We start from the raw sequence: 115,343 nt of genomic DNA, 5'->3' as shown, positions 1-115,343 counted from the left end.
GTTTCGGTTATTGGGTATTGATTCCCTGTTTTTTATATTTGGTTTTCTTTGCAGTTAAAGGTCATAAAATAGACTCCTGGAAATAAATTAAAAACGAAATAATATGGAAAGACTCATCATAACAAATGGAAAACTCATCCTGCCAACAGGCATAGAAATGGGCCAAACATTGATATGCGAAAATGGAAAAATTGAGCAGATTATTCCCAATGGAAGCTATCAACCGCTCGTCGGTGACAAGGTAATAGACGCCCGTCAGAATTATGTTTCACCAGGATTCATCGACATGCATATCCACGGAGGAGGAGGACATGACTTCATGGATGGTACTGTTGAGGCTTTTCTCGGAGTGGCCGAGACACATGCCAAGTATGGTACTACCGCAATGGTTCCCACCACACTCACCAGCACTATTGAGGAGTTAATGACGACGTTTACCGTATATCGGAAAGCCAAAGAAATGAATATCAATGGTTCGCAGTTTATCGGTTTACATTTGGAAGGACCTTACTTTTCACCGAAACAATGTGGTGCGCAAGACCCGAACTTCCTGAAAAAGCCGCAAGCAGAAGAATATAATGCCATTCTGGAAGCCTCAAAAGATATTATCCGTTGGAGCGTAGCTCCTGAGTTGGAGGGTGCTCTAGCACTAGGGCAAACTCTGCAACAACATCATATTCTCCCCTCCATCGCTCATACCGACGCGATTTATGAAGAAGTTGAGAAAGCCTTTACAGCAGGTTATACACATGTGACCCACCTTTATTCGGCCATGTCATCAGTGACCCGCAAAAATGCTTTCCGCTATGCCGGAGTAGTAGAAGCCACCTACTTGATTGAAGATATGACAGTGGAGATTATTGCCGATGGCATACATCTTCCGAAACCCCTGCTCCAATTCGTATACAAGTTCAAAGGAGTTGATAAAACAGCCCTCTGCACTGATGCCATGAGAGGAGCGGGTATGCCGGACGGTGAATCGATATTAGGTAGCCTCAACAACGGTCAGAAAGTCATTATCGAAGACGGAGTGGCCAAAATGCCGGATCGGAAAGCTTTTGCCGGTAGTGTTGCAACAACCGACCGACTGGTTCGAACCATGATATATTTAGCCGGTGTTCCTCTCATTGACGCCGTCCGTATGATGAGCCTGACGCCCGCCCGTATTCTTCATATTGACAAAGAAAAAGGTTCTTTAGAAATCGGTAAGGATGCCGACATAGTCATTTTTGATAATCAAATAAATATAAATAATACAATATTAAAAGGCCATGTTATCTATACTAAATGAAACGAAGACCAAAGTTTTTCAGCAGGAACAATTAACAGTTCGAATTTTCCCGTCCATTCAAGAGATGGGCAGTGCAGCCGCAAAAGAAGTCGGCGACCAAATTTGTCGCTTATTGGAAAGCAAACCGGAAATAAATATGATTTTCGCCGCTGCCCCCTCACAAAATGAGTTTTTGAGTCATCTGATTCATGACAAACGCATCGACTGGACCAGAATAAACGCTTTTCATATGGATGAATACATCGGTATACATCCGGAAGCCCCACAAAGTTTTGGACATTTCCTTAGAATTCGTATCTTTGACAAAGTTCCTTTCAAGAAAGTCAACTATCTGAATGGCCTGGCGGAAAACCTTGAAGAGGAATGTCAGCGATATGCAGACTTGCTGACTAAGCACCCGGTTGACATCGTTTGTCTGGGAATTGGAGAAAATGGGCATATTGCTTTCAATGATCCGGATGTAGCAGACTTTAATGATCCCAAACTTGTGAAAGTAGTTGAGCTGGATCCAATATGTCGCCAACAGCAAGTCAATGAAAAATGCTTCATGACACTAGACTTAGTACCCAAAGAAGCTTTAACACTCACGATACCGGCTTTGCTAAAAGCTGAATGGATGTTTTGCATCGTCCCGTTCAAAAATAAAGCTCAAGCAGTCTATCAGACTGTTTATGGTGAAGTTTCAGAAAAATGTCCGGCCAGCATATTGCGAAGAAAAGAAAATTCTTCGTTATATTTGGATCCGGAAAGTGCAGAAAGAATTAATTTATAAAGGATTATGAAAAACAGAATCTCACTTCTTCTTATACTACTGGCTATCAGCTTCAGTATACACGCACAAAAAGTTATGCGGATCGGAATTATTGGTCTGGACACATCCCATTCCACCGCTTTCACCGAATTGATTAATAGTGGTTCGGATGAGACCTTTTCCAAAGGTTTTAGGGTAGTAGCAGCGTATCCGTACGGTTCAAAGACTATTCAATCCAGTTACGAACGAATCCCCGGATACATTGAAAAGGTCAAAGCAAATGGCGTGGAAATCACCTCATCAATAGCAGATTTACTGGAAAAAGTAGACTGTGTCCTTTTGGAAACCAATGATGGCAGACTACATTTGGAACAAGCCGTCGAGGTATTCAAATCAGGTAAGATATGCTATATTGACAAACCTATCGGAGCTACTTTAGGAGATGCAATCGCTATTTATGAAATGGCAGAAAAATACAATGCACCTGTTTTCTCCTCTTCTGCTCTTAGATTTACTCCTCAAAACCAGAAATTAAGAAATGGAGAATTTGGCAAAATCCTTGGAGCCGATTGTTATTCTCCTCACAAAGTGGAACCAACGCATCCGGATTTCGGTTTCTATGGTATTCATGGAGTAGAAACATTATACACAATTATGGGGACAGGATGCGAATCAGTCAACCGGATGTCTTCAGATAGAGGGGATGTAGTAGTAGGACGATGGAAAGATGGTAGAATCGGAACTTTCAGAGCGATTATAAAAGGACCGCAAATTTATGGTGGAACTGCCTATACTTCAAAAGGAGCAGTAGCCGCAGGAGGTTACCAAGGTTATAAAGCGCTTCTTGAGCAGATTCTTAAATACTTTCAAACAGGAATTTCACCTATATCCAAAGAAGAGACAATCGAAATATTCACTTTTATGAAAGCATCCAATATGAGTAAAGCAGAGAATGGAAGAATTGTCACATTGGAAGAAGCTTATCAAAAAGGTTTGAAAGATGCACGAAAACTAATCAAAACCTATAAAAAGTAAGAGAATGAAATCTATATATAAAGGGACTGCCATTATAGCAATTTTATTTATAGTCGTTTCTTGTTCTTTCTCGAAAAAGCAAGCTGCGAATAGGATGGAGACAAATGATCTACCCCAATTGGAAATAGTAGTACTCGATCCCGGACATTTCCATGCCAGCCTGCTTCAAAAAGAGACATTGACAGATGTCAGTGACACCATCCGGATATATGCCCCCGAAGGAACAGGCGTCAATCAATATCAGGAAAGCATTGATTCCTATAACCAGCGGGCGGAATCTCCTACGACATGGAAAAAACAAGTATATACCGGAGATGATTATCTCCAGAAAATGCTTGCCGATCATAAAGGTAATGTAGTAGTATTGGCTGGAAACAATCAAAAAAAGACGCGCTATATCATGGAGTCTATCAAAGCCGGATATCATGTCCTTGCCGATAAGCCACTGGCTATCAATCCACAGGATTTCAAGTTATTGACAGAAGCCTATCAACTCGCCAAAGAAAAGAATCTTCTTTTATACGATCTGATGACGGAACGATATGATATTCTCAATATCATAGAAAAAGAGCTTTTGCATCAGACGGAATTATTCGGAGATTTACAAAAAGGTTCACCGGACAATCCATCTGTCATAATGGAAAGCGTACATCATTTTTTCAAGACTGTTTCTGGCAAACCATTAACTCGCCCGGCATGGTATTATGATGTAGAGCAACAAGGAGAAGGCATTGCAGATGTTACAACACATCTGATCGACCTCATCAACTGGCAATGTTTTCCTGATGAAACGATTCATTATCAATCAGATGTCACTGTGAATACCGCCAAACACTGGCCAACTCCAATTACATTAACAGAGTTCAGTCAATCGACACAAATCGATTCTTTTCCCACTTATCTTAATCGATACATAAAAAACGATGTATTGGAAGTGATGGCAAACGGAAGCCTCAACTATACCGTTAAAGGGATTTGTATAGGAATGAAAGTCACATGGAATTATACTCCACCCACTAACGGAGGAGATACATTTACTTCCATAAAGAAAGGAAGTAAAGCCACTTTAAAAATCGTTCAGGATGAAAAAAATGGATTTGTAAAAGAGCTATATATACAGAAAGAACCGGACATTGACAATCGGACATTTGAAGCTCAATTACAAAAAACAGTGGAACAGCTTCAAATAACTTATCCGTTCTTATCTGTCAAAAACAAAAAGAATGGAACTTATCTGATTGACATACCACAGGAAAAACGGTTAGGACACGAAGAACATTTCAGCAAAGTGGCAAAGGCTTTCCTACATTATGTAGACAATAAGGATATGCCGGAATGGGAAAATGAAAATACACTAGCTAAATATTACATTACTACTACTGCTGTAGAAATGGCAAAGATAGGAAATAAATAAACAAAACAATAGGTGTTAGAAACAAGATGCAAATATTATAAAAATGAAGCCATGTTTCATGGCTTCATTCCTCATATCATGGGGACCCGATTCGATATCCTGCTCATTCATTCCGATATCGACCGATTGAATACACTTTGGGCAGATATCACCTATGAGCTGGAGCGATTGGATAAAATATTAAATCGTTTTGATCCTCATAGTGAAGTTTCCAAGATTAATAGTCATACTTCTCAAAGCAAGATTCAAATCAGCAAAGAGATGGAATCAATCTTACAGCTTTGCTCATACTATTACGAGAGCACTTCGCACTTATTCGACATTACATTAAAAGACTTCTCCAGAATACAACTTCATGAACATTCATGTATCTCCTTTACATCTCCTGATATTTCACTTGATTTTGGAGGTTTTGCCAAAGGATATGCTTTGAAGAAAATAAGAAGATTCATTGAACAGGAGAATATTAGTGATGCATTTGCTAATTTTGGAAACAGTTCGATCCTGGGTATAGGACATCATCCTTATGGAGATTGTTGGAAAGTCAGTTTTCTGAACCCGTACAATCAGTCTCTTCTAAAAGAATTCGATCTGCAGGATACAGCATTATCCACTTCCGGCAATACGTTACAATATACCGGACACATTATGAATCCGCTTACAGGCATATTTAATGAACAACGAAAAGCAAGTTCTATCCTGTCCCCCGACCCGTTGGAAGCCGAAGTTCTTAGTACGGTCTGGATGATTGCCAATGAACAGGAACAAAAAAAGATTTCAGAAAAGTTCAATAATATACAAGCAACCCTATACAATTTATGATATGAAAGAACATAAAGAAAAAGGAGTAGACTTAGGACTCAGACAATTCATCAAAAGCCTGGGATATGTTGCCGGAGGAACCGCATTATTGGCGACCACTCCTTGGCTGACTTCCTGTACTCCGGAGAAACTACAAGAGATCAAGCATGAGAAAGCACGAATCGCTTTGATTGGTACCGGGTCCAGAGGACAATACCACATCCATAACCTCAAAGAAATACCTCATGCACAAATTGTTGCCGTATGTGATAATTATGCCCCCAATCTTCAACAAGCATTGGAACTTTGTCCGGATGCTAAGTCATATACGGATTACCGCAAACTACTGGAATCGAAAGACATCGATGGAGTCATCATATCCACACCATTAAACTGGCATGCACCTATTGTATTGGATGCATTAGCTGCCGGCAAACATGTCTTTTGCGAGAAAGCAATGGCACGTACCCTTGACGAGTGCAAGGCTATCTATGACACTTACAACCAGTCAGACAAAGTCCTCTACTTTTGTATGCAGCGAATGTATGACGAGAAGTACATCAAGGGAATGCAGATGATCCATTCCGGTCTCATCGGAGATGTGGTAGGTCTTCGCTGTCACTGGTTCCGTAATGCAGACTGGCGTCGTCCGATTCCTTCACCAGAGCTGGAACGCAAGATTAATTGGAGATTATACAAAGAGAGCTCCGGAGGATTAATGACGGAATTAGCATGCCATCAGTTGGAAGTTTGTAACTGGGCAGCCCAAAAAATGCCGGAATCCATTATGGGAATGGGTGACATTGTATACTGGAAAGACGGACGGGAAGTTTATGATAGCGTCAATGTCACTTACAGATACTCGGATGGAGTTAAGATCGCATACGAATCATTGATTTCCAATAAATTCAACGGAATGGAAGACCAGATTCTGGGAAGTAAAGGAACCATGGAAATGGCAAAAGGTATTTATTACCTGGAAGAAGACCATTCTACTTCGGGCATCCGACAGCTGATTGACCAGGTAAAAGACAAGGTTTTTGCCGCCATCCCGACAGCAGGTCCCAGTTGGCGACCGGAAACAAAAATGGAGTACACACCACACTTTATCATTGATGGAGATATTCACGTAAACAGTGGATTGAGTATGATCGGAGCAGACAAAGACGGTTCGGACATTATCCTGTCTTCTTTCTGCCAGTCGTGTATCACCGGAGAGAAAGCACAGAATGTAGTGGAAGAAGCATATTGTTCAACGGTTCTTTGTTTACTTGGAAATCAGGCAATGGATGAACAACGCCATATCCTCTTCCCCGACGAATATAAAATACCCTATATGAAATTCTAAACTATGAAAGATATTATTATCACCTCAAAAAAGTTGAAACAAGAAAGGAATATCTTTCTTCTAAGTTTCCTGCTTGCATTTATCATCAATGTAATTGCAATCATTATCTATTCCCGCCCATGGATTGAAATAATATCCCAAATCGGGTATGTCATCGTGATTAGTTTTTTCATCTATCTCATATTATGGATTCCCCGAGGAATCCTGATATTCTTGAGTCACCTTTTCCGAAGAAAAAAATAAGAGATTTACGTTTTTTGAAGGAGAATTGACGGAAATACTCATTCACATATTCTAATAACAACCTAATTTTGGAGAAAAATAGATACTATGACAACAAGAAGAGATTTTATCAAAAAAACAGTAGCAGGTACAGCTGCACTCTCATTAGGAAGCATACTTCCAGGATTCGGTTCAAGCCGTTATCAAGATATTCTGGGAGCTAACGAAAAAATACGTATCGGAGTCATTGGAGTGAACTCGAGAGGTAAGGCCCTGGCGCAAGGATTTGCCAAACTTCCAGATTGTGAAGTTACTTACATTTGTGATGTAGACTCAAGAGCATTAGAAAAATGTCAGGCTGCTATCCACAAAATTACCGGACGTACTCCCAAAGGAGAAAAAGACATTCGTAAGATGTTAGAGTCGAACGATTTTGAAGCAGTGGTGATTGCTACCCCTGACCATTGGCATGCCAAAGCAGCCATTATGGCTATGCAGGCCGGAAAGCATGTTTATCTGGAAAAACCTACCAGTCATAATCCGGCAGAAAATGAAATGCTGATTCGAGCCGCTTTGAAATATAACCGGATTGTTCAAGTGGGTAACCAACGCCGCTCATTTCCCAATGTAATTAAAGCTATGGAGGAAATAAAATCCGGTTCTATCGGAAAAGTGAGATATGCCAAATCTTGGTATGTCAATAATCGCCCTTCCATTGGAACAGGGAAAGTTGTTCCTGTACCTGATTATCTGGATTGGGATTTATGGCAAGGTCCTGCCCCACGTGTTGCAGATTTCAAAGATAATTTCATCCATTATAACTGGCATTGGTTCTGGAATTGGGGAACAGGTGAAGCGCTCAACAATGGAACCCACTTTGTTGATATACTCCGCTGGGGACTGGGCGTAGATTATCCTACAAAGGTTGATTCTATCGGAGGTCGGTATCGTTTTCAGGACGACTGGCAAACTCCTGACACACAACTTATCACCTTCCAATTTGGTGACGAAGCATCTTTTTCATGGGAAGGACGTAGTTGTAATACGATGCCGGTAGACGGATATGGAGTAGGAACCGCATTTTATGGAGAAACCGGAACTCTCTTCATTGGCGGTGGCAATGAATATAAAATTACAGATATAAAAGGTAAAACGATTAAAGAGGTAAAAAGTGATTTAAAATTTGAGACCGGCAATCTGTTGAATCCATCCGAAAAGCTGGATGCCTTCCACTTCCGAAACTGGTTTGATGCCATTCGCAAAGGAACAAAGTTAAATTCCGGAATTGTAGATGCCTGTATCAGTACCCAGTTGGTACAATTAGGTAATATTGCCCAACGTGTCGGACATTCATTACAGATTGATCCGGGAAGCGGACGAATTCTTAACGATTTGGAAGCCAATAAACTTTGGGGAAGAGAGTACGAAAAAGGTTGGGAAATACGGGTTTAAATCATGTACCCATTTCTCGTTTTTTCATTAGGTTATAATTTTACAGAAAGGCATGTCTTTGATAGGATATGCCTTTCTGTTTTCCTTCCGTAAAGCTGATTTATACCCTTTTAACACACGGAATATTCACCGTTTTTCATCGAAATCTCTTTTATTTTTGTATTTTTGCGTGCGTATGCGTTAAAATTATAGTATATACGAATTTTATGAGTGACGAAATCAACGAGATAACGGAAGAACATTCAGACTACAAACCGGCGGACGCGCGGGACGAAAGCGTAAAACATCAGTTAACAGGCATGTACCAGAATTGGTTTCTGGACTATGCTTCATATGTTATTCTGGAACGTGCCGTACCCCACATCAATGACGGTTTAAAGCCTGTGCAACGTCGTATCCTGCATTCTATGAAACGTCTGGATGACGGGCGGTATAACAAAGTGGCAAATATTGTGGGACACACCATGCAGTTCCACCCGCATGGGGATGCTTCTATCGGGGATGCCTTGGTACAGTTGGGACAGAAAGACCTGTTGATTGACTGTCAGGGTAACTGGGGTAATATCCTCACCGGAGACGGTGCGGCTGCTCCCCGTTATATCGAGGCGCGTTTATCCAAGTTTGCGCTGGATGTTGTCTTCAATCCCAAAACTACCGAATGGAAATTGTCATACGACGGACGAAATAAGGAACCAGTCACTCTTCCTGTGAAATTCCCGTTATTACTGGCGCAGGGAGTGGAAGGTATCGCCGTTGGACTTTCTTCCAAGATATTGCCGCATAACTTCAACGAACTTTGTGATGCTTCCATCAGTTACCTGCGTGGAGAGGAATTCCAACTATATCCCGATTTCCAGACAGGCGGCTCGATTGACGTAGCCAAATACAACGACGGAGAACGTGGCGGAGCAGTGAAAGTACGTGCCAAGATCAACAAGATTGATAACAAAACACTTGCAATCACAGAGATCCCTTATGGGAAAACCACTTCAACAGTGATCGACTCTATCCTAAAAGCTGTTGATAAAGGAAAAATCAAAATTCGCAAGGTAGATGACAACACAGCTGCCAACGTAGAAATATTAGTGCATCTGGCACCAGGTACATCATCGGACAAAACAATCGATGCATTGTACGCATTCACCGATTGCGAAGTAAGTATCTCACCCAACTGCTGCGTGATTGATGACAGCAAACCTCATTTCCTCACTGTCAGCAAAGTCTTGAGAAAGTCGGCAGACAACACGCTGGATTTGCTAAAGCAGGAGCTGGAAATCAAGAAAAACGAAATACTGGAAGCGTTGCACTTTGCTTCGCTCGAAAAGATATTTATCGAAGAACGCATCTATAAGGACAAAGAGTTCGAACAATCCAAAGATATGGACGCTGCTTGTGCTCATATTGACGAACGCCTGACGCCTTATTATCCGAAATTTATCCGCGAAGTAACCAAAGAGGATATTCTCAAACTGATGGAAATCAAAATGGGGCGTATTCTGAAATTCAACTCGGACAAAGCGGATGAACTGATTGCCAAGATGAAAGAAGAAGTGGCCGAGATTGATAATCATCTGGCTCACATCGTAGATTATACCGTCAACTGGTATCAGATGTTGAAAAACAAATACGGCAAGAACTTCCCGCGCCGTACGGAACTGCGTAACTTCGACACCATCGAAGCTGCCAAAGTAGTAGAAGCAAACGAAAAACTTTATATCAACCGCGAAGAAGGATTTATCGGAACAGCCTTGAAAAAAGACGAGTTCGTAGCATGTTGTTCGGATATCGATGATGTCATTATCTTCTTCCGCGACGGTAAGTATATCGTTACTCCTGTTGCCGACAAGAAATTCGTCGGCAAAAACGTTCTTTATGTCAATGTATTCAAGAAGAACGATAAACGTACGATCTACAATGTAGCCTACCGCGACGGAAAAGAAGGAACGACATACGTAAAACGTTTCGCCGTGACCTCTGTAGTTCGCGACCGCGAATATGATGTCACACAGGGAACTCCCGAATCACGGATTACCTATTTCAGCGCCAATCCGAATGGAGAAGCCGAAATCATCAAGGTGACACTGAAACCGAATCCGCGTGTACGTCGTATCATTTTCGAGCATGACTTCAGTGAGGTCAGCATCAAGGGACGTCAGGCACGAGGCGTGATTCTTACCCGCTTGCCGGTACATAAGATATCCCTGAAACAAAAAGGAGGTTCTACGCTCGGTGGACGTAAAGTATGGTTTGACCGTGACATACTCCGCCTCAACTATGACGGACGAGGTGAATATCTGGGTGAATTCCAAAGCGACGACAGCATATTGATTGTTCTGAACAACGGTGATTTCTATACTACCAACTTCGACTTGAGCAACCACTATGAAGATAATGTAAGCATCGTGGAGAAGTTTGATCCTAACAAGATATGGACTGCCGCGCTTTACGATGCCGACCAACAGAATTATCCGTATCTGAAACGTTTCTGTTTTGAGGCCTCCAACCGTAAACAGAACTACTTGGGAGAAAATAAGAACAACCGTCTGATTCTGCTGACCGACGAGTACTATCCTCGTCTGGAAGTCATATTTGGCGGACACGACAATTTCCGTGATCCGTTGAATATCGATGCGGATGAATTCATTGCTGTCAAAGGTTTCAAAGCCAAGGGAAAACGTATTACTACCTATGCAGTGGAGACAATCAATGAGCTTGAACCAACTCGCTTCCCCGAACCCTCACAAGAACAACAGGAAGTTCCTGAAGAGGAGCCGGAAAATCTGGATCCGGACAGCGGCAAGAGCGAAGGCGATATTATTGATGAAATCACCGGGCAGATGAAATTATTCTGATGAAGAAAAAACTAATATACCTGGGGCTGACAGGTTGCATCCTGTTCGCCCTTTGCACAAGATTACAAGCGCAGATCGACAGTCTGCAAGCCCATCGGTATGTAACACGTGCCACCATGTATGGTGTCGGATTTACTAACGTTTTCGACACCTATCTTTCACCGCAGGAATACAAAGGAATCGACTTCCGTGTTTCCCGTGAATTGATTCGGATGACCAAGTTGTTTGATGGAAATGTATCTGTGCAGAACTTCTTTCAGGCAAACATCAGCTATACGCACAACCGGGCCGATAACAATAACACTTTCTCCGGATTAGTCAACTGGAACTATGGATTACATTACCAGTTCCGCCTGACAGATAATTTCAAATTATTAGCCGGAGGATTGATAGATGTCAACGGAGGCTTTGTCTATAATCTCCGGAACACCAACAATCCGGCATCCGCACGGGCATACGTCAATCTGGATGCCTCCGGAATGGCTATTTGGCACCTGAAAATCAAACGGTATCCGATGGTGCTTCGTTATCAGGTCAATCTGCCGGTTATGGGAGTGATGTTCTCTCCCCACTACGGACAATCTTATTACGAAATATTCTCTTTGGGAAATTCGAGTGGAGTAATAAAATTTACCTCCCTGCACAATCAACCTTCGTTGCGACAGATGCTCTCCGTCGACCTGCCGATAGGATATACCAAAATGCGCTTCAGCTACCTGGCTGATTTGCAGCAATCCAACGTTAACAATATCAAGACACATACCTACTCACACGTATTCATGGTAGGATTTGTGAAAGACCTATACCGTATCCGAAATAAGAAAGGAACCGCTCTTCCCTCATCGGTTAGAGCTTACTAAGAGAACAAAATTTAATGTTGAAACTTCAAGTGAGAGATCAATTAATGATGAGAAATAAGATTAGACAAATACTTTGGCTGCTCTGCTGCCTTCCGGTGCTGACTGGTTGCATTGGGGAAGATGACTACGCCAATGATCCCAGAGGTAATTTCGAACAACTATGGAAGATCATTGACGAACAGTATTGTTTCCTGGATACGAAAGGCATTGACTGGGATGCTGTTCATGACGAATATAGCAAACTGATTATTCCGTCGATGTCCAATGATGACCTGTTCGACATCCTAAGCCAAATGCTTTATATCTTGAAAGACGGGCATGTCAATCTATCTTCTGCCAGTCGTATTTCTTATTACGATGCATGGTATCAGGGCTACCCTTGGAATTATAGAGAAGATATTCTTTATAACTATTATCTGGGTAGTGCCAATTCAGGCTATCGCACATCTGCTGGTCTTAAATATAAAATATTTGACAATAACATAGGATACATACGTTATGAAAGTTTCAGTGCCGGAGTTGGAGATGGCAATTTGGATGAGGTCCTTTACTATTTACAAATCTGCAATGGACTAATTATCGATGTCCGTGATAACGGAGGAGGTAATCTAACCAATTCTTCACGCATAGCTGCCCGGTTCACTGATAAACTGGCATTAACAGGATATATCCAACATAAGACAGGTCCGGGACACAATGATTTCTCAGAGATGGAACCCATTTATTTAGAACCCTCCAACAGTATTCGTTGGCAAAAAAAGGTCGTGATACTAACCAATCGTCGATGTTATAGTGCCACAAATGATTTTGTTAACGTAATGCGCAGCTTAAACAATGATAACGAAGATAAAAGAATCATCCAGCTGGGCGATCAGACCGGTGGTGGATCAGGGCTGCCATTTTCATCAGAATTACCCAATGGCTGGAGCGTCCGCTTCTCTGCCAGCCCCCACTTTGATAAGTATGGAAAGTCATTGGAAGATGGAATAAAACCTGATGTATACGTAAACATGGATAAGATTCTGGAAGAAGGGATAGAGCAGGGTGACATAGAATCACAAAAGAAAGATCCACTGATTGAAAAGGCATTCGAAATCTTAAGTGAATAACTTTATTGCCAAATTATTTGCCAAATCAGAAAATCTTCCTATCTTTGCACCGCTAAACAAAAAAGCTACACATGCGGCTGTGGCGTAATTGGTAGCCGCGCCAGACTTAGGATCTGGTGTCGTGAGACGTGTAGGTTCGAGTCCTATCAGCCGCACTAAAAATAAACTAGAAGCCTTCAAGATACTATCTTGGAGGCTTTTTAATTGGTTAGACATGAAGAAACATCAACTTTGCTGCATCGGTCACATCACATTAGACAAAGTAGTCACCCCCCAAAACACTGTCTATATGCCGGGAGGAACGGCTTTTTATTGTTCACATGCCATCCGCCATTTTAACGACATCGATTACGCTTTAGTAACAGCTGTCGGTGCCACTGAAATGAACGTCGTAGAACAACTACGTGAAATGGGTATTCATGTAACCGCCCTGCCAAGCAAATATTCCGTATACTTCGAGAATATCTATGGCGCCAATCCGGACGACCGTACTCAACGTGTATTAGCGAAAGCCGATCCGTTCATTGCCGGTCAGCTGAAAGATATAGATGCACAAATCTACCATCTCGGCTCTCTGCTGGCAGACGACTTCTCATTGGAAGTAATCAAAGAACTATCTCAAAGAGGGTTGATTGCAGTAGACTCACAAGGCTATTTACGTGAAGTGCGTGACACCCACGTCTATCCGGTGGATTGGACAGATAAGCGGGAGGCTCTGCAATATATCCATTTCCTGAAAGTCAACGAGCACGAGATGGAAGTGCTGACAGGTCTTTCCGATCCGCATGAAGCTGCCCGTCAATTATATGAATGGGGCGTGAAAGAAGTGCTTGTCACCTTGGGAAGCATGGGATCACTTATTTTCGACGGAAAAGACTTCTATCGTATTCCGGCATATAAACCCAAAGAAGTGGTAGATGCAACAGGGTGTGGAGACACTTACACCATCGGGTATCTATACCAACGGGTATCGGGTGCCGGCATCGAAGAAGCCGGACGTTTTGCAGCAGCCATGTCAACTTTAAAAATAGAGAAATCAGGTCCTTTCAATGGCAGCAAAGAAGATGTCATTCAATGTATGACCACTGCGGAACAGATGTTTTAAAACAGGAAATCATAAAACGAACAGCGTATATATAGGATATACCTCCCCCGACGGGTAATCCTCATCCCATTATTCAGGCACGAACAACACCGGTTCGTGCCTGACTTTTTTCAACAGTCACCTCTCTTTTAGTGTTAAAATCAACCATTCCCTCTTTTTTCCAAAATCTTTTTTGAATTTCGTTTGTTTCCTTTGTTACTCTTGCCAAAAGACGGCAGAAAAAAGACTTCAACCTAAATAATAACAAATGGAAAAATTTAATGCAATGAGGACTAGACTTTTACAACATCTTCAGAAAAAAGCCATCAGGTCAAAGAGCATCATGACGCTTGTTTGCCTGCTACTGGCCTCTGCATCAGCCTTTGCACAGACAAAGACGGTGACAGGAACAGTGACGGACGCTGCCAATGAACCATTGATCGGCGCATCGGTACTCGTACAAGGAACTTCCACCGGAACCATCACGGACATGGACGGTAAATATTCAATCTCTGTCACTCCGGAGGACGTACTGGCATTTTCATACGTGGGGATGACTTCGCAAACCATTAAAGTGGGGACACAGAACGTCATCAATGTCACTTTAAAAGAAGATTCACAAGTACTAGCCGAAACAGTCGTTATCGGATACGGTAGTGCAAAGAAAAGAGACTTGACAGGTTCTATCACCAATATCAAAGGAGAAGAGTTAGCCAACAAACCGGCAATGAATCCGCTGTCTTCCCTTCAGGGGAAAGTGGCAGGTGTGCAGATTGTAAACTCCGGACGAGCCGGATCGGACCCGGAAATCCGTATTCGCGGAACAAACTCCATCAACGGATATAAACCGCTGTACATTGTCGACGGATTATTCAATGACAACATCAATTTCCTGAATCCGGAGGACATCGAATCCATGGAAATCCTGAAAGACCCGTCATCTCTGGCTATCTTCGGTGTTCGCGGTGCGAATGGTGTTATCATCATTACCACAAAGAAAGCCAAAGAGGGACAGACACTGGTCAATATCAATACTTCTTTCGGTTTCAAGAAAGTGGTAGATAAAGTGAAACTGGTGAATAGTTCACAATTCAAGGAACTATATAACGAACAGCTTGCCAATCAGAAAGATGACCCTTTCGATTATGCCGGCTGGGATGCCAATACCGACTGGCAAGACGAAATTTTCCAGACTGCTTTCATTACAAACAATAACATCAGTATTACAGGGGCTTCGCCCAAACATAGTTTCTACCTGGGAGTAGGCTACTCTTACGAACAAGGCAACATCGAGCATGAAAAATTCAGTAAGATAACCATCAACGCAAGTAATGATTATAAGATTACGGACTTTTTGAAAGTCGGTTTCCAATTCAACGGAGCACGTATGCTTCCTGCAGATTCCAAACAGGTGTTGAATGCTCTGCGTGCAACTCCTATCGCTCCGGTATATAACAACGAATACGGATTATATACGGCTCTGCCCGAATTCCAGAAAGCGCAGATCAACAACCCGATGGTAGACGTCGAATTAAAAGCGAATACTACCAAAGCGGAAAACTACCGGGCATCCGGTAACATTTATGGTGAGGTAGACTTCCTGAAACATTTCACGTTCAAAGCGATGTTCTCCATGGATTATGCGTCGAACAACGGACGGACATATACACCGATCGTAAAAGTATACGATGCCGCTGTCAACGGAGGGATCTCTACTTTGGGAACAGGCAAGACCGAGGTCAGCCAGTTTAAAGAGAATGAAACAAAAGTTCAGAGTGACTACCTGTTGACATACACCAACAGCTTTGATAATGGAAATCATAACCTGACAGCTACCGCCGGTTTTACTACCTATTATAATTCGTTGAGCCGATTGGACGGAGCACGCAAGCAGGGGGTCGGACTGGTTATTCCGGATAATCCGGACAAATGGTTTGTCAGCATCGGCGATGCAGCTACCGCTACCAATGGAAGTACTCAATGGGAACGCAGTACATTATCCGTACTTGCACGTGTGATCTACAACTATAAAGGTAAATATCTGTTCAACGGATCTTTCCGCCGGGATGGTTCTTCCGCTTTCTCCTATACAGGAAATGAATGGCAGAACTTCTTCTCGCTGGGTGGAGGTTGGTTGATGTCCGAAGAAGAATTTATGAAAGACATCAAATGGCTGGATATGTTGAAAATCAAAGCATCTTACGGTACGTTAGGAAACCAGAACCTGGATAAAGCCTATCCTGCCGAACCCTTATTGACCAATGCTTATTCGGCCGTATTCGGTAAACCGTCCATCATTTATCCCGGATACCAGCTTGCCTATCTTCCTAATCCTAACCTGCGTTGGGAAAAAGTAGAAGCCTGGGAAGCCGGATTTGAAACGAACCTGCTTCGCAACCGCTTGCATTTTGAGGGTGTTTACTATAAGAAGAATACCAAAGATTTGTTAGCCGAAGTTCCCGGGATTTCCGGAACTATCCCCGGTATCGGAAACTTGGGAGAGATTCAGAATAAAGGAGTGGAAATGGCTGTAACCTGGCGCGATCAGATTGGTGACTGGGGATATTCCGTCAGTGCCAACCTGACTACTATCAAGAATGAGGTAAAAAGTCTTGTTCAGGAAGGATATTCCATCATTGCCGGAGATAAGCAGCAAAGTTACACAATGGCAGGTTATCCTATCGGATATTTCTATGGTTACAAAGTGGCAGGCGTTTATCAGTCACAAGCAGATATTGACGCATCACCCAAAAATACACTGGCTACCGTTACCCCCGGTGACCTGAAATTCGCCGATGTAAACGGTGACGGAGAAATCACCCCGGAAGACCGTACCATGATAGGCAACCCGACTCCAAAGGTCACTTACGGTTTTTCCCTCGGAGTAGACTACAAGAATTGGTCGTTAGGCATCGACATGATGGGACAAGGTGGAAACAAGATTTTCCGTACATGGGATAACTACAATTTTGCCCAGTTCAACTACCTGGAACAACGTTTGGACCGCTGGCACGGAGAAGGTACGTCCAACACCCAACCGTTGCTGAACACCAAACATTCTATCAATAACTTGAATTCCGACTATTACATTGAGAACGGTAGTTTCTTCCGTATCCGTAATGTACAGTTAGCTTATACGTTCGACAAGAGCTTAATTGCCAAAATACGTCTGCAAGCCCTGAAAGTCTATGTCAACATACAGAACCTGAAGACATGGAAACATAACACCGGATATACTCCCGAACTTGGAGGAACTGCCACCGCATTCGGAGTAGATAACGGCAGTTATCCTGTACCTGCAGTCTATACCTTCGGTATCAACCTAACATTCTAGTGACAAGGTGCCACTGCCAGTTTTCCATGCGGAACACAACTTTAATCTTTAAAACTATCATTATATGAAACTGAATAAATATATATTTGCAACCCTTATTACTTCAACTACATTATTTCTAGGTAGTTGTAGTGACTTTCTGGATCGTAGTCCGCAAGGACAGTTCACGGAAGATGATAATCCGAACGCACTGGTCAACGGTAAGATTTATAATGTGTATACGCTGATGCGTAACTATGATGTCACTGCCGGACCTCCCGCGCTTGCCATCCACTGTTTCCGTTCCGAAGACTCGGAAAAAGGAAGTATTTCCAGTGACGGTTCTGACGTGGCCGAAATGTACGACGACTTCGTATACACACCGACCAACGGCCTGCTGGGTGCTTATTGGGGAAGGAATTATGCCATCATTTACCAATGTAATGACATTCTTACCGCTATTGCAGAGAAAGAGACAGCCGGACAGACAGAAGCTGAAGATATTATCAACAAAGGAGAAGCCTCTTTCTTCCGCGCTTATTGTTACTTCAATCTGGTAAGAGCTTTCGGCGAAGTTCCTTTGGTGACTTACAAAATCAACGACGCTTCGGAAGCCAATATCCCGAAGACAACCGCTGATAAAATCTATGAGCAGATTGACAAGGACCTGAAAACAGCAGAAGAGTCATTGCCGGAAACATGGAGTAGCGAATACACCGGACGACTGACTTGGGGAGCTGCCCGTTCCTTACACGCGCGTACTTATATGATGCGCAACGACTGGAACAATATGTACACAGCCTCCACCGATGTCATCAAAAAGGGGCTCTACAACTTAAAGACTCCGTATAATGAGATTTTCACGGATGATGGTGAAAATAACGGAGGTTCCATATTCGAGTTGCAATGTACAGCCACTGCCGCCCTTCCTCAAAGCGATGTTATCGGTAGCCAGTTCTGTGAAGTACAGGGTGTGCGCGGAGCAGGTCAATGGGACTTGGGCTGGGGATGGCACATGGCAACAGAATACATGGCGCAAGCCTACGAACAGGGTGATCCACGCAAAAACTCCACCCTACTCTACTTCCGCCACTCGGACAGCGATCCTATCACTCCGGAAAATACCAACGAGCCATACGGTGAATCTCCGGTTTCTCCGGCAATAGGTGCTTACTTTAACAAGAAAGCCTATACCGACCCGGCTTTGCGTAAAGAATATACCAACAAAGGATTCTGGGTAAACATTCGTCTGATCCGCTACGCAGATGTACTGCTGATGGGAGCCGAATCAGCTAATGAAAAAGGTATTCCGGGTGAAGCAATCGACTATTTGGAACAAGTACGCGCACGCGCCAGAGGCACCAACAGCAATATATTGCCTAAAGTGACGACTACCGATCAGGGAGAATTGCGTGAGGCCATCCGCCACGAACGCCGTGTGGAATTAGGGTTGGAATTCGACCGTTTCTATGACCTCGTTCGTTGGGGCATTGCAAAAGAAGTGTTGCACGCAGCCGGTAAAACCAATTATCAGGACAAAAACGCACTGCTTCCACTGCCGCAGACAGAGATCGACAAGTCTAAGGGAGTGTTAGTACAGAACCCCGACTACCAATAAGAAAGTTCCTCGGTGCCGAACGGTTGTTTCCTCGGTGCCGAAACTACTGTTCCTCGGTGTCGAACAATGTCCTCCTCGGTGCCGAACATTCAACGCATCAGGAGGACTTTATATGAATAGAGATAAAATTAACTATAATAATATGATATACAAAAAGTTAAGTCTATCCGTCCTGTTGTTTGCCGCAGGTTTTCTAACCGCGTCGGCACAAAAGTCGCCACAGGATATGGATCGTTTCATCGACGTATTGATGAATAAAATGACGCTGGAAGAAAAAATCGGACAGTTAAACCTTCCCGTCACCGGAGAGATCACTACGGGACAAGCTAAAAGCAGCGACATTGCCGCAAAAATCAAGAAAGGCGAAGTGGGAGGATTGTTCAATCTGAAAGGAGTAGAGAAAATACGTGAAGTACAGAAACAAGCTGTGGAAGATTCCCGGCTGGGTATTCCGTTATTGTTCGGGATGGACGTTATTCACGGATACGAAACGATGTTCCCTATCCCGCTCGGTTTGTCTTGCACCTGGGACATGACAGCCATTGAAGAGTCTGCCCGCATTGCAGCCGTAGAGGCAAGTGCTGATGGAATCTCATGGACTTTCAGCCCGATGGTGGATATTTCACGCGACCCTCGTTGGGGACGCGTATCCGAAGGTAGTGGCGAAGACCCGTTTCTCGGTGCCATGATTGCCGAAGCGATGGTACGCGGCTATCAGGGGAAAAACATGGAACGGAATGACGAAATCATGGCCTGCGTAAAACACTTTGCGTTATATGGGGCAGGCGAAGCCGGCCGCGACTATAACACCGTAGATATGAGCCGCCAACGAATGTTCAATGATTATATGTTGCCGTATGAAGCAGCTGTTGAAGCGGGTGTAGGTAGCGTGATGGCTTCTTTTAATGAAGTAGACGGTATTCCGGCCACTGCCAATAAATGGCTGATGACGGATATTCTCCGCGGACAGTGGGGATTCAACGGTTTTGTGGTAACTGATTATACCGGCATTTCAGAAATGATCGACCACGGTATCGGTGATCTTCAGACAGTATCCGCCCGTGCCATCAACGCCGGAGTGGATATGGATATGGTAAGCGAGGGTTTTGTAGGGACACTGAAGAAATCCGTTCAGGAAGGAAAAGTCTCTATGGAAACATTGAATACGGCTTGTCGTCGTATTCTGGAAGCCAAATATAAACTGGGATTGTTTGATAATCCTTATAAATATTGCGATCCGAAACGTCCGGCACGCGACATCTTTACCAAAGCGCATCGTGATGCAGCCCGCAGAATTGCAGCAGAAAGTTTCGTTCTTCTGAAGAATGACAGTCCCGACGGTAATCCGAATGGAAATCCGTTGTTGCCTTTCAACCCTAAAGGAAATATTGCAGTAATCGGTCCGTTGGCAAACAGCCGTAGCAATATGCCGGGTACATGGAGCGTAGCTGCTGTGCTCGACCGTTGCCCTTCTTTGGTAGAAGGATTGAAAGAGATGACAGCCGGAAAAGCGAATATCATGTACGCTAAAGGAAGCAACCTGATTAGTGATGCAAGTTACGAAGAACGGGCAACGATGTTCGGCCGTTCCCTGAACCGTGACAACCGCACCGACCAGCAGTTGCTGGACGAAGCATTGAACGTAGCCCGTCGGTCGGATATCATCATCGCAGCGCTAGGCGAATCTTCTGAAATGAGCGGTGAAAGCAGCAGTCGTACAGACTTGAATATTCCCGACGTACAACAGAATCTGTTGAAAGAACTTTTAAAGACAGGCAAACCGGTGGTACTGGTGTTATTCACCGGACGTCCGCTTACGCTGAACTGGGAACAGGAGCATGTGCCTGCCATTCTGAATGTATGGTTCGGAGGTAGTGAAGCCGCTTACGCCATTGGTGACGCCCTCTTCGGTTACGTCAATCCGGGTGGTAAACTGACTATGACTTTCCCGAAGAATGTCGGCCAGATACCTCTTTATTATGCGCACAAAAATACCGGACGCCCATTGAAAGATGGCAAATGGTTCGAGAAATTCCGCAGCAACTATCTCGATGTGGATAATGATCCGCTTTATCCATTCGGTTACGGCCTTTCTTATACGACATTCTCTTACAGTGACATCGACTTGAGTCATTCTTCCATGGACATGAACGGTTCGTTGACCGCGGCAGTGGAGGTTACCAATACCGGAACATGGCCCGGCTCGGAAGTGGTACAGCTTTATATCCGCGACGTTGTGGGTAGCAGTACCCGTCCCGTCAAAGAGCTGAAAGGTTTCCAAAAGATATTCCTAGAACCGGGAGAAATGAAGATTGTCCGTTTCAAGATTGCTCCGGAAATGCTTCGATACTATAATTATGACTTGCAACTGGTTGCCGAACCGGGCGACTTTGAAGTGATGATCGGTACGAACAGCCGTGATGTGAAAACCGCGAAGTTCACATTAAACTAAACTTTTATCACCTTGATTATGAACGATAAATATAAAAGAATAATAGAAATGAGTGCACTTCCGCTCATGTTACTATTTCTATCCGCCGTTGCCCTGACTTTCCAGAGCTGTAAAGGGAAAAGCAAAAGCAACAACCTTTCCGCAGCCACCGACTCGTTATCGGACGACGCCCTGATGGATACCGTCCAGCGACGGACTTTCCTCTATTTCTGGGAAGGTGCCGAGCCGAATAGCGGCTTGGCTCCCGAACGTTATCATGTGGACGGCGTTTATCCAGAAAACGATGCCAACGTAGTCACTTCCGGCGGCAGCGGCTTCGGCATCATGGCTATCCTTGCGGGAATCGACCGCGGTTACGTCACCCGCGAAGAGGGACTGGCACGAATGGAACGCATCGTTTCTTTCCTCGAAAAGGCAGACCGCTTCCACGGAGCCTACCCTCATTGGTGGTATGGTGATACGGGCAAAGTGAAACCATTCGGCCAGAAAGATAATGGTGGCGATCTGGTAGAGACCGCTTTCCTCATCCAAGGGCTACTGGCCGTACACCAATATTATGTCAACGGAAACGAGAAAGAGAAAGCCCTCGCCCAACGTATCGACCAGATTTGGCGGGATGTCGACTGGAACTGGTATCGGCAAGGCGGGCAAAACGTTCTTTACTGGCATTGGAGTCCGACGTATGGCTGGGAAATGAATTTCCCTGTACACGGCTACAACGAATGTATGATTATGTATATTCTTGCCGCCGCTTCTCCTACACACGGAGTACCTGCGGCTGTCTATCATGACGGTTGGGCACAGAACGGAGCCATCGTTTCTCCGCATAAAGTGGAAGGAATCGAGTTGCACCTCCGCTATCAGGGCACCGAAGCCGGACCGCTTTTCTGGGCTCAATACTCTTTCCTCGGACTTGATCCGGTGGGACTAAAAGATGAATACTGCCCCAGTTACTTCCACGAAATGCGCAACCTGACACTGGTGAACCGTGCTTACTGCATCCGCAACCCTAAACATTACAAAGGTTTCGGACCGGACTGTTGGGGACTGACTGCCAGCTACTCCGTCGATGGATATGCGGCTCATTCGCCCAATGAGCAGGAGGACAAAGGAGTAATCTCCCCTACCGCCGCACTTTCATCCATTGTCTATACACCGGAATATTCCATGCAGGTAATGCGCCATCTATATGGTATGGGAGATAAAGTGTTCGGTCCTTTCGGATTCTACGATGCTTTCAGCGAAACGGACAATTGGTATCCGCAACGTTATCTGGCTATCGACCAGGGTCCTATTGCTGTCATGATCGAAAACTACCGGACCGGATTATTATGGAACCTTTTCATGAGCCATCCCGACGTACAGGCCGGATTAACCAAACTTGGTTTTAACACCAACAAACAAGACGTGAGACAGAAATAAGAGGGAATCTCGGTGTGCGGAAGTGGTCTACTGACCACCTCCACCACCGGTGTTTCCACCTCCTCCGCCGCCACCTTTCACATCGTCATTGTCGATGCTTCGTGCGGCTTTCTTCACACTGGCTTTCAACTCTCCAAGCCGATAGCTAATACTGAAACCGTAATACCGGCTCGGATATTTGCTCGAACTCTTCGAAATAAAGTTAGCTCCTTCTGTGTGATTATTGTAAGTTCTGTATTTTTCTACAATATTATTGCAAAAAACATTCAAAGAGAGACGTTCTTCTTTCAAGAAAGAACGGCTCAATCCCAAACTGTAATAATTATACCCTGACCCTTTCCCCTGTAAACTGATACGGGGCGTACTTCCTCCTCCGTTCAAGCTCAAGCGGATCTTTCCCGGTAAAGTTTGCTGAACTCCGCAAAACGCAGAAGCATTCCATCCATAATTATGCAGCTCTTGGGCAGGGCTCCGCAAATCGCTATAATTGCCACGTCCATTGACGTAAATTCTCGTTTTAGGAGAAGCGTTCCAGTTCAAATAGAAGTTCAATCCTGTTTCCCTGCTCTTTCCGATATTACCGTATGTGCTATACAACGCACCGTAAGGAGCTTTATGCCCACCTTCAAAGATTTCTCCGTCTTTATCGGTAATCAAGCGACTGATTCTTTCAATTCCATTGTTATTGAAAGAATGACGCAAAGAGAGATTGATGTTGAACTTGGACGTAAAACTGCTGTAAGACAAGTCGAACGAATGGCTCTTCTCACTCTTCAGGTTCGGATTTCCCTGATTGATAAACATCGGATTCTGATTATCGAAATAAGGATTCAAATTCCAGATACCCGGACGCCAGATGCGCATATTATATCCACCACGCAAATTTTGCGTCTTGCCAAGCTTTATGCCCAACGAAACGGAAGGAACCAGATCACTAAAATTCGAATGAAAGTTCTCACCCGGCCCCACCAGATACTTCACCTCCTGTATGGTCTGCTCATAACGCAATCCCGGTTTAAAAGTAAATCCCTTGTATTTCAGCGTATATCCGGCATAAGCAGAAAGGATATGATTCAAATGACGGTACTCACTGCTACGATTTTCATTATATGCATAGTTTTCATTTGCTCCCTCGGCTTCATAAAACCTATTATCACTGGAATTACGTCGGAAAATATACTTGGCACCGGTTTCAATCGTATGCAGTTTCCCAATCGGAGTAGTATAGTCCACCTGGAAAGTCTGCTCCATCGTATTTGTCTTTCCGTCCGAATGGAAATTCTTTAATGACAATTCTTTGATGATATCCAGTTTATTCTCATCAGGCTCGATGTCCAGATAAGTATTATATGAATCATTCGTTTGGGGTTGGGAATTGATTTTATAAGAAAACGTAATCATCCGTTCTTTATTCTTTCGGGAAGTACGTTGATAGTCTATATTTCCGTTGATAGAATACCATGACCCTTTTCCATGATTGTCGGTTCTATAACGGTACGCAAAATCCTGTCGGTCAGCTCCGTGCATAATCGTATTTCCGTCACTGTTACTTTTGTCACTGCTGCCGTACATTCCGAAAGCCACGGTCAGCAGCCTCAACGTATCAATCTCGTAACTGGCTTCCAAATTGCCATACTGGAAATTCCCTTTCGACTTGGAGCTACTTTCCGATTCCAGATATTTTTCATTCTCCTTATCCGGTTCGTAGTTTTCGCGGTAACTGTCGGAATAGCTGCGCGGGCTATTATTATAATTGTAGTTATAGTTGGCAGAAACAGTCAGTTTACCTTGTTTCACCATTGCGTAAGTGCCGGCACCTACTCCGTTATTATTAGCATTTCCTCTGAAAGTAGCCGTGTATCCTTCAAATCCGGAACCTACTGTGACAATATTCAGAATACCTCCGATACCTTCCGCATCATATTTAGCTCCTGGTGAAGTTATCACCTCAATATATTTGATTGTGTTTGCCGGCATACTTTTCAGTACTTCCTTCGGATTATTGCTCATCATATTATTGGGCTTTCCATTCACATGTATCTTGAAACTGCTACTACCGTTCACCTGTACATTGTCTTCTCCATCCACCGTTACCAAAGGCACTTTCCGAAGCATCTCCAATATACTGTTCGATTTTGAGTCCGGATCATCTTCAATATTATATTCAATCTTATCCACATCTACCTTTACCAAAGGTTTTTGTGCAACTACCTCCACTCCTTTCAATACGTTATTGGCTTCTGAAGAAATCATTGTGCCCAAGTCAACCTCCTTCACGGACGGTTTTAGAGTAAATTCCTTTACTATCGGCGCTTTACCAATCGAAGAAATGGTGATGATGTAATTGCCCGCAGCGACATTCAGTTTCTCCTGAAATTTACCATTCGCCCCAGTCACCGCCATCTTGACTGCTTTATCCGGAGCATTTTTCTTTGCTATTTTGATGGTAGCATACGGTTCTCCCTCTTGTGTTAAAGAATCAATAAGTACTCCTTTGACTGTATAAGAAGGAGCTGTGGATTTTTGTGCCCACCCCGCCACGGAGGTAGCGAATACGAATAGAATTAGTAGTAACAGTCTGTGTTTCATGACTAGAAATATATTAGTTTATGTTTATTAGACGCAAGACATTCAAAAATGCCGCAAATTCGAGAGCCAAAAGTAGTTGGTTTATCTACACTTACGAATTTTTCGGAGTTAAGAATATAAAACGAATGGATAAAAAATCTTACTACAGTATATTTCTAGTATTTTTAAACATTTCTGTTTAGGGATTTCTTTAAATATATCTATTCAGGGTTTAAAATGAGATAGAATGGTATTTACCGTCGCATCAACCGTATCAGCCGCCTTAAGTGAGCGCAGATTCTTCCAATCCAGCAGGTACTAAAGTTCTCTTCATATTTCGTGAACACTTTCTCACAATCCCGAAGCCGGCTGTTTTGCCTTTTCATAGCTGTTTGTATCTCTTTCATTCGAGCGATTTGCTCCCTTTGATACAAGAGTTCCTTGTCTTGACAACCAATAATTTCAGCATATAAGTTACAGATATTTGCTTTTCCAATACATAGGTCTTCCAATGTGTCGATATACTCGGCTGTAACTCGATCCTTATTCTGATGCAGGAATCCGATAAGGCTTTCTTCATCAACAGTGGTAATACCTTTCTCATACGACATCGGGAATCTTTTCATATCCGCCCAAAGCCAGATTACTTCTTTGTTGATTCCATACTTGACCGCCGCTTCTTCTACGCTAATCCATTTTGGCATAATGCTTTTGTTTTAATGTGTTCCACAATAAAAATGGAGTATTATTTTGTTTATGTGGCACAACGGGCATCCACGTTTTCTGTATTTCGGGCGGACGGGGAATTGTTTAGGTTAGACTTTTGGGGTAATCATAACCGGCCGGACACAAAAAAGACGTGAATGCTGTTGCACCATTATCTCCACTCGAGGTCTTAGCATACCCTATAGAAAGACAATGATAACAACAGACATCCACGCCAATCGTTTATATATAACACATCTCCAACGGATATGTTGATATAAAGCCGTTCGCGTGGAATATCTGTTGAATCATCTCTCCTCTATATGAAATTGCTAAGTTTCGAGTGGGAGAGACAATACATTACATATTCCATTTAGTAATATATACCGCCTCCCGCTAATTTCATCACGCTGATGAGCAGAAAGCGTATGACAAAGATATACATATTTTTTTTAATGTGGTGGAAATATGGAAATAAATGCTGGAAGTTATGTATATTCAGCAAGCCGACTCAATTGTAATTCTTGGAGGATTTGGTTCAGGACAGCCATATCCCTAAAAATTGATTCATTCCCGTACGGGTTTGGCTCATTCTCTGTACGGTTTTGAATAAAATAATGGAGTATTCTGGAAACGTTGTAGTAAATCTGAAAAAGATGATTGAGTTTTTAAGATTCCCCGTTATCTTTTTATTATAAGATATGGGTCAAGGGTGAGGGGTGGTGAGGGTAGATTTATAACCTTTTATTTTATTATTTTCTATACTATCTCCTTTTTTATCCTCAAAAAAAAATACGAAAGTTATAAATCTACCCTCACCCTGGACCCATTCATTAGCGCACCGTTTAACTCGTTTCTATGCAGTTTTGATTCTTTTCACCACAGAGGACACGGAGGACACAGAGGTGAATTGGGTTTATGACTTACGGTTGTGACCCTAATTTTGATGCGTAATCCTTCCTCTATAAAGTTGAAAAAACATAAAAACATCTGCCACCTGCAACCAAACGCGTGTAATACACTAGTTGACAAACAGTTGGAACGTTGCAGATACCTGCGGCAGATAGGTTGCAGATAAAGTATCTGCAACACGTTATATAATCAAAGAAAAAGCCTTGATTCCTTGATGCAAAGCTATGGGATAATTGGGGTGACTCTATGGATAATTTGTGGTGTCTCTACGGGGAAACGACAGTATCCTTACGTAGAAACTGTAGTGTCCCGCCTTAGAAACTCTCGTTTCCTACCGTGGAAATTGTAATTTCTAATGCCGGAAACGACAGTTCCCCGCCTGGAAACGGGAAGTTAATGTATACAGTATGACTGTTTTCTACACTTCATTCAGTTAAAAGCAACTATACTTATACTTTCCTCTTTTTAAAAGCAATGAAGTACCCGGAAATTTATTACCTTTGTGTAATTGATTTATAAAACCGGAGTATATGAGCACTAAAATTTATCCCATTGGCATACAGAATTTCGAAAAGATTCGTAATGACGGCTATTTATATATTGATAAAACGGCATTGATGTATCAAATGGTAAAAACCGGTAGTTACTATTTCTTAAGCCGCCCGCGCCGCTTCGGAAAGAGTCTGCTCATCTCTACTCTTGAAGCCTATTTTCAAGGAAAAAAAGAACTGTTTACAGGACTGGCTGTAGAAAGGTTGGAAAAGGATTGGATTAAATATCCGATACTACATCTGGACCTTAATATCGAAAAATATGATACGCCGGAAAGTCTGGATAATATACTCGAAAAATCGTTGACTGCATGGGAAAAGCTCTATGGTGCCGAGCCATCCGAACGCTCATTTTCCCTGCGTTTTGCCGGTATCATAGAACGCGCCTGCAAGCAGGCAGGACAACGCGTAGTTATTTTGGTAGATGAATATGATAAGCCCATGTTGCAAGCCATCGGCAACGAAAAATTGCAAAAACAATTCCGGGACACTTTAAAACCTTTCTATGGGGCACTCAAAACAATGGATGGCTATATAAAGTTTGCGTTCTTGACCGGCGTTACAAAGTTTGGCAAAGTCAGTGTGTTTAGCGACTTGAATAATTTGGATGACATCTCAATGCGAAAAGATTATGTTGAAATTTGCGGTGTCAGCGATCAGGAGCTTCATGAAAACTTAGATATCGAACTTCATGAGTTTGCAGAGACGCAAGATTTGTCGTATGACAAGCTCTGTACAAAACTAAAAGAATATTATGATGGCTATCATTTTACACATAATTCTATCGGTATATATAATCCGTTTAGTCTGCTCAACGCTTTCAAATATAAAGAATTCGGCAGTTATTGGTTTGAGACGGGGACACCTACCTATCTGGTTAAGTTACTAAAAAAGCATCATTATGATCTGGAACGGATGGCACACGAAGAAACTGATGCACAAGTACTGAATAGCATCGACTCCGAATCAACCAACCCGATTCCAGTGATTTACCAAAGCGGATACCTCACCATTAAAGGATATGACGAACGTTTTGGCATATACCGTTTAGGTTTCCCCAACCGTGAAGTAGAAGAAGGATTCATTCGCTTTCTGCTTCCTTTTTACGCGAATGTGAATAAGGTGGAATCCCCATTTGAAGTTCAAAAATTCGTCCGTGAAGTAGAAACGGGAGATTATGATTCTTTCTTCCACCGCCTGCAGAGTTTCTTTGCCGATACGACTTACGAAGTAATCCGGGAGCAGGAACTACATTATGAGAACGTACTTTTCATCGTTTTCAAGCTGGTTGGCTTCTATACCAAGGTGGAATACCACACTAATGACGGGCGTATAGATCTCGTGCTACAGACAGAGAAGTTCATTTATATAATGGAATTCAAGCTAAACGGAACAGCAGAAGAGGCTTTGCAGCAAATTAATGACAAACGCTATGCGCTACCTTTCGAAGCGGATGGACGGAAACTATTCAAGATAGGAATTAACTTCAGTGAGAAAACCCGTAATATCGAAAAATGGGTGGTAGAATCCTGAAGTATACCCCGCCTTGAAAAGAGACTGTTATTATTAACGTGGTGATCTTATTCCAATCCCGGCCACGCTTTTGTTGAATACGTAGCCTCAAGTGCATTTTCCAGATTATCATTCAGATTTGGGAAGAAATCAATTCCTGTCTTTTCTTCCAGTTCATCTATTGATAATGCATAGTCAACAAGTTTTATTGTTTTTGACGGTTTGCTGTCCGTATGTTCCATCCAGAAAGCAATTGCTTTGAAAGAATCTCCCTTTTTAAACAACAAAGCCATATAATAATATTTAGGAACAGGCTTGCTACGGTCGCCACCTATATATTCTTTGACTTGTTCTTCCTTATCAATCGTTCCGCCTTTTACTACATACAAGGTATCTGAAGCTGTACAGCTACGCCCCCATGACTGTACTTGCCCTTCCAATGCCAACCAAACACCTGTATTAAAATTGTTCCGTTGCGGACTCATATTCGTGTAATAAAAGGTTTGGTCGTTAGCTTCTTGTCGATAAAGTCTGTCGGCAGAAGCACAAAGATGCCCTCTATCATAACCTTTTTTCCCAAAATCTACTTGAGTACGCTGATATTCCGTATCAAGAGAAGGGTCCGGAATAAAATTATCGCCACGAGTTGCCCCTTGCAGTCTAGTTTGATTATCGAATCGAAAAGCAACCCAACGGGAATGCTTCTTACTCTTATCGTATTCCATACTGAAAGAGGTTACTTTCTGCCCATTGAAAGTGGTGTAGTGTGTTACAAACACATCGTTTGCACCATTGCGAAGTGCAGGTAGTTCTACGATGCCAGTGGCAAAATTATTGGAGTCGTTATTATCATCTTTATCACAAGCACAGAAACTTATACATAACAGACTCAACCCCCAATATAAAAATCTATAATTCATATATTGTATTATTATAATCAAACAAAATGGACGAAATTATATCTATCAAATAAATTCATTTAAATAAGCCATACAAGCTTCACGAACAAATATGAGAAACTCATAAAATTAGCATCTCTCTCATTCTTCTTTCCAGGATAAGAATAGAACAAGAGAGATGTTAAACTTAGATTAAAAGATTGCAATTAACTTATTGTCATAAAATGTATGTCATTCCTTCACTTCAACAACTTCAAAGTCATCAAAATAAATAAATCCAGAATTATCGCCTTCTTTATAAGTTCTCACTTCAAAACGTAATTTATTTGCTGTAGCTGGTGCTAGCAATGTTTTAGAATACTGTTGCCACTCTACATTATCAACAGAATAAGTACTAGGACGTAAATCATTAACATGATCATTCAAAGTAGTAGTTCCATCTACCCAGAATATCCACGGACGAGTTCTTGCATTTGGAGTATTATCCAAATACCAATATGATATTCGATAAGTTTTTCCTCCTTCAATTGTTATTTCCTGTTGAAGTTTATTGGTAGCTGTTGCATCCTGTTTCACGGAAAAGTTACCTCCGTGCACTATTGATGCTTCTTTGGTGATACCTGTATTGTAAGTTGCATTATCCCATGCCGTAGGTAAAGCCGCAGTCCAATTTTCAAATCCTGGATTAATCACCAAATTACCTTGTTCTGGCTCCGGGTCTACTCCTCCACCTCCTACAATACCTCCATCTTCAGTTTTCAAACTTGCATCATCTATCAACAAATCTTTTCCCGGACTTTTAGGATTCATAACAACCAAACATATCTTCTTTTCTTCTGTCAAAGAAAATGTGTAACTTTTTGTAACCCAATCCGCATTAGTGATCTCATTTACATATTCATCATATACATAACTTCCAGGTTTACCAGCTTCATCAATTGGAACATACCCCAAACGAGCACTAGTCTTATCAGCTGTAGCAGCCTTAAAATAAGCAGAAAACACATAAGTACCAGCCTTCAATGTCATTTCTATGCTACCTAGTCGCTTATTGCTTGATGGGTCTCCCTTTACTAAAACAGACGATGTACCACTCCGCTTATCAGTAGACTATTCTAGAGTTGCACTGCTTGCTGTAGATACAGACTTCCAACCCGTCGGATATCCATCAGCCCAGTTTTCAAAACCTCCATTAGTTAACAATTCAGTACCTTCTCCCGGTCCAGGAACTTCTCCGCCTCCTTCACCATACAAAATATCATCAATTCCATAAGTCTGTACCTCTTCACCTCGCATTGCCATATACTGGAAACCAACAAAACCATTCTGCCCCGCATAAGTACTTAAATCTACCTTTAAATCACTTGTCCATTGATATGTACCAGAAGTAGGGATACCAGTAACAGATATTTCATGGCGTTCCATTTTACCATCTTTCATCTGCAAGAAGAATACCTTCAGAGACATTGTTTCAGAATACTTATTTACAGTAGCTTTAAAAGTAAATTGCTTATCGGCATTAACTGTAAAATAAGGAGTCACAAACCAATATTCTGCTGTCTCACCACTATTTACCCCATAAGTTGAAGCTGCCAAATATTTTTGAGGATCATAAATAGCACCTTGCCAAATTCTATTTCCTTTAACAGCCTTATTAATCCAACCAGCTTTTGAATAATCTGCCTGATGTTGAACATCGTCAAAATTATTAGATAAATCTACTAATGGAGCTACTGAAGTATCTAATCCCAGAGGATTATCAGGATCTAAATCTTCTCCACCTTGTTCTTCGCCAATCTCTTTATTATTAAATACTGCAGCTGTTGTATTTATCAATGCTGCTTTTCCAAAACCAGCACTTAACTCACCTTGAATCAACAAGATTCCTCCTTTATTTTCAGGATGGTCTTTCAAGTTTAAAGCAGTAGACAGTTCACTTCCATTCTTTATTTTAACCGGCAAGCATTTACTTTCATTGGTTTCATCTGGACTTTCAGCAATCAGCACATTAGATGTTATAGTAAAAGGAGCTGTAAAGCTGGCCTTATTGCCTGCAAATTCCCCTTTATCATCATATACATTTTCTATAGCACCCACAATATATCCTTGCACCCAAGCTATGGAACCGTCTTGTTTCTGTTGTGCAGCTTCTATATTATATGGATTCTCTTTCGTACCATCACCCGTCAGTCCCGGAACATCACCTTCTCCCAATATATCATAAGGAGCCGGTACATCACTACATGAACTAAATGTGAACACTGTAAGCAGTGTCAAGAATAAAGCATTTAGAATCTTTTTCATAATTATATGTGTTAATTGAATTAATTATTTCGTTTGATATCGCTTAAAGTACGAACAACAACCTCCCACTGGTTATTGTAACGCAACAAAATACCTGTAATATTTACACTACCTTGCGGCATTACTTCCATTGAGAAGTTTGCATAAGCACTGGTATAAAGGAATAGATTACTTCCACTCTGCGTACCGTCAGCATAAGTGAAATAACGTTTTACTGAACCTTCATCTCCTGGAGCATAAGTCGCTGTTCCATCTGCTTCGGAAAGTTTTATATCTTTGAAAGTAACCAGTACCGGAGCTTCTTTCAAGTCTATAGCAGCAAGATCAGCTGGAGTAGTAATTTCAATCGGTGTCAGTTCTGGATAGTATAATTTAGGTTCATTAATCAGACGTACATGTTGTTTCCATACATATTCCGGCATACGGCCTACTGCATTATTATAAACAGTTCCGATCTGTGCCTGTTTACGATAGCTACCTATCTGCAAACCCTTACAGTCAATCACGACTTTCTGACCTACCGGGCAGAATGCATACAATCCGGTTGCATTAACACCAATAACGATCGCTCCTGTTTCATCTGCCACCACGAGCTTCTTATACAAGTTTCCACTTTCATCATCGCAGGTAATTACCCCTTCAATACGTGTCTCATCTTCAATAGTCGTATAAGTATCTTTGCTCGTATCAATGAAATCATTATATTTCTCTTTCAATGCCGCTATTGAAATCGTACGTCCTTCCGGGATCGAATTATTGCCATAAGCATTTCCCGTCACCGGATCATCATAGTTCTCACAGGAAGTGAGACCTGCGCCACATAGCAGTAATCCGATACATAATATAGATAGTAATTTCTTCATAATTGTTTCTTCCTTTCTTTTTGTTTTGGATTGATAACTACACATTCTTAAAATCTATAACCAATGTTCAAGAAAGCATTGAACGGGAATGCGTAGAAATACTTAGAATTCTTGGAAAACTTGTAAACACGTGCGTCACCGTCTTTGTAATTATCATCACGGTTTTGTTCGAAACCACCTGTACGCAAATCTGTATTGTTCAGGATATTAGTCAAACTTAAATTGAGACTAATGCTCTTTCCATTGCGCAAACGGATATATTTTCCAATAGAAGCATCCAACATAAATCCGCCATCCAGTTTCTCCTGACCCGGTACATTGAGAACCGGATTTCCGTTAGCATCTACACCGGCACCATTCTTATCCAATACACTGCCAAGACGACGATAGCTTGAGAAATCGATATATACACGATCATAATAATTTCCTGTCAAATTGAAGAACCAACCTTTTACGTTATAATCCAAAGCAAGACTATAAGCAGAAAGCGGAGTGCCATTGGCACGCATACCTTTAGCATAAACACGGTCGAGGTTTGACTCATTCTCACTTTCATACGTCAACACAGCATCCGGATTATTGGTATACTTAGCTTCGCTCCAAGTACCGATAGCTGTTAATGACAGCTCACTTGTCAATTTAAAGGTAGCAGCAGCTTCTATTCCCCAATGTTCCTTTTCAATACCGTTCATAGAAAGATAAGTGAAACGTGCTTCGCTATCGTTATAGAAAGCATCCATTTCTACTTGATTCTGGAAACGAGTGTAATAACCCGTTAAACGTCCCATCACCCAAGGAGTATTGAAGTTGTAAGTCAAATCACCACCAATGATACGCTCTGTTTTCAAATCTCTCACAAAATCGTTCTTAATACGCGGAGCGATGAAAGAGTTGTAAGCCAGCGGTGCACGTTCTTCATATCCGGCATTCAACGTAAAGGAATGATTGCCATTGATAGCCCAATTCAGACCAGCTTTTATACCGCCTTCCAGGAACTTCGCCGTACCGCTACTACCTAGTGATTTCAATGGCGCACGTCCGTTTCTCATCAAGCCATCACGGAACATTTGTGTAGATCCGATTTTACCGGAAGCAAAATAATTTAATGATCCACCATTATTACCCTGGTAACGTACCCATGCGCTCTGCTTATTCACATAGATGTTATAGTCATAACCAAATTTATCACCTTCACCAATACGACGGTTAGGATTATCGAGGTCATTCTGCACCATGCTGGAACTAGCGCCATGGTCACGTACTGCGAACTTGTCGACATCCGTATAAAGCTGTCCACCCAGCAAGTCTTTCATTTTCTTATAATGCATACCTTTGGTTGTATTCACTGCAATTCCAGCAACATAGCTATTGCGCTCATTCCATTGATGATTGAATACAGAACTCAAGTTGAAAGCTAACTGGTCGTCGTGACGTTCTTCCACATAATAAAGCGTCTCTTTACCTAATGCATTCGCTTGTTTATTGGCAAAATAAAGAGCATCCCAATCCAACTGGCGATAAGCTTTATTATTCTTCCAATTATCAGTAACCTCATTAAACTGCTGCAGTTCATCGGCAGTAGGAACGGATTCCCACACGTCGAAGATAGAGCTAGGCAATTTTTTATAATAATCCGGACGCGGATCGGCTGCATTACCATTCCAGCCTAAAGCACTTTTACCATAATTGGAATATTTGAATCCGGCACTCGTCACCAGTTTCTTATTATCATCAATGGTGAAATTCCATGAAGCGATGGCTGATGGCTCGAACTGGCGTACAATACGCGCATTTCTTTTTTCTCCATTCTGATATCCCCAGTTCGGATTATAATAATGACTGTTTGCTAAATAATAGGCTTCTTCAGTTGCCGCCATTTGCTGCCCTCTCTCTGTAGGTGTTCCCCAAGTTGCCAAAGAAAGACTATGGCGATCATTGAATACTTTCTCTGCACCGAGGAAGTAAGAAAAAGAGTTGTACTTGATTCCTTCAATATTTCCCTCGTTACCCCAACGATATCCCAATGAACCGGTAAAGGCCCATCCATTATTCATCAGACCTGTAGAATAAGTATACATTCCACGCAAGATATAGTTGCGGTTACTACCTGATAAGGTTAGTTTTGAACCGGCCGCATATTGGCTGGCACGTAAATTGATATTGGAAGCTCCCCCTATGGCTCCGAAAGTAAAGTTGTTAATTTCAAAAGGACCGATCCCCTCCTTATTACGGGTAGCATCGTTCAATCCTCCTATTAATCCGTAACTGAAACGTCCTGTTTCTGCATCATTAAACTGTACCCCATTGATATACATGTCACTATACTGGGAATCATATCCCCTCACACGAAATCTCATTGGGCTAAACAGATAACCTACATTTGACAGATAAACATCATTGTTAGAAGTGACCAATGCAGATGTGCTCTGTGCTGCATCATCATCCTCATTCAATTGTGATTCTGTAAACATGAAAGAAGCATTGTCCTCACGGGCGTTTTGCTTTGCCTTTTGCTGAGCAAAAAGTGCTGGCATTAAGCAAAATAGCACGATCGCTAACCCTAGTCGTTGTTTCATAATTTAATTTATATTAATGTTAATTGGTCTTTCGCTTTGCAATACAAATGAAATAAGCTGTTACGCAAAATAACAAAGAATTTTATAAATAACAATGTTTTTTACAAAAAAAGTAACTCGCAAGGGTGGGTTTTTCGTTTTCTTTTTAGATATTTGTCATACAAATGACAAATTACCCACTTTTAAAATCAATTTCAAAGATGAAAAAAAGCTTAATGACTTTAGGTGTACTCGCTCTTTTCGTCCTCATGGCCTATGGACAGGAAAAGAAATTTGCCCTCTACAGTGTAGCGTTCTACAATATGGAGAATTTGTTTGATACCATTCACGATGAAGGTAAGAATGACTACGAGTATCTTCCTAACGGTACTAATCAGTGGAATACGATGAAGTATAAGGCTAAGCTGAAAAACATGTCGGAAATATTAAGCCTGTTAAGTACCGACAAGTTGCCAATGGGTCCCGCCATTATCGGCGTTTCTGAAATCGAAAATTACAGAGTATTGGAAGACATACTGAAGCAACCAGCTTTAGCGGACAGAGGGTACCGATATGTTCACTACGAAGGAGAAGATCAACGTGGTGTGGACTGTGCTTTCTTCTATAATCCCAAATTGTTTGAACTGACAAATAGTAAACTCGTACCTTATGTATATATCAATGATACAGTGCATAAGACACGTGGTTTCCTGATTGCCAGCGGCAATATCGCAGATGAGAAAATGCACTTTATCGTCAATCACTGGCCTTCGAGAGCTGCCGCTTCTCCAGCACGTGAACGCGCAGGAGAACAAGTTAGAGCTATCAAAGATTCACTGTTAAGGGAAGACTCCGCAGCCAAAATTGTTATCATGGGGGATATGAACGATGACCCGATGGATAAAAGTATGGCTGTAGCACTTGGAGCTAAACGGAAACCTGTTGATGCAGGTCCTACAGACTTGTACAATCCATGGTGGGATACTTTGAAGAAAGGATATGGAACTCTGATGTACAAAGGTAAATGGAATTTGTTCGATCAAATTGTATTCACCGGAAATTTGTTGGGCACTGACCGCAGTACACTGAAATTCTATAAACATGAAATCTTCAGCCGTGATTTTATGTTCCAAAAAGAAGGAAAATATAAAGGATATCCTAAACGGACACAGGCAGGTGGTGTATGGCTAAACGGATATAGCGATCACTTGCCTACTATTATTTATCTAATTAAAGAAGTGAAATGACAAAAGCATTATTTAAACTATTCATCCTGTTCATAACTTGTAGCACTGCAATCTCATGTAGTGAACAGGATTCGCCTGAACTTCCAGACAACTCAGGCAATACCAATCAAGGAATTGCCTCTATTGACCAAACACAAATCAATGCCAATGGAGGCGGATTTATCATTCGTGTAAAAGCTGATGGCACATGGCAGGCTTCAAGTAGTGAGACTTGGTGTACATTGAGTAGAACATCCGGCAATGGAAATGGCTCTATCAGTGGATATATGAAAGCAAATACCGGAGCTGAACGAAGTGTCATTATTACAATCACAGCCGGAAAAGAGGAGGCCAAATTCACACTCAAACAATTAGCAGGCAATGGTTCAAATCCTGTTCCAGATCCGGAAAAACCTTCGGGATATGCAAGCATGCTTGAGATTCCAGCGTTAAAAGGTGGAAGTATGAACCAATTTATCACTCATACAACTAAACGGAATGGCAAAGATTACCCAACTTATAGTTTGGAATACAGTTACAAGTATAAACATTCTTATTGGATAGCTTATCGTTTCGACAATACAACAGGCGGAAATGTTGGACGTAATGAAGCATACAAACCCGATCCTGAATTACCATCACAATATGCGGCAAAGCACAACGACTATACAAATTCCGGATATACTAGAGGGCATTTATGCGCATCATCAGACAGACAGTACTCCAAAGAGGCCAATCAACAAACATTCTATATGTCAAACATAAGCCCGCAATCTGGTAACGGATTCAATCAAAGTGGAAGTGCCTGGAATACGGGAGAAGACAAAGTACAAGCATGGGGATATAACATTTCAAGATCAACAGATACACTATATGTTGTAAAAGGAGGAACTATTGGAGAAGGCATGATAAAAGGATATATAAAAAATGAGATAGCTATTCCAAAATATTTCTTTATGGCAGTACTTTTCCGTAGCGGAGATAATTATAAAGCAATAGGATTTTATATGCCTCACGAAAATCTTAAAGATGATCCTGACAAAAAAGACCCAAAGAAATATCTCATGTCGATTGATGCTTTGGAACAAGAAACTGGCATAGATTTCTTCCATAATCTACCCGACAATATCGAAAATACAGTAGAAGCAACTTATAATGTAAATGATTGGCAGTGGTAAAAAACAAGACACGTTACTAGCAATCATTAGATAAAAGATTTCATGTGATTTTTAAATATAATAAAAAAGAGGGGTGCACATTAATCTGGCATACCCTCTTTTAATATTTAGTCCTGAATTTTTATTATCCAGGCATCTTTACAAATCAGGAATAGCTTATTCATCCTTCATCATCCAGCAACCACCTCCACACCGGCACAACCCGAATCGTCTTCTCTCCTTCTACGATCATTTCCTCTTCGTCTCTGGTAATAATACACAGATCATCCACTGCCACATTTTCTGCAAGTTTCAGTAAGGCATTCACTTCTCGTTTTCGAGTCTCCGGATCTTTTAAACTATATGATACTTGTATGGCCTTATGCCCTTCATCCAGATAAAAGTCTACTTCTATATTCCGATGATAGAAATATAAATCATCGCCATACCGTTTTTTTAATGTAACTGCCACGAGATTTTCCAATAAAGAAGTTTCCGGATCCATTAAAAACAGACTAAGTATTCCATTATCCATAAAATAATATTTTTTATTGGACACTTTATCGGCTAACTTACTAGCGTAGTTTTCTAAAGAAAACATGATCCAGGTATCTTCCAGATAATTCAAATAGTCTATAATAGTATCAGTGGTAATCTTCTTGCCTGTGGAAGATACTAAATTAGCCAGACGAGTGAAAGAAGAAGGCTGCTTCACGCTTTCAGCCAGTTTTCGAATGAGTACCTTTAACGCCATATCATTTCGAATAGAATAACGAGCCACTAAATCACCGAAGAATATCTTATTAAAAAGACTACTCAGCCATTGTCGTTTCTCTTGTCCCTCGGCCACTAACAGTTCGGGTAAACCACCAAAACGAAAGTAAGTATCGAAATGTCGGACTACCTCCGAACGGTTCTTATAAATCCAAAGCTTATCTAATTGAACACCGTTAGATGACAAATACTCACGAAACGAGAAAGGATAGACGTATTGAATCATAAAACGTCCCCCTAAAGTAGTAGCTATATCCTTACTCAACATCTTAGCATTGCTCCCTGTTACATAAACCCTGTACTTCTGATCGGCAAGCCGTCGGACAAATTGTTCCCAATGCGGTACAATCTGTATTTCATCTAAAAAAAATATAGGACGATGAGAATACATCTCTTCATAACATCTCTTTATCATATCAAGATGTTCTGTATCCATACCAGCTATTCGCTCATCCTCAAAATTAAAGAAAAGAATCTCTTCCGGTGAAATACCTGTCTCTATTAAATGATGTATCTGCTGATACATCAAATAAGACTTCCCAACCCGACGTAAACCTACAAAGACATAATTGAAGTTATCAGATAGAGTCACCGCACGTTTCACGAATGACACGCTCTTTACAAACTGCTGATATTCAGCTATCAATCCTTTTATCAGTTCCTTATCCATTTTACATTATCGATTATATTCGACAAATATAGACTATTTTTATCGAATATAATCGATAAAAATATCTCTATTTTATCGATTATATTCGACAAAATAATAAATTACTAGAATTTGAGCCTATGAAAAAGAACCTATTACTCTATTTCTTAAATATAAAAGAACAGCAACAAAACGAGATTACAAGCAATTACCACACCGAATCCTCCCAAAATCCAAGGACGAAGTTTACTTCCCTTCCCTGCAAAGAATAGAGCATAGAACATATTTACCATTATATTGCTAATGATAGCCTGCATACTACAAGCAGTAATTATCAATGCAGCCACACTACCTGTATTTTGCAACAAGTTTAAGATGAAAGGAGTTATATCACTAAAACCGGAAACAAAAGACAAGAGATTTAATCCGCCTGTGCCCGCATACACTAACGTATAGTGAGTTAAGAAAGTGAATATCACAAAGAGTACGGCAAAAATCAAAGCAACTTTAAATTCCAACGGGTTGCTACTATCATCCTCTTCTGTTTCAGCAGACTGGTCTTCCGGTCGTTTTTGCCGGGAATGGATAAACCAGGCAACAATAGCCGCGACTACAGCCATAGTCAACAGATATGGATAAATAGACAGGAAGATTTCTCTACTGAAAATAAGTATCAGTATCATAAATCGCAGAAACATCATGCTAACAGCCAGCAACATGGCAGCAACATAATCAGTCGCTTCCTGCTCTGATGCTTTTCGGCTTTTACGGGCAAGTACCGAGATCGTAGCCGTACTGCTGTATAATCCACCAATAATACCAGAAACTAACGTGCCGGATTCATGGAATACATACCTTTTTAATAGATAAGAGAGATAGGAAATGCCGGATACTACTACCGTTGCCAACCAAATAGAATAAGGAGTAAGATTAATATCCGGAATCAGATTCTTATGCGGAAGCATCGGTAATATGATACCGCTGATAGCCAAGAACTTGGCTAACGTAATCATTTCATCATTCTTCATCCGTTGCGCAAACTCCGTAAAAGTATGTTTGAGTTCAGTCAGCAGAAGCACAGTCACAACTACCATAACATAAAACCAGGAAGGTTGGGTAGCTACGATAGGAGCCATACAATAAGTAATCAGGGCAATAATGATGGTAGTTACACCAAAAACATGAAATTGTGATTGCTTTACATAATAGTTTAATCCCAACAGCAATCCCAATACCGCTCCACCTCCCATAAACAGACGCATATCCGTAGGGTCTAAGATATAAAGCAAGTAACCCAGTATACCAATAAAGGTAAAGGTGCGGTCGGTTCCGAAAAGAGTAGTTTCCCCCTCACGCTTCAGACTGATTCGACGTTGCGAAAGTCCGATTAATAAAGAAAACAAGGTTACTAAAACAAAAGTAACCAATTCACGCGGCACATAACTGTACAACTGTTCCATATCCATATACTGCTCTCTTTTTTATATAAGAACAAATATACGGTTTATTTGTTAACGCTCACCACGTTTTATACGGTTTTTTCATTAGCTGTGAGTTATAGTAGCGTATGTCGCCCGTTACCTCCTCACCGATAAAGTCGGGCTTTACAAAAGCCTCATCTTCCGATTCCAACTCTACTTCTGCCACAATAAGTCCTTCATTCTCACCATAAAACTCGTCGACTTCAAATACATGTTTGCCACTACGTACCAAATAACGGATCTTGTCAATAATCCCCGGTTCGCAAAGCCTCATCAATTCTTCTGCTTCTGATAAGGCCAGTTCCTTTTCCCATTCATAACGACTGGTACCGGAAGCATTAGAAGCTCCCTTTATTGTCAGATAACCTTTATCATCCCGAATACGAACCCGGACAGTACGCCCGCGAGCACTACTGATATACCCCTGCACAATGTGACTTTGCGCAAAAGCCGAAGACTTGAATTCACCGATAACTAAAAATTTACGTTCTATTTCCTGTGCCATGGCACAAAGATAAATTAAAAATTGAAAATTGAGAATTAAAAAATGATAGTTTGACATCTCACATCATGTATCAGAAAACTACAATTCTTAATTCTCAATTTTCAAGTCTCAATTTATTTCAGAATCTCGTCATAAACTCAATCACGATTTTGTCCCGTTCCGATTCTTTTGGAACGCCGGAGTTCTTATAGAAATATTTCTCGAAGTTCAATCGGAGGTCGGCAATGAAAGCTTTGGAAAGACTTAGCGTGATTCCACCCGTCACACGATGTCGGGCATAATCATTTATAATCAGAGCTTTTGTCGTTTCATCCATCTTGCCATCACTATGATCGGTCATCATATCATAGCGAGCCAGGAAAGAGATTTTATTGAACACTTTCTTTAATGGTAAATCGTAATTAATAAAACTATTCACCGCATGAACATCTTTAAATGCTTCGTGGCCGTACATTTTATATAAATATTCCGCCTCAATATGAAAACGGTCATTCTGATAATAGATACCGGCATCGTACATATTAATCCGTACATTTTCCGGTTTTATCATTTGGGTGCTAAGTGTCAGATTCCAGTTCTTATTAGGCAGTAACTGTGCTTTTATGGAGTAATTCAGCGTTTTATGCCATTCTTTCTGATTGGTCAAACCGGAGCCGTTGAATAATCCTCCTTCAAGGATAAAAGGGAAGCCACCTTTATTCGTATAGCCAGCCGTAAAACCAACGTCACGCACATTTCCTACTTGCTTGGCAATGAATGAACGGTTGGCAAAATACTGCTGATGTGGTGAGCGGTGAGCGTCTATTGTGAAAGGAACGCGCATCTGACCAATCGTAAAATTCAGGTCTTTCACCGGAAAAACACGTGCATACGCATCAAGCATCTTGATAGAGCCTTCATCGGAAAGGTCGATTTCCGCTTTATAAGCAACTATCGGATGCACATTTCCCGAAACACTGAAGCGTGCATTACGTACTTCAAAACGGCTTTCACTTGTTTCTGTCTGATATTCGTACTTTCCCCGGATTGTTCCGTGAATCTCCGGCAGATAATCCTTAAACTCCATGGTCTGTTTATCCAGCATCTTACCATCCCCTGCATCTTCTTTTGCCTGTCCAAAGGCCATTGTCGCCAGCAAAAGCATAACGACGGTTGTTCTGATTCTACTCATTTCAGTTGTCTGCTACTAAATTCACGGCAAAAGTACAACTGTGAGGATACACGGAGATGACAAATTAACTACGGGAAAATGACAGAAAAGTTACATTTATATTACAGAGAACACAAATGCATTACAAAACAAAGAGTTCGCCACAAATTACGCAGATTAATACAGATCGAATTTGATATTTATCCTATCAATAACCAAACAATCTGGGTTAACCGTATAATTTGTGGCGAACTTATCAGCCGAAAAAGGAAAATGCGATCAGCATAATCAATGCCAAAATAATTAATGAGACGAACACTATTTTGACAACCTTCTGGGCTTGTTCTTCTTCTTTCTTACTAATTGCTACTTTTTTCTTCACCTTACCCATAATAGTTAGCTTTAAAGTTCAACGCTAACAAAGTAAGTACAAATCTATTAACTTTCCAAAAATAATTCTTGCTAATTTTATTTTTTATGATTCTTGTGAAGAAAACTCCATCAAATAAGCTTTGATAAAACCATCTATTTTGCCATCCATCACGCCGTTCACATCCGAGGTTTGATAGTTGGTACGGTGGTCTTTCACACGACGGTCATCAAATACGTAGCTTCGGATTTGAGAACCCCATTCGATTTTCTTCTTACCGGCTTCCACCTTCGCCTGTTCTGCCATACGGTGCTGCAATTCCTTATCATATAAGATAGAACGTAACTGACGCATTGCATTCTCACGATTCTTCGGTTGGTCACGGGTTTCGGTATTCTCGATCAGGATTTCTTCTTCCTCACCGGTATAAGGGTCTTTATACTGATAACGCAAACGGACACCGGACTCCACCTTATTCACATTCTGTCCACCGGCACCACCGCTTCGGAACGTATCCCAAGAGATATTGGCAGGCAAAATATTAACTTCAATACTGTCATCTACCAACGGAGTAACAAACACAGAAGCAAAAGAGGTCATACGTTTACCCTGCGCATTGTAGGGAGAAACACGAACCAAACGGTGCACACCGTTCTCTCCTTTCAAATAACCATAAGCAAAGTCACCTTCGATATTGATAGTACAAGTCTTGATTCCGGCTTCATCCCCTTCCTGAAGGTTGGCAATGGTAGCTTTATAACCATTCGTCTCGGCATAACGCAGATACATACGCATCAACATGGAAGCCCAGTCCTGACTTTCCGTACCACCGGCACCTGAATTGATTTTCAGCACACAATCCATCTGGTCGGCTTCATCACGAAGCATATTTTTGAGTTCGAGTGCCTCTACCGCCTCACTGGCTTTTGCATAAGCAGCATCTACATCTTCCTCAGTCACCAGTTCTTCTTTATAGAAATCAAATGCCAGTTCGAGTTCGTCTGCCAGCGTTTTGAGTTCGTTGTAACCCTCAATCCACTTTTGCAGGTCTTTCACCAGTTTCATTTGAGCTTCGGCTCTCTTCTGGTCATCCCAGAATCCCGGAGCTTGTGTTCTTAATTGCTCTTCTTCGACTTGAATTTTCTTCCCGTCGATGTCAAAGATACCTCCTCAGCGCATCAGTGCGCTCTTTCACGTCTTTAAGTTGTTCAATAGTAATCATTTGATTTACAATTTTATTATTTACAAATTTCAGATATCGGGGACAAAGATAAGCAAAATTCTGCTACCTTTGTTTTTGTTATTAAAATGTTGTCATATTATGAACAAACGATTGAAACTTTCTTGCTTGTCACTCTTCCTGGCATTAGTGATTTGCAGCTGTAGCTCACAAAAGAAGTATAGCTACGAAACAGTGCCCAATGACCCGCTAAAAGCCCGCATTTACACACTGGATAACGGACTAAAGGTTTACCTCACCGTAAACAAGGAAACTCCGCGCATACAAACATTTATCGCAGTAAGAGTGGGCGGGAAGAATGACCCGGCAGAAACGACGGGACTTGCCCATTATTTCGAACATCTCATGTTTAAAGGCACCGACAAGTTTGGCACACAAGACTACGCGGCCGAAAAGCCTCTGCTGGATGCAATCGAACAACAGTTCGAAATTTATCGTAAGACTACGGATGAAGCGGAACGTAAGGCGATCTACCACACCATCGACAGCCTTTCTTACGAAGCTTCCAAGTATGCTATCCCTAATGAATATGACAAATTAATGGCAGCCATCGGATCTACCGGCAGCAATGCTTATACCTGGTATGACCAGACGGTCTATCAGGAAGACATTCCTTCCAACCAGATAGACAACTGGGCGAAGATTCAGGCAGATCGTTTTGAAAACAATGTAATTCGTGGTTTCCATACTGAATTGGAAGCTGTATATGAAGAGAAAAATATGTCACTCACCCGTGACAACAGCAAAGTGCAGGAAGCTATTTTTTCTTCTCTTTTTCCCAAGCATCCTTATGGAACGCAGACTGTGTTAGGTACACAGGAGAACCTAAAGAATCCTTCTATCACGAATATCAAGAACTACTATAAACAATGGTATGTGCCCAACAATATGGCAATCTGTATGTCTGGCGATTTAGACCCGGATGCAACAATTGCATTAATCGATAAATATTTTGGTGGATTGAAACCCAATCCGGAACTCCCGAAACTGGACCTTCCGAAAGAGGCGCCAATCACGCAACCTGTTGTAAAAGAGGTGTTAGGTCCGGATGCCGAAAGCGTTGCATTGGCTTGGAGATTCCCCGGTGTATCCGACAAGGATTTTGAAATCCTGCAAGTCGTTTCGCAAGTATTATACAATGGAAAGGCAGGACTTATCGACCTTGACCTGAACCAGCAACAGAAGGTCTTGAATAGTTACGGTTACCCGATGGGACTGGCAGATTACTCTGCATTGCTGCTAGGAGGACTTCCTAAACAAGGACAAACACTGGAAGAAGTGAAAGACTTGCTACTCAGCGAAATCAAAAAGCTCCGTGCCGGAGAGTTCGACGAGAAAATGCTGGAAGCGAACATCAACAATTTCAAACTCGGTGAACTGCAAAACATGGAAAGCAACGAAGGACGTGCCGATATGTTTGTCAACTCATTTATTAACGGCACAGACTGGAAAAATGAAGTTACTGCCATCGACCGCATGGCCAAACTGACCAAAGAAGACATCGTAGCGTTCGCCAACAAATACCTGAAAGAAGATAATTATGCCGTTATCTACAAAAAGCAAGGAAAAGACCCGAACGAAAAGAAGATGACGAAACCGGAGATTACTCCTATCATAACCAATCGTGATGTAGCCAGCCCGTTCCTTGTGGAGGTACAGGAAAGCGCAGTCAAACCGATTGAACCAGTGTTTCTCGATTATCAAAAGGATATGAGCCAATTAAAGGCAAAATCGGATATTCCGGTTCTTTACAAACAGAATGTAGCCAATGACCTGTTCCAATTGATTTATGTCTTTGATATGGGAAACAACCATGACAAAGCTTTGGGAACAGCATTCGATTATCTCGAATATCTCGGTACTTCGGACATGACACCGGAAGAACTGAAAAGTGAATTCTATCGCCTGGCTTGTACTTTCTATGTTTCTCCGGGTAACGAACGCACGTATGTCGTACTTTCCGGACTGAATGAGAATATGCCTGCTGCCGTACAATTATTCGAAAAGCTACTGGCAGATGCGCAGGTTAATAAGGAAGCCTATACTAATATGACCAGCGATATACTGAAAGCCCGTTCGGACGCCAAACTGAATCAGGGACAGAACTTCTCCCGTTTGATGAGCTTTGCCATGTACGGTCCCAAATCCCCTGCCACCAATCTACTGACGGAGGCGGAACTGACAAATATGAATCCACAGGAACTGGTAGACCGGATTCACAATCAGAACAGCTACAAGCACCGTATTTTATACTACGGCCCAAGCAGCAGCAAAGATTTACTGGCTACCATCAACCAATATCATCAGGTTCCGGCAGCCCTGAAGGATATTCCTGCCGGAAACGAGTATTCTTATCTCGAAACTCCCGTCACTAAAGTTCTAGTAGCTCCTTATGACGCCAAGCAAATATACATGGCACAGATATCCAATCTCGATAAGAAGTATGATCCTGCCATTGAACCTATCCGCGCATTATATGATGAATACTTCGGAGGGGGCATGAACTCTATCGTCTTCCAGGAAATGCGTGAAACACGTGGATTGGCTTATTCCGCCTGGGCTAGCATAATGCCGCCGAGCTACTTGAAGTATCCCTATGTACTACGTACACAGATTGCCACGCAAAACGACAAAATGATTGATGCCGTCACTACATTTAATGACATCATCAATAATATGCCGGAATCCGAAGCTGCTTTCAAACTGGCTAAAGACGGATTAACCAACCGTCTGCGCACCGAACGTATCATCAAAGGTGACATTATCTGGAGTTATATCAATGCACAAGATTTAGGGCAAAACGTAGACCCGCGCATCAAGCTCTACAACGACATACAGAACATGTCGCTAAAAGATATTGTCGATTTCCAAAAGCAATGGGTAAAAGGACGTACGTATGTTTATTGCATCCTGGGAGATAAGAAAGATTTGGAGCTGGATAAATTGAAAGCTGTAGGTCCTATTGAAGAATTGACCCAAGAACAGATTTTCGGATACTAAAAAGAAACGAGCCGGCCATAAATAATTAGCAGGTGTCAAAAGCCCCCCTAAACACAAAGTTTACCCCTGTTACAAATTGAACTGTAACAGGGGTAATACTTTTAAAGAGAGCTCCAATACACTCTTTATTGTTTCCGATTTATCATTTACGGTTTATCGTTTCATTTTTAACGATAAACCGCTTATCGCCTATTTCTCACTTTCTTCGTACATCTTCTCTATCTGCTCACTATAATTCTTGGCAACCACCGCCCGTTTCAGTTTCAGTGTATTAGTCAATTCTCCACGTTCCATGCTGAATGGCTCAGGCAGTAAAGTGAAACGTTTGATTTGTTCATAGTGCGCAAATTGTTGCTGAAGTGTATCGATCCGGGCACGGAACAATCCTACAATCTTCGGATGCTGCAACAGTTCCGTCATATCCTTATATTCAATACCCTTTTCTTTGGCATACTCTTTCACAAATCCATATACAGGAACAATCAGAGCCGAGACAAACTTACGTTGATCGGCGATAATGGCAATCTGGTCGATATAACGGTCAATGACCAACTTCGTTTCCAAAGCTTGCGGAGCGACGTATTTGCCGTTTGATGTTTTGAATAAATCTTTAATACGTTCCGTCAGGAAAAGCTGTCCATTTTTAAAGTAACCGGCATCACCTGTATGGAACCAGCCATCCGGCTCAATAGCGGCAGCTGTGGCTTCCGCTTTTTTGTAATAGCCTTTTGTGATCGTCTTACCCCGAAGCAGGATTTCATTGCCTTCACCGATTTTCACTTCAATCCCCGGCAGTACAACACCTACCGAACCGATATCATAGCCAACCGGCAGTGTACAAGATACAGTAGCCGTAGATTCCGTCAGTCCATATCCTACCACCATATTGATTCCTACCGAATGAACGAACTCATTGATTTCATCGGGAACGGCAGCACCGGCAGTCGGGAAAAAGTTACCATTCTCAATACCGATTGTTTTTTTCAGTAAAGAATAGATAGTCTTTTCGTAAAACTTATATTTCAGTTGATTCATCACCGGAGGAGTCTTTCCCTGACGCAGATAATCCAGATTATGGATTCTACCTACCCGGATAGCATCCAGCATCAGTGCTTTCTTCAACCCTGTTGTTTCGTTTATTTTTTCCTGTACCCCTGCATACACCTTCTCCCAAAAACGGGGAACACTGCACATCAGTGTCGGGCGAATTTCCTTAATCGTTGTTTGTATATCTGCCGGACGGAGATTGATACAAATCTGCACTCCTTTATGAATACAGAGATAACACCATGCTTTCTCAAACACGTGTGTTAATGGAAGAAAGTTCATCGATACATCCTTATCCGACATCGTCGTCAGACGGTCATCGTGTGTATGAAACTGTTCCAGATAACAGGAATGGTGAAGCATAACTCCTTTCGGTTCCCCCGTTGTGCCGGAAGTATAGAGGATATTTGCCAGGTCATCATAAGAAGCCCGCTCCGTACGTTCTTCCACCGTATCATTATGAGGCAATCCCTCTCCCATCGCCATAAATTCATCAAAATAGATAGATGAAACGTCACGAGGGTCTTTTACCACCGAACGGTCAAAGATGATCAGTTGTTGTAAAGAAGAACAGAAACCAAAGATACTGAAAGCAGCATCATACTGATATTGCTCACCGACAAAAAGAAAACGAATCTGCGCATCATTGATGATATATTGCGCCTGCGCAGGTGAACTGGTTGCATAAAACGGAATGGTAACCACCCGGTTGGCAAATGCACCAAAGTCTACATAGAACCATTCGGGTTTATTCTGTGAAAATATACCGATATTCTCTTGTTCTTCCACTCCCAATGCCACGAAAGCATTAGCTGCTTGCCGTACTGTTCCGGAGAACTGCTTCCATGAAATAGGAATCCATTGAGCTGTCTCATAGTCACGGTATTTTAAGGCTACCTTGTCGCCATATTTTTCGGCCTGACGATGGACCAGGACAGATAAATGATGATAAGTCATACTCTTTGTATTAGTAAATATGGTACAAAGGTATTAGTTTTATTTGAAACTATTGCTCAAAACGACTATCTTTGTGCAAATATTAAGGTATAGATAAAAGATTTGCACTATGAAATATGATATTCCGTATATGACAACAGAGGCTGTAAGCCTGCTTAAATCACTGATTAGTATTCCTTCAATCAGCCGGGAAGAAACCCAAGCTGCGGATTTCCTGCAAAACTATATTGAAATGGCAGGTATGCAGACGGGACGTAAAGGAAATAATGTGTGGTGCTTTAGCCCTATGTTTGATTTGAAGAAGCCTACTATTTTACTTAACTCCCACATAGACACAGTGAAACCAGTTAATGGTTGGCGGAAAGATCCGTTCACTCCACGTGAAGAAAACGGTAAGTTATATGGATTAGGAAGTAACGATGCCGGTGCCAGCGTTGTTTCGTTATTACAGGTGTTCCTGCAACTATGTCGCACTTCGCAGAAGTATAATCTGATTTATCTGGCCTCTTGTGAAGAAGAAGTTTCTGGAAAAGACGGAATTGAGAGCGTATTGCCGGGACTTCCTCCAGTCTCATTTGCCATAGTGGGCGAACCGACAGAGATGCAACCCGCCATTGCCGAGAAGGGATTAATGGTACTAGATGTGACCGCAACAGGTAAAGCGGGGCACGCAGCACGTAATGAAGGAGACAATGCTATTTACAAAGTATTGGATGATATTGCCTGGTTCCGTGATTATCGTTTTGAGAAAGAGTCACCCTTGTTGGGTCCCGTAAAGATGAGTGTCACTGTCATCAATGCCGGTACACAACACAATGTGATTCCCGACAAATGTACTTTCATCGTTGATGTCCGGAGTAACGAGCTTTACTCAAATGAAGAACTATTTGCTGAAATCAAAAAGCATATTTCCTGTGAAGCCCAAGCCCGTTCATTCCGTCTCAATTCTTCACGGATTGACGAGAAACACCCATTTGTACAGAAAGCTATGAAGTTAGGACGCGTTCCTTTTGGTTCTCCAACATTGTCCGACCAGGCCTTAATGTCCTTCCCATCGGTAAAAATTGGTCCGGGACGTTCGTCACGTTCACACACGGCAGAAGAATATATCATGTTAAAAGAAATAGAAGAAGCGATCGGACTTTATTTAGAGCTATTGGACGGACTTCTAATTTAAGCCATAGCTACTTATACTTGCCGTAACAGTTATATCGAGTTTCTTACGGCAAGGATAAATTGTCCACCAATGCGAATAAATTCATCCATATAACGAATCACGATACTACAATACAACAATCATTCCAACAGCTTCAACAATGTCTTTTCCAGCTTCTTACTTCTTAAATCTTTAGCAACAACAATGCCCTCCGGATCTACAAGAAAAGTTTTGGGTATGGCATAAATACCATATATATCAGCAGCATCCACATTCAATACTTGTGTCCAGTTCATTCCGAGTTCTTCAATAGCAGTTCTCCAAGGTTTCTGTTTCTTATCTATAGAGATACTAATCACCTCAAATCCCTTAGACGCATATTTCTCATAAGCAGCTTTCACATTGGGCATTTCATTCCGACACGGACCGCACCATGAAGCCCAGAAGTCTATTAACACATACTTCCCCTTACCTACATAGTCGGACAACTGTTTTATCTCACCAGCATTGTCTTTCACCTTAGCGTTCGGAAAACGTTCGCCAATCTTTATCTTAGCGTCCATTGCCTGCCGTTTCTTTTGTTCTTCACGCTCCTCCGGAGTCATTTTCTTTTCACGCTCGGCCTCAAAACGCCGGGCCATTTGCCTCATTTTTTCTAATTTATCTTTCACCAATACATGCTGCGAAAACACAGGAGAAGCCTCGCTCATCATATCTTCTAATAGACTGTAATACATAGACACCTCTTCTAAAGATAACAGAAATACTCCCACCAAACTGTTTTGGTGTTCTTCTACAAAAGCGCGAATCGAATCCCTCTGTGCCAAATCTATCTCCACATTTCTCCGCCATATTGCAGCAAATGTAGTATCCCGTTTCAGTGCTTCTCTAAAACTCCCTCCGGATTTCTGGCTCATAACAAGTGAAATATTACTTTTCACTATTTGTTTGTTATTATTTATCACCGACTGCATTCCTTTCCAAGCCACATCCAAAGTATCATTCAGCGGCGTACCTCCTACGGTCCTCGTGGTAAGATTGATCACAATCTTTCCTTTTTCGAGAATCAACGGATAGGTTTCTCCATCCCTATCCTTAATAAGTGCAATATTCGGTGTCTGACGTACACCAGAAAAAGAGAACTTTCCCTTTTTCACTTTTGCACTGTCGAGAACGACTTCTTTGGCTTTCTCTCCATCATCCATCAGACACAAATACAACAACTGATTATTCCATTTCTCACCAGCATTGCCTTTAATCGAAAACTTTCCTTGTGCAGAAGAAAATATAGCAATAGCACAAAACGTGCATAAAATCATAATTCGATTTCTCATATAGAATAAATTTATATCAAAAACAGTAAACACTCATGTTCAATACCTGCTATTATCATTTCAAATTCTAATAATCATTTGAACTAATAATAGATCTTCTTATTTTTCTTATCGGAAACGACCTGATAATCCTTCACCTTTATATTAAAATATGATTTAGACTTTCCATCGTCATTAGAAGGCAACTGTTCTTTATCCTTTTCGTTCAACAACTCAAGAATATCTATTTCTTTCACACTTTTCTTCAGTTTCGGGAATAAAAGACTGATATAAATATATTTATGATTAAATCCTTTGACAGCCAACAGCCTACCCATCGGAGCTCCACCATCATATCCCCGCACATTATACTCATCGCCACTTTTCTTATCGATAATCTTAAATCCCGGACTATAATACAACCATTGCCAGTCCCAATAAATAGGTTGTATGAATGTCACTTTAGTATCATTCTTTCTCCTTTCAATCGAATATAAAGAAGGACTTGTAGACATCCCATTTTCATACGCTTTCTCATACACTTCTTCAGGAACTATAACTATACTATCGCTTGGAAGTATATAGGCTTGTGCATATAATTCTTTATCACGCTTCTGCTTTTGCTCATATTCTTTCAACCGCTGTTCACCTCTTTTTACTCGTTCACTTTTCTCCGGCATTACCTCTTTGGACATCTCTGTATGGAGTTGCTGCACTAACAACGGCGTTGTCTCACGCATAACAATCAATGAAGCCTCTTTATATTTTTTACCTACGGGAGATTCATAAAATGCAGCAACAGCTTTTAATTCTTCCAATGTTAAATGCTTTTCATAAACAGGCATATACATTTCAAACACCTTATTTTCTACTTTCTCTTTCCAGTTTTTAGAGAACTCATTCCAATAAGCCTCATCCTTTTTCGGCGCATTCAATTTCATTATAGATGATAATTTCTGAAAAAAGTCATCTGTAGTAGTCGAAGTACCAGAAAAGTCCATAATCTTCTTCAATGTTTCTTTGTACTCATCTGTCGCATTTGTATTTTGTGCAGAAGCTGGTAAAATTAAAGTAAACAGTGCAATTATGCACATCATTACTTTGGGAAGGAGAATGTTTTTCATAATTATCTGATTTTATTTATTTTGATTCCATATTTTATTTTGCATTTCCTACAAAGATACACATTAAATCTATATCATTTAATAGAATAGTACAATCAATGAGGCTACTATCCGGCTGCCCTGCAATGTATAGATAAACGAAATATCCCCTATTCATCCCTAATTATAACATTCATCCCCCTCTCTTATCAAAATGGCTTTGAACAATTCATTTCATCTTTTGATATGATATTATTATCTTTTTCTCACATACTTCGTTCATTTTTCGTAATTAACGCTATCTTTGCAATAGGTCGCTAAATCTACATAAGACTTTCAAAATACATAATATACGAATATGAAAAAGATTTTATTTTTATATATCATTCATCTAGGATTTGCCCTACAACCCATACAAATTCAAGCTTGTTGTCTCGACAATGAGGCTGTTCTCGCCAATGGGACTGCCATTATTCTACAATCACCTAAAGTGGACAATACCAAAACCATTCAGTTCATCAAAGATTTCTACGCAAACTACGTTTTTGGAGCAAAGAATTATGTTCCGGCAGTAAAAAAGCATTGTACAGCCAAATTGCAAAAGCAGCTGAAAGATAACTACGAGTATGACGGCGAAGGATATGCGATATGGAACTTCCGAACAGGTATGCAAGACGGACCAAGCGACATATCTAAAGTAACATCAGTAACTGCATTGGGAAATGGTTTATACAAGGTCAATTTCATTGATATGGGAATAAAGGGTAACCGTACTTTGAAAATTATCGACGTAAACGGGACACTGAAGTTCGATGCTATTAAATAATCCCCTCTAAGCAGATATATTATCAATTTAACAGATAACTAAAAAAGCCTTACTATTCAATCAAACAATGAAAGTAAATCATCTATAAGACTACATCCTTCACCGCTTTCACCTTCTTCCTGAAACCTCCGTCCAAAACAAGAAAACGGGTGAAAGCGACCATGCAAAAGCCCTTCTATCACGCTTTCACCACTTTCACCTACACACTTCAAAAGTTCCGCTTACCGCCGGAGCACATCACGAGACACCCCGTAATAACCTGCTGAAGCCACATAAATCGGCTGCATACGTTTGCCGATATTTTTCAATTTGCCTTCTTCCAGTAATCGCCGGAGGTGACGGTTCGCCGTAGTCCGTGTCATGCAGCATACCTCCTGAAAATCGTAACGAAGCATTACGTCATGATCGGCGAAATATTCCTTCAGCCGCATATCTATCTCCACTACCGACAAGGATTCCGAATGGCGTGCATACTTGCTCCGGCTGCCCTTAACACCTACCAGTTCCCCTCGCAAACGAGCGTCGGGACGAAAACCGATTGTTTTCAACTCCATTTTCAACCATTTGTTCTTAGTGCTGCGAGTCACTTTTTGTGTACTCCGCAAGATTGGAGCAAAATAGCCAAGTCCCTCAATATGCACCTCACGTCCCTCGCGCAGTTCTTCACCACAAATTTGGGCAAGCATCTCGAACGCATTTTTTACATCACCTACGGAAAGCGAACTGCGTCCGTGAATCATCCGGCACAGTTTATCCGTTCCCACCTTACCATTCAAAAAAATGCGGGGATGCAAACCTTTCTCTTCCGAATCATCGGACTCACCGGGATTCTCATACCAATCGTAAAGTATAGCCATTAGTAGTTAACGTTTTGATAGTGAATATATTTCATGTAAAAACTTTAAGTTTATTATTAAACCACTACCGTGGTTCATTTAAATCACAGTTGTTATCCAAGTAAATCACTCTTGTCATTTGATTGAACCACGAAAGTGAATCAACAATAACTCTTCGTCAAAGATACGATAAAAAATAGAGAAAAGGATGATAAGAAGCCGACTTCTTCAGTCAAGTAGAAATTTATATTTTTTCCGGAGAAATACTTGCAAACCGGTATCATCCGATAGTACATTCGCAGTATCAGCGCTGAACAATAAACCGATTTTAATCACTTAAAAATAGAAAAAATAATGAATGCAATAACATTGATATGGAGACAGGTATTGAAGGAACTAAAATTGTTTCAAATGAAGGAAAACAAAGAAGATGCAGTTGAGAAAACAGACAAAGAGCCACAGAAAACGCTAAAATGTCATGAAGATAAATATACCGTTCCCCTACCGGACACTGCACCGCCTACTGAAAGGGAGAAAGAGACAGAACGAAAACAACCGGTCCGATTAACCCAAGAGGTACGTACATTCCTGCAAAAACAGTATGATTTTCGTTACAACCTATTGACGGAAGAAACGGAATATCGTCCTGCCAACAAGCGTGCCGTTCCTTTCGAACCTGTAAGTAAGCGGGAACTGAACACTTTCTGCATGGAAGCACACGACCAGGGCATATCCTGCTGGGATAAAGACTTGAGCCGTTACATTTATTCCACTTGTATTCCTGAATACCATCCTTTCCGGCTTTACATGGAGGAACTGCCCGGCTGGGATGGGACAGACAGACTGGAAGCTTTGGCGCAGCGTGTCTCTGACAATCAGCTCTGGATAAAAAGCTTCCATACCTGGATGCTGGGACTCACCGCCCAATGGTTAGGCATGACGGGAATACATGCCAACAGCGTAGCCCCCATACTTGTCAGCAGCGAGCAGGGACGACAAAAATCCACATTTTGCAAGGCACTGATGCCGCCGGCACTGTCACGTTATTACATGGACAACCTGAAACTGTCTGCACAAGGAAAACCCGAAAGGTTACTTGCCGAAATGGGACTTCTGAACATGGATGAATTTGACAAATACGGAACGCAGCAAATGCCATTATTGAAGAATCTGATGCAAATGGCAAACCTGAATATCTGCAAAGCTTATCAAAAGAATTTCCGCAACTTGCCGCGCATCGCTTCTTTCATCGGTACAAGCAACCGTTTTGACTTGCTCACCGATCCCACCGGTAGCCGGCGATTCATCTGCATTGAAGCAGAACATCTGATCGATTGCGAAGGTATCATGCACGATCAGATCTATGCCCAACTGAAAGCTGAACTACTCTCCGGCATCCGCTATTGGTTCACAAAAGAAGAGGAACGGGAACTGCAACGCCACAATGCTGCTTTTTATCATCCGTGTCCGGCAGAGGAAGTCTTTCATGCCTGCTTCCGGATTGCTAAAGATAATGAAGAGGGAAGCGAACGGCTCTCGGCTTCGGACATATTCAGGAGACTGAAGATGTATAACCCCGCTGCCATGCGTGGAAGTAATCCGGCTACGTTCGCGCAAGTTTTGCTTGCGGCAGGGGTCACCCGCAAACATACCAAATATGGGAATGTATATTTGGTGAAACCGATGAAAGCGGCATAAAGCTCCAAACAGAGGGAGGGTTCACCCGTAAAAAACTGGTAAAGAAGTGTTTACAAAGGAGTGAAAGAGGTGAAAAGAGAAAGAGGACATTAAGAGGGAAATAGGCTATAAACAGTAAGATTTTGAATAGAAAATCAGGAAAAACTTGATTATCTATTCAAAATCTTATTGTTTCCGGATATTTATCCTACTATCCATTTACTGCCCGGTATAAACGAAATGATCTTAGTTGTTACAAAACAACAGATAAACGTAACCACTGCGATACATGGTATAGCGGCAACAGTGGGAAGCGCCAATGTATCTTTGAACACAGTCACCCACAGTCCGAGCCAGAATATGTGCATAAGATACATACCATAGCTAAGTTTCGATGTTTCCGTCACCAACTTGGGAGCTTGCGGACGTTTGATACATGTAAACATAAGGAATGTACCCGTTGTGAGAAGCACACAGTTAATGGTACAGAAAGCCCATCCTATTTCTATTACAGGTGTGGAATGGAGTTCGCCGGGTATAGCCTGCACATAGAATGAATAAATAGTCCATACAGCACCGATCACCATTAAAATGGTTCCTATAATGAAACGTTTGGAACGGTTCCAGGTAAGGTGTACACGAATGTAATGCGCTAGAACAAGATAACCCAGATAACCGGAGAAGTACCACAACATGTGGTATTCATTCCAGAAACATTGTCCCCACACTTCACCGCACCAACGATTGAGATAAGGCATACAGGTTGACAACACGAACAGCCCTATAAAGAAACGTTCTTCTTTAGCCGTGGCTTTTCTCAACCATGGGGATATAATTGGGATAAACAAATAAAGGCTTATCAGAGGATACATAAACCACAAGTGTCCGGCTAGCGTCGGAAAATTCAGGAATATCCGCGACAAGTCCTTCATAGATGTTTCTCCGTCTATCTGTCCCCACAACATAGGTAGAGTGCTGTACAGTATCATAAATATGAAAAACGGTGGAAGGATGCGAAGACAGCGCTGGCGATAGAATTGCCACATAGACTGCCCTTCCTTCATCGGTGCAAGCAGGAAGGCGGAGACTATCATGAACAGGGGTACTGCCATACGTGAAAAGCCATCGTATACTGATACCCATAGCCGGTCTGCTTCATTCGCTAGAAAAGACTGCGGGCCTGCCATATCGGTGGATCCGGGAGCACCATAGAAATTCTCACTGGCATGAACAAGGATGACGAGAAAGCATGCAAACACACGGATGTAATCTAAAAAAACAATACGTTTCATTTATTCTAAGTTTTCTAGTTATTAATTTATTCTTTTGTGTTCGGGAACGCAGAGATTCTCAACCGTGCCGCACCCATGGGGATCAATGTTATTTCTTCTTTGATTACATTAAAGCAAAGAACGGATAATCCCTAATCGGACAATCCGTCCTTCAAAAACAAGAGCTTGTTTTATTACCAATTCTACTTATCTACAGAGAATTTAAAGATACATTGACTTGTATATTTCTCACCCGGACGAAGTACAGCCGACGGCCATTCGGGTTTGTTCGGTGTATCCGGATATTTCTGTGTTTCAAGACATACGGAAGCACGTTGGTTGTAAGTGATACCTTTCTTTCCTGTCAGCGAACCATCGAGGAAGTTACCTGCATATACCTGAATACCCGGTTCGTTAGTATAAACGTCGAGTACGATGCCAGTCTTCGGTGATTTCAAAGAAGCGCATTTACGGGTTACGTCGCCTTTCGTGTTCAATACCCAGTTGTGGTCGTAACCGTTACCGTTTTTCAGCTGTACGAAATCATAATCGTTGATACGTTCGCCTACCGGAGTCGGGGTGCGGAAATCCATCGGAGTTCCTTCTACCGGAACGATCTCGCCAGTTGTCATGAAAGTACTATCCACCGGAGTATAATAGTCCGCATCCACCATCAACAGATGACCGGAATTGTTGCCTGCATCGCCTTCAAGGTTAAAATAAGAGTGGTTGGTCATATTTACAATCGTCGGTTTGTCTGTTTCCGCTTCGTATTGAATATCGATGGCATTATCGTCCGTCAGTTTCATCACTACCTTACAAGTGATGTTTCCCGGAAAACCTTCTTCACCGTCTTCTGCACGATAAGTCAACTGCAATTCCTGCGGATTCAACAATTCTGCATCAAACACCCGGTATTGGAATCCTTGCGGTCCGCCGTGCAGACAATGACCGTAGTTATTGCGGGGAAGCTGATATTCTACACCATCCAAGGTGAACTGTCCCTGATTGATACGATTGGCATAACGTCCGATAGTCGCACCGAAATCCGAAGGCTTGCTGATATAGTCCTGAATAGAATCGAAACCGAGAACAACGTCACGCATCTGTCCGTCTTTGTCGGGAACCATCACTGAAACAATACGTCCACCGAAGTTCGTAATACAAACTTCCATGTTGTTCTTGTTGCGCAGAGTGAACAAATCAGTCTTCTTTCCATCTACTTCTGTCTGGAATTTACTCTGCAGTAAACCGGAATCTGTAGCCTTTTCAGCTTTCGGAGTACAAGCTGCCATTAAAAGGGCGGCAACTGCCCATACACATAACTTTTTCATGATACAATTGGTTTTTAAATATTAGTTTTCAGCTATTCATATTTAGATGCAGACGACGCGGATAACGCGTTTTTTCTAATTTTGCATCAGAAAAAGAGCCGCATCATCCGCGTTATTCGCGTTCAATTTACTATGTCAGCATATTACTGTATACTATTCAATAAATCTACCTTTCCTTCATTAACCAGCTTCAAAATCAACTCACCGAAAAGAGTATTCTGCCAGGCAAACCATGCACGGGTAAATTTCTTCGGATTGTCCTTATGGAAAGATTCGTGCATAAAACCGGTACCGGCATCCGTGTCCATCAACATCTTGATACAGGTCTTGATTTCGGCATCATTCTGACTTGTGAAGGCTTTCATCATAATACTCATCGGCCACACCATATCGTAACCGATATGCGGTCCGCCGATCCCTTCGCCTGCCTTGCCTTTAAAGAAATAAGGATTGTCCTCACTCCACACAAAACGGCGGGTATTCTGATAAATCGGATCGTTTACATTCACATCACCCAGATAAGGCATCGCAAGCAAACTCGGCACATTGGCATCGTCCATCAGATGATGATTTCCAAAACCATCTACCTCGAATGCATAGATTTTACCATATTTAGGATGATTATACACCGCATATTTCTTTAATGCTGTTTCCACCTCCTGCGCCAAGTCCTTACATTCTTTAGACAAAGCTGTCTTCTTGTTTACCTTCTCCAAAATCTCGGCTGCCTTACGCAAAGAAGATACGGCAAAGAAATTGGAAGGAACCAGGAATTGAAGCGTAGTAGCATCGTCCGAAGGACGGAAACTGGAAACAATCAAACCGACAGGTTTCACCGGTGCTCCCAGACCGTCATTGCTCACAGTATCCAGTGCACGTTCCGTCTTACGTTGAAATTTATAAGGACCTACTCCGTCTTTACGTTGTTGCTCTTTGAATGTTTTCAGTACATTAGTGATTGCCTGAATCCATTCTTCGTTGAATATGCTCGCATCTCCGGTAGTCTTCCAGTAATGATAAGCCAAACGCAACGGATAACACAAGGAGTCTATTTCCCATTTACGTTCGTGCAACTCCGGTTTCATGTCTGTAAGGTCACTCATCCAATGACCGTCAGGAATAGCACCGTCATTAAAAGCGTTCGCGTACGGATCGATATTGATACATTTGAACTGACGGAGAATAACTCCTGCCAGCATTTCTTTCAGTTCGGGATCCGAATTAGCTAATTGCACGTAAGGCCATACCTGTGCACCGGAGTCACGCAGCCACATGGCGTGAATATCGCCCGTATATACGAACGTATCCGGTTTGCCATCGCTTCCTTTACGGAAATGTACAGTGGTGTCCAGCGTATTCGGGAAACAGTTGGTAAACATCCATGCCAACTTCGCATTCTTCAAAAGTTTCTGTACACGGAGAATCTCCTTCTCTACCGCATTGGAACGGAACAAACGATTGGATATTTCCGGGCGGTTATCTTTCTGAATAGCATCCGCCAGACATACATGCATTTCCGTCATACGGTTGGAGGCTTGCAGCTCCCCGCCACAGAGAAGCATACCTGCCAGCATACCTGCGCTGATATATTTGATCTGTTTCTTCATGATTACTTCTTCTTTTTAAATTCGTTAGAGAAAGAATAAGGGAAATCGGTCTCTTTGGTACCACGTTGCTGATTGGGTTTCGCATCCATCTTGAAAGAAATGCTAGCGCCATTCAACAAATCCTGATGAGTCAGATAGTTTTTGGTATATTCTTTACCGTTCAATTTCATCGACGAAATGTAACGTTTATCGTCTCCGTTATTCGGAGCAGAGATAGTCACCGTCTTTCCGTTTTCCAGATGCAACTTCATCTCCTTGAAGTAGGGAGTACCCAAAACATATTCATCCGTACCCGGACATACCGGATAGAATCCCATTGCCGAGAATACATACCAGGCAGAAGTCTGGCCGTTGTCCTCATCACCGCAATAACCGTCGGGAGCAGGGGTATAAAGTTTGTCCATCACTTCACGAATCCAATGTTGCGCTTTCCAGGGTTGGCCGGAATAGTTGTACATATAAAGCATGTGCTGAATCGGCTGGTTGCCATGTGCATAGTTACCCATATTCATAATCTGCATTTCACGGATTTCATGAATAACGGCTCCATAATAACTTTCATCAAAAATCGGAGGCAGGATAAATACAGAATCCATCATCTGGTTGAATCCGTCTTTACCACCCATCAGGTCGATCAGACCTTGAGGATCATGGAATACCGACCAGGTATAATGCCAGCTATTGCCTTCCGTAAAGGCATCCCCCCACTTCAACGGATTGAACGGAGACTGGAACGTACCGTCTTCATTCTTTCCACGCATCAGTTTGTGTTCCTTATCATACAGATTCTTATAGTTCATCGCTCTCTTTGCGAAGATTTCAATCTCTTTTTTCGGTTTCTTCAAGGCTTTACCCAATTGATAGATACACCAGTCATCGTATGCATATTCCAGTGTACGGGCTGCATTCTCGTTAATACCTACATTATAAGGTACATATCCCAATTTATTGTAATATTCATGTCCTAATCGTCCGGTAGAGCCAACGTTCGGATGTACTGCATTCGCTCCGTGTTTCACGGCTTCCCACAATGTCTCGATATCGTATCCTTTCAATCCTTTCAGGTAGGCATCGGCAACGACGGAAGCGGAGTTGTTTCCAACCATGCAACCTCTGTGTCCCGGACTTGCCCATTCCGGCAGGAATCCGCTTTCTTTATAAGTGTTCACCAATCCTTCCTGCATCTTTGTGTTCATGGATGGATACATCAGGTTAAGGAATGGGAAAAGACAACGGAACGTATCCCAGAAACCGGTATCGGTAAACATATAGCCCGGAAGCACTTCGCCATTATAAGGACTGTAGTGCATCACGTCTCCTTTGGCATCTATCTCGTAGAAACTTCTGGGAAATAATACCGAACGATACAGGCAGGAGTAGAAGGTACGCAAATGATCGATATCATCGTCTTTCACTTCGATACGTCCCAGAACGTCGTTCCATACCTTACGCCCTTTTGCTGCAATCTGTTCAACGTTGTCCGTACCCAGTTCTTTCAGGTTCAGTTCCGCCTGTTCGGGGCTGATAAAAGAGGAAGCCACACGCACATTTACCTGTTCGCCCTTTCGGGTTTTGAAACCGATCAGTGCACCGGCATGATTGTCTGTCGCTTCCAGTTTGTTGGTGTCAATCACACCACTGGCTACGGCAGCTGTATAAGTAAACGGTTTATCGAATACCAGTACAAAGTAGTTTTTAAAGTTGGCAGGAACACCACCGCTGTTTTTAGTGGTATAACCGATAATCTTGTTCTCCGAAGGGATTACTTTCACAAACGAGCCTTTATCAAAAGCGTCTACCACTACATAAGAGTGGTCGTTTTCGGGGAAAGTGAAACGGAAAGCAGCCGCTCTCTCTGTCGGAGCAATTTCGGTCACTACATCATGATCGGCGAGATATACTTTGTAATAATAAGGAGTAGCCGTTTCAGCTTTATGAGAGAACCAACTGGCACGCTCATCCTGATTAAATACTGCCTTACCGGTTACCGGCATGATGGCAAATTGACCGTAATCATTGATCCAGGGACTTGGCTGATGGGTTTGTTTGAATCCTCTGATCTTGTCAGCGTCATACGTATAGGCCCATCCATCACCCATTTTACCAGTCTGCGGAACCCAAAAGTTCATTCCCCAAGGCAGCGCAATGGCAGGGTAAGTATTTCCGGTAGATAATGCGTGCTTTGACTGCGTACCAACCAGCGGACTAACATAGTCCACCGGTCCGGTAATTGTTTTTGCAGTCATAGCCCATGCACTAAGTAACGTAAAAGCGAATAGAGCTAGTTTCTTCATGGTATTTTGTTTTATTTAATCAGTTTTCCTTCAAGCATTTTGATATAATATCCACCTACAACGGAACGTGCCTGGAAGCCTCTTTGATTCGGTTCGTCTGTAAATACCCAGTCGGACATCGGAACACGGTTAGGTGTCACGTTCATAAACAGATATACGGGTTCGATAAATTTCTCAAAGGTAGCTTTGTCATTTGCCAATGTAGCTGTCCACATGATCCAGTCGGTCTTTGTGTATGTTTCACGGTTATCCAACGGAAGACCATATTTATTTTGCTTCGAAAGATAGTAAGCTATTTCCGTTTCTGCAACATTTTTAGGGAAGATTTGCAGATCCAACAGTTTATCCCACACCAAGTTATACTTCTGGCTCCATGTTCCCGGTTTGTCAAATGTGAGACGATAGTGGTCACCATCATCCGCCATTTTCACCCATTCGGCAGCCATTTCTTTCGCTTTCTGTGTGTACTTTTCAGCCACGTCTTTCTTGCCCAGCATATCTGCCAGATAACCGTATGAAGCAACACCCATGATTGCTTTGATAGAAAGGTTGGCATTGTGTGCAAAGTGACCTGCAAAGTCATCGGTACAAAGTTGGTTGGCCGGATCAAGTCCGTTCTCTACCAGATAGTCTGTCCACGTAGTCAGGGTTTCCCAATGTTTCTGTGCGTAATCTGCATTACCTTCTACTTTTGCAATGGCAGCAGCCAACACTACCATATTACCCGATTCTTCTACCGGCATATCACCGCCATAAGTCTGGCCGTTAGCCAATGGATAAGTACCGACATCATGTGCAGCAAATGGTTTCGCCCATTTTCCGCTTTCGCTATAATAGAAGATATGGTTCATGGTAGCTTTCACCAATTCCGGATTGTAGTATAAAAGCAGCGGGGCTCCCGGATAAGTCAGGTCGACTGTTCCGATGGAACCATTACTGAAGTTCTCCTTAGAAAGGAATACCAAGTCACCGTTCGGAGCCTGTACCAGTTTATGTGCAGCCAATGCCTGACGATAAGCCAATGCACAAAGTTCGGCATATTTACGTCCACCGGCAGCAGTAGCTTCTTCCATCAGTTTCTTGTCGAAAGCAGCACTGTTCTTCATTTGTGTCTTGTATTCTTTCTCCGCTTTCTGGAATTGGGAAACAATCGTTTCATTACCCTCACGGTTCCAGTAAGGACGCAGGTTATCACCAAAGTATTGGATAGAATAAATATCATCATATCCGATCAGCAGATGGCCATCAGCTTTTTGTGTTTCGCCCAATGAACGTACCAAAGCCAGTTTATCATAACCGTTTGTGGTAGGAGCTTCCAGTTTATTGGCTACGAAATTCTTGCGCAGCTCTCTGCCGTCACCGATTGCATAAGTACTGTTTTCCTTTTCAGCTGCCAGATAGAAATGTCCCCAGTCGATACGAACATCATCACCCTTTTTCTTCAGAATATCCTGATTGCGGCTTCCGGTACGAAGGAATAACAAATCGCCGTCAGTAAAGCTGTCGGCAACAGATTCCTGGTGAGGTTGGTCGATTGCCCATTGCGGAGATGCTTCGAAATACAACTCTACCTGATGTTTCTGACCGTCATTGGAAGCTACTTCATAAGAAATGTAGTTGACCGGACGTGACAACAAATCCAGATTATCCATAAACATAGGAGCAGTAAATGTCAGTTTCAAATCTACCGGACCGCAAGTAAATGTATAATAAGTCTGCATGGGTTGTACATCTACAGAAGTTTGTTGCGCTGTTTGATGGAAAGAACGGTAACCGTCCAGTTCTACCAGCAATCCGAAATCCAACAGTCCGTTTCCTACCCGGTTATGACAATAACCTGCAATCAGATTTTCACCCGGTTTCAAAGAAGCTACTACTTCTTCCGACAGTTTCACCCGTTCGTTCTTTTTACAAGCATTGCCTGTATCCACTACCTTGATGCCGTTGATATAAATAATAGCATCATCGTCATGAGAGAATTCAAGATATACATTCTTTCCTGTCAAGTCTTCCTGAATATCAGCTACCCGGCGTACCCAGATAAATTCTTCACCCCATTGAGTCTTTGCTGTATGTTCATTCTCCATGGTTCCGAAGGCAGCTTCGCCTTCTTTCCAGGCTTTATCATTGAATCCGGCATTCTGCCATCCGTCAGCAGGCTGTTGAGTGGTATACTTTCCTGTCCAGCTACCTTGTTCGGATGTCTTTACCAAAGGACGTAGTTCCAGTTCTTCCGTTCCCATGAAACGGTAGGTTTGTCCGTCTACTTTTGCAACACCAAGTAAAGAAAAATCCTTGCCTGTCCAATGTTTTACAGGACTGTCGTATAGATTGTCCGTAGTAGACCATGCACTAGTATAAGGATCAATTGTCACCAGCGGATATGCCGGAGCACGTAATTCATTCTTCTCGTGCTGTTCTACCTGGGTCTCACAGCTACAAAATACAGAAGCTGTTCCCAGTAACAGCATCATCAGTTGTTGTTTCATAATTTAAATCACCTGTTTATTTAATCTATTTTACGCAAATTCCGTCGTTTTCTATTTATTTCTTAGCCGGAAACAAAAGCATCAATGCCGGTATACCGGAAGCAGAATAACTGTCGATTTCCGCACCTTCCGGCAACTTTTTATAGTATTCGCCTCCACATACGTTCCGTGTCTTATCTCTGTTTGCCCAACCTGTTTTGATGGTACGTTTCAGGAACGGGAGATATTGGGTTTGTCCGCAATCATACACCAACCATGCCATATATTCCGCAAAGATGGCAGTATAGATACCCTGTTCAATACCACCTTCGAAAGGTAGCACTTTATGTTCTGCAGACATATCTTTCACTGTATAGTCTGCTGCCAGAATAGCATTGTCCAGATAACGTTTCTCTCCGGTCGCCTTATAAAGCAGTATGGACGCTCCGATAAAGGTTGCCTGGTTGTATACATGTGCTTTCCATGCGGGATTGCCATTTCCATGACGGCTATCGGCAATCTTTCCTGTTGCTTTATCCAAGAGATTTTCCACTCCCCATTCATAGATTTCTTTACCTTTGGCAAGATATTGAGCTTTCGTCTGATAATCCGGCCGTTTGTCGGTCGATTCTTTTCTATTTTCAGGCACGTTATTGTAGAGGGTTAATGCTGCAACAACTGTCGGAAAGTTGATACATGCCATCTTTCCATCACCGAATTTATTCGGTTTCGGATTTTGAATGGGTTGCCATTGCCAAAACATACCTCCGTTTTCTTTGTCATACGAGCCGGTATCACCGACTTTTTCCGAGCCATACCATACCCGTTTGAAACTAGCTTCCGAGAGTTTCAGATATTCATCCACTCCAAAAAGTTCGTAGCCGCGTGCCAGGCTGATAGTCCACCACATGATGTCATCGTAGATGAACCAGCCGGTATTTTCATTGTTATCATCAAAATCAAACTGACAATATTGCGCTTTGTTCCCTGCGAATATTTTCTCGCAGAGTGTTTTATAGTAATTCGTTTTCTTTTTGTCTTTCTGTGCCTTTGCCAGTTTATAAGCATTCATTGCCATATCCCAATAAATAGGTTGACACCAGATAGCCGCTGCTCCATTGCCACGGTCAACAGCACTTGGATAGGACGAATTTGTCTTGTAAATATATTTATTGGAGTCTAGTAGTGTATTATTAAATCCTTCATAAGCTGCCCATACATCTTCGTTCGTATATGCGTGCTTCTTCTGGTTTGCTTTTCCTGAATTGCCGACTGCCCATATAGTAGTTGATGCTCCCAATAGTAGTGTCAGAGCTAAAAGAATTTTGCCTTTCATGATAGTTTATAAGTTTATAGTATTTTTCCTGTTACAAAGATTGCAGAAATAGCTGAAAAAAAACGATAATATTTATTCAATAAAGAACAAATACAGACCAAAACACTTTTCTACAATAAAAATAAAGGATTAATAAAGGGTTATTGGAGAATAATTCCCCCTCACTCTGTCCTTATGACAGAGATAAGGGGAATATTTAATCTACCTATTGAAAACTCATTCCGGTAAACAATTATTTGTTATCTGTAATGTCTGTGGATTCAATCCATTGCCAGTTATCACCAACTAATGTTGCCGTATGGCCTTTCAAACCTGTTATTGTGCTGGTAGCACTTTGAGTAGGCTGATCACCTTTCACTTCAAAATCCCAGGCTTCTACCAAATTCGGATTATCAGCACTTACACCTTCTTCATTACCCATATAAGAAGCATATACCTGATTTTCTGTCCGATTTGTTTTCCAGATACGGATCTTCTTTATGTAACCGGAGAACCATTCGTTACGATTTCCATTATTGTCCATCATACAGAATCCGGTCATGTGGACCTTATTAGCTATAGATTGTTCATTGATATACGTTCTCCAGGACTCACCCACACGAATGATTTCACCCTGTCTCGTACCGTCAATCATGGAATAACACTTCACATCTGTCGGAGTATCAAATCCCGGCAATCCCTTATCCCTGAAGAGGAATGCATAATGCGTCCAACGATCTTTGGTCCAGTTGTCCGACTTTTTCCATCCCGGTTCCCATTCTTGTGGATTTGTGTGATTATTATCTTGCCAGTGAGCAACCATTGTTCTCAACAATCCCTTTGTACGATCCTGAGCACGCCATCCGCTCCAATAAGGATCGTTGGTCATGGTAGAAAGGAAAGTACAGTTGTCTTCTCCCTGTTTATTGCAATATTCTTTGATATTCACCCAAAGTTCAATCGTAAATGCCTGATTGTCATCCTCTCCAAACTTCACATAATCCTCACTATAACCAAAGTCTATATAGGAACCGGCATTTCCATCTACAAACAGATTCCAGGTAATCTGACTGTTATCCGGCCATGCAGAATCTTCAACTTCTTCTACTTTCTTATCGGCAGCAGCAATAGTCTCATCATAAATCTCCTGCGTCATATCTGTGATGGAACCGGATTTGATTCTTTCAGCCAGACTTTCCAAATCTTTAGCTGCACTCTCCAAAACCGACTTATTTTCTACCGGATATTGTCCCTGATGATTTCCCCACTTCGTTTCATCATTAACGATTGCAAGTATTTCATCCGCCTTAGCCAGTAAATTATTGATATATTGCTGTGCTTCCGGAGACAGATTGTAATATTTTGAATTTTTAAACTCGTCAATCGCTTGATTTACCTTTGCTACAGCAGTTTCCAAAGTTGTTTCATCCAGTTCCTCACCAGCTTCTACCCGTGTTATCAGTGCATCCAACTCGGTAATAGCAGCATTTAATATATCCTTTCCGGTTTCAGGATATGTCCCGGGAGCAGTTCCGTAGGTTGAATTCTTCAATAAATAGCTCAATGACGCACGGCTTTCCTGTAAGATACTTAATTGTGTATCTGTCATATACTCGTCTTCAATATCGTCACAAGCGGTAAATATCCCTGCCAGACTAGAAATCAGGAGGAAAGAGAGGAGCATTGCTCCCTCTCTCCATTTATTAGTTAAACATTTCATGTTTTTCATCGTTTTTACATTATTATTCAACAATACGTTGCCACTCGTAAGTACCGATAATCTTAGCAGTATGACGACCTGTCAGGTCTATTACTTCATTACCCGAACCGGAAGGTTTGGTCATGAAATCCCATGCTGCCGCCAAATCTGCTTCTTTACCCGTCACTTCAGCCGTTCCGTTATAAGAATTCTGAACATATTCGTTATCCTTTGCGCTCTTCCAGATACGGATTTTTTTCATATAACCGGCAAAGCCTTCTTCAAACAGATTATCACTAGTACGCATATAACGTCCGAAAGCGGTCATCGGTGCATTATAGTTGGCATAGTTGCTCGAATTATAGAACCTGTTACCCACGCTTCCCTCGGTTGTTTTCACTTCTCCGTTCACATACAATTTCGCACGAAGCTCCGGACTGCCCGGCAAGCCTTTATCACTGTACACAAACAAGAAATGTTGCCATTCTCCATCTTCCGGTGCCTTTAGTGACGGTTCACAGATATTTCCTCCTGTTTCGCCCCAAGTTGCACGATAAATACCACCGTCCGCATTACGCCAGTACATCATCCAGCCGTTACGCCATCCGTCACCGCCCATGTAAGTTGACAGGAACACATTCTGGTCTTTTCCACCACCTTTGGTTACTTTCACCCAAAACTCAACAGTAAAGGCTTGATTTCCTTCGGTTCCGAAATTGACATATTCTTCGCTACGTCCGAAATCGATATAAGAACCACCATCACCACGTCCGTCCACAAACAGTTCAGCCGGTGTTGTTTCAGCGTCTTCTGTACGGATCGTACTCTTGAACTGTTCCATAGACGCCTTGGCTTCTGCCACATAGCGTTGTTTCTCACTTTCCGACGGAGAGGGTTGCTGATATTTGATTAAAAGTACCGCACGATTGGCATCATCTATCGCATCTGTCAGAATTGCCCGGCTTTCGGTGGGGTACTGTCCTTTCTTATCTCCGTAGTCTGAATTTTGCTGCAAATCGGTCATTTCAGCAATCAATGCATCCAGTTGGTCGATATAGGTATCTTCTATTTCAGGAGCCGCAGTATACTCGTCATGCGTTTCTTCAGAACAAGCCGCCAATTGAAGTGTCAGTACCATGCATAACACATAATACCACATTTTCCAATTTGAATATTTCGTATTCATTATTCTTCTTTTTTATGGGTTACAATTATTTATCTGCCGGAAACAACAACATCAATGCCGGTATTCCGGATGCACTATAGCTGTCAATAGTAGCACCTTCTATCTGTGCCTTATGATATTCGCCACCACACAAATTACGTGTCTGGTCGCGATTAGCCCAGCCGTAATTAATGTTACGTTTCAAGAACGGTACGTACTGGGTCTGGCCACAATCATTTACCAGCATGGCCATGTATTCCGCAAAGATAGCGGTATAAATACCCTGTTCCACGCCACTCTCGAACGGCAGTAAATCGTACGTTTCGGACATGGTATTCATTGTATAGTCAGCTCCTAAAATTGCATTGTCCAAATATGTTTTCTCACCGGTAGCTTTATAAAGCAATAATGAAGCTCCGATAAAAGTGGCCTGATTGTATACATGGTCCGACCATGCCGGATTGCCTTCACCATGCTTGCTGTCGGCAACCTCTCCGGTATTGCTGTCTACCAGATTCTTCACAGCCCATTCATAGATTTCTTTTCCTTTTGCCAGATAAGCTTCCTTCGTTTCATAATGCGGACGGGTAAAATCACCGTACTTATTACTCCAGCTTTCCGGATTCGGATCAGCCACACGATCGGTAGGAACATTGTTATAAAGGGTCAATGCAGCTACCACAGTCGGGAAATTGATACAAGCCATCTTACCATCACCGGCAGCATTTTCATTCGGATTGCCGATAGGCTGCCATTGCCAGAACATACCTCCACCCAAATTCTTTTCAGGATCTGCATAAGAACCCGTATCACCTACGCGGGGAGAACCGTACCATACACGTGCAAAACTTGCTTCTGCCAGACTGCGATACTCTTCCACTTTAAATAATTCGTAAGCACGTGCCAAAGTAATGGTCCACCACTGTATATCATCATAGATAAACCAGCCGGTATTCTCATTATTATCGTCGAAATCAAAGTTTACATAATGTGCTTTATTTCCGGCAAACAAATCATCACACAACTGCTTGTATTTGTTTTCTCTTTCCGTATCTCCTTCCGCTTTTGCACGTTTATATGCGTTCATGGCCATATCCCAATAGATCGGCTGGCACCAGATAGCGGCAGCTCCGTTATTACGGTCGGTAGCAGCAGTATAAGCGGTACTTGTTTTATAAATGTTCTTATCGGGGTCCAGCAAGTTATCATTAAATGCTTCATAGGCAGTCCAGGTATCCGCATTGGTATACTCCGGTACAATCTCGTAATCCGGAGTATATGGCTTTGCCTGTTTATCCTCATTGCAAGAGGACATACAAAGGACACCGGACATGAGACAAACTGCAGAGAAAATATATTGTTTCATCATAATTTCTATTTTATAATCAGTATTTAGAATCCTGTATTCTGAACCAAGTTTTTATCAATATCAATTTCGCCCTGTGGTATGGGGAAGAAGTACTGACGGTCAAAAATACGCTTCACAATCTCCGTACGTTTGAAGAATTCATTTCCGTCATAATTGACATTCATACCGTGAATTGCCTTGTTGAAATACTCATTTACCAATCCCCAGCGACGTACATCAAAATAACGGCAGTTTTCGAAACTCAATTCAATGCGTTTCTCCTTACGAATCAGCTCCATGACTTCTTCCGTTGTAGTCGGTTTAGGCAGATTGACTGTTTCACCGTATCCCGGAATACCCGCACGCTTACGGATCATGTTCATATACGTCCAAATGTCTTCATGAGTCGGGCTGACATGCGCAAGCGCTTCGATATAGTCAAAATAAATATTAGTCAGACGCAAGAGCACACAAACCAAATTCTGGTTACGGTCGCCGGAATCCATTCCTTTGCGCACCAAATAACCTGTACTTGTATAGTCATTGCTACCTTGTTCTTTACCACAACTTCCGCTATAAGTGAAATCTACTATATAATCGCCTTCTGTTCCATCAAACCATTTTGAATTACTAAAGGTAATGTCTACATAAAAACGAGGTTCACGATTAACATACATCATTCTGGTTCCTGTCGGTGCATATAAGGTACCGTCTGTTCCTTTGTATTCTGTTGTAGAAACTCCCTCTTCTACATAATCGGATTTTTCGTTGATAATCGGAGTGACTCCGTCAGCACTATAACCGGAAATAGGAGATTCTCCGTTTGACATGAAATAGGCATCTACCATTTCTTGGGTTGCTCCCAACAAGCTACCGCCTCTATAGTTGGTCGTATTACCGGATCTATTCGGCATACGGTCGTACTGCATGGTTCCGGCAGCATTATCCAAACGATAGAAAATCATTTCTTTATTGTTACCCATTTCAGAAAACAGGGTTCTTACTGCACGGCGATAAGATTCCGTCGGGCTGAAGCCTTCCGAGTCCGGACCGGAAACAGAAACACCGTCCTTATTGGTATACATCAAATGATAACGACTTCCGTAATTAGAGAAGAAAGTGTTACATTCATTAATCACTTTCTGCCAATTGGCACGTTTGGTAGCTTCGTCCGGTTTGTTAGGGAACAGTTTTGTTCCGTCCGTATTAGCCAAGTCAGAATAGTAATTGCACTCTCCATTAAACAACCAGCTGGCACGATAAGTCAATGCCTCGATGATAAACGCCTGTGCAATCGCCTTATCAATACGGCCATATCCGGACACTTTGTCGGTAGAAGCATCATCCAGTAAACCATCGTTTTGCGCACCTTTCAGTTCTGATACGATAAAATCGAAACACTCGTCTACCGTATTACGCGGGAGTTGCAACTCATCGCTCGGAGTATCCATCGGGAAGTCCTTTTCAAGCAAAGGAACCGGACCATAAGTACGTACTAAATAAAAATAGTAGATCGCCCGCAAAGCTCTTGCTTCCGCTTTCCATTGATTTCTTTCTGTAACAGTCAGCGGTGCCTGATCTACATTTTCTGTAAATACTGCCGCTTCATGAATACCTGAAAACCAGCTCTTCCAGCGATACAATACCATCGTTCCTTCGGTAGCATCGATTGAGTTGTTATTTATCAATTTTCCTTTATTATCATTTGTCCACTCTGCTTCGTCGCTGGAACCTGTCCAGGGACCGGGAGTACGGTACAGACTTGTTTCATGCACCTGACGTTGGTTAAATTCATCCGGTAAGAATGTGTATACGTTCGAAAGATACCGCAAGGCTCCATCTCTGGTTGTGAAAATCTCCTTGAGTGATAAACGGTCATCAGGCACCTGGTCAAAATAGTCATTACAAGATGTCGTCAAGAGACACGCCAGCAAACTAACGATTATATAATTATATTTTTTCATTATCTTTTTGTTTAGAATGTGAAATTAATACCAACTGAATAAGAAGTCGTATTCGGATAAGAAGCGCCATTATCGGTATTCAACTCCGGATCCCACAATTTGAAACGACTCAAAGTGAACAGGTTAGTTCCCATTACATATACAGCCGCATTCTTCAGATGAACTTTATTCACCCAGGGTTTAGGCAGATTATAAGAAATCTGCAATGTCTTCAAACGCAGGAAGTTCATGTTACGTACCCACCAGGTACTTTTCTGGAAGTTATTAATATTACTGGTTGTTTCACTTCCATAAGACAAACGCGGATAAAAGGCATTCTGATCCGGATTTTCCTCTGTCCAACGGTCGCCTATGTTAGAGTAAAGGTTACCACTACCACCACCGCCATTAAACGGATTAACGCTGCTACCGTTCAAAACACGTTCGGCTCCTGCTACGCCCTGGAACATCATCCCCACAGACAAGTCTTTCCAACCTACTGTAAATCCGAAACCATAGACAGTTGTCGGCACATCCCCACGAGAAATGTAAGTCTGGTCGTATGCGTCTATCTGACCGTCATTGTTTAAATCCTTGTATTTGATATCTCCGGCTTTCACTGTTCCAAACTGTGATGCAAACGGTTTGGGAGTAATGGCTTTATTGGCATCCGACAAAGATTCCCAGCGTGCCATATCATCTATTTCAGTTTGAGTGAACAACCCCTCGGCAACATATCCTTTCACTCCATTGATGTTGTGCCCATATTGGTTCATCCATTCGTATTTCTGTTCCGGCAATTCTCCCTGAATCCATTTATCCTTATTAAAGGTAACATTACCACGAAGCGCAATTACCCAGTCTTTATTGATACGCTTGTTATACTCGATCGTTCCGTCAAATCCCTTATTTTCTATGATACCGATGTTTCCGTAAGGAGCAGATGTGTTGTATCCCAAGAATGAAGGTATAGAATGTTCACGCTTCAACAAGATGTTTTCACGACGTTCTTTAAACAAGTCGAATACAATAGACAGATCATCATTAAATAGCTTAAGGTCAATACCCAGGTCTTGTTTGCGAGATTCTTCCCAAATCAGGTCAACAGCCATATTCACTGTTTCATAACCGGACCACTTAGTTCCATTCGGTCCGAATTTATAACCATAGTCTCCATTTTCTTTCATCTGATCCAGATACATGAAACGACGGTCGGAAACTTCGCTATTACCCACTTTACCATCCGTATAACGTATCTTCAAGAAAGAAACTGCCTTCGACAAAGGTTGCCAGAATTTCTCATTTGAAACAACCCATCCTACACCAAATGCAGGGAAAGTTCCGAAACGATGTTTAGGCGAAAAGTTCTCGGCACCGTTATAACCGATGTTGAACTCTGCGAAGTAACGGTCTTTCCATGAATAAGTGGCACGACCGGCAATACCCATCATACGATACGGAATCGCATCTTCCAATGTCCCTTTCGGATATAATAGTTTGGATTGCTGATTGAACAAGAATAACGCACTAACACGATGATCGTCGTTAAATGTCCGGTCATAGTTCAAGGAAGCCTCCAAATAGGTCTTTTTGTTACCACTCGTTTCCTGTGTATAGCTTAACACGTTACTTCCTTCATAAATACGTTGCAGAATAGGCTGCCCATTCATATCGTAAGGAACACTAGTGTCCAGGAAGTTGTAGGTAGACTCCGCACGGTCCTGATGTACATGTATCTCATTGTATACGTCGAATGCATACATAGCAGTCAGTTTCAGTCCTTTCGTGAGCATATCCAAATCCTGTGTGACGCGCAAATTAGAGTAAATCTGATTTTTCGTCAGGTTGTCATAACCACGACGTGTAGCCTGTGAATAAGGGTTATTAAAGTTGTTATTGGTTGAAGTTCCCGGCACAAAGGCTTCTCCGTTAACAAAGAACATCTTCGGATATTCAACCGGTGAGATAGACATTGCCGCATTATACAAATCGGCAGAAGAGATGGCCGGATAGTTTCCTTCTCCCAGATAACCTTGCGCACCGATCTCGACCTTAGTAGTAGGAGTTACGTCGATATTCAAATTGGTAGTAAAGTTGTAACGGCTATATTTCATTTTAGAATCATAGGTGTCGATATTCTTATCAGTCACCGTCATACCTGTCTCATTAAAGTAGCTGACTGATGCATAATAAGCGACTTTCTCGCTACCACCGCGTACATTTACATTCACACGGCGATTATGTCCCCAATCATTAAAGATTTCTTTCAACCAATCCACATTCGGATATAGATAAGGATCCTTACCGGCAATCGTGTTACGTATCTGATCTTCTGTATATTTCGTAGCAATACCGTCATTACGCATTGCCTCGTTGGCTGCATTCATATAAGTGATACCGTCTGCCAAATCGACCATCTTCGTGAAACGGGTAAACGATTCATAATAATCCGCGCTCACTGTCGGTTTTCCTACCTTTCCCGGTTTGGTTTTAATCAAAATTACGCCATTGGCACCACGTACACCATACACAGCTGTTGCTGATGCATCTTTCAACGTTGTCAACGATTCAATATCTTCCGGATCAATGTCATTGAACGAACGTTCCACTCCATCCACCAATACCAGCGGAGAAGAAGTGTTGGGAGTGGAAATACCACGAATCCAGATATCAGCAGCATCTTTTCCCGGTTCTCCTGTACGTTGTACGGCCACAACACCCGCCAAACGACCTGCCAATGTAGTTGTTAAACTGGCAGAAGGCGTCTTAATATCTTCCATCTTCATGGAAGACTGTGCACCGATATTACTTATTTTACGCTGGGTACCATAACCCACAATAACAGTCTCTTCCAATTCGTTCACCTGTTCTTCCAAGGTGACATCATAAATGTTGGTGGAGGCATTGGTTCGTATTTCAGAAGTTTTAAACCCGATATAGGTAAATTTAAGCACTACACTCTTCTTGGTTACGAATATCTCATACAAACCATCCATGTTCGTAATCGAACCATTTGCATCTCCATCCACAGTGACGTTCACCCCAATAAGCGGCTCTCCTTTTATATCAGTGACACGTCCGGATATTTTCCGCTTATTCTGTTGCTGTTCGGTTGAAGCAGGGGCTTTTCCGGAAATAAATATTTGCCTGTCAGAGATCCGATAAGTACACGAAGTACCTTCGAAAAGTTCAGAAAGAATTTCTTCTATATTCTTATTCTTACTGTCGATAGATACCTTACGTTCTAAGTTGACAGCGTCATCTAAATAGAAGAAAACAAATTGACTACTTTTCTCTATTGTTTTAAGCACTTCTCTCAACGTCGAGTTACTCATGCTGACCGAAAGAGTCTTAAATTGAGAATAATTGTTGTAACTTGCGAAAGAGTAGTCTATTCCGAGAAGTAAAAAGCACAAGAATAGCCCGAGAACCTTACTCTTTCGTTCTCTAATTGCATTTTTCATATTAAACATGTTAAAAATTTCTCATAATATTATTTTCTGTATCTAAACATTTATAGGCACACAAGTCCCATCTGGATGATAGTTCGTATCATCCACTCTCTTCAATAATTACCATAAAATACGGGAGTTAGATTAGTTTATTATCTTATTTTTTATATCTATTTCTTTACTACTCGATACGTTTTATATTGTTCATCATAGGCATAAGAAATTGGTGCAACAAAGGTTAATCCATTAATAACTGTTTCAAAGTTGTCTTTCAAATCGATTTTTCCGGAACATTTTATTTTACTTAGCGCTGGGTCAAATTCTACATTCACACCATAATAGGTAGACAAGCGTTGCAAGACTATTCCCAAATCGGCACTTTGGAAACAATAGAGTCCATTTATCCACGATATTGCCTGTTCTACATCTACTTGTGATATATTTTCCTTTCCATCGGCAGAACTGAACATCTGATTAGGAGCCAAAATCGCTTTCGGAGTCCGGGCTGTCTCTACCTGAACACATCCTTGCGCCAGCACTACACTTCTAATTGCTTCCGACTCATACGCCGTTACATTAAATTTAGTACCAAGCACCCTGACATTCATATCTTTGGTCCGCACATAGAAAGGGCGGTTTTCATCTCTGGCTACTTCTATGTAGATTTCTCCGTCCACATAGATTTCACGTTTATCTTTTTCAAACTCTACCGGATAAATCACTCTCGTGCCGGCATTCACCCAGACTTTAGATCCATCGGCAAACGTCAATACCGATCGCTTTCCACGCGGAATGACCAATTGATTGTAAGCTGCCGATTTTTCCTTTTGTATACTTTCCTGATTTGTTTTGATTTCTACGGAATCATACGTAATCTCCGTTTCTTTTTCTTTCAGGCTCACTACGTTATCTTCCGCCAAAATCAACAGTGTTTCTTCCGTCAGAGGCAAATCAGCTTTGGTATTCACTGCAAAAGTGGCAATATCCGGATCCAGCACCGAAGAATAACTCTTTAATAAGAAGAAACATCCCACAAGAATAGCAACACTGGCCGCCGAGCTCAATCCTATTAAGAAATAGTTCTTACGTTTCGCCTTCTCCTTATTTATATTGGTTGCCTGTATACGAGTCCATAAATCATCCGTTTCCTCGTTTGAAAGTACTTCTTCTTTCTCTTTTGAAAAAACCTCCAAATATCTTTTTGCTGCTATATATTCATCTATATTAGAAGGATTCATCTGTTCAAATTCATCCCAGAACTTCTGTGTTTCTTCCGTAGGATAATTCATGGAAGAAATAAAGAAATCATTCTGAAGGAATTCTTCAAAAGTATATAGGGAAAAATCTGTATGTTTTTGTTCAGAGTTCATCATTTTCATTGTCTTTACGTATGAATAACAGTTGTACTTTCATTTTATACTCACCTTTTCCGAAGTTTTTTCCACTTTTTTTTGATTGATAGGAAAAATAGGCTGATTATTCTCTCTTATTTTCTCTTAAATAAGTCCCGGATACGTCCCAAAGCCCGTTGAATAGAGTTAGAAACAGATTGATTATTCATGTCTGTCACCTTACTGATTTCATCGATACTCATCTCTTTGATATATCGATAATAAATAATTTCACGCTGTCTGTCCGTCAATACAGACATCATAGTATGCACGGTTGCCTGAACTTGTTTTTCCTGTTCATTATTAATATATATAGTTTCCGGAGTGGAAGGGGATTCGTCAACCGTCTCTTCTCTCTCACCTATTTCATCAAACGAAAGAGAATCTGTTGTTTTTTTTAGCGCATTAAAAAGAGTGTTTTTCAACGCTACCGTCAAATAAGCTGCAATATTATCTGTTGGGGCTAACTTTGCACGATTCATGTGGATTTTCACAAACACATCATGTATGCAATCTTTAATTAATTCTTTGTCTGAAGTATATAATAGTCCGAATCGAAACAGATCTTGCACCGTTCGATTATAGATTTGGGTATACGCACTCGAATCTCCCTCGAGAAACCTTTTCCACAAAAGTGAGTCGGAAAGAGTGTGTATATCTGGGTTCATTATAATAAGTATGTTTGATTTACAAGGACAAAAATAAAACAATAAATCAAAAAAAGCCCATCTTTATTAAAATATTAATTACGGATGGGCTGAACTTTTCAGATTTTACTTCAATGGGCTTGCCTTTACTCCCTCGAAAGTCATCTTTATGGGTTTTATTTTTCCATCTTTATCAAAGTACATACGGTCAACGCAGGTCACACGAGCGTTTCCATCCGTTTCACCCAAAGGATGGCGATGATAAATGATGTACCATTCGTCCTCTCCCGGCCCTTTTACAACTGAATGATGGCCGGCACCTGTTCCAATATTGGGATCTCTCTGTAATATTTTTGCTTCTCTTTTGAAGGGTCCGAACGGTGAGTCGGCAATGGCATAAGCAACACAATAATCCGGTCCGGTCCAACCGCCTTCTGACCACATAAAATAGTATTTTCCGTTACGTTTCAACATAAAAGGTCCCTCTACATATTTTTCGGGGGTTACTTCCTTATAAAGGGTACCATCTTCAAACGGTACGATACTCAACAAGTCCGGGGCCAGTTTCACCATATTACAATGTCCCCAGCCACCATAATACATATAATACTGTCCGTCATCGTCTTTGTAAACAAACTGATCGATCGGTTGCGCACCATTTACAAATTTATCAATCAGAGGTTTGCCTAACGCATCTTTAAATGGTCCGGCAGGATTGTCGGCCACAGCTACACCAATACCGCCCAGTTCATTATTGCTTTGGATATCATTCGCACCGAAAAATATATAATATTTATCATTCGCATGAATCACGGCAGGTGCCCACAAAGCACGTTTAAACCAACTAATATTCTCTTTTGATAACACTTTCGGGTGCTTTGTCCAGTTCACCAGGTCTTTAGATGAGAAGGCATCCATGAAAGTCTGTTCGTCATAAGGCGCCGAATACGTAGGATAAATCCAGTATTCATCCCCAAATACAATTCCTTCCGGATCGGCATACCATCCCGGAAATACAGGATTGCCACTCGTCTTCGGTTGTTGATTGGCTTTTTGTCCAAATACAGACTGGGAACAGCAAATAACACTAAGAAGAATAAGGTGCTTCAGTTTCATACAATATCAATTTTAAAGTTCGTGCCACAAAGATGAGAAAAAACAACTAGAAATTCAATAAATACAAACCAATTAAGGATAAATACTAACCAATCTGCAAAAAAAAGATGATTTATCAGGATTTTGTGCTTTCTTTGCAGTGTCATTATTAAATGAAAAATACCATGAAAAGCAAATTGTTATTACTAGCCGTACTTTTAATCATTATTTGTGCATCCTGTCAACCCAAGAAGAAAACAGAGCCGGAAAAGGAAGCCGTAACAGGAGCTACTTATACAAATCCGCTACGTGAAAGAGGAGCAGAGCCATGGGCTGTTTTTTATGAAGGAAAATATTATTATACGCAAGGCTCTGAAAGCAGAATCATGCTCTGGGAGACCAGTGACATTACAAATTTGAATGACAGTCTTAGAAAGCCGGTATGGATACCAACCGATCCAAGCAATTCCCATCACTTATGGGCCCCCGAAATGCATCGCATCAATAACAAATGGTATATTTACTTCGCAGCAGACGATGGTAATATGGACAATCACCAGATTTATGTGATTGAAAACGAGGCTGATATTCCTACAGAGGGTAAGTTTGTCATGAAAGGGCGCATACCGACCGACAAAGATAATAACTGGGCAATTCATGCGAGTACTTTCGAACACAACGGACAGCGTTACATGATTTGGTGCGGATGGCAAAAACGAAGAATTGACAGCGAGACACAATGTATTTACATCGCTTCGATGGAAAATCCGTGGACTCTTTCTTCCGACAGAGTTCTGATTTCCAAACCTGAATATGAATGGGAGTGTCAATGGGTGAATCCCGATGGCAGCAAAACAGCCTATCCGATCCATGTGAACGAAGCCCCTCATTTCTTTCAGCCGAAGAATAAAGATAAAGTATGCATTTTTTATTCCGCCAGCGGTAGCTGGACTCCCTATTATTGTGTAGGATTGCTAACAGCAGACGCCAATGCCAACCTGTTGGACCCTGCTTCCTGGAAGAAACATCCGACACCCGTATTTCAGCAGGAACCGGAGAATGAAGTTTTTGGCCCCGGCGGCAGTTCTTTCGTCTCTTCACCGGATGGAAAGGAATGTTATATGCTTTATCATGCCCGTCAGATACCGAATGATGCTCCGGGTGCAATGGACTCACGTACTCCCCGTTTACAAAAAATAGAGTGGGACAAAGATGGGATGCCTATACTGGGAATACCGGATAAAACCGGAACAATATTGCCCAAACCATCAGGAACAAAAATAGCTGAAAAATAACAAAAACATTGATTCATACGATTCAGCAGTCAAACGCTAATTAACATGAACCCATAAAGGACAAAAACTGACCATCACTTCCATTCTCTATTACCCGAAGCCGCTTTATACGGGATTTTATATAAAAAAGAAGAGAATTTGCTGTTTTTTGAACGGTAATTTTCCTTTATTCACTTTTAATTCCCCTTTCTTTGCAATATCCTTTTAATAGAATTTATATCTAATAACTAACTATATTTTTATACCATGAACATGAAAAAGAATTTTCTAACAATGCTGCTTGCATTGGCTTTATGCGGTTCGACTTTTGCTCAATGGAAACCTGCCGGTGACAAAATCAAAACATCGTGGGGAGAACAGCTTGACCCTAAAAACGTATTGCCGGAATATCCGCGTCCTATCATGGAGCGCAACGACTGGAAAAACCTGAACGGGCTTTGGAAATATGCAATCACTCCCAAAGGTACTCCTGCACCTGCCGCTTACCAGGGTGATATTCTTGTTCCTTTTGCCGTAGAATCGTCTTTATCAGGCGTAGGCAAAATGATAAACGAAAAAGAAGAACTGTGGTACCAACGCACTTTCGACGTTCCTTCCAACTGGCGTGGTAAACAAATCCTGTTGCACTTCGGAGCAGTAGACTGGAAAGCAGAAGTTTGGGTGAATGATGTAAAAGTAGGCGAACACACAGGCGGATTTACTCCTTTCTATTTCGATATTACTTCTGTACTTAATAAAGGAAATAATGACCTGGTGGTAAAAGTATGGGACCCTTCAGATCGTGGCGAACAACCCAGAGGAAAGCAAATAGCAAACCCTCATGGCATTTGGTACACACCGGTTACAGGTATCTGGCAAACAGTGTGGTTGGAACCGGTTGCAACACAATACATCACTAATCTGAAAACGACTCCTGATATTGACAATAATTCTGTTAAGGTAGAAGTTGCTGCCAATACGACCTCCGCAGACAAAGTGGAAGTAAAAGTATTCGATGGCAAGAATCTTGTAGCCAAAGGTGCAGCGTTGAACGGAGTACCCGTTGAACTGGCAATGCCTGCTAATGCTAAACTGTGGTCTCCGGACTCTCCTTTCCTCTACAATATGGAAGTGACTCTGTATAAAGACGGAAAAGCAATAGACCAGGTAAAGAGTTATACGGCTATGCGTAAATATTCTATCCGCAAGGGTCAGAATGGCATCACTCGCCTGCAATTGAACAACAAAGACTATTTCCAGTTCGGTCCGCTCGACCAGGGATGGTGGCCTGACGGTTTGTATACTGCACCAACAGATGAAGCATTGGTTTATGACTTGAAGAAGACGAAAGACTTCGGCTACAACATGGTACGTAAGCACGTCAAAGTAGAACCTGCACGCTGGTACACTCATTGCGACCAATTAGGATTGATCGTATGGCAGGATATGCCGAACGGTGGTCCTAGTCCACAGTGGCAGGCACGCAATTATTTCAACGGTACGGAAGTGATTCGTTCCGCTGCTTCGGAAGCTAACTACCGCAAAGAGTGGAAAGAAATCATCGACTGTCTGTATTCCTATCCGAGTATCGCCGTATGGGTTCCTTTCAATGAAGCATGGGGACAATTCAAGACTCCGGAAATCGTAGCATGGACCAAAGAATACGATCCTAGCCGCCTGGTGAATCCTGCCAGTGGTGGTAATCACTATACTTGTGGCGATATTCTCGACCTTCACCACTATCCGGGTCCGAACATGTTCCTTTACGATCCGAGACGCGCTACCGTATTGGGTGAATATGGAGGTATCGGCTTGGTAGTAGAAGGAAACACTTGGGTGAATGACAAGAAAAACTGGGGTTATGTGAAGTTCAATACATCGGACGAAGTAACGAACGAATACATTAAATATGGCAGACATCTGTTGGAATTAATCCGGAAAGGCTTCTCTGCTGCCGTATATACCCAGACAACAGACGTAGAAGGTGAAATCAACGGTCTGATGACTTATGACCGTAAAGTTATCAAGATGAATGAAGCTAAAGTCAGAGAAATCAACCAACAGATTTGTAACTCTCTGAATAAATAATAAATAGAATAACTCTTTTCCTTGTTGAAACTAAAACAGCACCTCTGACGTCTATTCAGGGTGCTGTTTTTTTATATTCATATTCTTTTTCAGAAATGCTTATTCTTCCTGCATGAAGATCTTTACCTGATTCCAACTATTCTTCGTATCATTCGATACTTTTTCACCAGGAGTAGAACGGCCATTCTCTACATATTGCTTCATAGCCCGTTTCATTTCTTTCACCTCATTTTCGTAACGCTTATCACCGATAATGTTTTCTTTTTCCGAAGGATCTTTCACGATATCAAACAATTGCATCGGAGGGAACTTCGCCACATCAGAAGGTTTGAGAGGATAGGAAGAGCCACCCGAACCTCCGTAGAATACCAATTTCAGTTGGGAAGTACGCAAAGACAAATACCCCTCTCCCGCTTCGTGCACCAAGTCCTTACGCGCAGAAGCACCTTTCTTACTCAATATCGGCCACATACTGTAACTGTCAACAGCTTCTTCTGTCTCCAAATTGTGGTTAAGCATTTGAGCAAAAGTGGCATAAAAGTCTATCAATGAAACTAAAGAGTTGTTTGTCTCTTTCCCATATTTTCCTTTCCAGGAGACAATAAGGGGAATTCTGTGTCCGCCTTCGTAAATATCGCTTTTGTAGCCTCTGTAGATGTAACTAGGAAAATGTCCTTTCTTTTCCATATCTTTCACGCCGATATAACTGGCACACCCATTATCCGAAGCAAAGACAATGATGGTATTATCCAGTTGCTTGTTCTTCTTCAATGTTTTTACGATTTGGCGCACCATGTCGTCTATCATGACTACGAAATCGCCATAAGGACCGATACTGGTTTTGCCCTGAAACTCTTTCGAAGGCAATATAGGGGTGTGAGGAGCAGTAATAGGCAAATATAAAAAGAATGGTTTCTTGCTGTCTTTCTGCTCATTGATATAGTTCAGGCTATGACGAATGATGTTGGGAAAACATTCTTCCGGCTTGAAATCGGCTCCTGCCATTCCTCCGTGCATCAGTAATGCCAGATTCTTTTTCTGGGGTTCTATCACATGATCGGGGATAGAGGTTGCTTTGTTATTTTCCACATAAACATAGGGAGAAATATCCAATGACGCCGGTATGCCGAAATAGTAATCAAATCCCCTGTCGGTGGGTCCGTTCTTGATCGGAAGCGAGAAATCTATATCTTTCATGCTTCTGCCATTGTTCGTATATCCCCAGTCCCAGCCTAAGTGCCATTTACCGATACAAGCGGTATTATAGCCATTCGCTGAAAACATTTGCGCGATTGTGCGACGTTCAGGATCAATCATTGCAGGCGAATCGCCATCAAGACCACCTCGTTTCAGCTTGGTTCGCCACGGATACCTTCCAGTCAGAAGAGAATATCTGGAAGGAGTGGATAAAGCGGAAGAAGCATGGGCATCCGTAAAGGCAATCCCGTGCTCGGCCAGTTTGTCAATGTTAGGAGTATGGATTTTAGATTCGGGATTGAAGGCCGAGATGTCTCCATAACCCAAATCATCCGCCAATATAAATACGATATTGGGCGTTTGCGCTTTTACAGCAGCAACTGTAAGAAGTGCAGAGGAGATTGTGATTAGTTTATTCATATATTGAATGTATTAAAGCTATAGTTTGTGTATGATATAACCTATCTCTTCATGTTTTCCAACCGACATGCCCGGATTATCTGACTGACATCTCAATCGTTCCACTCCAGTAGACAAGTCCTTTCACTCCAGTGAACGAATCTATGCACCCTAGTGAACAGCCCTCGTCACTCTAGTGGAACGATGGAGATGCTCTATCAATAACTGGACGATAACGAATGAAAAACATGCCGGCATAGGGTTGTTTGAATGATAAGTACCTTTCATCTGTTTTCAATGTAAATAAGATCAGCAACCATCGTCTATGCAATCATCATGAGAAATGTATGAGAAATGCAGGATGAATACAGGGCAGATGTATGAGAAATCATTGAAAAACGAATGAGAAATAGCCGTTTTTTCGTTAAAATATCTGTAAAAAGCATGAGAAATGCCTGTATAGAAAGCATTTCTCATACTATATATTACTGATTATAAACTAATTATCTAGATTTTATAAGAAATGAGAAATAAAAAAGATAAATCTCTTTCAGAGAGCAACAAGCGGTAGCATTACGAATATTATACATTGGCTGCTTTCTTCTGCTTATTCTTAGGAGCACGCGGCCGGTCTTTATCAGCTCCGGTATCATTTTGCTGTTTCATCCATTTTTGCAGTTCCATCGTCAGTTCTGCCTTCTTCTTACTATATTTCTTCACATCCGCCAGATTATTCATTTCGAACGGATCTTTCTTGATATCATATAGTTCGAACTCGGGACGATTCTTATAGCGATTCATGATTTTATGTGCCTGATCCGTGTCCTGTGCTTTCCACGAGAGATACCATTCTGCCTTTTCAATATGCTTTTCTACGTATGTTTCCTCCGGAGTCAAGTTCCAGATTAGACGATAGCGTCCGTCTGAAATAGAACGGATTGGATATGCCGGACCTTCCGGAACATTGTTGTGAACATGATAAGCATACTTATGGTGTGTCTTTGTTTTCCCTTGAAATACATCTACCAGACTCTTTCCATCTATTACGTCAGGCACCTTTCCGCCTGCAACATCGATAAATGTAGGAAGAAGGTCTTCATATTGCACAATAGCGGAAGTCTCCGTACCGGGTTTAATGACACCCGGCCAGGAAGCCACCATCGCCGACTTGACACCGGCACTCCAATTGGTCCATTTGGCTCCGGCAAATTGCGTACCCTGCTCGGATATGAAAATGACAAGAGTGTTCTGCAGCAGATTCTTTTCTTTCAGAATCTGCATAGCGTCACCCACCTGCTGATCGAGCAAGCCGACTTCCGCCAAATATCTGGCATAGTATTCACGCGTCACTTCCGTGTCGATAAACTGTGGCGGCAACTGAAGTTTCTTCCGATCGAAGATGGAAGCGTCACCACCTGTCCAGGGAGCGTGCGAATTAATAGAAGCCAAGACAAGGCAGAAAGGTTGGGAAGCATCACGTTCCATAAACTTCTCGATACCTTTGGTATGATAATCAGTGTTTGGGCTTGTACATCCTTTGGGGAATCCCGGTACATCTTCGAACGGGAAGTTAGCCAAAGGTTTGATATGCCACTTCCCGGCCAATCCAACCCGATAACCCAGATTTCCCAGATAAGTGGGAAGAGATTTTACATCGGCATTGACCGAGCTATGGTTGGCGTAACCGCCATGATGCATCGGATACATACCTGTATAAACACAATGCCGGGTAGGCGTACTCATCGAAACAGAATTATACGCACTGTTGAACTTTATCCCCTGTCGAGCCAATGCATCTATATGGGGAGTCTTGTTGTTGACTGCTCCGAAACAGCCTATATCGTAATAGGAGCAGTCATCGGCTATGATTAATAATATATTAGGCTTCGAAGGAGTTTGGGCAAACCCGTTTCCTATCGCCAATCCGCCTAGGAGGCATAAACTAATCATTGATTTTTCCATCTTGTATTATTTTCAATTCATAGGGTTAACAGATTCAACGTACTACTTTCCATTCTTTAGGAGCTTTGAATCCGTCACGACCTTTACCGTAAGGTACTTCCGGTATACAAGGAGTGATCGTGTCATATTTCAGGGCAACCTCATACAAAGCTTTCACAATTTTCTCGTTTCCTGCGCTGGCATTTTTCTTTTCGTAAGGATCTGTTTTATAATCAACCAGAAAGTCCTGTTTCAAATCCAGTCTCGGTTTCATACCTTTTCTAATCAGTTTATAGTCTTTATTGACTACTGCTCCGTGTCCCAGATAAAAATCGCGGTCGATACAGGTCTTTTTACCGTTTAATACAGGGAGGATGCTGATGCCGTCATATTCACGTTTCGGACGGCTGTGATCTCCTACCAAATCTTTCAATGTGGGAACAAGATCAACAAAACCTGTCACCTGTGAACTCAAGTTCTTATATTGTTTCTCTGCCTTCTTCCAATAAAGAACAGCAGGTGCATGTACGCCTCCATCCCACTCGTCGAATTTATGTCCACGCAAAGGTCCTGATGAAGATCCCGGAACACCGGCAGTGCCGTTATCACTAAAGAAGATAAAGAAAGTGTTGTCCATAATTCCTTTCTTCTTCAAGGCATCTACAATAGCACCGATTCCCCTGTCCATACAAGAAACCATTGCACTGTAAGTCGCTTTTTTCTGTTCTTTCGGTGTCAGGCTGTCGAAATTGTTAGTATAGAGTTTTATATCTTTTTCCTGTGCCTGCAAAGGTGTATGAGGTGCATTATAGGCCACATACAACATAAACGGACCTTCTTTCTCGTATGCATCGATACAGCGGATGGCTTCTTTGGTTATCAATTCGGTAGAATATCCTTTGTCGTGGCAGGTTTCCCAGTCGTTGTGCCAGTCCAGTTCACCTTCACGCGTCAGGTCGAAATAATCTATCGCACCGTTCAGATGACCATAGAAATGCGAAAAGCCCCTATTCATCGGATAATGCACTTTCTTGGTATGCCCCAAATGCCATTTACCAATAATAGCTCTGTTCTTATATCCGTTACGTGCCAGCATATCGGCCATCGTTTCTTCATTCTCATCTAGTCCGTCCTCACGCCAGGGCGGAATAACAGCCGAACGGACACCAAACCGATTCGGGTAACGTCCCGTCATCAGTCCCGCACGGGTAGGCGTACTGATGGGAGAAGTGTAAAAGCGTTCGAGTTCCACTCCTTCGCCTACCAGAGCATCCAAACAGGGAGTCTTGATTTCACTACCATGAAATCCTACATCACCCCAACCCAAATCGTCGGCCAATACAATCACAATATTAGGACGCTCTGTCTGCGCATGAAGAAATGCCGGAAGCAGAGTACATCCACAAAGCAAACCAAAAAATTCTTTTTTCATGATATACGATTTATAAATTACATTCTGTGTTTCATTCGTTTTGATGTGTGACGGCTTATTTTCTCTTTCCAGGCATGTGTTCGAAGGCACGCATCTCGGTAGGTTGTCCTTCGTCTCCACAATCCTTCATCCAGCGTTTCAACTCTTTATCCAAGCGGCTGATGGTAGAAGCTTGTTTCGCGTCCTCCGCCAGATTCTTCATACAATACGGGTCGTTCTTCACATCATACAATTCGATAGCAGGGCGATGCTGGTATTTAGTGGTCATCGCTTTTGCATGAGCATCCGTTTCTGCCAGACTTTGCCACTCTTTAAACAAAGGAGATTTTGTTTCAACATTCTGGAAAGTAGCTTCCGGGGTGAGATTGACAATATATCTGTATCGGCCGTCGTATGCCGAACGGATGCCATAATAAGGCGATCCGGCATTGATGCCTCTCGTGGTCTGAAGGGAGAAAGAATATTTCTTGTGTGCTTTCTTCTTGCCTGTCAATACCGGTTTAAAGCTTTCGCCATCCACTTTCGCCTGCGGCTTTCCTCCTATTATATCGACAAAAGTAGGGACAATATCTACGTATTCTACCAACGCGTCACTTACGCTTCCCGGCTTAACCACTCCCGGCCAACGAACGATACAGGCAGAGTGTACCCCCGCATCATAACAAGTCCATTTGGCAAAAGGCAGGCTGTTGCCTTGTTCGCTCAAATATACGACAACTGATTTATCCGTCATCTTTTCCTTATCTAAAATAGAAAGGACATTGCCGAATTCCTGATCCATATAATTGATCTCTGCCAGATAATGGGTAAACAACTCACGTGTCTGGGGAATATCTACATACATAGGAGGCAGTGTCAGTTTGTCCGCATTAAATTGAGAGGCATCGCCTTTATTCCAAGGAGTATGCGGTTGATTGGAGGCTACAAACAGACAGAAAGGTTCGCCTTTCGCCTTGCAATCGGAAATAAATTTCTGAATTGCTTCAAAATTCAAGTCCCCACCTTTCAAAGGAGGTACATAAAGGTCGAAAGGAAATACTGATTTCGGGGCAATATGCGATTTCCCGATCAACGCGACTTTATAACCCAACGGTTGCAGATGATGTACAACGCTCAATGTTCCTTCATTGGCACAAGTGTGATTAGGGTAAGCTCCGCTGCGTACAGGCCATACACCTGTATATAGATTATGGCGGGTAGGCGATGACATCGGAACAGCCTGATAGGCTTGTGTGAAACGTACTCCCTGTGTGGCAAAGTGGTCGATATTCGGAGTCTTCGAATCAACACTGCCATAACAGCCCAGATCATAATGAGAACAGTCGTCAGCTATGAACAACAGAAAGTTCGGTTTTTCCGTTTGCTGGGCAAAAGACAGGCTAGTAGCTCCCAAGGCTACGGATGCACTTACTAGTAATTTATTCATTTTGTGTTCCTCCTTTATTTATTTCTTTGGATGCTTAGGTAATACAAAGTTTGCATTCGCCCATTTCTCCCATTCGGCAACTAACTTGGTAAGCACTTCAGGGTGCTGTTCTGCCAGATTGTTACGTTCGGTACGGTCTTTAACCACATCGTACAATTCCCATTCTTTTCCTTTTTCGTCGCGGATTGCTTTCCAGTTTCCCCAGCGGATCGCTCTATTGTTCTGATGTTCCCAATACATATATTCGTGTATAGAGTCTGCTTTCTTTTGAATAGCAGGGAAAAGGCTACTGCCTACCAATGGATATATTTTGTTTCCGCCGTGATAAGTTTCCGGATAGGCGGCTCCTGTTGCTTCCAGAATTGTCGGCATAATGTCCGGCAAATAACCGGGAACACGGCACCATTCACCTTTCTTATTCTTCAGATTGCTTTTCCACGACACGATGAGAGGGGTAGAAATACCTCCTTCATAAGAACGGCATTTGTATTTACGGAACGGAGTATTGGAAACCTGTGCCCATGCTCTTCCGTAAGAAGGGAACACACTACAAGCCGGATTGTTGATTTCAGACACTTTCCCGCCTCCCAATTCAGCGTATGGCTCGGCACAAGCACCGTTGTCGGACAAGAACATGACAAGCGTGTTATCCAGTTTATGATTCTTCTTCAGGTAGTCCAGCAGTTTTCCTACATTATAATCTACACAATGCACCTGCGCTGCATAAACGGCCATCCGGTAGGCTACTTCATCTTTTTCCTTCTCTGTCAGTTCGTCCCATTTCCGATTTTCCCATTCGGCAAACTCTGTGTTCGGATCAATGATTCCCAACTTAGTCATCCGTTTGCGTCTTGCTTCACGAATTTCATCCCATCCTTTCTCACGATAGATCTTCGTGAATTTTTGAATATCTTCTTCTTTTGCCTGCAACGGCCAGTGAGGAGCGTTGAATGCCAGATATAGGAAGAAAGGTTTGTCATCTTTCTGTTCATCAACAAAGCGGATTGCGTAATCGGTAAATGCATCTGTTGTATAATAGGGTGCTTCCGGCTCCGGAAGTTTTGTATTGTCAAGGGTCAAGCCGCGTCCTCCCGATGGACGGAGATAACTGCAAGCTCCTGCCAAAATTCCGTAGAAGCGTTCAAATCCCCGTTGCAAGGGCCACTTTTCTTCTCCATGCATTCCCAGATGCCATTTACCTGCCATATAGGTATGGTAGCCGCCTTCTTTCAGAACTTCGGCTATTGTGACACAATTGCGGTTGAGGAATCCTTTGTATCCCGGCACTCCCCAATCATTCGGACTCTTCTGGCCGGGATTTTTAAACGGGTCTTCGGACATCTGACCGATACCTGCCTGATGTTGATATAGTCCTGTCATTAAACTAGCCCGGGCGGGACATGAACGTGAAGTATTGTAGAATTGCGTGAAACGTACTCCTTTGGATGCCAATGCATCAATATTAGGGGTCAGTATTTCTCCACCGTAGCAGCCGATATCGGAATAACCCATATCATCTACCATAATCAGTACGACGTTCGGCTTTTCCTGTGCCGAACAAAACGATGCCATCAGTAAGGGGGCAGTCATTAAGAAATTCTTCTTTACCATAGTATTATCAATTATCTGGAAAACAAAAATAGGGAAGTTTATGCAAAAGGAAGGAAAAATGCTAATCAATAAAGAACAAAATCAGGTATATATGCTATCCAACAGATATACATTGCGTCCATGAACTTTTATTTCTACTCTGAATAGTTTTTTTCCTTTATTGAACAATTAGTTTTCTATTTTTAGGTCAATATATTCTAACTTTGCATTTTAGTTAAAAACCTATTGAAATGAAAAACAAACGAATTCTTTTTCTTCTTTCTTTTTGCTTATCACTAGCAATAGCATGGGGAGAGATTCCTCCTGCCAAAGTTATATTCCAACAATACATGAACCAAGCACAGACATTTGCCAACAACTTTCCACGAGAGAAAGCGTATTTGCATTTTGACAATACCAGTTATTATGTTGGAGATACGATCTGGTTTAAGGCTTATGTCACTCTTGCCGAACAACAGATTTTCAGTCAGATCAGCCGCCCTCTGTATGTAGAACTGGTGGATCAGACAGGACATATAGCAGATAAACAAATCATCAAACTGACGCAGGGAGAAGGGAACGGACAATTCGTTCTTCCCCGTTCCATGTTATCCGGCTATTATGAGGTACGTGCCTATACCCGCTGGATGCTTGCTTTCAACGAACCGCAGTATTTCTCACGTACTTTCCCGATTTATCAACTTGCGAATAGTGATAAGCTGGAACGTAGTATCACAACTTACGAACTTAGTTCGTCAATGGAGAACCGTCCGTCGGAAACAAAGGAGAAGTTAAGTGTGCGCTTTTTTCCCGAAGGAGGGCAATTAGTGGAAGGAGTGACTTCGCAAGTGGCTTTCAAGGCGGAGAGTAAAGATGAAGGGAATATAGAATTATCAGGAATGATCTATACCAAAGAAGGAGCAGAAATCACTTCTTTCGAGACTTTGCACGATGGAATGGGGCATTTTGAATATACACCTTCTGCACAACCGGCTGTTGCCAAAGTCGATTTTCAAGGAAAGAAATATGAATTTACCCTTCCACAGGCGTTGCCTAACGGGTATGTATTGAGTACTGTCAACAATGCCGGTGCCCTTTTGGTGAAAGTATCCTGCAATGCCGCCACTCCTCAAGATACATTGGCTGTATTTATCAGTCATCAGGGACGGCCGTATGTTCATCAATTGATTAGTTGCCGGGCGGACGCTCCACAAGAGTTCATTCTGCCTACCCGCAAACTACCGGCAGGCGTACTGCAAGTCAGCCTCATCAACCGGGCTGGTAATACGTTATGCGAGCGTTTTGTCTTTTCCAATCCACGTGCTCCTCTACAACTATCCGCAGAGGGCCTGAAAGAGGTGTATACTCCCTACGCTCCTATTCGTTGTGAGTTACAGGTAAAGAATGCCAAAGGAGAACCGATATCGGGAGATGTATCGGTCAGTATCCGGGATGCCGTCCGGTCAGATTATCTGGAGTATGATAACAACATCTTCACTGATTTGCTGTTAACATCTGATTTAAAAGGATATATCCATCAGCCCGGTTATTATTTTGCATCGCCGTCTCCCCGGAAGCAAACGGAACTGGATATATTATTAATGGTGCATGGATGGCGTAAATATGACATGAGCCAAGCCATTTCTACTGCTCCTTTCACTCCGTTGCAGTTACCGGAAGCTCAATTAGTGTTGAACGGACAGGTTAAATCAACGATCCTCAAAAATAAACTGAAAGATATAGCGCTTAGTGTGATAGTGAAGAAAGATGACCAATTTATCACCGGAGGAACCGTGACCGATGAAAACGGTCGTTTCACCATTCCTGTAGAAGACTTTGAAGGAACCACGGAAGCGGTGATCCAAACCCGGAAAGTCGGTAAAGAACGCAACAAGGATGCATCCATCCTGATCGACCGTAATTTCTCACCTGCTCCCCGAGCCTACGGCTACAAGGAGCTTCATCCTGAATGGAAGGACTTGACCCACTGGCAACAAAAAGCCGAGAATTTTGATTCTCTATACATGGATTCTATCCGGAAAGTAGAAGGGCTTTATGTATTAGATGAAGTGGAAATAAAAAGCAAACGCCGGCAAGGAAGTAATATGGCTACTAAAATCAATGAGAAAAGCATCGACGCTTATTACGACGTACGCCGCTCTGTAGATTTATTACGTGACAATGGGAAGATTGTCACAACTATTCCGGAATTAATGGAAAAGTTAAGTCCGCAATTCGATTGGGATCGTAGCAATGACAAGCTTACTTATCGGCAGAAACCGATCTGCTATATTATGGATAACCACATTTTATCCGAGACAGAAACTCAAATGATGTTGACCGAAGTGGATGGATTGGCTTCTATCATCATCAGCAAAGGAACCGGAGGCATTGATGACGACATCATCCAAAATACAAAAATGTCTGAAGTAACCGATAGCACGGGAGTGGATATCAGCAAACTGGATAAATACAGTGTTTTCTACCTGATTCCCCTACCCAGACGCGATGTATTGAACAAAAGTCAGACTGCCGTACTTGGTACCCGGCAAACAGTCATTCAGGGATATACTCATGCACTGGAATATTATTCACCTGCCTACCCGACCAAAGAATTGTATATGGATAAAGTGGATAAAAGACGGACGCTCTACTGGAATCCGTCTGTACGGACAGATGAAAATGGAAAAGCTGTGATTGAATGTTATAATAACCAATATTCCACTCCGGTGATTATTCAGGCGGAAACGATGAGTAAGGATGGACAAATAGGAAGTATGAAGTATTCTACAATCGGGCAAGCGGAGCAATAGCTCTTGTTGTAGATAACCTCATAGCAGATATTATTAATGGGGATGAAGTTATTCCTGATCCGGAATCCTTCATCCCCATTATTCTTTCAATGTTTCTATTCATTCCGTTTTAAATGGAATGACAGTTATTTCTTTTTTTGTCCTGGGTAAGGTTCTACCATGCAACGCTTCGCCCATGCTTCGTATGCTTTTGACATTTCTGCCACCTTCTCCGGATATTTAGCAGCCAGATCATGTTGCTCGCTCCGGTCTTCATTCAGATTGTACAATTCCCATTGAGAGTTATTTTTCGGGCGAACCAGTTTCCAGCCATCATTGGAAAGAAAAGCACGTTCGTTGAAGTGTTCAAAACCCAGATAGTCGTGTCCCTTGCGATGTCCGGTCTTGAAGATAGGAAGTAAGCTCTTTCCTTCCATTGGAAGAATATCATGTCCTTTATACGTTGCCGGATATTCAGCATCCGCTAAATCGACACAAGTAGCCATGATGTCCATTACATGCCCTATTTCAGATGTCATGCCACCCACGTTCTTTTTAATTCCTTTCGGCCAATGAGCAATCATCGGAGTACAGATTCCTCCCTCATAAGATTTAGCTTTCCAAAAGCGGAATGGAGTATTCGCTACATTAGACCAACGGGCTCCCAATGAAGCGTATGTAGTCTGTGGTCCAGGCAATACTTGTTTATTACGCGGGTAAATGATTTTCTTTCCATCACGAGTCATATCCGGACGGTCGTTCTCTCCACCAGACATGTTCTGGCAGTCTTCATTACTGCAACCATTATCAGACAAGAAAAGAATCAATGTATTATCAAGCTGTCCGGTCTTTTTCAAAGCCTCGATAATTTGTCCAATACCCTGATCTACACGGTCGATCATTGCAGCGTGAACGGCCATCGCACGGGCATCCCATTCTGCATGTGGATTGTCTTCCCATTTGTCATGGAACTGACGTTCGGACAAGAAGTTATCCATTCCCGGGAAAATACCCAACTGCTTCTGACGTTCATAACGGGCATTACGGATAGCTTCCCAACCTACTTTATAAGTATCCTTATATTTCCCAATATCTTCAGGAAGTGCATGCAGCGGCCAATGCGGTGCTGTATAAGCCAAGTACATAAAGAATGGTTTATCATCCTTTGCATATTCTTCCACTTCCTGCACAGCGCGGTCAGAAAGAGCTTGGGTTATATAATATCCTTTGGGTACTTCCTTTATAGGCACTTCACCTTCTACTAAACTGAACGGATCAAAGTAATCCACCACTCCATAAATCACTCCATAGTGAGAATCAAACCCACGATTGACGGGATAATGACATAAATCAGAGAATGTATCATGGAAGACACGGTGTGCCAACCATTCGCGTTGGTCTTTACGGAGTGGAGTCTCTGCAACATGCCATTTTCCAACCATACTGGTGGTATATCCTGCTTCTTTCAACACCTCGGCAATGGTAACGGCATTGCGTGAGAGTGTTCCGCGATAGCCCGGCAAGTGAGCATCAAAGGTCATTCGTCCGATTCCGGCTTGGTGCTGGTAAAGTCCCGTCAACAGGGAAGCACGAGTCGGGCAACTACGACTTGCATTATAGAAATGATTAAAGCGTACTCCTTCTTGTGCCAGTTTATCCAAATTAGGAGTATGAATCTCGCTACCATAGCATCCCAGATCGGAATAGCCAAGGTCATCTGCAAGAATTACCAAGATATTAGGACGTTTGTCCGATTTCTTGCCTTTCGCCTCTGCTGCAGAATGGCCAGCAACCATCAAGGCGGTCGGTAATAGTAATAATTTAGAATTCATAAGTTTAATATTGGTTTATAATTTGTTTTTCACTGTATTACTCTTTTCCTTTATCTTTGTTTTCCGCAAACCATTTACATACTTTTTTGCTCAACTTAGCTACGACTTGCGGATGCGACTGCGCCACATCGTTTTTCTCGAATTTGTCTTTTTCAATATCGTACAGCTGTGCATCGCTTCCATCACTATTTATCAATAGTTTCCAGTTGCCACTGCGTATAGCCAGATGAGGACTTCTGTCGTTTACATTTCCCGGTTTCTTAAAGAATTGGTTTCTACCGAAATCCCACATCAAATCCGTTTTACGTTTAGCTTTCGATTTGCCCAAAAGAACTTTATCATAATTTTGTCCGTCTCCCTGATAACCTTTCTCTGTTTCAATTCCAGCTATCGCACATAAAGAGGGATATAAATCGACTGCACACAGTACACTCTCATTATTCACTTGTCCAGCCTTTATTTTCTTGGGGTATTTTATAAGGAACGGCATACGAATTCCACCTTCATAAAGGCTGTTCTTCGTTCCTCTTAAATAAGCAGCACGAGCGGATTGGAAACTGGGCGCCGGTCCATTATCACTAGTGAAAATCACGATTGTATTTTCCGACAATCCCAACTCATCCAATGCTTTGATAAAACGTCCGATCTGTTTGTCCATTTCAGCAAGAACAGGGATGAAGGCTTCTTCCGTATTCCAGCTTTTGTTATCCTTTTGCTTAAATTCCGGTACCCAAGGAGTATGCATATCATCCGGCCAGAGATTCAAAAAGAAAGGCTGGTCTTTATGACGTTTGACAAAGTCGATGCTCTTGTTTACAAAGTACTCGGTACGTCTCCAGCGTTTTACGCTGTCTTTGGCCGACCATATCCAGTTCGTAGCAGTGATTGCCGGTTCCGGGTCCGGACTTTCATACGTCGATATATATTCGTCAAAACCATAATTTTTAATAGAAGGTGCATTGTGCACGTCGCGCCCGCCTCCCATGTGCCATTTACCTATGTGTCCGGTGGCATAACCTGCACTTTGGAAAGCACGTGCCATGGAAGGATTCTTGTCACTCAAAAAGTTACGCTGTTCACACTTCTTGTTGCTGGCTTTATTATTTAAAAAGGTATTAATTCCTACTTCAATCGGGAATTTGCCTGTTGTCAATCCGCAACGTGAAGGTGAGCTGACCGGTGCGGATGAATAATACTGATTGAATAACAATCCGTCCTGCGCTATCTTATCAATATTCGGAGTAGGAACAAACTTACCTCCATAACAACCGATATCTCCGATTCCCATATCATCTACATAGATGACGACCACATTGGGTTTTGTCTCTGCCTGCATACTGGCCACGGGTAATAAAGCTCCCAACCAAGGCAAATGTTTTTTGATGTTCATAATTATTCTGATTTAATTAACTATGCTTTTTGTCGGTTTCGTGTGACTGACTTACAGAACAAAAGTAAGTAAGTTTTTTAAGAGAAAGGGAAAAATACAAATCAATAAAGGAAAAAAACAGGTAAACAGAGATGGAAGTAACTAATCAGGATCTATTACAAGTAAATAGGGAAGATATAATTTCCATATCTTCCCTATTTCATTATCTATATTATTACCATTCAATCTGCTGGTCTTCATCCGGAATCTGCGTATTGATATTCCGCAGAAGCGTCATACTTCCTGCTACTCTATACTTGATAGGAATTACTTCTGTACCACTACCTCCATAAGTAAAATCTTGGAAGTCGTATTCAAACATAATTTGAACATAACGACGTTCCAAATAAGGGCGTGTCGCGTCCATAACCGAAGTACTACTATAAGTAGGCGTCCCAATCAGTTCAAACTCCATTTCGTTACTTGGATCATCCTGCTTCATATCCAATGTTCCATCTTCTTTGAAGTGCACATTAATTTTGTATTTCTTACGCATATCCTTATCCATATCCTCATTAATCAAACCGGCATAAAAGAATATGGAATTGTTATCTACCACATATCCTGTACGCTTGTCCGTCGTTCTTGCATTCGTATCAGGCTTACCATTTATATAAGTGTACACTTTCATGGAAGAAGCCGTGTACGAACCGGAATAATTATTAAAAGGTACTACCTTCAACAAAGCTTTTGCATAGTTCTTGCGCGGATGACTTTGATAAGCATAGGATCCATCATCAACAATGGTCAACGGTAAAACCCATTTTTCCAACATATCAATGTCTTGCAAATTGAAATCTATATTTAATAGTTCTACGCACGAACCGGCAGGAATATGTACTGTTTCTGGAAATTCATATTTGTCTTCCTCCATTTCCGTATACCATAATTCCGGACGATAAAGACTAAAACGTTCGATATTCAGTGTTTTCAGCGTATCCTTATCTACTGCTATATGTATATCTCTGTCTTGGCTATTCACTGTAGAGCCACTGACAATGATAGGTAGCTGATAGGTCACTTTTCCATTGTCCTTATACCTAACGTAGATGGTAGTAACACCATCGCTTCCTGAAGCGATAGGCGCTTTGAAAGATACGTATTGTTCATACTGCTCATCTTCCCACTCATTATTACAAGCGGTTCCCAAGACGATGACAGCCAATAAACTTAAATAAATATATATATTCTTCATATCATATTCTTATTAGGAGATTAATCATTGTATGTCCATCCCGGGTTCTGCGTCAACCGTTTATTACGTTTCAACTCATCGTGGCTGATAGGCCAGAAATAGAGTTTACGTGAGAAGGCAGTAGGTAAGTCTGCAATTTCAATCGGAGTATAGAATTGTTCTCTCTGCTCTTCTACATCCGACATATAGAAATTACACCCGTAATTTTTCTTGGATTCTTCCACTTCTGCATCTTTCCATCTACGCAAATCAAAATAACGCTGCCCTTCGGCCATGAGTTCAATCTGACGTTCACGTTTCAGTTTCTTGCGGAATACATCCCGATCCTGGTACTCTGGCATTGTATAATCGGGTACACCCGCACGGCGACGTACTTGTCTGATGCCTTTTTTCATTTCATCAACATCACGTTTGACGGAATAACTGGTAGATCCATCCCACGATGGAATGTCGTACGAAGATCCATCTTCCAGTTCATTCAACGCTTCGGCATAAATCAACAGAATCTCGGCAAAGCGGATGGCAGGTTCTGCTTTCGCTTTGATTTCCTTACGATTTGTATCGTCCGGATGCACATATTTCATGATACCGATCCCGGATCGTAAATAGACACCGGTACCAGAGAAACCGTCAGTATTGATACCGTAATAATAGTTAACTTGTTTCTCAACGTCATTCTTATAATCTGTTGTCTCTGCATTTTTCAGCAAAGCCCATACGCAGCCATTGAACGAAACGGATGCATAGAAACGCGGTTCTCTATCCGCATATTCCTTATATACGCCTTCCTTTATTTGAGGATATGTGCCTGCCTCAACTTCCTTTTTGGTAACAAAACGTGTACCGGAAGGATATTCTTCTTTAAAATGTTCTCTACTGAATTCGTCTCCGTTTGCCATATAATAAGCATCACACATCTTTTGTGTCATACCATAAGCATTATTTCCTCCACCCAAAGTTTTCGGCATTTGAAGTTTCACCATTTCAGCAATACTATTGACCCCTTGATTACGCCCACGGCTGAAAATCAACTCCGGGTTCTGATACATCGCTAACGAACCATTGAAAACTGCCCGGTAGGATTCGTAAGGATCTATATCGCTATAGCCACCTTCGTTCCATGTCTTTGTCGAGAAGTCACCATCCTGATAAGGGGTAATGGTAGCAGGATATCCGGGTTCAGCAATGTTAGTTGCCTTTTTGTGGTAGAGTTCATAACGATGACCGTTGTTCTCACCGGGAAGTTCCATCACATCTCTTGCCGCAGCTGCTGCTCTTGCCCACTTATATTCATTGTATTCCTGGGACATCAGACAATTTCCTTCATAGTCTACCAAATCCGAGAACTTATCCGGATCTCCCGGACGGGGATTATTGATAGGACTCGCTGAATATATCAATGCTCTGGCACGAGCCGCCAATGCTGCTCCCCGTGTGGGACGCGCCACCTGATTAATGGCTCGGGGCAGAGGCAAATCCTTGGCTGCCAGACGCATCTCCGATTCAATATATTCCACACATTCATCATACGAACTACGTTGAATTGCCAAATCATCATAATCGGAAGTATAGTCAAGCCCCTCATCTGGTAATAAAGGTACAGGACCATATTTGCGAAGTAACAACCAATAATAGTAAGCACGAACAAAACGTGCCTGCGCTTTCATATCAGCTCTCTCTTCTTCCGTATACTTCGTATTCATATCAATATTTTGGATGAAGATAGATGCTTGACGAATACCTTTATAACTATCGCCCCACGAATGACGGTAACTCTCATCATAAGTACCGGTCTTGAACGTCTTATACGCATCGAGACTATTACCACCGAAGTAAATGTCATCGGCAAAGTTAGTGATTGTATTAAGCATGTTAGACACTTCCAAATTGTATCCGCCTAAAAAGGAATAGGCATGTGCTAACCATTCTTCCGTAGATTCCTTGTCGGTAAAAACATCCTCCAAAGACCGGCGGTCTTTAAAATATTTATCTGAGTCGAGGTTATCCGAACAAGCAACGGCAATTACACTCAATATAATACCAATATACAGTTTATATATCTTTCTCATTTTTCATGCATTTAATTAGATATTCACAGTTAATCCCAAAGTAAATGTCTTAGCAAGCGGATATTTTTCTCCGTTAGAACTTCCCATTTCCGGGTCCCATTCTTTAAATTTAGCAAACGTCAAGATGTTGGTACCAATGAAAAAGACACGTATCTTGTTAAACCGTATCTTGTTCACAATCGATTTCGGTAATGTATAACCCACTTCCAATGTTTTCAAGCGTAAATAAGAACCATCCCTGAGCCAGTAAGTAGAAGCTCTATAGTTATTATCGTTCCCTCCATAACTAAGCCGGGGATACGAAGCATTAGGATTTTCATTAGCCGGAATACCCAATGTGGCAGCTGTCTCCGCATCGACATAGCGGTCTTTCACCAAATTCGTCAGGACATTTCCCCACTGACTACCATTAAAGGCATATACGGTAGGGCCATTAATGAAGAACGAAGACTTGCCTGCTCCTTGGAAGTGTGCATTGAAGTCGAAGCCTTTCCACTGTGCAGAAATACCAAAACCATAAATCAAGTTAGGCTTCGTTGTTGCACCAATAGCTACCTCATCACTGCCATTAATAATTCCGTCTCCATTGACATCTTTATATTTAATGTCACCCGGTTGCACCTTCCCCCAGTTAGTTTGCTGCGGGCTATTGCGTATATCATCATAATCTTTAAACAATCCCAAAGCAATTAATCCCTTCGCCTGATTAACCCTGTAACCAGCCTCCTTTTGATAGGGATAAACTGCATTTTCTTCGTCTTTCTCCAGAATCTCATTCTTACTGTAAGTAAAGTTACCACGTACAGTCAGATTGACTTTACCTATTTTCTGCTTGTAAGCAAAATTACCGTCAAAACCTTTCGACCGCACACTTCCCACATTCGCTTTTGGATAAGTATTTACACCCACAATGCCAGGTAGATAATTACGTTCCATATAGATACCATCACGCTGTTCATGGAAATAATCTACAGTAGCCGTAAACTTGTCATTGAATAAGGATAAATCCACACCTGCATCGTGCTTGGTCGCAATTTCCCAAGTGACATTGTTGGAGGCCAGCTGCGTATACTGCATTCCTGTATACACATTGTCCGGAGAACCGTAATCACTCCAAGTCCAGCCATTTCCATCATCCTTGATTGTGTACAAATAGGGAAAACGATATGTTGTATCACCTATTTTAAGCTTATCGCTACCCACTTTGCCATAGGAATAACGTAACTTGAACATATTCATCCATTTCAGATGTTTCTTTATAAACGTTTCTTCTGCTATATTCCAAGCGAGAGAAAACGCAGGGAAAAAGCCGAAACGATGTCCATCAGCAAAATTTTCCGAACCATTATAGCCAAAGTTAAAGTCAGCAAAATAGCGATAGTTCCAGTTGTAACTTACCCGACCGGCCAATCCCATGTGACGTTTGGCAATCCCATTCTTTACATCCGTTCCAATATCAACTGTTGTCCGATAAGCATCCTGACTATATTTCAATGTTCCACTCAAATGATGCGCGTGAAATGCACGGTTATATTGTAAAAATGCTTCCAGGAATTCACGGCGTTCACCAGTAGAGGCACTGGTTTGCTCCATCGGTTTTTCGGCACTTTGTTGGTTGAAGATCACCTTTCCCTCATCATTGCGATCTCTTTGGGCACGCCATGTTTCCGGCATTCTTATCCGGTTTATTTCACTCTGATTATTCGTGTCGAACCCGAAACGTCCTTCAAAACGCAGGCCTTTAGTGATAAAATCCAACTTTTGTTCCAAAGAAATATTGGTCTGAATTTTATTATTCCAGATTTCTTTATAACCACTCTGTGTAGCAAGTACCCAAGGATTATTGCGATTATCTTCTTTCCCGTGTGCAGGAATGTAACCATTAGAATACATCACAGGAATACTGATTGGACTCTGCCCCATCAATGAAGTCCATACGTTAGAGCCCTGCCCCGGTGCATTACGCTTCTTTAATGAACCGGATACGCCTACTTTTACAAGAGTAGTCTTCGTTACATCAATATCCGTATTCAAACGGTAATTCCAACGTTGACTACTAGGATTAGTATTATAATCCTTACGCATGGCATCATCCGTTTTGTACATACCTTCTTCATTCACATAACTAAGCGATACAAAATAACGCGCCGTGCTACCTCCGCCACTCATATTCAGATTAGCACGATAAGTCATAGCTCCATCTTTCAACAGGACATCCATCCAGTCTACATTCGGATATAAATCCGGGTCAAGTCCCAATCGCAGAATTTCCATTTCGTCATTCTGATAAATTCTCTCTTGATTACGAGTTATACATGCTTCATTCATCAGCATGGCATAACTGTAACCATCTGCAAATTCCGGTGTGATGGTACGCGCATTATAAGAAGTCTCCACTTTAGCATTAATCTTAATCTTACCTTCTTTACCATGCTTGGTAGTAATCAACACTACACCATTTGCGCCACGAGAACCATAAATCGCGGTTGTAGAAGCATCCTTCAATACAGTAAAAGACTCAATATTGATTTCATCTAAATCGCGTTCAAAACCATCAACTAATACTAATGCGGAGCTATTAGCACCAAAAGTGGATATACCTCGAATCCAGAATTCAGAAGTATTCACACCCGGTTGTCCGGAAGTTTGCATGGCAAGGACACCTGATACATTTCCGGCCAATGCATTAGAAAGATTCGCCGTAGGATTTGATTTCAGCACCTCTACATCTACATTCGTCACTGCACCAGTCACAGTCAATTTCTTCTGCGCACCCGTTCCCGTAATTACTACTTCATCAATTTCTCTAGCCTCCGATTCTTTCATTGACACATTGACCAGATTTTGGTGCTTCACCAATATTTCTTGTGTATCAAAACCAATATACGAAAATACCAAACGAGAAAATTCCTCTATGTTTATCTTGTAACGTCCGTTGATATCTGTTATCGCTCCTAAACCAGGTTTGTCTTTCACTGTTACATTGACACCAACCAATGGTTCTTTATTCATATCTGTCACAACTCCCGTTACCTCAATAGTCTTCTCTTGAGCAAAAAGGGAAACAGAGACTAATAACAGACAAATCGTAATAAATTCTTTTATTCTCATGTGTTCTTCTTTTTATTGATTTTCTTGGTCCTGATTGTCATTAGATTCTTCTCCAACTAAATCGTCAGATGCCTGTTCTTTAGCAATCTTCCGGATCTTATAATTTCCCGAATCACCCACATAGAAAGTCTTTGTTACCTCATCGTAAGCCAAAGCTACCGGTTGATTAAAGCGAGCTCTCTCACGTACTTCTCCATTTTGCTTACCCCATTTATAGCTACTTGCAGAGGCAGAACCGCGTCCGGCAAACGTAGAAACCACCCCATCCGGAGTCAATATTCGAATACAATGATTCTCTTTATCTGCGAAATAGAAGTCATACCAATCATCCTTATTAGCAGCCTTATACTCCTCGTTAAATACGAAAACACCTTGACCTGGTTTATTGATGCGTGCATTGATACCTACAAGATCCTTATAATCAGCCTGACCGGATTGTCCGCACACAATATATGGAGTTACCAGTTTTTTAGTCTCCTCATCATAATTGGAACGAAGTATATAATGCGATTCATGCATGATGATATAAACATATTTACCTGTTGGATGAGGAACCATACTAAAGTCAACCGTCTGATTAGGTACACTAAATGCCAAAAAGTCATTCAACCCTGCTCCACCAGGAACTTCCGGATTGTTATTATAGCCGTTTTCTTCAAAATTATATCTGTACACATTGCCTGTTGCACGATGATTGAAGTAAAGTTCTCCCGTTTGTGGAAGCACCATAGACCCGTTACAAGCATTACCACGCGCCAAAGCGACCCAACAGACTCTTTGAAATCTTGTCCGTCTGTACTGCTTCCACGCTTTAAAATAATATTGTTTCTATTCTTAGCACCACCATTCTGGGGAGCAGCCAATATCATATCACCATCATTAGTCCATGTAATAGTAGTTGCACGGTTGATATTATTTAGTTCCTTAGTATAGATCATTTCCTTTTCCAAATCTAACACTCTCAGATTTCCTTTATTTTGAGACAAATAAAGAATATTAGAATGTTGGGGATCAAAAGAAAACCAAAAAGGATAGTCTATCTTTCCACAATCGTCAAACGGACCAGTGTCTACAATATTTCCCTCTCCCAGTTCATCTACATCACCACATAAGTCTGTTACTACCATTTGTGGTTCGTACTGATATTTTTCAGATGCTATCACAGTTTGTTCACCTATCTTTATTTCTACAGTTCCTTCGAAACAGCTCTCCGGCGTGGAGCAGTAGATACTGGTACCTTTAGAACTAATGACAATGGCTTCTTTACCACCTACCTTAACAGAAATAATAGAACAATCTATTCCAAAGTTGCTACCATAGATTATCATTTTCTTCTTTCCACCTCCCGATTTAGGTGTGAAATCCGTCACTTCTACTGGCAGATTCGGATCATAAGGCGCTGATGTATCGTCTTTGCTATCTTTGCAGCTACTAAAACAGACTGCCAAAATGAATACCAACATCATGCATTGTAGCCCTATGTTCCCATGTTTCATAGTTTTACATTTCATAATACACTAGATTTAAATTATTGATTGTTTTGAACTTTATCCATTAATACCTTCATCCAGTATCCTCCGATCACCGAACGGGCTCTGAAGCCCACCCATTTTCCACTGTCTGTGTGGTGCCAGTCACTGATAGGTACACGAGATACTGTTTCATTGATATATTTATAGACAGGATCAGAGAATTTCTGGAAGGTTTCCTTATCTGATGACATAGCTGCCGTCCACATGATCCAGTCGGATTTTGTGTATTCTTTACGAGAATCCAAAGGGAGTCCATAAGGATTCTGTTTTGTTAGATAATAATTGAGCTCTTTTCCAATTACATTATTAGGAAATAAATTCAGGTTCCACAATTTGTCCCAAACCATATTATACTTCTGGCTCCAGGTATTCTTACGGTCGAAAGCCAAGCGATAGTGGTCGCCCTCATTCGCCATTTCTTCCCATTTCACTGCCATTTTCTTAGCTATAACAGCATATTTTTCAGCTACATCATTCAATCCGAGCATCCGAGCCATTTCACTGTATCCGGCCACTCCCATGATCGCTTTCACGGAAAGATTGGCATTATGAGCCCAATGTCCGGCGAAGTCATCCGTGCAAAGTTGGTTTTCCGGGTCCTGTCCAGACTAAACTGCCATTTATCAATTGTTTGAAATACAGATGATTATCTTTGCTCTGTATTGTCTTTGTGTTGTTATGGCTATTAAATAAAGTACAAAATTCTAACTTATGAGCAGACTTTTAATAAATAAAAAGTTAATGGATAAATGTAGTGGTAGTCTAAGATGAGAAATGGACTAATCTGAAAAAATGAATATTTTTCCTCTCTCTCTTTTCATTTATCCATGTAATTTCTTTTATGACATAAAAACTAGCAACATTTTAAGATATTAAAAATCAAATAGATTGAATAATTACTCTTGTTGAATGAATTCGACGTAAATAAAACTTTCTGGAATGATTTATCTATCTTTTTATGCTATTTTGCAGAGAAATGTTATTGTGTGATAGCTTAAGGTAATAAGGAAAGTAGATGTTAGAACCCCATTCAGGAGTCCATAGTGTGGTTTATTTTAAACCAATAAGTAGTTTCTTTTAAAGGTAGGAAATGTTCCTTTTAAACCAACGACTTGTTTCATTATATCAAAACTTGTTTTCGATAGTAGGAAAAAATACATGTTTATAAAGAATTATGCTATATATATTCAATAAAAGGAATATATATAAGTAACCATACTATTTTCCGCCACGCCAATTTTATCGGCTGTCTTTCAGCCGATAAAATAAAAATGCCCGTAAGAAAATATTTTTGTTTTAACATTCCGGTTTATAGAAACATGGCAGAAGAGCCTTCTTGTCGCAGTCCTTACCATGAAGAATACATTCAAACAAGTGTTTCAGGTAATTCTGAGGGTCTATGCCGTTCAACTTACAGCTTTCTATCAGAGAGAAGGTGAATGCAGAGTTTTCTGCCGCATCCTCACTGCCAACGTTCATACAGTTCTTGAGCAGCAGCTTTACAGGTTTCATCCTTTGCTCACAGAGGTTGTTCGAGATTTCTGCTGAACCGTCCTTGAGGATATTTCTCAAGGATTTCCACTGGTTTATCGTATAGTTCACGGCCTTTCTCATCAGTTCGTTAGCCATAATCTTCGCATCCTGCATCATAATGACCACCTTATGATGGATACGTTCAAGAATCGGTCCTGTTAGCTTAAGCCTTCTTTCCTTAATCTGCTCACCGCTGAGTTTCATCATACGGAACAGGTCTTCATTTCTGAACATCTCACCGATAGGATCTATTATGTCCATCGCTGTTCTGTCTGAAGGCAGGGCATCAACCCACAACCTTCTACAATGCGTCCAGCATCCTATATGAAGCACCTTTGAGTCGTCTCCGTCAAACATCCTGTAAACCGTATATCCGTCAGTGGATATGGTTCCCATAAAATATTCCAGGAATGATTTTGCCGCATCGGACGACCTGCTGCCGTTATTATAGTGATAATAGACCATCTTAATATGCTTGGCAAAGAAAGCCCATAAGTACTTTCTCCTGTAAGCCTTACCTTCCTTTGTTTCCACTCCAACAAGCTCAGTAGTCTCATCAACCATAAGGTAATTAGCTCTCTGTACAAACTCCTTGAAGACATCTTCCATGAACTCCCTTAGTTTGGCGATTCCGTTATGGATATAGCTGTTCAGCGTGGTATTGCTTATGTGGATACCCTCTCTTGCAAGCAGTCTTATCTGTCTGTTCTCAGGCATGCTGAAGTCATATTTCAGACAAAGCAGACGGGCAAGCAGTTCAGGAGAGAAGATACCTCCAAGGTTTTTCAGCGGATGTTCCATGGTGCTTGTGAAAGTGCCGTCCGCAAGCTTTACCCTTGCCACCTTGTAAACATGCTCCACGTTATAAGCCCTTACATGTTCTATGACCCTGTATTCCCACACATCAGGCATACCGTTGCGGTTCATAAACCGTCCCCCTTCTGGAAGCGTGTAATACTCGTCCACTTCATGTACTACCACCTTGTCAACTTTCAATTTTGTTTTCCCGGCACGTGGTGCGGTTTCCTTTCTCCTTGAAGGTTTGCTGTTCTGGGCAGGTATGTTGCCGGAAGAGGTATTGCTGCCGGTTTCGTTATCATCGGTCTTATTATTATCATCCTTCCTGTCAGAACCGTCATACTCGGATTGTTCCAGAGCGGACTTGTCGAGATTACGGTTGTTCAACAGCCTTCTTTGCTCGGAAGTACGGCCGAAACGGTGTTTCCTGCTGTCCTCAAGCTGAAGTCTGAGATTGGAGATCTCGTTTGCCAGCATCCTGTTCACCTCATCCTTTGCTTCAAGCTGCTTTCTCATAAGTTCCATTTCTTTCCTGTAATGTTCAACCGTGGTTGACTGCTTTTCGATGGTATCTTTGAGATCATTGATGGTATCTATCAGATTTTTAGAGTTCTCCCTGTTGGATTCTTCAATAGACTCAAGCCTCGCAATCAATTCTTTATTCTGTTTGCGAAGACCTGCCTTTTCCTCATTCGCCAGACCCAGCTGGCAGCAAAGTAACTCGTATGCTCTTTCATCAATCATGATATAAAGGTACGAAAAATCAGGCACTTACGCAAACTTTTTACCGTTTATTTTTTATACTATCCTGTTGATAATCAGTATGTTAATATTAGCCTTTCGGACTAACGTACATCTTGTCAACTACAATGCTTTCCGTAAGATAAGCCATGTCCGACCACTGTATCCGGTAGCACCTGGAGACTTCATCAAATACAGGTTTCTTGAATTTGCCCATAACAGGACGTTTTTCGTAAAGCACATAAAAACCGCGTTCGTAATGAAGTATCTTCACAACCTTTCGGTTCCGGGACATGAACATATATACATTGGACGCATCGCTCGGGTCAAGGGACATTTCTTCCCTTATACTCTCACACAGACGGAAAATGCCTTTCCGCAAATCAACATTACCGTTAAACAGGTAATAGTTAAGGTTAGCACTCAGTCCAAGCATATCATCCTATCATTTTATTAAGCAACAGGCTCAAATCAAGAACGGTGGTGTTTCTCAGGAACAGTGTTGCGCCAGACGCCAGCTGTAACTTGATCCATTTTATTGGTGGTTCACCTTCAGGATGTTTCACGTCCAACTTCACAGTTGGACTATTGCATGGTTTCCCGGTTATCTGGACTTTGGCAACCTTGGGCTGCTCAACCTGGACTGTCTTGCCTAACTTCTCACTCCACAACTGGTGACGCTGCCAGTTCATGAACTTGTCGTAATTTACACCATAATCAGCACAGAACTCTCGAAGATCTTTGGTCTCGCTGCATAACTGGTAGAGGTCATATACCTCCTGATAGTTTACTTTTTCTTTTGCCATAATCATTCTTGTTAAAGGTTACGGCGCAAAGATATGGCGGCTAACAACTTATGTCAAGGCGGAAAATAGAATGGTTACTATATATAATGTAAATGTGACTTTCTTTTTTCTATTTAGCAATTCAATAGAATCTTAATTCTTCTGCATACATGAAAAATGGAACATAATTTGAAATAACTAAGATAAAATCTTTCAATCTTTACCTGGCAAGTTTAGCTCGAAGTTCTTTTAGTCTTTTTGCAGCCTGTAGATTATCCACCTTTATATATCTCATGAATGCAGATGGACTCTTATGCCCGGATATGCGCATAAGTTCTCCGGCAGGAAAGCCGGATAAATACATATTTGTGCAAAACGATCGTCGGCAAGTATGAGAAGAGATCATCTCCCATTTTTCATAGACTCTCTTTTCCCGTTCTTTCCCTTTCTTGCGAACAACTTCGATCTTCTGTTTTAGTTTTGCCCTTCGCCCTAATTCTTTAACCCTTTCGTTGAATATATATCTAGGAATTTTAGGTAAATCATAGTTGTACTTCTTGAGTATTTCCGGTACATAATCGATCATAGGGATTATGACAGCTTTATGCACTTTTCTCTGTTTGAGATTTATAATCTCATTATCTAAGTCAATATGTTCGGGACTTAATGTTGAGAGATCACTATATCGTAGTCCTGTAAAACACCCAGTAATAAAAACATCTCTAATCTCTTCCAATTGCTTATCATCTGACAAGTCTAACTCGTGTATTGTTGAAAGTTCCTTTTCACTTAAATAAATAGCATCAGTTTCTTCTTCTACGACCTTAAAATGCTTCAAGTCAATTGGAGGAATAACTCCTTTATCTATTTGATAATTAACAAACCCTTTTAACAAACGTACAATTTTTCCTGCAGAATTAGTGAGTAAGCCAACACTCCCATCGGGCTTTATAACCTTATAAAATAAATAGTCCATGAATTCATTATAAAATATAAGATTCAGGTTATGAAAAGTAATTGGTTGCGATGAATGTTCTTTGAAAGCAATCAGATGTTTGCGAAGTGTTCGGTAGTCTTTTATTTGGTCTGCAGAAACAACAGGAGCCTTTTCTGTAATATATCTTTCTAATGCGTCAAATATATCTACCCGATTAGGACGTAACTCATATTCTCTATTCTTTTTTAATTCAAGTAAAACAAAATCTACGGTTGGACTTATTCCGTTAATCTTAGCATATGTAAGGATTTCTCCAAGCTTAGACGTTATTCTAATCAGGCAGGCATCAATCTCATCATAGTTTGGACAAGCGCGCTTAATCCATCTCTTTTTAGAATCCCAGTGTTCCGGTTTAATACTGTATCCGGTAGAGATGAGCGTACGCTTAGTTCGATTGTAGTTATATCGAACATAAAGGACAGTAGTCCCTTCTCGAGTGACGTACCTAGGTTTAATATATGGAGTATATTTTGCGATAGTAAAATCTGTATTGCTTTCGTATTGCAAAGTTACAAAAGCTATCCGAAATGAGCAATATCTCATCGTTAAAAGCTAGAACCTCCAAAAACATTGTACTATCTTAAAAAAAGTGGATAAATATTGCTCAAAAAGGAAAAAAACTACTCAAATCACACTGTAGGAGACTAATGTTACACTTTAAAAACATTCGAAACATGAAAAAAGAATAGATTTTGTCCTTTCTTGAACACAGATTTTCCTAATCTTTAGCATTAATTCCATTATTTTGTAGCGTTACAAATAAAATGCTATGGAAAAACAAATGGATTTGTATGATTCCTGGGTCCTACCTGAAACACACAATTCTATATAAACTTTTCCTCTAGCATTTATAAATATTCGACAGTACTGATTTTAATATATTATTTAGGTATAGCGATAAGAAAGGTAAGATTGCATTTAAAAGGTAATAGTAAGAAGGTAAAAAGAGAAATAAAAGAAAACGTAGGGTTTGTTTTTCTTTATAGGTAAACAAGATTGTAGATGGGTAACCTTAAAATTGTAGATTAATTAGAAAATATTTATGAAGAAACTACTAACAGTAATGGCCTTTTCGGTCGGTTTATTCGCAAATGCTCAAACCGGCAACTTATTTAAACCAGTAAAAGAGGTAGCGCTACGTACTCCGTCGGTACCTATCGTTGTTTCAGATCCTCACTTCTCTATCTGGTCTCCTTATGATAAATTAATGGAAGGAAGTACAGAACACTGGACTACAGCTAAGAAGCCATTAGTAGGGGCTTTACGCGTAGATGGTAAAGTGTATCGTTTCCTAGGTAAAGATCAAGTAGCTCTAATACCTATTGCTCCCATGACAAATGTGGAACGTTGGGAGGCTGCATATACTAATAGTCAACCTGCAAATGGATGGCAAGAATTCCAGTTTGATGATAGTAGTTGGAAAAAAGGTAAAGCAGCTTTCGGTAGCCGTGATATGCCACGTGTTCGCACAGAGTGGAAAGGAGATAATACAGATATTTATATCCGACGTACATTTGAAATAAATGATTTGGATTTAACAGAGAATATTTTTCTTATTTATTCTCATGACGATGTATTCGAATTATATTTAAATGGAGAAAAACTGGTTGCTACAGATCTCGTATGGAAGAATAATGTAAACCTAAAACTTTCAGATGAAGCCAAGAAAAAACTTCGTAATGGCAAAAATGTGATTGCAGCGCATTGTCATAACACAACTGGAGGATCTTATGTGGATTTTGGTTTATATCGTGAAAAGAAAAATGCAGTAACATTTGAAAATGAGGCTGTACAGAAATCGGTAGATGTACTAGCCACTTCCAGTTACTATACATTCACCTGCGGACCTGTCGAATTAGATGTTGTATTTACAGCGCCTCAATTGATAGATGACTTGGATTTGTTGTCAACTCCGATTAACTACATCTCCTATCGTGTGCGTCCTCTTGATAAAAAAGAGCATGATGTACAATTCTATATAGAAACGACTCCGGTATTAGCAGTGAATGAGACTACTCAGCCTACTATTGCACGTACATTATCGAAAAATGGTATTAGTTATGTAGAAGCTGGCACCATCAACCAGCCGATATGTGATCGTAAAGGTGATTTGATTTGTGCTGACTGGGGATATGTATATCTTGGTAGTGTAAATGGAGCAGGAAAATCTATAAGTTTGGGTGACTATAGCGGAATGAAGGAAGCTTTTGTTAAAAATGGAACTTTAGCTTCAAGTAAAACCAAATGGATTACTCGTCGGGAAGAAAATACTCCTGCAATGGCTTATGTACATAATTTTGGAACTGTTACCAAAGATGGTAAAGATGGTTTCTTGATGATCGGTTATGATGACATTTATTCCATTGAATATATGTATGAGAAACGTATGGGATATTGGAAACATGATGGTAAAGTAACGATTTTTGATGCTTTCGAAAAACTAAGAGATAACTATCAATCCATTATGGAGCGTTGTCGTGCACTTGATGAACTTATTTATAGCGATGCAGAAAAAGCAGGTGGTAAAAAATATGCAGAAATATGTTCTGCTTCATATCGTCAAGTGATTTCCGCCCATAAACTTTTCACAGACAAAGAAGGTAACCTGATGTGGTTCTCTAAAGAGAATAACAGTAATGGTTGTATCAATACAGTCGATCTGACCTATCCGTCCGCCCCTTTGTTCCTCGTTTATAATCCAGATTTGGAAAAAGCCATGATGACTAGCATTTTCGAATATAGTGCAAGTGGGCGTTGGAATAAACCTTTTGCAGCACATGACCTTGGCACTTATCCAATAGCTAATGGACAAGTTTATGGTGGTGACATGCCGATTGAAGAAAGTGGTAATATGGTGATTCTAACTGCAGCTATTTCAAAAATTGAAGGTAATGCCGATTATGCTAAGAAATATTGGGACATTTTGACGACATGGACTAATTATTTAGTAGAGTATGGACAGGACCCGGAAAACCAACTTTGCACGGATGACTTCGCCGGACATTGGGCTCATAATGCCAATCTTTCAGTGAAAGCAATTATGGGTGTAGCCGGATACAGCGAAATGGCTCGTATGCTCGGTTTGAATGATGTGGCAGATAAATATGCAGCGACAGCCAAACAAATGGCAACAAAATGGGAAGAAATGGCCAATGAAGGCGATCATTACCGTTTGGCTTTTGACCGTAAAAACACTTGGAGCCAAAAATATAATATGGTTTGGGATAAGTTGTGGGATTTGAATTTATTCCCTAACAATGTAATCGGAAAAGAAATTAGCTATTATTTAACAAAACAGAATCCTTACGGACTACCATTGGACTCCCGCAAAGAATACACCAAATCCGACTGGATCATGTGGACGGCAGCTATGTCTCCGGATCAAGTAACCTTTGAAAAATTCTCTGATCCTGTCTATAAATATATCAATGAAACAGTATCTCGTGTACCTATCAGTGACTGGCATCATACTGACAGTGGTAGGTGGGTCGGTTTTAGAGCCCGTTCGGTGATCGGAGGATACTGGATGAAAGTATTAATGGATAAAGTTCAGAATAATCAATAATTTAAATCTAATTTATTATGAATGGTAGAACAATGAGACATGGAAGCATGGAACTTCTATGGAGGATGCTATTTGTGCTCTTTATAATCTGTTTGGGCAGTTGTAAAGACGACAAAGACGCAACAGTAGCACCTTATGATCCGAATCAGCCGATAGAGGTGACGGATTTCACACCTAAGTCGGGAGGTGGAAAAAAGAAGATGATTATCTATGGTAGTAATTTTGGGACAGATCGCTCCATTATATCTGTAAAAGTAGGAGGAAAAGAAGCACTAGTCATTAGTTCTAAGGGGAATAGTATATACTGTCAAACTCCTGAACGATGTTTCGAAGGAACTGTTGAAGTGAAAATTGGAGAACAAGCAGTCGTAGTATCAGAAAAATACCAATATGAGCCTCAGACAGTAGTAACGGATTTGTGTGGGGAGGTAAATGAATTAGGTCAGGGAAATATTGAGACCGAACCACGTCCGTTCAATGATTGTGGAAAGATAGAATATCCTTATTGGTTCTCTTTTGATCCTCAACATCATCATATCCTTTATTTGTCTCAAACGGGTACTGATAAGGAAAAGAATAGACCTTTACGAGTTCTGGACTTAGAAAAAGAGATGATCTATACAAAGAAAGTTAATAATATAGTTCGTATGACTTCCATAACATGGACTGATGAAGGTAATATGGTAATAGCATGTCCACAGGGTGGTGGCAGTTCCAATAGGAGTAATATTATATTAAAGCGTGGTAGTAGTGCGGACGGTCAGGACTTTAAAGATGCTAGTTGGACGATACTGACACGCGGTAATGCTTGTAACGGTTCGATGATTCTTCCGGAAACCGGTGATATTTATTTTAATCATCGTGCCACAGGGCTCGTATACAGATACAATATAAGTAATGAAGAAAATTGGAATGCTAATCCACCAGTTCCCGGTGGAGACGGATTATCTGAAATTCTGGCGTTCAGCGTTCCGAATAGTGGTGTTGATTTTAGTTTTGTGCCTCATCCTACAGGCAAATATGTCTACATTATCATGCATGAATCGCATTATATACTTCGTTCTAATTATGATAAAGAGACAGGAAAACTGGTTACTCCATACATTGTATGCGGACAATCCGGACAAGCTGACTATAAAGATTTAGTGGGTATTAATGCCCGTCTGAATAAACCGGGACAAGGCGTATTCGTATATAATAAAGAATATGAAGATGCGGGAAAAGAGGATCATTATGATTTCTATTTTACAGATACCCAAAATCATTGTATTCGTAAACTGACTCCAGATGGAGTTGTCTCTACTTTTGCAGGACGTGGTTCCGCTTCAACCAGTGCCTATAAATGGGGAAAGCAAAATGGCGAAATACGTGAAAGAGCTCGTTTTAATGAACCGGTTGCTTTGGCTTATGATGAAGAGACAAAAACTTTTTATGTAGGAGATACGGGAAACTTTAAGATTCGAAAGATTGCAAAAGAGCAAGAAGCGGATGAACAAGGAGAAGGAGGATCAGATGATGAACAGACTGGTGAAAACCAAATGGATGAGATTTTTCCAGAATAACGAGAACAAATAATCGAATAAAAAACAAACACATGAGAAGAAAAAGTTTTATCACTATTTGTCTATTATGGATCTTTATGTCCCTTTCTGCTCAGGAAAAGAAAATAGAGGTTACGGGAGTAGTGACAGATATGAACAATGAACCGTTAATCGGTGTTAATGTGACCGTAAAAGATCAGGCTGGTTTAGGGGCTATTACAGATATTAACGGACGTTATAAAATTAATATTGAAGAGTTCTCTAGACTGGTGTTTTCATATATCGGATTTGACAGGCAAGAAGTGTTGGTGAAGAGGCAGCGTGTGATCAATGTCACTATGAAAGAATCAGAAGCCAGCGAGCTTGATGAAGTTGTTATAACGGGAACTGGGGCGCAGAAAAAATTGATAGTGACTGGTGCTGTAACTACTGTGAATGTAGATGACTTGAAATCTAATCCTTCAGCAAATCTGTCGAATGCTTTGGCTGGTAATGTGGCAGGTGTACTTGCCATGCAAACTTCCGGTCAGCCAGGTGTAAACACTTCCGAATTCTGGATTCGTGGTATTTCTACTTTTGGTGCCAATAGTGCTGCACTAGTGTTAGTGGATGGATTTGAACGTGATTTGAATGATATTAATATTGAGGATATTGAGACGTTCACGGTATTGAAGGATGCTTCCACTA

Annotated in this window: 73 protein-coding genes, 1 tRNA gene and 3 pseudogenes (2 of these 77 only partly in view); 31 read left to right on the top strand and 46 right to left on the bottom strand. The window is 41.6% G+C overall.

Annotated elements, in window-relative coordinates:
• From Bovatus_RS18035 to Bovatus_RS17950, 18 genes are all read left to right on the top strand, one after another.
• A protein-coding gene (locus tag Bovatus_RS18035) for a sugar MFS transporter (protein WP_004299605.1) crosses the window boundary here: on the top strand, nucleotides 1–86 show its 3' portion. The gene continues 1,231 nt to the left of window position 1, outside the view; 86 of the gene's 1,317 nt are visible here — the last part of the coding sequence; its start codon lies off the left edge, out of view; it ends in the stop codon at nucleotides 84–86.
• 17 nt (nucleotides 87–103) lie between these two features.
• Nucleotides 104–1,291 carry an N-acetylglucosamine-6-phosphate deacetylase gene (nagA, locus tag Bovatus_RS18030; RefSeq protein WP_004299603.1) on the top strand — a complete coding sequence of 396 codons (1,188 nt, stop codon included), beginning with the start codon at nucleotides 104–106 and terminating at the stop codon, nucleotides 1,289–1,291.
• Nucleotides 1,272–2,063, top strand: a complete 792-nt coding sequence (locus Bovatus_RS18025; protein ID WP_004299601.1) for a glucosamine-6-phosphate deaminase — start codon at nucleotides 1,272–1,274, stop codon at nucleotides 2,061–2,063. The genes nagA and Bovatus_RS18025 overlap by 20 nt, the downstream gene beginning before the upstream one ends.
• A gap of 6 nt (nucleotides 2,064–2,069) precedes the next feature.
• Nucleotides 2,070–3,077 carry a Gfo/Idh/MocA family protein gene (locus Bovatus_RS18020; protein WP_004299599.1) on the top strand — a complete coding sequence of 336 codons (1,008 nt, stop codon included), beginning with the start codon at nucleotides 2,070–2,072 and terminating at the stop codon, nucleotides 3,075–3,077.
• A 4-nt stretch (nucleotides 3,078–3,081) separates the two neighbouring features.
• A complete protein-coding gene (locus Bovatus_RS18015) occupies nucleotides 3,082–4,491 on the top strand; it encodes a putative oxidoreductase C-terminal domain-containing protein (RefSeq protein WP_004299597.1) in 1,410 nt (469 codons plus the stop codon).
• 51 nt (nucleotides 4,492–4,542) lie between these two features.
• Complete coding sequence (locus Bovatus_RS18010) at nucleotides 4,543–5,313, top strand: FAD:protein FMN transferase (RefSeq protein ID WP_004299594.1); 771 nt, start codon at nucleotides 4,543–4,545, stop codon at nucleotides 5,311–5,313.
• A gap of 1 nt (nucleotide 5,314) precedes the next feature.
• Nucleotides 5,315–6,640, top strand: coding sequence for a Gfo/Idh/MocA family protein (locus tag Bovatus_RS18005; RefSeq protein WP_004299593.1), 1,326 nt, complete (start codon nucleotides 5,315–5,317; stop codon nucleotides 6,638–6,640).
• A 3-nt stretch (nucleotides 6,641–6,643) separates the two neighbouring features.
• Nucleotides 6,644–6,883, top strand: coding sequence for a hypothetical protein (locus Bovatus_RS25730; protein ID WP_004299591.1), 240 nt, complete (start codon nucleotides 6,644–6,646; stop codon nucleotides 6,881–6,883).
• 87 nt (nucleotides 6,884–6,970) lie between these two features.
• Nucleotides 6,971–8,314 carry a Gfo/Idh/MocA family oxidoreductase gene (locus tag Bovatus_RS17995; protein WP_004299590.1) on the top strand — a complete coding sequence of 448 codons (1,344 nt, stop codon included), beginning with the start codon at nucleotides 6,971–6,973 and terminating at the stop codon, nucleotides 8,312–8,314.
• 206 nt (nucleotides 8,315–8,520) lie between these two features.
• Nucleotides 8,521–11,166: a DNA gyrase/topoisomerase IV subunit A gene (locus tag Bovatus_RS17990; protein WP_004299586.1), complete on the top strand. Its 2,646-nt coding sequence runs from the start codon at nucleotides 8,521–8,523 to the stop codon at nucleotides 11,164–11,166.
• Nucleotides 11,166–12,026: a DUF3316 domain-containing protein gene (locus Bovatus_RS17985; protein ID WP_004299583.1), complete on the top strand. Its 861-nt coding sequence runs from the start codon at nucleotides 11,166–11,168 to the stop codon at nucleotides 12,024–12,026. Before Bovatus_RS17990 ends, Bovatus_RS17985 begins: the two co-directional genes overlap by 1 nt.
• Nucleotides 12,027–12,073: 47 nt before the next feature.
• The gene (locus Bovatus_RS17980; protein ID WP_032847289.1) at nucleotides 12,074–13,135 is read left to right on the top strand and encodes a S41 family peptidase; all 1,062 of its coding nucleotides are present in this window, start codon (nucleotides 12,074–12,076) and stop codon (nucleotides 13,133–13,135) included.
• A 73-nt stretch (nucleotides 13,136–13,208) separates the two neighbouring features.
• A tRNA-Leu gene (locus tag Bovatus_RS17975) sits at nucleotides 13,209–13,290 on the top strand.
• A 59-nt stretch (nucleotides 13,291–13,349) separates the two neighbouring features.
• Nucleotides 13,350–14,240 (top strand): carbohydrate kinase family protein, encoded by an 891-nt coding sequence (locus Bovatus_RS17970; protein ID WP_004299579.1) that lies wholly within the window; start codon nucleotides 13,350–13,352, stop codon nucleotides 14,238–14,240.
• 247 nt (nucleotides 14,241–14,487) lie between these two features.
• Nucleotides 14,488–17,553, top strand: coding sequence for a SusC/RagA family TonB-linked outer membrane protein (locus Bovatus_RS17965; protein ID WP_004299575.1), 3,066 nt, complete (start codon nucleotides 14,488–14,490; stop codon nucleotides 17,551–17,553).
• Nucleotides 17,554–17,617: 64 nt separating this feature from the next.
• On the top strand, nucleotides 17,618–19,150 hold the full coding sequence (locus Bovatus_RS17960) for a RagB/SusD family nutrient uptake outer membrane protein (protein WP_004299573.1): 1,533 nt from the start codon (nucleotides 17,618–17,620) through the stop codon (nucleotides 19,148–19,150).
• Nucleotides 19,151–19,292: 142 nt separating this feature from the next.
• Complete coding sequence (bglX, locus tag Bovatus_RS17955; protein ID WP_004324488.1) at nucleotides 19,293–21,602, top strand: beta-glucosidase BglX; 2,310 nt, start codon at nucleotides 19,293–19,295, stop codon at nucleotides 21,600–21,602.
• Between the two features lie 18 nt (nucleotides 21,603–21,620).
• Nucleotides 21,621–23,024, top strand: coding sequence for a glucoamylase family protein (locus Bovatus_RS17950; protein ID WP_004299571.1), 1,404 nt, complete (start codon nucleotides 21,621–21,623; stop codon nucleotides 23,022–23,024).
• Nucleotides 23,025–23,051: 27 nt separating this feature from the next.
• Here the strand turns inward: Bovatus_RS17950 and Bovatus_RS17945 are convergent, their stop codons facing one another.
• Nucleotides 23,052–25,613 carry an outer membrane beta-barrel family protein gene (locus tag Bovatus_RS17945; RefSeq protein ID WP_004299570.1) on the bottom strand — a complete coding sequence of 854 codons (2,562 nt, stop codon included), beginning with the start codon at nucleotides 25,611–25,613 and terminating at the stop codon, nucleotides 23,052–23,054.
• Between the two features lie 233 nt (nucleotides 25,614–25,846).
• Nucleotides 25,847–26,296 (bottom strand): hypothetical protein, encoded by a 450-nt coding sequence (locus Bovatus_RS17940; RefSeq protein WP_004299569.1) that lies wholly within the window; start codon nucleotides 26,294–26,296, stop codon nucleotides 25,847–25,849.
• Between the two features lie 1,443 nt (nucleotides 26,297–27,739).
• On the opposite strand from Bovatus_RS17940, the gene Bovatus_RS17935 reads away from it, so the two are divergent.
• The gene (locus Bovatus_RS17935; protein WP_004299566.1) at nucleotides 27,740–29,293 is read left to right on the top strand and encodes an ATP-binding protein; all 1,554 of its coding nucleotides are present in this window, start codon (nucleotides 27,740–27,742) and stop codon (nucleotides 29,291–29,293) included.
• 47 nt (nucleotides 29,294–29,340) lie between these two features.
• On the opposite strand, the gene Bovatus_RS17930 is transcribed toward Bovatus_RS17935, so the two are convergent.
• From Bovatus_RS17930 to Bovatus_RS17910, 5 genes are all read right to left on the bottom strand, one after another.
• On the bottom strand, nucleotides 29,341–30,192 hold the full coding sequence (locus tag Bovatus_RS17930) for a DNA/RNA non-specific endonuclease (RefSeq protein WP_004299565.1): 852 nt from the start codon (nucleotides 30,190–30,192) through the stop codon (nucleotides 29,341–29,343).
• A 210-nt stretch (nucleotides 30,193–30,402) separates the two neighbouring features.
• Nucleotides 30,403–31,200, bottom strand: coding sequence for a carbohydrate binding domain-containing protein (locus tag Bovatus_RS25725; protein ID WP_004299564.1), 798 nt, complete (start codon nucleotides 31,198–31,200; stop codon nucleotides 30,403–30,405).
• An 81-nt stretch (nucleotides 31,201–31,281) separates the two neighbouring features.
• Nucleotides 31,282–32,475, bottom strand: coding sequence for a DUF6359 domain-containing protein (locus Bovatus_RS25720; protein WP_004299563.1), 1,194 nt, complete (start codon nucleotides 32,473–32,475; stop codon nucleotides 31,282–31,284).
• Between the two features lie 20 nt (nucleotides 32,476–32,495).
• The gene (locus tag Bovatus_RS17915) at nucleotides 32,496–33,338 is read right to left on the bottom strand and encodes a DUF5689 domain-containing protein (protein ID WP_004322324.1); all 843 of its coding nucleotides are present in this window, start codon (nucleotides 33,336–33,338) and stop codon (nucleotides 32,496–32,498) included.
• Between the two features lie 47 nt (nucleotides 33,339–33,385).
• Nucleotides 33,386–35,914 carry a TonB-dependent receptor gene (locus tag Bovatus_RS17910; protein ID WP_004299561.1) on the bottom strand — a complete coding sequence of 843 codons (2,529 nt, stop codon included), beginning with the start codon at nucleotides 35,912–35,914 and terminating at the stop codon, nucleotides 33,386–33,388.
• Between the two features lie 200 nt (nucleotides 35,915–36,114).
• On the opposite strand from Bovatus_RS17910, the gene Bovatus_RS17905 reads away from it, so the two are divergent.
• Nucleotides 36,115–37,140, top strand: coding sequence for an endonuclease/exonuclease/phosphatase family protein (locus tag Bovatus_RS17905; RefSeq protein WP_004299560.1), 1,026 nt, complete (start codon nucleotides 36,115–36,117; stop codon nucleotides 37,138–37,140).
• Entirely contained in the window at nucleotides 37,137–38,297 is a 1,161-nt protein-coding gene (locus tag Bovatus_RS17900; protein WP_004299559.1) for a DNA/RNA non-specific endonuclease, read from the top strand. Before Bovatus_RS17905 ends, Bovatus_RS17900 begins: the two co-directional genes overlap by 4 nt.
• Nucleotides 38,298–38,457: 160 nt before the next feature.
• On the opposite strand, the gene Bovatus_RS17895 is transcribed toward Bovatus_RS17900, so the two are convergent.
• The 5 genes from Bovatus_RS17895 to prfB all read right to left on the bottom strand — a co-directional run bounded on the left by Bovatus_RS17895 (nucleotide 38,458) and on the right by prfB (nucleotide 44,427).
• Nucleotides 38,458–39,720, bottom strand: a complete 1,263-nt coding sequence (locus Bovatus_RS17895) for an ATP-binding protein (RefSeq protein ID WP_004299558.1) — start codon at nucleotides 39,718–39,720, stop codon at nucleotides 38,458–38,460.
• Between the two features lie 146 nt (nucleotides 39,721–39,866).
• Nucleotides 39,867–41,159 (bottom strand): MgtC/SapB family protein, encoded by a 1,293-nt coding sequence (locus Bovatus_RS17890; RefSeq protein WP_032852763.1) that lies wholly within the window; start codon nucleotides 41,157–41,159, stop codon nucleotides 39,867–39,869.
• Nucleotides 41,160–41,217: 58 nt separating this feature from the next.
• Complete coding sequence (locus Bovatus_RS17885; protein ID WP_004322328.1) at nucleotides 41,218–41,685, bottom strand: CYTH domain-containing protein; 468 nt, start codon at nucleotides 41,683–41,685, stop codon at nucleotides 41,218–41,220.
• 118 nt (nucleotides 41,686–41,803) lie between these two features.
• Complete coding sequence (locus Bovatus_RS17880) at nucleotides 41,804–42,856, bottom strand: porin (RefSeq protein ID WP_008776009.1); 1,053 nt, start codon at nucleotides 42,854–42,856, stop codon at nucleotides 41,804–41,806.
• A 454-nt stretch (nucleotides 42,857–43,310) separates the two neighbouring features.
• Nucleotides 43,311–44,427 (bottom strand): peptide chain release factor 2 gene (gene prfB / locus Bovatus_RS17875; RefSeq protein WP_143256892.1). Its coding sequence is split into 2 segments (ribosomal slippage): nucleotides 43,311–44,363 and nucleotides 44,365–44,427, totalling 1,116 coding nucleotides; the frame shifts between segments, so codons are not numbered across the junction.
• 99 nt (nucleotides 44,428–44,526) lie between these two features.
• Here prfB and Bovatus_RS17870 point away from each other — a divergent pair.
• Entirely contained in the window at nucleotides 44,527–47,445 is a 2,919-nt protein-coding gene (locus Bovatus_RS17870) for a M16 family metallopeptidase (protein WP_052587964.1), read from the top strand.
• A gap of 189 nt (nucleotides 47,446–47,634) precedes the next feature.
• Here the strand turns inward: Bovatus_RS17870 and Bovatus_RS17865 are convergent, their stop codons facing one another.
• Nucleotides 47,635–49,449 carry an AMP-dependent synthetase/ligase gene (locus Bovatus_RS17865; protein WP_004299551.1) on the bottom strand — a complete coding sequence of 605 codons (1,815 nt, stop codon included), beginning with the start codon at nucleotides 49,447–49,449 and terminating at the stop codon, nucleotides 47,635–47,637.
• A 109-nt stretch (nucleotides 49,450–49,558) separates the two neighbouring features.
• Here Bovatus_RS17865 and Bovatus_RS17860 point away from each other — a divergent pair, with 109 nt between their 5' ends.
• Complete coding sequence (locus Bovatus_RS17860; RefSeq protein WP_004299550.1) at nucleotides 49,559–50,626, top strand: M20 family metallo-hydrolase; 1,068 nt, start codon at nucleotides 49,559–49,561, stop codon at nucleotides 50,624–50,626.
• A 119-nt stretch (nucleotides 50,627–50,745) separates the two neighbouring features.
• Here the strand turns inward: Bovatus_RS17860 and Bovatus_RS17855 are convergent, their stop codons facing one another.
• Nucleotides 50,746–51,939: a TlpA disulfide reductase family protein gene (locus Bovatus_RS17855; RefSeq protein ID WP_052587963.1), complete on the bottom strand. Its 1,194-nt coding sequence runs from the start codon at nucleotides 51,937–51,939 to the stop codon at nucleotides 50,746–50,748.
• Between the two features lie 83 nt (nucleotides 51,940–52,022).
• On the bottom strand, nucleotides 52,023–53,042 hold the full coding sequence (locus Bovatus_RS17850; protein WP_004299548.1) for a DUF2059 domain-containing protein: 1,020 nt from the start codon (nucleotides 53,040–53,042) through the stop codon (nucleotides 52,023–52,025).
• A 337-nt stretch (nucleotides 53,043–53,379) separates the two neighbouring features.
• Between Bovatus_RS17850 and Bovatus_RS17845 the strand changes: the two genes are divergently transcribed.
• A complete protein-coding gene (locus Bovatus_RS17845; RefSeq protein ID WP_004299546.1) occupies nucleotides 53,380–53,847 on the top strand; it encodes a hypothetical protein in 468 nt (155 codons plus the stop codon).
• Nucleotides 53,848–54,068: 221 nt separating this feature from the next.
• Here the strand turns inward: Bovatus_RS17845 and Bovatus_RS17840 are convergent, their stop codons facing one another.
• The gene (locus Bovatus_RS17840) at nucleotides 54,069–54,704 is read right to left on the bottom strand and encodes an HU family DNA-binding protein (protein WP_004299544.1); all 636 of its coding nucleotides are present in this window, start codon (nucleotides 54,702–54,704) and stop codon (nucleotides 54,069–54,071) included.
• A gap of 333 nt (nucleotides 54,705–55,037) precedes the next feature.
• Here Bovatus_RS17840 and Bovatus_RS17835 point away from each other — a divergent pair, with 333 nt between their 5' ends.
• Nucleotides 55,038–56,381 carry a VapE domain-containing protein gene (locus Bovatus_RS17835; RefSeq protein ID WP_004299542.1) on the top strand — a complete coding sequence of 448 codons (1,344 nt, stop codon included), beginning with the start codon at nucleotides 55,038–55,040 and terminating at the stop codon, nucleotides 56,379–56,381.
• A gap of 182 nt (nucleotides 56,382–56,563) precedes the next feature.
• Here Bovatus_RS17835 and Bovatus_RS17830 read toward each other — a convergent pair whose 3' ends face one another.
• The 14 genes and pseudogenes from Bovatus_RS17830 to Bovatus_RS17765 form a co-directional block, all read right to left on the bottom strand.
• On the bottom strand, nucleotides 56,564–57,652 hold the full coding sequence (locus Bovatus_RS17830; protein ID WP_004299541.1) for an acyltransferase: 1,089 nt from the start codon (nucleotides 57,650–57,652) through the stop codon (nucleotides 56,564–56,566).
• Between the two features lie 182 nt (nucleotides 57,653–57,834).
• Nucleotides 57,835–58,965, bottom strand: coding sequence for an aldose epimerase family protein (locus Bovatus_RS17825; protein ID WP_004299540.1), 1,131 nt, complete (start codon nucleotides 58,963–58,965; stop codon nucleotides 57,835–57,837).
• 143 nt (nucleotides 58,966–59,108) lie between these two features.
• Nucleotides 59,109–60,470, bottom strand: a pseudogene (locus Bovatus_RS17820) (glycoside hydrolase family 125 protein); the annotation flags it as partial.
• 104 nt (nucleotides 60,471–60,574) lie between these two features.
• On the bottom strand, nucleotides 60,575–62,866 hold the full coding sequence (locus Bovatus_RS17815; RefSeq protein ID WP_004299538.1) for a GH92 family glycosyl hydrolase: 2,292 nt from the start codon (nucleotides 62,864–62,866) through the stop codon (nucleotides 60,575–60,577).
• Nucleotides 62,867–62,877: 11 nt separating this feature from the next.
• Nucleotides 62,878–65,355, bottom strand: coding sequence for a glutaminase domain-containing protein (locus Bovatus_RS17810; protein WP_004299537.1), 2,478 nt, complete (start codon nucleotides 65,353–65,355; stop codon nucleotides 62,878–62,880).
• A 55-nt stretch (nucleotides 65,356–65,410) separates the two neighbouring features.
• Nucleotides 65,411–66,670, bottom strand: a complete 1,260-nt coding sequence (locus Bovatus_RS17805) for a glycoside hydrolase family 76 protein (protein ID WP_004299536.1) — start codon at nucleotides 66,668–66,670, stop codon at nucleotides 65,411–65,413.
• A 232-nt stretch (nucleotides 66,671–66,902) separates the two neighbouring features.
• On the bottom strand, nucleotides 66,903–68,369 hold the full coding sequence (locus tag Bovatus_RS17800) for a DUF4972 domain-containing protein (RefSeq protein WP_052587974.1): 1,467 nt from the start codon (nucleotides 68,367–68,369) through the stop codon (nucleotides 66,903–66,905).
• 22 nt (nucleotides 68,370–68,391) lie between these two features.
• Nucleotides 68,392–69,534, bottom strand: coding sequence for a DUF4972 domain-containing protein (locus Bovatus_RS17795; RefSeq protein WP_052587962.1), 1,143 nt, complete (start codon nucleotides 69,532–69,534; stop codon nucleotides 68,392–68,394).
• A 25-nt stretch (nucleotides 69,535–69,559) separates the two neighbouring features.
• A complete protein-coding gene (locus Bovatus_RS17790; protein WP_004299533.1) occupies nucleotides 69,560–70,882 on the bottom strand; it encodes a glycoside hydrolase family 76 protein in 1,323 nt (440 codons plus the stop codon).
• Nucleotides 70,883–70,905: 23 nt separating this feature from the next.
• On the bottom strand, nucleotides 70,906–72,825 hold the full coding sequence (locus Bovatus_RS17785) for a RagB/SusD family nutrient uptake outer membrane protein (protein ID WP_004299532.1): 1,920 nt from the start codon (nucleotides 72,823–72,825) through the stop codon (nucleotides 70,906–70,908).
• An 11-nt stretch (nucleotides 72,826–72,836) separates the two neighbouring features.
• Complete coding sequence (locus Bovatus_RS17780; protein WP_052587973.1) at nucleotides 72,837–76,268, bottom strand: TonB-dependent receptor; 3,432 nt, start codon at nucleotides 76,266–76,268, stop codon at nucleotides 72,837–72,839.
• Between the two features lie 158 nt (nucleotides 76,269–76,426).
• Entirely contained in the window at nucleotides 76,427–77,629 is a 1,203-nt protein-coding gene (locus Bovatus_RS17775) for a FecR family protein (protein ID WP_032852760.1), read from the bottom strand.
• A 113-nt stretch (nucleotides 77,630–77,742) separates the two neighbouring features.
• Nucleotides 77,743–78,315, bottom strand: a complete 573-nt coding sequence (locus Bovatus_RS17770; RefSeq protein ID WP_004299529.1) for an RNA polymerase sigma factor — start codon at nucleotides 78,313–78,315, stop codon at nucleotides 77,743–77,745.
• 105 nt (nucleotides 78,316–78,420) lie between these two features.
• Entirely contained in the window at nucleotides 78,421–79,410 is a 990-nt protein-coding gene (locus Bovatus_RS17765) for a glycoside hydrolase family 43 protein (protein ID WP_004299528.1), read from the bottom strand.
• Nucleotides 79,411–79,574: 164 nt separating this feature from the next.
• On the opposite strand from Bovatus_RS17765, the gene Bovatus_RS17760 reads away from it, so the two are divergent.
• Together Bovatus_RS17760 and Bovatus_RS17755 are read left to right on the top strand one after the other, a co-directional pair.
• A complete protein-coding gene (locus Bovatus_RS17760) occupies nucleotides 79,575–80,684 on the top strand; it encodes a glycoside hydrolase family 43 protein (protein WP_052587961.1) in 1,110 nt (369 codons plus the stop codon).
• Between the two features lie 252 nt (nucleotides 80,685–80,936).
• Entirely contained in the window at nucleotides 80,937–82,751 is a 1,815-nt protein-coding gene (locus tag Bovatus_RS17755) for a glycoside hydrolase family 2 protein (protein WP_052587972.1), read from the top strand.
• A 99-nt stretch (nucleotides 82,752–82,850) separates the two neighbouring features.
• On the opposite strand, the gene Bovatus_RS17750 is transcribed toward Bovatus_RS17755, so the two are convergent.
• From Bovatus_RS17750 to Bovatus_RS17730, 5 genes are all read right to left on the bottom strand, one after another.
• On the bottom strand, nucleotides 82,851–84,368 hold the full coding sequence (locus Bovatus_RS17750; RefSeq protein ID WP_004299524.1) for a sulfatase-like hydrolase/transferase: 1,518 nt from the start codon (nucleotides 84,366–84,368) through the stop codon (nucleotides 82,851–82,853).
• A gap of 561 nt (nucleotides 84,369–84,929) precedes the next feature.
• Nucleotides 84,930–86,309: a sulfatase family protein gene (locus Bovatus_RS17745; protein ID WP_004299522.1), complete on the bottom strand. Its 1,380-nt coding sequence runs from the start codon at nucleotides 86,307–86,309 to the stop codon at nucleotides 84,930–84,932.
• A 34-nt stretch (nucleotides 86,310–86,343) separates the two neighbouring features.
• Nucleotides 86,344–87,720: an arylsulfatase B gene (locus Bovatus_RS17740; RefSeq protein ID WP_004299521.1), complete on the bottom strand. Its 1,377-nt coding sequence runs from the start codon at nucleotides 87,718–87,720 to the stop codon at nucleotides 86,344–86,346.
• Nucleotides 87,721–87,775: 55 nt separating this feature from the next.
• Nucleotides 87,776–89,146 (bottom strand): sulfatase family protein, encoded by a 1,371-nt coding sequence (locus Bovatus_RS17735; protein ID WP_004299520.1) that lies wholly within the window; start codon nucleotides 89,144–89,146, stop codon nucleotides 87,776–87,778.
• An 18-nt stretch (nucleotides 89,147–89,164) separates the two neighbouring features.
• Entirely contained in the window at nucleotides 89,165–90,757 is a 1,593-nt protein-coding gene (locus Bovatus_RS17730) for an arylsulfatase (protein ID WP_004299519.1), read from the bottom strand.
• Nucleotides 90,758–90,987: 230 nt separating this feature from the next.
• On the opposite strand from Bovatus_RS17730, the gene Bovatus_RS17725 reads away from it, so the two are divergent.
• Complete coding sequence (locus tag Bovatus_RS17725) at nucleotides 90,988–93,549, top strand: hypothetical protein (RefSeq protein WP_004299518.1); 2,562 nt, start codon at nucleotides 90,988–90,990, stop codon at nucleotides 93,547–93,549.
• A gap of 125 nt (nucleotides 93,550–93,674) precedes the next feature.
• On the opposite strand, the gene Bovatus_RS17720 is transcribed toward Bovatus_RS17725, so the two are convergent.
• The 11 genes and pseudogenes from Bovatus_RS17720 to Bovatus_RS17665 all read right to left on the bottom strand — a co-directional run bounded on the left by Bovatus_RS17720 (nucleotide 93,675) and on the right by Bovatus_RS17665 (nucleotide 110,057).
• On the bottom strand, nucleotides 93,675–95,360 hold the full coding sequence (locus Bovatus_RS17720; protein WP_052587960.1) for an arylsulfatase: 1,686 nt from the start codon (nucleotides 95,358–95,360) through the stop codon (nucleotides 93,675–93,677).
• 37 nt (nucleotides 95,361–95,397) lie between these two features.
• Nucleotides 95,398–96,750: a sulfatase family protein gene (locus Bovatus_RS17715; protein ID WP_004299515.1), complete on the bottom strand. Its 1,353-nt coding sequence runs from the start codon at nucleotides 96,748–96,750 to the stop codon at nucleotides 95,398–95,400.
• A 214-nt stretch (nucleotides 96,751–96,964) separates the two neighbouring features.
• Nucleotides 96,965–97,984 (bottom strand): DUF4973 domain-containing protein, encoded by a 1,020-nt coding sequence (locus Bovatus_RS17710; protein WP_004299514.1) that lies wholly within the window; start codon nucleotides 97,982–97,984, stop codon nucleotides 96,965–96,967.
• A 20-nt stretch (nucleotides 97,985–98,004) separates the two neighbouring features.
• Nucleotides 98,005–100,053 carry a RagB/SusD family nutrient uptake outer membrane protein gene (locus Bovatus_RS17705; RefSeq protein WP_004299513.1) on the bottom strand — a complete coding sequence of 683 codons (2,049 nt, stop codon included), beginning with the start codon at nucleotides 100,051–100,053 and terminating at the stop codon, nucleotides 98,005–98,007.
• A gap of 15 nt (nucleotides 100,054–100,068) precedes the next feature.
• Nucleotides 100,069–103,164, bottom strand: coding sequence for a SusC/RagA family TonB-linked outer membrane protein (locus tag Bovatus_RS17700; protein WP_004299512.1), 3,096 nt, complete (start codon nucleotides 103,162–103,164; stop codon nucleotides 100,069–100,071).
• 12 nt (nucleotides 103,165–103,176) lie between these two features.
• Nucleotides 103,177–104,675, bottom strand: a pseudogene (locus tag Bovatus_RS24965) (IPT/TIG domain-containing protein).
• Nucleotides 104,676–104,692: 17 nt separating this feature from the next.
• A pseudogene (locus Bovatus_RS17685) lies at nucleotides 104,693–105,301 on the bottom strand (DUF1793 domain-containing protein); the annotation flags it as partial.
• 691 nt (nucleotides 105,302–105,992) lie between these two features.
• A complete protein-coding gene (gene tnpC / locus Bovatus_RS17680) occupies nucleotides 105,993–107,771 on the bottom strand; it encodes an IS66 family transposase (protein WP_004300191.1) in 1,779 nt (592 codons plus the stop codon).
• A gap of 88 nt (nucleotides 107,772–107,859) precedes the next feature.
• The gene (gene tnpB, locus Bovatus_RS17675; RefSeq protein WP_004297053.1) at nucleotides 107,860–108,204 is read right to left on the bottom strand and encodes an IS66 family insertion sequence element accessory protein TnpB; all 345 of its coding nucleotides are present in this window, start codon (nucleotides 108,202–108,204) and stop codon (nucleotides 107,860–107,862) included.
• A 1-nt stretch (nucleotide 108,205) separates the two neighbouring features.
• Entirely contained in the window at nucleotides 108,206–108,574 is a 369-nt protein-coding gene (locus tag Bovatus_RS17670; RefSeq protein WP_170834904.1) for a hypothetical protein, read from the bottom strand.
• A gap of 199 nt (nucleotides 108,575–108,773) precedes the next feature.
• A complete protein-coding gene (locus tag Bovatus_RS17665; protein ID WP_008024175.1) occupies nucleotides 108,774–110,057 on the bottom strand; it encodes a site-specific integrase in 1,284 nt (427 codons plus the stop codon).
• Nucleotides 110,058–110,592: 535 nt separating this feature from the next.
• Here Bovatus_RS17665 and Bovatus_RS17660 point away from each other — a divergent pair.
• The 3 genes in view from Bovatus_RS17660 to Bovatus_RS17650 are tightly spaced (at most 32 nt apart) and all read left to right on the top strand, a layout consistent with a single transcriptional unit that may run on beyond the window.
• The gene (locus Bovatus_RS17660; protein ID WP_059365524.1) at nucleotides 110,593–113,115 is read left to right on the top strand and encodes a glutaminase family protein; all 2,523 of its coding nucleotides are present in this window, start codon (nucleotides 110,593–110,595) and stop codon (nucleotides 113,113–113,115) included.
• A gap of 17 nt (nucleotides 113,116–113,132) precedes the next feature.
• Nucleotides 113,133–114,677: an IPT/TIG domain-containing protein gene (locus Bovatus_RS17655; RefSeq protein WP_004297625.1), complete on the top strand. Its 1,545-nt coding sequence runs from the start codon at nucleotides 113,133–113,135 to the stop codon at nucleotides 114,675–114,677.
• A gap of 32 nt (nucleotides 114,678–114,709) precedes the next feature.
• On the top strand, nucleotides 114,710–115,343 hold the start of the coding sequence (locus tag Bovatus_RS17650) for a SusC/RagA family TonB-linked outer membrane protein (protein WP_049701670.1). Its footprint extends 2,492 nt past the window's final position; the window shows 634 of its 3,126 coding nt (coding positions 1–634); its start codon is at nucleotides 114,710–114,712; its stop codon lies off the right edge, out of view.

Origin of the sequence: Bacteroides ovatus, assembly GCF_001314995.1 — a bacterium.
Lineage (GTDB): Bacteria > Bacteroidota > Bacteroidia > Bacteroidales > Bacteroidaceae > Bacteroides > Bacteroides ovatus.
Note: the sequence above shows the minus strand (reverse complement) of the source record. Positions and strands in the feature narration are given on the sequence as shown.

Bases quoted from the DNA above. Each gene is read 5' to 3' on its own strand.
- Bovatus_RS17835 (WP_004299542.1), top strand. From the start codon at position 55,038: ATGAATGCAATAACATTGATATGGAGACAGGTATTGAAGGAACTAAAA.
- Bovatus_RS17850 (WP_004299548.1), bottom strand. From the start codon at position 53,042: ATGAAAAACATTCTCCTTCCCAAAGTAATGATGTGCATAATTGCACTG.
- Bovatus_RS17980 (WP_032847289.1), top strand. From the start codon at position 12,074: ATGAGAAATAAGATTAGACAAATACTTTGGCTGCTCTGCTGCCTTCCG.
- Bovatus_RS17720 (WP_052587960.1), bottom strand. From the start codon at position 95,360: ATGAATTCTAAATTATTACTATTACCGACCGCCTTGATGGTTGCTGGC.
- Bovatus_RS17840 (WP_004299544.1), bottom strand. From the start codon at position 54,704: ATGGCTATACTTTACGATTGGTATGAGAATCCCGGTGAGTCCGATGAT.
- Bovatus_RS17990 (WP_004299586.1), top strand. From the start codon at position 8,521: ATGAGTGACGAAATCAACGAGATAACGGAAGAACATTCAGACTACAAA.
- Bovatus_RS17805 (WP_004299536.1), bottom strand. From the start codon at position 66,670: ATGAAAGGCAAAATTCTTTTAGCTCTGACACTACTATTGGGAGCATCA.
- Bovatus_RS17825 (WP_004299540.1), bottom strand. From the start codon at position 58,965: ATGAAAAAGTTATGTGTATGGGCAGTTGCCGCCCTTTTAATGGCAGCT.
- Bovatus_RS17895 (WP_004299558.1), bottom strand. From the start codon at position 39,720: ATGGATAAGGAACTGATAAAAGGATTGATAGCTGAATATCAGCAGTTT.
- Bovatus_RS17770 (WP_004299529.1), bottom strand. From the start codon at position 78,315: ATGAACCCAGATATACACACTCTTTCCGACTCACTTTTGTGGAAAAGG.
- Bovatus_RS17900 (WP_004299559.1), top strand. From the start codon at position 37,137: ATGACAAAAGCATTATTTAAACTATTCATCCTGTTCATAACTTGTAGC.
- Bovatus_RS17740 (WP_004299521.1), bottom strand. From the start codon at position 87,720: ATGAAAAAAGAATTTTTTGGTTTGCTTTGTGGATGTACTCTGCTTCCG.
- Bovatus_RS17815 (WP_004299538.1), bottom strand. From the start codon at position 62,866: ATGAAGAAACTAGCTCTATTCGCTTTTACGTTACTTAGTGCATGGGCT.
- Bovatus_RS25725 (WP_004299564.1), bottom strand. From the start codon at position 31,200: ATGACATTGAAGGCTGGTACTTATGTGTTTTCTGCTTATTTTAAGGCT.
- Bovatus_RS17760 (WP_052587961.1), top strand. From the start codon at position 79,575: ATGAAAAGCAAATTGTTATTACTAGCCGTACTTTTAATCATTATTTGT.
- Bovatus_RS17945 (WP_004299570.1), bottom strand. From the start codon at position 25,613: ATGAAACACAGACTGTTACTACTAATTCTATTCGTATTCGCTACCTCC.
- Bovatus_RS17790 (WP_004299533.1), bottom strand. From the start codon at position 70,882: ATGATGAAACAATATATTTTCTCTGCAGTTTGTCTCATGTCCGGTGTC.
- Bovatus_RS17870 (WP_052587964.1), top strand. From the start codon at position 44,527: ATGAACAAACGATTGAAACTTTCTTGCTTGTCACTCTTCCTGGCATTA.
- Bovatus_RS17860 (WP_004299550.1), top strand. From the start codon at position 49,559: ATGAAATATGATATTCCGTATATGACAACAGAGGCTGTAAGCCTGCTT.
- Bovatus_RS17700 (WP_004299512.1), bottom strand. From the start codon at position 103,164: ATGAGAATAAAAGAATTTATTACGATTTGTCTGTTATTAGTCTCTGTT.
- Bovatus_RS17810 (WP_004299537.1), bottom strand. From the start codon at position 65,355: ATGAAACAACAACTGATGATGCTGTTACTGGGAACAGCTTCTGTATTT.
- Bovatus_RS17880 (WP_008776009.1), bottom strand. From the start codon at position 42,856: ATGAGTAGAATCAGAACAACCGTCGTTATGCTTTTGCTGGCGACAATG.
- Bovatus_RS17935 (WP_004299566.1), top strand. From the start codon at position 27,740: ATGAGCACTAAAATTTATCCCATTGGCATACAGAATTTCGAAAAGATT.
- Bovatus_RS17785 (WP_004299532.1), bottom strand. From the start codon at position 72,825: ATGAAAAAATATAATTATATAATCGTTAGTTTGCTGGCGTGTCTCTTG.
- Bovatus_RS25720 (WP_004299563.1), bottom strand. From the start codon at position 32,475: ATGAAAAAGATTCTAAATGCTTTATTCTTGACACTGCTTACAGTGTTC.
- tnpC (WP_004300191.1), bottom strand. From the start codon at position 107,771: ATGATTGATGAAAGAGCATACGAGTTACTTTGCTGCCAGCTGGGTCTG.
- Bovatus_RS17775 (WP_032852760.1), bottom strand. From the start codon at position 77,629: ATGATGAACTCTGAACAAAAACATACAGATTTTTCCCTATATACTTTT.
- nagA (WP_004299603.1), top strand. From the start codon at position 104: ATGGAAAGACTCATCATAACAAATGGAAAACTCATCCTGCCAACAGGC.
- Bovatus_RS17745 (WP_004299522.1), bottom strand. From the start codon at position 86,309: ATGGAAAAATCAATGATTAGTTTATGCCTCCTAGGCGGATTGGCGATA.
- Bovatus_RS17970 (WP_004299579.1), top strand. From the start codon at position 13,350: ATGAAGAAACATCAACTTTGCTGCATCGGTCACATCACATTAGACAAA.
- Bovatus_RS17660 (WP_059365524.1), top strand. From the start codon at position 110,593: ATGAAGAAACTACTAACAGTAATGGCCTTTTCGGTCGGTTTATTCGCA.
- Bovatus_RS17725 (WP_004299518.1), top strand. From the start codon at position 90,988: ATGAAAAACAAACGAATTCTTTTTCTTCTTTCTTTTTGCTTATCACTA.
- Bovatus_RS17655 (WP_004297625.1), top strand. From the start codon at position 113,133: ATGAATGGTAGAACAATGAGACATGGAAGCATGGAACTTCTATGGAGG.
- Bovatus_RS17985 (WP_004299583.1), top strand. From the start codon at position 11,166: ATGAAGAAAAAACTAATATACCTGGGGCTGACAGGTTGCATCCTGTTC.
- Bovatus_RS17705 (WP_004299513.1), bottom strand. From the start codon at position 100,053: ATGAGAAAGATATATAAACTGTATATTGGTATTATATTGAGTGTAATT.
- Bovatus_RS17910 (WP_004299561.1), bottom strand. From the start codon at position 35,914: ATGAAACAACGACTAGGGTTAGCGATCGTGCTATTTTGCTTAATGCCA.
- Bovatus_RS17765 (WP_004299528.1), bottom strand. From the start codon at position 79,410: ATGAAACTGAAGCACCTTATTCTTCTTAGTGTTATTTGCTGTTCCCAG.
- Bovatus_RS17915 (WP_004322324.1), bottom strand. From the start codon at position 33,338: ATGAAGAAATTACTATCTATATTATGTATCGGATTACTGCTATGTGGC.
- Bovatus_RS17750 (WP_004299524.1), bottom strand. From the start codon at position 84,368: ATGAATAAACTAATCACAATCTCCTCTGCACTTCTTACAGTTGCTGCT.
- Bovatus_RS17845 (WP_004299546.1), top strand. From the start codon at position 53,380: ATGAAAAAGATTTTATTTTTATATATCATTCATCTAGGATTTGCCCTA.
- Bovatus_RS17830 (WP_004299541.1), bottom strand. From the start codon at position 57,652: ATGAAACGTATTGTTTTTTTAGATTACATCCGTGTGTTTGCATGCTTT.
- Bovatus_RS17755 (WP_052587972.1), top strand. From the start codon at position 80,937: ATGAAAAAGAATTTTCTAACAATGCTGCTTGCATTGGCTTTATGCGGT.
- Bovatus_RS18025 (WP_004299601.1), top strand. From the start codon at position 1,272: ATGTTATCTATACTAAATGAAACGAAGACCAAAGTTTTTCAGCAGGAA.
- Bovatus_RS18020 (WP_004299599.1), top strand. From the start codon at position 2,070: ATGAAAAACAGAATCTCACTTCTTCTTATACTACTGGCTATCAGCTTC.
- Bovatus_RS17735 (WP_004299520.1), bottom strand. From the start codon at position 89,146: ATGAATAAATTACTAGTAAGTGCATCCGTAGCCTTGGGAGCTACTAGC.
- Bovatus_RS17855 (WP_052587963.1), bottom strand. From the start codon at position 51,939: ATGAGAAATCGAATTATGATTTTATGCACGTTTTGTGCTATTGCTATA.
- Bovatus_RS17965 (WP_004299575.1), top strand. From the start codon at position 14,488: ATGGAAAAATTTAATGCAATGAGGACTAGACTTTTACAACATCTTCAG.
- Bovatus_RS17960 (WP_004299573.1), top strand. From the start codon at position 17,618: ATGAAACTGAATAAATATATATTTGCAACCCTTATTACTTCAACTACA.
- Bovatus_RS17780 (WP_052587973.1), bottom strand. From the start codon at position 76,268: ATGAAAAATGCAATTAGAGAACGAAAGAGTAAGGTTCTCGGGCTATTC.
- Bovatus_RS25730 (WP_004299591.1), top strand. From the start codon at position 6,644: ATGAAAGATATTATTATCACCTCAAAAAAGTTGAAACAAGAAAGGAAT.
- Bovatus_RS17930 (WP_004299565.1), bottom strand. From the start codon at position 30,192: ATGAATTATAGATTTTTATATTGGGGGTTGAGTCTGTTATGTATAAGT.
- Bovatus_RS17885 (WP_004322328.1), bottom strand. From the start codon at position 41,685: ATGGCACAGGAAATAGAACGTAAATTTTTAGTTATCGGTGAATTCAAG.
- bglX (WP_004324488.1), top strand. From the start codon at position 19,293: ATGATATACAAAAAGTTAAGTCTATCCGTCCTGTTGTTTGCCGCAGGT.
- Bovatus_RS17795 (WP_052587962.1), bottom strand. From the start codon at position 69,534: ATGAATACGAAATATTCAAATTGGAAAATGTGGTATTATGTGTTATGC.
- Bovatus_RS17715 (WP_004299515.1), bottom strand. From the start codon at position 96,750: ATGAACATCAAAAAACATTTGCCTTGGTTGGGAGCTTTATTACCCGTG.
- Bovatus_RS17730 (WP_004299519.1), bottom strand. From the start codon at position 90,757: ATGGTAAAGAAGAATTTCTTAATGACTGCCCCCTTACTGATGGCATCG.
- Bovatus_RS18010 (WP_004299594.1), top strand. From the start codon at position 4,543: ATGTTTCATGGCTTCATTCCTCATATCATGGGGACCCGATTCGATATC.
- Bovatus_RS17800 (WP_052587974.1), bottom strand. From the start codon at position 68,369: ATGAAATGTTTAACTAATAAATGGAGAGAGGGAGCAATGCTCCTCTCT.
- Bovatus_RS17905 (WP_004299560.1), top strand. From the start codon at position 36,115: ATGAAAAAAAGCTTAATGACTTTAGGTGTACTCGCTCTTTTCGTCCTC.
- Bovatus_RS17950 (WP_004299571.1), top strand. From the start codon at position 21,621: ATGAACGATAAATATAAAAGAATAATAGAAATGAGTGCACTTCCGCTC.
- Bovatus_RS17710 (WP_004299514.1), bottom strand. From the start codon at position 97,984: ATGAAGAATATATATATTTATTTAAGTTTATTGGCTGTCATCGTCTTG.
- tnpB (WP_004297053.1), bottom strand. From the start codon at position 108,204: ATGCTTGGACTGAGTGCTAACCTTAACTATTACCTGTTTAACGGTAAT.
- Bovatus_RS18015 (WP_004299597.1), top strand. From the start codon at position 3,082: ATGAAATCTATATATAAAGGGACTGCCATTATAGCAATTTTATTTATA.
- Bovatus_RS17940 (WP_004299569.1), bottom strand. From the start codon at position 26,296: ATGCCAAAATGGATTAGCGTAGAAGAAGCGGCGGTCAAGTATGGAATC.
- Bovatus_RS17995 (WP_004299590.1), top strand. From the start codon at position 6,971: ATGACAACAAGAAGAGATTTTATCAAAAAAACAGTAGCAGGTACAGCT.
- Bovatus_RS17890 (WP_032852763.1), bottom strand. From the start codon at position 41,159: ATGGAACAGTTGTACAGTTATGTGCCGCGTGAATTGGTTACTTTTGTT.
- Bovatus_RS17865 (WP_004299551.1), bottom strand. From the start codon at position 49,449: ATGACTTATCATCATTTATCTGTCCTGGTCCATCGTCAGGCCGAAAAA.
- Bovatus_RS18005 (WP_004299593.1), top strand. From the start codon at position 5,315: ATGAAAGAACATAAAGAAAAAGGAGTAGACTTAGGACTCAGACAATTC.
- Bovatus_RS17670 (WP_170834904.1), bottom strand. From the start codon at position 108,574: ATGGCAAAAGAAAAAGTAAACTATCAGGAGGTATATGACCTCTACCAG.